This is a genomic window from Flagellimonas zhangzhouensis (assembly GCF_900102925.1).
GTDB lineage: Bacteria > Bacteroidota > Bacteroidia > Flavobacteriales > Flavobacteriaceae > Flagellimonas > Flagellimonas zhangzhouensis.
The window spans coordinates 57672-144111 of sequence record NZ_FNKI01000005.1 but is presented as its reverse complement, the minus strand read 5'-3'; the positions used below and the strand labels follow the sequence as shown (position 1 = coordinate 144111).

The following is an 86440-nucleotide window of genomic DNA, read 5'->3' as shown; positions in this document are numbered from 1 at the left end:
CGATTGTAATGGAAAAAACAATATTTGAGATAACTAAAATGGATTGTCCCTCAGAGGAAAATCTGATCCGTATGAAACTGGACGGAATTTCAAGTATTGCAAATATGGACTTTGACATTCCCAACAGAAAATTGACCGTTTTTCATAAAGGACAAATTGACCAAATAGAAAAATCAGTTCTTGAACTGAATTTAGGTGGACAGAAAATATCGACTGAGGAAACGGACCAAATCGACTTTAATGAGCATTCAAACCAAAGAAAACTACTTTGGACTGTCCTGGGAATAAATTTCGCCTTTTTCGTAATCGAAATGGCTACAGGAATAATCTCAAAATCAATGGGGTTGGTTGCGGACAGCTTGGATATGCTTGCTGATTCATTCGTTTATGGAATAAGTTTGATTGCTGTTGGAGGAACTATGTCCAGAAAAAAACAGATTGCCAAACTTGCTGGGTATTTTCAAATAACTCTTGCTGTAATTGGTTTTATAGAAGTTTTGAGAAGATTCTTTGGGGCAGAACAACTTCCCGATTTTTCAACTATGATAGTCATTTCAATTTTGGCACTTATTGCAAATGGAATTTGTCTTTACATATTACAAAAATCAAAAAGCAAGGATGAGGCACATATGAAAGCAAGTATGATTTTCACCTCTAACGATGTAATCATCAATATGGGAGTAATAATTGCGGGACTATTGGTAAATTGGTTAAGTTCTAACAAACCTGATTTAATAATTGGAACTATTGTTTTTGTTTTGGTGATTCAAGGAGCATTCAGGATTTTGAAACTTAGCAAATGAACCAAAGTTCAAATAAACGATATTGAATCTTTCCGTAATCACAAAAATACAGCCCCTTTTAAGGGTGCTGTATTTTATTCCTTTATTTAATCAATCTAACAAACATCCCCGACCTTTGGATTCGGGTAATTGTCCGATTGGTCTTCGGTGGTATTGTCCAAACATGCAAAATCCTTTTCTAAGAGTAAGGATAGCTCTTTGCTATTTTTTAATGACATCATATTTTGATAGCCTACCTTATCTGAAGTGGCCCAATTCGAACATTCATATTTTGGAACAAATAGGGTAATGGTATTGTTGGAGAACTCAGCTTCCATAGAAGTAATCCCATCCTTTGCTTGCAATTTATAAGTGAATTCAGAGTTTCCAAAGTGGGTTGTTTCCGAAAATACACCAGTTGAACAGAACGTTTCCACTTCTGTTTTGGTCAATCGGAATCGAATGGAATCGCCTTTTATCCTAATTTTCATTTTTTAAGCTTTTTAAATTCTTTTTCTCGCTTTGTTTTAAGCTATAATTGATGGTTACCCTTGTGCCCTCACCAGGCGTGGAACTAATGAACAATCTACCATTTATGTAGCTTATCCGCTCTTTCATAAAAAATACGCCCATTCCGCCCTCACTATTGTTTTTAGGTGGACGTTTTAAAATGGCGGGATCAAATCCTTTTCCATCATCATCGATGACCACGCTTAATAAGTTGTCCGTAAAGTTGATGGTCACCAAAATATAGCTGGCATTTGCATATTTAATGGCATTGTTTACCGCTTCTTGCGTAACGCGGTATATATTGGTTTCCGCCAAAGAATCAAATCGGATGTTTTCTTCTGCCTTGTTTTCGAACAATATGTTTTTGCCTGTCAATTTGCTCAGTTCTTGCGTCATTTTTTGCAGGGCAGGGAAAATACCATGATCGCTCAGTTCAGGCGGTGTTAAATTAAAGGTGGCAGTTCTAACTCCTTTGATCAAATCAGAGGTCAAATTTTTGAGGTAGTCGATTTTCTCCTTGGTTTTTTCCATGTTGGAAAGGTTAATGGACTCAATATTGAATCGCAAGGCTGTAAGCATTTGACCAATACCATCGTGAATGTCCTTGGCAATTCGCTTTCTTTCCTCTTCTTGACTTTCGACGATCAAACTGGCCTGAACTTGCTTTTGACGCATACGTTCCTCGTAATTTTCAAGCCTGAGCTGCTCCACTTTTATTTGATTTTGCATTCGTTCGGTGATATCGGAACAAAGTAAGAGCACATTGTGTTTTTTGCTTGCCTGATGTATCGGGATGATGGAAATATCCAACCATAATTTTTTGCCCGTCTTGGTTTTGATCTCAATTTCCTCCGAGCGGATATCCCGTCTCGGTTTGGTCATGATTTCGCGTAGGTATTGCTGTTGACCACTATCTTCCGTCAAAATTTCTGAAAGTTGTGCATTGGGAGGGAGGTCTTTCTTTTCTAAAAGGGCCAAGAATTTTTTACTCATAAAAACTACTGATCCATCGGAACGTGTACTTGCAAAAAGCGCAGCGTTATCTATTACAAAATTGAGTTCCCGTAGTTCTTGCAATGATTTTTCTTTCTCTTGAACCACTTTTTTGATTTCCAAGGCATCCTTTTCGGATTTTATCTGGCTTTTGACTAAATCCCGTATGGTTTCTCGAATTTGAATGGAGAGCGGGCGGAAGATAAAAAGCACCTCCAAAAATAAAATACCTAAGGAAAAGGCCAAGAGCATGTATTCCTTAAATTTCAGGTTTTCCAGTTGGTCCTTACTGATGCTATCGTATTCGTTTACGATCTCGTCCATTTTGGACAAAAAATCGGATTCGTTGGCGAGTAAAATTTCAACTTGAGCATTGGATTTGATGGAGTCAACACTTGAAAGAATAGCTTCAACCGCACTCACTATGGCATTGTGGTGTACGGAAACTTCATCAAACAAGGCTAAAATGGTTTTATTTTTTTCTTTGGGTAATCCAATGCTGTCATTCCCATTTTGAAGTCCGTCATGGGAAACTTTCCAAACCCATAACGTTTGATCAAGTTTTGACAACAGTTCTTCCCTTTCATTTTCGGAAAGGGTGGAGTTCTGCAAAAGCAAAGCTTCCTTGACCAATTTTTGACTGTAGGCGCGTTGTCTTCCTGCTACGTTGATTACCCTCGAATCGTACAATTGACCATCCAAATGCCGTTGAATCAATATTTGGGCAATTATAATGGTCAGGGCAATGGCGGCAAGGGCTAGGAGGTACCATTTTCGTATCCGTACAAATGTGGATACGTCCAATGCCTGTTGTTGGTTGTTTTTATCCATTGCCTTTTAAAATTCTTTTATGGGGTGGATAATGCTTTTGTCACCAATGCCAATCCGTCTTCTGAAAGGGTTAGTTTAAGAGCGGTTTCATGACCTTTGTCCGACATTTTTTTCCAAGTCTTTTGAAGAATGGAAATCATTTTGGCCTCATCGTGCTTATGCAAAAACGGTTCGTAATAATATTTCAAAAAGACCAAACAGATTACATCTTCCAAAGTTTGGGTGTCCTCGTCCTTTTTCAACTGTTTTTTGAGCAATAAAAATTCGACACGATCAATGGTTTCTTGATCATACCCCACCTTGGTCAAAATTTCCGCAGCTTTTTCCGCATGGAATTTTTTTAAATCCTGTCGCCATTTCAAGTACCCCACACGGTTCATTTCATAGGAATCACGAGGGATTTCCCAACGGCAAATATGCTGACAACGAGCCGTTAACTTTAAGGCTTCAGGGGCATCGGGAGCAAACTCATCTAAAATTTGGGTCATCCGTTTGGCATAGAGCAGTTCTTTGGGCTGTTCCACGCCATTTGCGACCTCCGTATTGGGGTCTTGGGAATTGGCCTCGTCAAATAACCGAAATGCCTCTTGAAGTTTGCTGGGACTGCCCATTTAAATTGATTTTTCTAAAGCTATTCAGAAAAACCAATATACACAAAGCCATCCTCAATTTTAATGGGATAAATGGCTATTGCGGGTAGATCACCGTTCAAATTTTCTCCAGATTCCAGCGAGAACGTTTTTTTGTGCATTGGGCAGGCTACTTTTGCAATGCCATCGGCATCACCAAGCATTCCTCTACTCAAAACCATTTCCATTTTATGTGGACAAAGGTTTTGGCAAGCGTACCAAGTTTGTTTGCGTTTGTAATGGTACACCGCAATTTGTTTGTTTTTGTATTTCACGCACGCCCCGCCGTTTTCTGGAATATCGTTAACGTTGCAGGCTTTGAACCAAACGGAAACTGTTGTTGGGTCTACTGAGGTGTATTCAGATAAAATTGAATCCATAGTTATTGGTTTTAGTTGGTCCAAGGTTCTGGCATTTTTTGATCGCGCATAGGTACGAAGACCATGTTGTCATCTCTTTCTTCGGTATTGACAAAATGGGAGAAACGCTTTTTCATTTCTTCGCATTCAACAGCTTGTTTCCATTCGCATTCGTATTTATCAACCAAAGATTGCATCTCTATTTCCAACTCTTCGGCCAGGTTCAAACTATCATCAACCACAATTCTTTTAAGTTGCTCAATTCCACCCTCCAATTTATCCAACCAGGCAGCGGTGCGCATAAGTGGGGCAGCGGTTCGGATGTAGTACATTAAAAACCGATCCAAATATTTAATTACGGTTTCATTGTCTATTTGTTCGGCCAATAGTATGGCATGTTTTGGGGTGGCGCCACCGTTTCCACATACGTAGAGGTTCCAACCACCATCCACGGCGATAACTCCAAAATCTTTTCCTCTGGCTTCGGCACACTCTCTGATACAGCCTGAAACGCCTCCTTTAAGTTTATGGGGAGAACGCAATCCTTTATAGCGGTCTTCCAGTTCTATCGCAAAACTTACACTTTCATCCATTCCGTAGCGACACCATGTAGAACCTACGCAGCTTTTTACCGTACGCAATGACTTTCCATAGGCGTGACCACTTTCAAAACCTGCATCAATCAATTTTTTCCAGATGGCAGGAAGATCATTAAGTTCGGCACCAAATAGGTCGATACGCTGTCCGCCTGTTATTTTGGTGTATAAGTTGTACTCCTTGGCCACTTCACCGATCACGATTAATTTTTCTGGGGTGATTTCACCTCCAGGGATTCTAGGAACTACGGAATACGAACCGTTGCGTTGGATATTGGCCAAAAAGCGATCGTTGGAATCCTGAATTACCGCTTCCTTATTGGCGGTGTCATTATAAATGGTCGCAAAAATGGAGGCCAAGGCAGGCTTGCAAACTTCGCAACCGTCTCCTTTTCCACACTTATCCAAGGCCTCATCGAAAGTTTGAATGTTTTTCACTTTTACAATCCCATACAATTCTTGACGGGTATATTCAAAATGCTCGCAGATAACATCTTTTACCTCTTTACCCATGGATTTTAAGGTCTCATTGACCAAATCCACGACCATGGGCTTGCAACCTCCACATCCAGTAGTGGCCTTGGTCAATCCGATAACATCTTTCAAGGAATTACACGCACCCTCTTTTATAGAACCACAGATTTTTCCTTTGGAAATACTTTCACAAGAACATATTTGAGCCGTATCGGGCAGATCCATAGCGCTTCCAAAAGCTGAACCACCATCGCCACGGGCACCCACGATCAATTCTTCCGCATTTTCAGGAAGACTCATATTGTTAAGGTACATCTGGTGCAAAATGTTGTAATCATTGGCATCACCTACCAAAATTCCACCTAACAAGGTTTTACCATCATGGCTTACGTTAATCCGCTTATATAGGTGCTTGGTTTTATTTTCGTAGATAATTGACAAGCCTTTTTCAGCAGGCATATAAGGTGTGCCAAAACTGGCAACGTCAACTCTCATCAATTTTAATTTGGTTGACATATCTATGTCAGCGGGCATCAATACTTCAGGATTTCCTAAGATTTGATTTGCTGCCACATTGGCCATATCGTACCCGGGGGCCACTAGACCATAAATCATTTGATTGTAAAGAGCAACCTCTCCAATGGCATAAATATTAGGAATAGAAGTTTCCATTTTGTTGTTCACTACAATTCCTCCGCGGGTGCCCATATCCAAACCACAAGTTTTTCCGAGCTCATCCCTTGGACGAATACCAGCAGAAATGATCAACATATCCACATCCAATTGATCGTCCTCGCCAAAATCCATTCCCTCGATGACACTTTCACCCAATATTTGGTTGGTGGCCTTGCCCAAATGAATTTGAATGCCCATGGATTCCAATTTTAATTGAAGCACATTGCTACTACGTGTATCCAATTGTCTAGGCATCAATTTAGGGGCAAACTCCACTACATGAGGTTCCAATCCCATATCCAAAACAGCTTTTCCTGCTTCAAGACCCAATAAACCCCCGCCAAGGATTGCCGCGCGTCCATCTGGTTTAATGGCCTTTATTTGGGCGGCGTAGGACAACATTTCCTCAAGATCTTCAATGGTGCGGTATACGAACACCCCTTCCTTTTCAACGCCTTTAATCGGGGGGACAAAGGGGGCGGAACCCGTGGCCAGTACCAAATAATCATAGGAAAAGGATTTCCCTGATATGGTACGTACTTCCTGGGTCTCGTTCAGAATGTCCGTTACCCGTTCATTGGTAATAAGATCTATATTATTGTCACTGTACCAGGAGGCGGGGGCCAATTCCAAGGCTTTTGCATCTTGGTTTCCGAAATATTCACTTAAGTGAACCCTGTCGTAAGCGGGTCTTGGCTCTTCACCAAAGACTATTAGTTTGAATGCCGCGTTGGCAGGATGCGCTCTGAACTTCTCACAGAACTTATAACCAACCATTCCATTTCCTACTACAATTACTGTTTTCATATGCCAAAGATTTGAAATACGATTCAAAACTAAGTATAATTACTTAAATAAATACTGATTTTTCAAAAATAATTACGTATTCTTGTTGAGGAAATGATAAAAAGTACTTGAAATAACCTTAATAATACGGTATAACTATGAAAGCAAGAGTAAGTTTGGTAGGAGCTGGGCCTGGAAGTTCAGACCTAATAACAGTAAGGGGTTTACGAGTTTTGCAGTCGGCCGATGTTGTTTTATACGATGCTTTGGTCGATGAAGCATTATTGCTTGAAATACCCAATCATGTTCCTAAAATATACGTAGGCAAAAGATGTGCTAAGCATAGTTATACGCAGGACGAAATCAACACCTTATTAGTAGAAAGTGCATTTACTTACGGCCATGCGGTGCGTTTAAAAGGGGGAGACCCGTTTGTGTTTGGTAGGGCTTCTGAAGAGATTGATTATGCTCAATCCTTTGGATTACCCGTTGAGGTGGTTCCTGGAATCACAAGTGCTATTGCCGTTCCTGCAAGTCAAGGTATTCCTGTAACCAAAAGAGGGGTAAGTAGTAGTTTTTGGGTGCTTACGGCCACTACAAAGGAACAAAGTTTCTCAAAGGATTTTGAATTGGCTGCCCAATCCTCTGCAACCTTGGTTATATTGATGGGAGTTCGCAAACTAAAGGATATAGCGCAATCTGTAATGAAATATAGAGGCGGCAATACACCCTTTGCTGTAATCCAAAATGGCACTTTGTCTTCAGAAAGTTGCATGGTGGGAACTTTATCGGATGCAACCTATATATATAAGGAATTGGATTGTAACAAGCCTGGTATCATAGTTATAGGTGAAGTGGTGGCCGATCATAACTTCTTTTACGAAGATGAGATACAACGTGTGCTTCAATCCACTTTTTGATTTTAATCCTGATCGAGGATATCTAGATCAGAGCCTAGAAATTTTAAGTATTCCTCAATTTGACCTTTTTCAAAAATTCAATTTCACAAATCTCATTGAAAATCAGTATAAATACGTAAATATACCTAGGTAAATAAAAAACAATACGTAGTTTTACCCTGTAATTGATGATAACCATTATAAAAGTACCGCTTTATGAAAACAAACATTACAAAATTTTCTAGTCTTCTATTATTAGCAGCTTTGGTTGCTTGTGGAGGAAAGAAAGAAAAAACAGCGGGGGATGTTGCCCAGGCAATGGATACAGCCCCAGCATTGGAAATTGAGAAACCACAATTGACTTTTGGTTTTATCAAATTGACGGATATGGCACCTTTGGCCATTGCTAAGGAAAAAGGATTCTTTGAAGATGAGGGTCTTTTTGTTTCGGTAGAGGCACAGTCCAACTGGAAAAATGTGTTGGATAGGGTAATCGATGGACAATTGGATGGTTCACACATGTTGGCGGGTCAACCCATCGCGGCTGGAGCAGGTTTTGGACGTCAAGCAGAATTGGTAACCCCTTTCTCCATGGATTTAAATGGAAATGGAATCACGGTTTCCAACGATGTTTGGTCAAAAATGAAACCCAATGTACCTACTGGGGATGATGGAAAACCAGTTCATCCTATTAAAGCGGATGCTTTAAAACCTGTGATCTCTGAATACAAAAACAGTGGAAAACCCTTTAAAATGGGCATGGTGTTCCCTGTATCTACCCATAACTATGAAATTCGTTATTGGTTGGCTGCAGCAGGAATCCACCCAGGATTGTATACCGCTGATAATGTGCAAGGGCAAATTGATGCAGAAGTATTGCTTTCTGTAACTCCACCGCCACAAATGCCAGCCACTTTGGAAGCAGGTACCATTTATGGGTACTGTGTGGGCGAGCCATGGAACCAGCAAGCGGTTTTCAAAGGAATCGGTGTACCTGTAACCACCAATTATGATATCTGGAAAAACAATCCTGAAAAGGTATTTGTGATGACCAAGAAGTTTGTGGAGGAAAATCCAAATACGGCAATTGCAGTAACAAAAGCATTAATAAGAGCAGGAAAATGGTTGGATGAGCCTGGAAATAGAGCAGAAGCAGTTAAAATATTATCCATGCCTCAATATGTGGGTGCTGATGAAGTGGTACTTGCCAACTCCATGACAGGAACCTTTGAATTTGAAAAAGGGGACAAGCGTTCCATGCCAGACTTTAATGTATTCTTTAAATACAATGCAACCTATCCTTTCTATTCCGATGGTATTTGGTTCTTGACCCAAATGAGAAGATGGGGTCAAATTCCAGAATCAAAACCTGCTGCATGGTACGATGAGACCATAAAGGATATTTACCGTCCTGACATCTGGAAAAAGGCTGCGGATGCTTTAGTGACCGAGGGGCATCTTTCTGCGGGGGATATTCCAGCTACTGACGGATACAAGCCAGCAACAACCGATTTTATCGATGGTAAAACGTATGATGCAAAAGACCCAATTGGGTATATCAACAGTTTTAAAATTGGAAACAAAGAGGATGACTCATCCTTGTAAATCTTAAAAATGATGAAGCAAAGCGTTACAGTAGTGCAGGATGAAAAGGGGAATTTTGGAACCATGGTCAAGGATTTTGTGATCAAATTGATCCCTGCCATGCCTAAATGGAATGGCAAGACCTTGGTGAGAAAAGTGTTGATTCCATTGGCTTCGATCATATTGTTTGTTGGTTTGTGGCATGTTGGTGCAAAAGCCCTTTACAATATCGAGGCGGATTATAAAATTCAAAAAGCCCTTACAGATCAAGGTCAGGAGGCCGCCGATCAAATGGCTGCTTGTATCGCTTCGGGAGATGTGAGTTGTCAGCCCAATACATTGCCATCGCCAGCACAGGTGTGGACATCGTTCAATACGTTGATTGCCGATCACAAAGCAATTAGTGCGGATAAAGCTGAATTTAAAGCAAAAACAGCCGCATTGAATGCAAAACGTGAAGCTGAGGGAAAAGCTCCCATTGTGTATACGGGAAGACCTTCTTTTGTGGATCAGATATTCACCAGTTTAAAAACTGTTTTTGCAGGATTTCTATTGGCATTGATTATTGCGGTTCCTGTGGGGGTAATTATCGGATTGAGCACTACGTTGCGCAACTCTTTCAATTGGTTGATTCAGATTTTCAAGCCCGTTTCCCCAGTGGTTTGGTTGCTTTTGGTTTTCATGATCGTGAAGACGATGACCAAGGATTCAGAATCTGATAGTGCTTTTATCATCTCCTTTATCAGTGTGGGACTGTGTGCCATGTGGGCCACTTTGGTCAACACGGCCATGGGGGTTGCCACAGTGGACAAAGACTATATAAACGTGGCTAAAGTGCTCAAATTAGGACCTATTCAAAAAGTGTTTAAGGTGATTTTGCCATCTTCATTACCACTAATTTTTACAGGATTGCGCATTACCCTTTCCGTGGCCTGGATGGTTTTGATCGCCATTGAACTCTTGGCGCAAAGCCCAGGATTGGGATCCTTTGTTTGGGAAGAATTCCAGAATGGAGCCAACGATTCCAACTCCAAGATTATTGTGGCCATGTTCGTGATTGGTATCATCGGATTCTTATTGGACAGAATCATGTTGACTGTTCAAAATATGGTGTCTTTCAATAAAAATGCAACCGCTTAAATCAGTAGCTATGGCCTATTTGGAACTTAAAAATGTAAGCATGACCTATGGTCGAGGAGCTAATGCCACTGAGGTACTGTCAAACATTAACTTGACCATTGAAGAGGGGGAGTTTGTAGCAATTGTTGGTTTTACAGGAAGTGGAAAAACCACCTTGGTGAACTTGATCAATGGACTTTTAAAACCGACCAGTGGTGAAGTGCTTTTTAAAGGTGAGCCCGTTGTGGATACCAGTCATGAGAGAGGGGTAATCTTTCAAAATTATTCCTTGTTGCCGTGGTTGACCGTGGGGCAAAATGTGCACATGGCCGTGAAAGAAGCTTTTCCCAAAGCAAGTAAAAAGGAAATAAATGCAAGAGTCGAGGAATATGTAGCGATGGTGAATCTTTCTCCAGCCATTAACAAAAGACCAAAGGAATTGTCTGGTGGAATGCGCCAACGGGTATCCGTAGCTCGGGCATTGGCCATGAATCCCGAAATGATCATCATGGATGAACCACTTGGTGCTTTGGATGCATTGACCCGTGGAAATTTGCAGGATGAAATCCTAAAAATTTGGAGCAAGGATAAACGCACCGCATTGTTGATCACCAATGATGTGGATGAGGGAATTTATATGGCAGACCGTATTATTCCACTCAAACCAGGTCCAAATGCGACCTTGGGACCAGAGTTCAACATCAATATTGAACGACCTAGGGATAAGACCGAGCTTAACGATAACTTGGAGTACAAAAAGACCAGAAACGCCATCATCGAATATTTGATGGGCATTGGGGAAGAGCGAAAATCAGCCTCTAAGAAAATATACGAATTACCAGAATTGACACCTAAAAGCTTTGTTGCCTAATTGTTAAAACCTATGGAAATGGTAGTAGAAGTATCAAAACAGGCCCAAGGGCACGAAAATGGGGTAGTGTACCCATCGGACAACATTATGTTGGATTTGCACGACTTGAAAAAAGTGTACCCAACGCCAAAGGGAGATTACGTGGTATTGGAGCACTTGAATCTTCAAATTTTAAAGGAGGAATTTGTGACTATTATTGGACATTCAGGTTGCGGAAAAACCACCATGCTTTCCATGATTGCTGGTTTAAATCCCATTTCTGACGGAAGAATTTCCGTTTTGGGAAACCCGATCAAAGGACCAGGACCAGACCGTGGCGTAATTTTTCAAGCCCCGAGTTTAATGCCATGGATGACGGCTTTACAAAATGTAAAGTTGGGAGTGAACCAAGTATTTCCCCATGCTAGCAAGTCGCAACGAAAAGATATAGCCATGTACTATTTGGACAAAGTGGGTTTAGAGGGTGCATTTCACAAAAAAGCCAATGAACTTTCCCAAGGAATGCAACAAAGGGTTGGTATTGCCCGCGCTTTCGCCATAAAACCCAAAGTGTTACTATTGGACGAACCTTTTGGAATGTTGGATTCACTTACAAGAGGGGAGCTTCAGGATATATTGATTGAAATCTGGAACAAGGAAAAAATCACTGCGGTAATGATAACCCATGATGTGGACGAAGCAATTTTTTTGGCAGATAGAGTGGTGATGATGACCAGTGGACCCAGAGCAAAAATTGGCGATGTGCTATCCATAGATTTTGAACGGCCACGAACTCGAAAATCGGTTTTGGAACACGACGATTATTACAAATACAGAAAACACCTTATTGACTTTTTGGAGCATTGATAGTTCCTTTTTTCTAAATAACCTATTAACAAATCTCAAAAAATGAAAAAGCTAATATTAACCGTTGGCATGCTATTGCTATGCCTTATTGGAGCGCAAGCCCAATTTACTTTGGATGGTCAGTTTAGACCAAGAACTGAATATAGAAATGGATTCGGAAGCCTTATTCCTGATGCAGCAGATCCAGGTTTTGCAATCTCTACGAGAGCTCGTTTGAACGCTGCCTATCAAACTGAAAAATACAAGTTCTATTTAAGCATTCAAGATGTGATGGTCTGGGGGGAGAACCGTCAGATTTTACCAGATGATCAAAATGATTCCTTTGCCGTTTTTGAAGCTTGGGCACAATTGAATTTGGGTTCAGGGTGGTCCACCAAATTGGGAAGACAAGTACTTTCTTATGATGATCAACGTATTCTTGGTGGCTTGGATTGGGCGCAACAAGGAAGAAACCACGATGCCGCATTGATTAAATACGCAAAAGATAATTTCATTTTGGATTTTGCTTTTGCCTACAATCAAGATTTTGACAATCCAACAGGATTTCAGTCGGTGGGCAATGCATACAATACCACTGGATTTTTCAGCTACAAGACCATGCAAATGCTGTATTTAAAACAGAAATGGGAAAGTTTTGGGGCAAGTGTGGTGTTGATGAACAATGGATTCCAAAATTTTGATGACCAAAGCAATGCTGATGGGTTGAGCAATTTACAAACCTTGGGAACCCACTTAACCTTTAACAAAGGAAGTTTTGGGCTAGCTGCCAATGCATTTCTTCAAACAGGGGAGCGACAAGGCGAATTGGATGTAAAAGGTGCTTATTTGGTTGGATTGGACGCTACTTATAAAGCTTCAAATGCGATTGGATTGGGTGCTGGAATTGAAATCATCAGTGGAAATGATGGTCAGACAGCAGGGGAGACTGGTGCATTTTTCCCATTGTACGGAACCAACCATAAGTTCAATGGTTTTATGGATTATTTCTACGTGGGCAACCATGCCAATTCAATCGGATTGTTCGATATCCATGCCAGTGCCAATTTCAAATTGGGAGAGAAATCCAGCCTATTGGCCAAGGTGTTGAACTTTAAAGGGGAGCAAGATTTGCCAAGTGGTGAAAATGCATTGGGCACCGAAGTTGATTTGGTCTTTACCCAAGGGTTTAATGGGTATTCCCTTAAAATTGGATATTCCCACATGTTTGCCGCAGATGGAATGTACGAACTCAAAGGAGTTGCAGAAGATGTTGCAGCAGGTACCCAAAACTGGGCATGGGCCATGTTGATCATCAAACCTAAATTTTTTAGCACGGCAAAGGCGGATTAAGATATTAAGTTGGTTAGTGTTTAAGGGGCTGTTCCATTTTAGTTTGGATACAGCCCTTTTTGTTGTAGTAAAGTGATTTCATATTTAGATAATTCATTTATTTTTGTTTCATGCACGATTCGAAGCTAAACAAAACGATAACCATTGTCTTGGCAGATGACCATTCCTTGGTGAGGGATGGGATTCGGGCTTTGTTGGAAGAAGAAGAGGACCTAGACGTAATCGGTGAGGTTTCCAATGGTCTCGAGGCCATTGAAATGGTCGGTGAAAAATCCCCAAACATTTTGATTATTGATATCCGTATGCCCGAATTAGGTGGTATTGAAACGGTTGAACGTTTAAATGCCAAGGGGGGGCTAAAGACCAAATGCATTATTCTTTCCATGCACGACTCCGAGGAATATATTCTAAAATCGGTGCAGGCTGGCGCCAATGGTTATTTGTTGAAAGATACGGGCAAGTCAGAATTTGTAAAAGCGATTCACGTGGTGCATGAAGGTGGTAAATATTTTAGCGGAGATATTTCCGATGTTTTGGTGAATAATCTTTTCAAATCCACAACAACTACGGAAAATGCTTCCGAATCCAAAGCCAAAGAAAATCCATTTGATTTGACCAATCGTGAACTTCAGGTGTTGGAATTGATTTTGGCAGGATATACAAGTAAGGAAATCTCCGAAAAACTAAACAATAGCAAGCGAACGATAGACACCCATCGCTTCAATTTAATGAAGAAAATGGAGGTCAAAAATCTTATAGATCTTTCCAAAAAAGCACAGCAGTTTAACCTGGTTTAGGCATTTCTTCGGCATTCGCCAGTAATTATTACCAAAACTTCAATTTTTTGACACACTTTTGCCAAATTTATACTACGTATTTATACGTATTTTTATATTTTTAATTATTGGAAAATCAGGAATATAAAAATCTCCTTTCATGCAAAAGAAGGATACATTCGATTCTATTTGTTCCTATTGTGGAGTAGGTTGTGGCATTACCGTAAAAAAGGATGCCAAAGGAGTGCTTTCAGTTACGGGTAACGAGTTATATCCTGTAAACAAAGGCATGCTATGTACCAAGGGAAAAACCTTGAATTATGTTGCTCAGGACACATCAGATAGGATTCTTTATCCAGAAATGCGGTGGAGTAGAAATCACCCCATGCAGCGCGTTACTTGGGATATAGCCTTTAAGCGGGCAGCAGCAGTCTTTAAAAGTATAATTGAAAAACATGGACCTAATAGTGTTGGTTTTTATGTTTCTGGGCAATGTCTTACTGAAGAATATTATTTGGCCAATAAATTGACCAAAGGCTTTTTGGGCACAAATAATATAGATACCAACTCTCGTTTGTGCATGAGTTCGGCTGTGGTAGGATATAAAAAAACAGTTGGTAATGACGCAGTTCCTATTTCGTATGCTGATATTGAGTTGGCAGATTGTTTTTTGATAGCAGGAGCCAATCCAGCTTGGTGTCATCCTATTTTGTTTAGAAGAATTGAAAAGCATAAAGAGGAAAATCCAAATGTAAAGATCATTGTGGTGGATCCTCGAAAAACGCAGTCTTGTGCCTTGGCAGACCTACACTTACAGATTTTACCAGGTACGGATGTGATTCTTTTCAATGCCATGGCCAGATGGTTGATTGAAAAGAAGAAAATAGATAAATCCTTTATTCAAAAACATACTTCCAATTTTGAGGCTGTTAAGCAAACTGCGTTTGAACTCACCATTCGTCAAGCTGCAGAAAAGTGCGGGATTTCTGCAGATGAAATTCGATTGGCCGCCAAAATGATTTCAGATGCCAAGGGGTTCATCAGTATGTGGACCATGGGGCTCAACCAGAGTGTAATTGGGGTAGACAAAAATGTTTCGCTTTTAAACCTTTCCTTGCTAACTGGACAAATTGGAAAACCAGGGTCAGGACCTTTTTCACTCACAGGACAACCTAATGCCATGGGGGGTAGGGAAGTAGGGGGAATGGCCAGTTTGCTGGCTGCGCATCGTGATTTGGGCAATCCCAAACATCGAAAGGAAGTTCAGGAATTTTGGGGAAGTACAGAAATTCATGGGGAACCTGGATACACGGCCACCGAAATGTTCGACGCGCTGGAATCGGGAAAAATGAAAGCGGTTTGGATCGTTTGTACCAACCCTATTGTGAGCATGCCCAACGCCAAACAAATCGAAAAAGCGCTTGAAAAGGCGAATTTTGTTATTGTACAGGATATTTCCCATAATTCGGAGACCACTAAATATGCAGATTTGTTGCTTCCAGCAGCAGGTTGGTTGGAGAAAGAGGGAACCATGACGAATTCGGAGCGAAGAATCAGTTATTTGCCCAAAGTTATTGACGCCCCAGGTGAGGCGTTGCCCGATGTGGAAATTTTATGGCGTTTTGCCCAAGAAATGGGTTTCCATGGCTTTGATTATACCAATGCTTCCCAAGTGTATGATGAGTATTGTTTGATGACCAAAGGAACAACTATTGACATTTCGGGACTTTCCTATGAAAGATTGAAGACGGAAGGGAGCTTTCAATGGCCTGTTCCATCACCAGACCATAAAGGGACACCCAGATTGTTCCAAGATCAAAATTATTTTACTTCTGATGGAAAAGCACATTTCAACGCGCCAAGAAATCTTTACAACAAATCCGAAACAACCAGCCCAGAGTTTCCTTTAATTCTGAACACAGGTAGGGTGCGTGATCAATGGCACACCCGAACAAAAACAGGAAAAGTAAAACGCTTGACTACCCATATTCCCGCACCTTTTTTGGAAATGAACAAAATAGATGCCTATATAAGGGGCTTTAAGGAAGGGGATGTGGTGACCGTAAAAAGTAGACGTGGAAGTGTTAGGGTCAAGCTTAAAATCAATTATGATATTCGGGAGGGCGTTGTGTTTTTGCCTATGCATTGGGGTAAAATCCTCAATAATGACTTCAGTAGGGCCAACAACTTGACCAATAATATTGTAGATCCAATTTCCAAGGAGCCCGATTTTAAGTATTGTGCAGTTCAAGTAGAAAAATATCGAAAACCTTTTGAGAAAATTGTAGTCGTAGGTGCTGGTGCAGCAGCCTATCGTTTTGTGCAATCCTACCGAGAAAAGAATTGGGGCGATACGATCAAAGTATTCTCTAAAGAAGAACATCCATTTTACAATCGTGTTTTGTTGCCTGAATATGTCAATAATGACCTTGGTTGGGAAGCTCTACAAAAATTAAAGGAGGGTGAATTGGAAAAACTCAAAGTGGAGCTTTTCGCCAATAATGGGATTCAAAAAATTGATAAAGAAGCCAAACAGGTAATTGATGATAATGGTGTTTCACATGATTATGATTTGTTGATTCTGGCAACTGGCAGTCGTGCTTTTGTACCGCCTGATGTTCGCATGGACCTACCTGGTAGATTTACCATGCGGGAACGTGGCGATGCCGACCGACTCAAAGAATATTTGACCAAGACCAATCTTCCAGTAAATGAGCAACATGTGGTGATTATTGGTGGGGGATTATTGGGATTGGAATTGGCCGCTGCATTAAAAAAGATAGATATAAATATCAGCATCATTCAACGTTCACCACGACTGATGGAGCGCCAGTTAGACCCTATTTCGAGTCGTTTGTTGGCTGAGGATGTTTTGGAACGGGGAATTCAATTGTACTTTGATAACGAGGTGAGTACCGTTTTTGAAGATAAGGATTCACCCCATAATTTATTGGTGAACCTAAAAACGGGAAGAACGCTCAATTGCAACGCCATTGTGTATGCCATTGGCACACGCCCTAATATTAATTTGGCCATTGATGCTGGACTAAAAACTAAGCGAGGTGTTTTGGTAGATCCTTATTTAAAAACGAGTGATGCATCCATTTTTGCCTTGGGTGAGATTGCTGAATTTGATAATTCACTTTTCGGAATTACTTCAGCAGCAGAACAACAGGCCGATATTGCAGCCAACTATATTTTAGGCGATTTGGGAAGTACATATTCAGGATCGGTACTCATGAATATTTTAAAGTTTGAGAATCTGGATCTGTGCAGTATCGGAATGGTCAATGCACCTCAAAATGATTCTACTTACGAGGAGATTATTTTGATGGATGTGAGCCAGCGTTTCTATAAAAAATGCATCGTTAAAGATGATACCTTAAAGGGTGCCATTTTAATGGGGGATAAAAATGAGTTTGCGGAATTCAAGCGATTGATTGAAGAGGGTGTTGAACTTTCTGAAAAACGAAATGAATTGTTGCGTGGCGCATCGAACAGAGAACCATTAAAGGGAAAAATGGTCTGTACGTGTAGTCAAGTGGGAGATGGGAATCTTAAAGATGCCATTGCAGGCGGATGTTCAGACTTTAAGAACCTTTGTACCCAAACTGGGGCAGGATTAGGTTGTGGAAGTTGCAAACCAGAGGTAAAGGGGATATTGGATGCCCAATTAAAAACGGCCGCTGTTTAATTCGAGGATTATGAATGACGATTTAAATAGAATTTTTGTCAAAGGTGGGGTGACATCGCCAGGGGAACTTATGGAAAGTATTGCCTTGTTAGAGTCCGCAGGGTTAACTGAAGTTTATTTTGGGTCCAGACAAGATATTTTATGTCCAACAAACAATTCTAATGAACAAAATCCCATAGATATTGTTGCCGACAGGTCTTTTCAAAATATAGTATGTTCCTATGTCTGTGCCGATATATTTGATGCCACCCATTGGTTAAAAGGGTCCACCTATTTGTATTTATTGGAGCAGTTTGACTTTTTGCCCAAATTAAAGATCAATATAACTGATCCAAAACAACGATTGGTTCCCATATTTGGTGGAAACTTAAACTTTATTGCTTCTGAGCATGAAGATTACTGGTATTTGGACATTTTGTTACCGCAGTGGGAAACTAGCGCCTATTATCCCGTCCTTGTGTACAGTTGGGACATCGCAGACATTAGTCGCGAGATTGAAAAGATATACAAGGAAATTCAAGATGTAGAAGAGTTGTTTGCTGCCGTAAACAGTGTGCTAGCTACCCCCAACAATAAAGCTGTGGATAAGGAGCTTTTTATTCCCTATCAAACTTTTCCCTATTATGAGGGACTAAATCGAATGGGAATTGATCAGTACTGGTTAGGACTGTATTGGAGAAACAATCGATACAACCTGAAATTTTTAAAGGACTTCTGTAGTTTTTGCTTGGATCAAAGTTTTGGTAAAATTTGCATCACCCCATGGAAATCTTTAATTGTAAAAGGGATTCCGAAAGAGTGCAGAACCTCTCTCGAATTATTTTTAGGAGAAAGAGGAATCAATGTAAGACATTCGCAATTGGAGATGAATTGGCATTTGCCTGTTGATGATTCTGATGCTCTCGATTTAAAAAGATATTTGGTTCAGAGTTTTGATCAAAAGGATATTAGTACGTACGGCCTAACTTTTGGGATCAGCAATCAAGTGGGCAAACGTACCCATATGTCTTCCGTGGTAATTGAAAAGAACCCTATTTCCAAAGCTGTTGAGCAAATAAATCCGAATACTAGACCAACCTATAATATTCGACATTTCAAAAATTTTAATCCCAATACCCAAAACTTACAAACATTTGCGCAGGATATTGACCAAAGAGAACTACCTGACTTATTAATAGAACTCAGTAAATTGTATTTTCAGGAATTGGGCAAGGAAAAAGATGTGGCATCGGATAAATCAACAAAAACAGAAGTGATAAAAAATGAGGTCTATCAATGCCAAAATTGTTTTACAGTTTATGATGATGTAATTGGAGATCCCAAATCAAATATTGCTTCCAATACAAGATTTGAGGAATTACCAGAAACCTATGAATGTAATGTTTGTGGAGCTGGAAAAAGCATTTTTGTAGTGGTTGAATTGATGGTGGAAAGATAAATTAGGTATTTTAATTACTATATAATTTCCGACTTATTCCCGACTTGTTATTAATAAAAATCATGTAAAATAAATGATATTCAAATACTTGTAATAAAAAGAATACTGCCTTCTAAGCAGACGGTCGAAGGTTCGAATCCTTCCGCGATCACAAATAAAAAAAGCCCCTTTAAAAGGGGCTTTTTTTATTTGATGTACTTCACCAGTAACATTTCCGCTCAGTAGAAACCTTACTCAATACAAACTTTAAGAGGGGGTAATTCGATTGTATATCATCTGAACATATCTTTTCTATATTTCAATCCAATTGCATATAAATCATATCTTTAGAGAAACCAACCTCCAATGATCAAGTTCTTCAGGAAAATCCGCCAAAACTTACTTTCAGAAGGCAAAACTGGAAAGTATTTGAAATATGCTATTGGAGAGATAATTCTTGTTGTAATCGGGATTTTGATAGCCCTTCAGATCAATAATTGGAACGAAAACCGTAAGAACAATCTACTTGAACAACAGCTGCTCAAGGCATTGCTTACCGAATTTGAAACCAATTTGACCAACTTGGATCGGGTTATAAATTTCAACGATTCCAATATAAAGAACAGTGTTAGTTTAGGTAAATATACAGGACCATCACTTTCAGATTTCAATGAAAAGGAACTCTCCGAACTAATGGTGGGCATCTTTAAAATTGAACCCAGATTTACACCCTCACAAGGCACAGTGATGGAAGTCATTAATTCAGGTAAACTTTCTGTATTGTCGGATGCAAAATTGCGTAATGCCTTATCGGATTGGCAATCTACGCTGGCAAGCGTGAAAAGACAGGAAGACTATGTTGTGGAAAGAAGAGATTTGGGGCATGAATTCTTTTTAAAGGAGGGGAATTTCAGAAGGCACCTCAATATCATCAACGACCCTTTACTAAATGCCAAACCAAGTCGTTTTAAAAATAATGACTTTAAATTCCTTGAAAATGAAGAATTTGAAAGCCAACTCTATTTGTTCATTGTGGCATCAGAAAATTTAAAGCAGTCTTTTTATTTGCCCTTAAGATTCAAAATAGTAGATATAATTAAAACGATTGAATCTCAGATTAATTAATTAAAATGAACAGTTGACTTTGTCAAGGGTTCAAATTAATGATTGTAGTTACTCATTCAAATTGTAGTTTCACTCATTTTCAATTTCAATAAATTCATGCAAGCCATATTTTAGAATAGCAATTTATTCGATTACTTATAATCATATGAAACGTTAACAAAAATATGAGCAAGCTAAAATCCTTAATATTCATTTCAAGTATTCTATTCATTTTTGGTTGTGTAGAAAAAAATGGGTTAAATCCTATTGCCCCTCTAGCTTCTGACTTCATTATTGGAAGAGATTACAAAAACTTCACTTCAAAAATGGAAAATAGCGATACCCTAAAATTAACCGTCAATCTATCAATGTGTGGCTGGATGGAGTTTGACGAAATTGTGATAACGAAGAATGAAAGTCAAATTTATATTCAAGTAAAGGAGAAAAGAATCTATAACGACACTACAATCTTCTTTCCAAAAGTACCATACGAATTGAAAAACGATACATTAGACTTGGAAAAAATGATTAATGAATTTGATGCAAATTACATTAAAACAACAAGTAGCCCATTTTTCATAATTACGCATCCTAAACAAAAGGACACGATTGTTTTGAGAACCACGGGACTTTTTAATAGAGGATTCAATATTCAACGTTATAATCGAATCATGTTTGAATTGTATCCTAAAGAAATGGACGAATACTATCTAGACTTTTTTGGTCAAACTTATAATGAATACAATCGTGGGATTTAATCCTTTAATATCAATCAATCCAAAAGTTCAAATAAAGAATGAAGAAATTAGACTTCTATACATCACATCATCAATTTTATATAGTTGACGAGAATCATTTTAGTCCTGATAATGGTGATCTTTGGACTGATAGGGCATTTTTAGAGAGAATGCCCGTAAGTGATGAAATAATAGGGATTTCAACTGCGTCATATGGTCCTATAAAAGGAAGTTTTCAATTTTTCAATTCACCACAAGCACTTGATGACACTAATAATTTTGATCACATTGTAGATGGTTGTCTGAAGGTAAATTCAGAAAAAATACAAATACTTGATTGTCCAGATTTGAATGTGATATATGAAGTAAGTGTGAACAATGGTGATTATTGTGTGAGGTTGTATTCTTCAAACCTGAATATTCAAGATGAAGATGAAGGGGGTGATTTTCATAGAATTGAGATATGGCCGATAGAGAATCCATTTAACAGAAAGGTTATCAAACAATTTAATCCTCAGCAATAGTTTAATAAAACGATTCAAACTAGAACCTTAGAATAGCTTTATTATTTACGATACTTCTGAAACATAAATATATTGGGATTCAATTCGGCTAACTTCAATTGAACTTTTTAATTAACCTATAGAATCTATTGCTTAAAATAACTGGTTTTGTACCCTAACCCAATATTCTTTTCCATAAGCAATATTTCAGGTTTATCTTTTCTTAAACCAACTTGCCAATCATTAAAAATTTCCCATTCATCAGTAACAAAAATGGGGTTCCCAAACTCTGCTATCAAGGCTTTTCTAATTCTGTCTTCTTCACCTTTGCCAGTTAATATCCATACTACGTTCAAAATATTATTTCCAAAACGAGCTTCAATTTTTCTAGGAAACCCAAAGTATTCAACACCAAAACAATTTATTTGTAACTGAGCATTTGGATCCGTTCCATCCAACACTTCACTACTTGTAAAATCACTATTAGCTTCTAAAATGGGTTTTAATTCATCGAGTGACGCGCCCATTTTAATAAAATTTGGAATTTCCTCAGAAAATTTAGGATGTATTTCCTCATCAATTTCTGAAATCAGATAGGGATTTTGCCAAGTGAACATATTGTTATGCATTGCTTCCTCAGTCAATATCCAACCAGCGTCTTCTTCTTTTTTCAAGAATAATTTTTCTGCAACATAAACATCATAATTCAGATAAGTTCTTGCTGTATCACTCAGCTTATGTGTTAAAACCTGAATTGCGTTTCCTCTTGCCTCAATATATTTTAGTTTATCATCAGCAAAAGTGAACACCACCTTATTTATTGTACCATTGGCTGTAACTACTTGAGAACACACCAAATGCTCTTCCTTTATATTGGCCAGAGGAAAATTTGGTTGATCAATTGAAATGATATTTGTACTTTTTGCAATATCGGATAACTTTTCACTTACCATTTGAAATGATTGGTTCAATTCAACACCATTAAATATTGATTCAATCTGAGCAGAAACCAAAAACGGAAAGATTAAACAAAGCAGGGTTAAAAGGTTTTTATCTAGTTTCATAATTCTTTTAGGTTGTATTTCTCTAAAGATTATGTAAGAACCCGATTGTTACATTTATTGCCCTCCATTTCCATTTTAAAAATGATAACCCTATGGAGGAGTGGTCCACTTTGCCTTCCAAATGAACAACCATGGCTAACTCTAATTTTTTTAGACTTCTACTTGACCCATTAAAGTCATGGTGGTTTTAAAGTAAACTTCAAGGATGTAACATATTATATTTTTTTAAAAACAAATAATCTGATATATTCTCGGTGATAAGAATACTTTTTTAACGCCCTAAATGTTAAGGTAAATATAAAGTATTGGAAATCAGAAAAATCAATGGGAGTTAACCTGTAAAATTGGTACAAACATCAGTAATTTAGGTATTACGGTTGGGGTTGACTACTGTTATTTTTGCTAAGCACATCAAACTAAACAATCAAAAAAGAGTTAATGAAGAACTACTTCAAGAGTGTCTTTACAATCTTACTTTTCATTTTTGTGGGCCATGTTTGGGGTCAGGATAACCCAAAAAAGATTACCGCAAAATTTATCGACAGCGAAATTAAATTGGATGGCGTTTTAGATGAACCTGAATGGGAACTGGCTGAAAATGCAGGAGATTTTATGCAGTTTTTTCCAACCGATTCTAAATTGGCCGACTACCAAACAGCGTTTAAAATACTCTACACCGAAACCACTCTTTATATTGGTATTCGCGCGGAAGCTGATAATGGAAATTATGTGGTTTCTTCCTTAAAAAGAGATTTTGGTGCTCGAACCAATGATAATATCACCTTACTTTTTGACACCTTCAGCGATGGAACCACAGCCTACTTTTTTGGGGTTACACCTTATGGGGTACGTCGTGAAGGTTTGGTATCGGATGGGGCCGATTTTAATAATACTTGGGATGTAAAATGGAAAGCCGAAGCCAAAAGATTTGATGATCATTTTGTAATTGAAATGGCCATTCCGTTTACCTCCATAAAATATGTGGAAGGTAGTACCAAATGGCGCTTTAGAGGTTTTCGCTGGAACAATCAATCCAATGAGCAATCCACATGGGTTAGGGTACCGCAACAGCAGCGATTGTCCAGTTTGGCCTACATGGGTGAATTGCATTTTGAAAAACCTTTGGGTAGGTCTCGGACTCCGTTTACACTAATTCCATATGTAAATGCACTCACGGATCATGATTTTGAAACTGATGAGTCCACCACCAAATTTAAAGTTGGGGGCGACGCTAAAGTTGCCATTGGAAATGGAATGAACTTGGATATTACTCTGAATCCCGACTTTTCCAATGTGGAAGTAGATGATATTTTCACCAACCTTACCCGATTTGAGCTTCGTTTGCCTGAAAAGCGTCAGTTTTTTATAGACAACAGCGATTTGTTTGAAAACTTTGGAAACACCTTTAATGAAGCAAAACCCTTTTTCTCAAGAAGAATTGGCTTAGCACGGGATACAGCAGGTAATCTTGTTCAAAACGATATTATCGGAGGTGTTCGGTTGAGCGGTAAATTGAACAAAGACTGGCGACTTGGGGTATTGAACATTCAAACAGCGGAAGACCAAGAAAATGGAATTGCATCCAATAACAATATGATGCTTGCTTTGCAACGCAAAATTGGAAGTCGATCTAATATTGGAGTGTTTTGGGTAAACCGTCAAGCGATGGGAGAAAAGGAATTTATAGATCCATCTGACGAATACAATCGGGTGATCGGTGCGGATTATAATTTAGCTTCATCCGATAACATTTGGAGAGGACGATTTTATCTGCATAAATCTTTTCAACCTAACGATAACGAAGGTAATTTTTCATCTCAAGCTACTTTGACCTATAATCCCCGTCGATGGGAAATTACCCAAGATTTAGTCTATGTTAATGAGGATTTTAGGGCGGACCTTGGTTTTGTTCCAAGAAGTGATATTGTTAAATGGGGAAGTGGTATTCAACATAATTTTTATCCAAATACAGGAATTTTCAATACGCATTCGGTACGAGTACTAACCATAAATTATTGGCGCCCTTCGTTGGATTATAAAAAAACAGACCATAGGTATCGTTTTTCATGGGAAACAGCTTTTAGAAATCAAGCCACAGCAGAGGTAAGGTACACCAATAATTATATTTATCTCCTTGATCCTTTCGACCCAACAAGGACAACCGATGGTAACCCTTTGCCAGGAGAGCAAGGTTATTATTTTGATCAAGTCGAATACAATTATCGTTCAAACAACGCCAACTTGTTTACTTATCAAGTTGAAGGAAGAGTAGGGGGATTTTTTAATGGCGATATATTTTCCTTAGGCGGACAAGTGGCTTATCGGGTTCAACCATGGGCACAGTTTACCCTTGGGGTCAATTACGATAAAATTACATTGCCAGAACCTTACGAAAGTGCTGACTTTTGGTTGGTCACACCCAGGGTTGATGTAACCTTCAGTAAAAAACTGTTTTGGTCCACCTTGGTACAATATTCCAATCAAAGAGACAATTTGGGAATCAATTCTAGGTTGCAATGGCGTTTTGCGCAATTGTCCGACCTGTATTTGGTGTATAACGACAACTATTTTACAGAAACCTTTGCACCGCGTTTTAGGTCCATTAACCTTAAGCTTACCTATTGGTTAAATTTGTAATGAAAGAGAAAGTAAAATAATTTAAATAAAGCATTAGATAGGTACAACATGTTGAAAATCAAAAATAAGTGGTATCTTTTTAACACTCTAAATTTATCAGTTTGAATAATGTAAGTAACATTTGAAACAAGATTGATAAGTTTATAACAACAACTAACATTATGGCAAATTTCAATTTAAACATCAACGGAGAGGTTAAACAAGTGGATGTAGATCCGTCAACTCCTATCCTCTGGGTTTTACGAGACCACCTACAATTGGTAGGTACAAAATACGGATGCGGAATTGCGCAATGTGGTGCATGTACAGTTCATTTGGATGGAACCGCTACAAGATCATGCATGCTCACGGTTTCTATGGTAGGTAATTCGGAAATAACCACTATCGAAGGATTGTCCGAAGAAGGCGACCATCCAGTACAAAAAGCGTGGTTGGAAGTAGATGTGCCACAATGTGGATATTGCCAAGCAGGCCAGATAATGACCGCAGCAGCTTTGTTGGATAAAAATCCCAATCCAACAGACGAAGAAATTGAGATGGCCATGAACGGTAACATATGTCGCTGCGGAACCTATACACGCATTAAAAAAGCTGTAAAACTTGCCGCTAATTCTTAATTGGAATCGGTCTTAAACTTAAAAAACTACCAAGAACATGTCACAACATCACAATACAATAGGACGTAGAGCATTTATCCGAAATTCTGGTTTGGCCAGTGGTGGCCTTATTTTAGGGTTTAGTTGGTTAAATTCTTGCAAACCAAAACAAGTTACAGAAGCAGCTGTTTTGGAAATGCCCAAAGAGTGGTTCGAAATCAACTCCTATTTAAAAATTGGCGAGAATGGTTTGGCTACCATTTATTGTCCGAATCCTGAATTTGGACAAGGAGTTATGACCTCTATGCCGATGATGGTTGCTGAAGAACTGGATATTGCTTGGGACAATGTTTTGGTAGAGATTGCGCCCTATGATGCCGAAGTTTATGGTAGACAATTTACAGGAGGAAGTCAAGGGATAAGAACCCGATGGGAAGGATTGAGGACCGTAGGGGCATCGGCCAAACAAATGTTGAAAGAAGCTGCGGCCAAGCAATGGGGTGTACCTGTTTCAGAAATTACAACCGCAGATGGGGTTTTGACCCATGAAGCTACAGGAAATACTTTGGGATATGGGGAAGTGGCATCAGCAGCAATGGAAATTGCTGTTCCCGAGGAAGTCACCTTAAAATCTCCGAAAGAATTTAAAATCATCAGCAATTCCAAAAAGAATGTAGAAGGAAAGAAAATAGTAACGGGTAAGCCCATGTTCGGTATTGATTACCAATACGAAGGTGCTTTGGTGGCCATGGCAACCCATCCACCAGCCTTTGGTCTCAAATTAAAATCATTCGATGCTACAAAGGCCAAATCCATGCCTGGTATTGTTGATGTATTTGAGATCAACACCTATGCCGACGATTACAAACGTAATTTTTTCGATACCAATGCTTTTACTGAGTTGGTAGTTGTGGTTGGAAAGTCAACATGGGAGGTGATGAATGCCAAAAAATCGTTGGACGTACAATGGGAACCAATTTCCGATTATGAGTACACCGCCGATCGTTTTGGAATGGAGGCCAAAATTAAAGTACCCAGTGGATTGGAAAGTTCAGATGCCCATTATGCAAAAATGGAAGAATTGGCTTCACAACCAGGTCAGGTAGTCAGAAAGGATGGAGATCCAGAAGAAGTCTTTAAAACTGCTGCCAAAATAATCGAGCGTAGCTACACCTGTCCATTTTTGGCGCACAACTGTATGGAGCCTATGAATTTCTTTGCCCACGTAACCGAAGAAGGGGCAAAATTGGCTGGTCCATTACAGGCCCCCATGTTAATTGAAGGGGCAATTGCAGCAAGTTTGGGATTGACCCCAGATAAAGTGGATATTGAAATGACCCGAATGGGAGGTGGTTTTGGTAGGAGGGCCTATGCCCACTATGCCGTGGAAGCAGGTCTTATTTCCAAAAAAGTGAATGCACCCGTAAAATTGGTGTACACTCGGGAAGATGACATGACTTTCGGAATTTATCGACCCTCATACCAAGCAACCTATCGCGCCGCGTTGGACGAAAACAATAATTTAGTGGCCTTTCACGTAAAAGCAGGTGGAATTCCTGAAACTCCAGTTTTTGCCGATCGTTTTCCAGCTGGGGCCGTAGAGAATTACATGGCCGAACAATGGGAGCACAACTCCAACATTACCATTGGGGCATTCCGTGCTCCGAGGTCTAATTTTATGGCAGGAGTGGAGCAAGCCTTTTTGGATGAAGTTGCAGAATTGGCAGGCAAAGACCCTATTGAATTCCGACTGGAATTATTGGATAGAGCCATGAAAAATCCTGTAGGCGAAAAGAACGATTATGAAGCAGATAGATTGGCAGGGGTATTGGAACTAGTGCGTGATAAATCTGATTGGGGAGCGGAGAAACCCGGAGTATTTAGAGGGGTTGCAGCTTATTTCTGTCATAACACCTATGCCGCCCACGTTTTGGATGTGGTAAAAGGAACCGACGGAACACCACGAGTTGAAAACGCAGTCTGTGCCATGGATTGTGGTATTGTGGTGAATCCAGATGCTGCGGCCAATATGTGCGAAGGTGGAATAGTGGATGGAGTAGGTAATGCCATGTTTGGTGGCTTAACCTTCAGGGATGGAGCAACACAACAAACCAATTTTGATAAATACCGTATAATTCGTCATAGTGAAGCACCCAAAAATATTGAAGTGTATTTTGTTCAGAACGAAATAGACCCAACTGGATTGGGAGAGCCTCCATTTCCACCTGTAATGGGAGCCTTGGCCAATGCATTGTACAAAGCGGAGGGAAGACGGATGTACAACCAACCCTTTATTTCAGATAAACCAGATTTGGTGGGGTAACCCCTTAATTCATCATTCGGTATTCATTAGGTGAATAACCTACTTTGTTTTTGAACAAGCGGGAAAAATGCTGCGGATGTTTAAATCCAAGTTCGTAAGCAATTTCACTAACCGTTTTGGATGGATCAAAAATTCGTTCCTTGGCCACTTCAATCAATTTGGTTTGGATAATTTCCAATGCGCTTTTACCTGTTTCTTTTTTCACAAGATCACCAAAATAGTTGGCCGATAAAAACTGCTCTTGGGCAAAATAACCAACAGACGGACAGCCAAATTCACTCGCTTTACCAGAGTTAAGGTATTGGTGCAACGATTTTTTAAATTGATGTACAACTCCTTCGTTCACCACATCACGAGTAATGAATTGACGGTCATAAAATCGGGAACAATACCTAAGAAATAGTTCAATATTCGATACAATAAGTTCTTTACTGTGCTTATCAATATCCCGCTCCAGTTCAAACCTTATCTTCTCAATACAATCAATTATGATCTGACGTTCTTTTTCTGATAAGTGCAATGCTTCACTCAATTCATAGGAAAAGAAAGAATATTTGGTAATCAGTTGACCAAGATTTGTGTTCGGCAATAAATCTGGATGAAACAAAAGTGCATATCCCGTTGGCACATAATCATCTCCGTTTTCAATTTGTACCACTTGTTCAGGTCCAATAAACACTAACGTGCCTTCCTGATAATCGTAATTTTTTCGACCGTACTTTAAAATACAGTCTGCATTTTGCTTTAAAAATATCCCGTAAAAGTTAAATCGAAGCGCTTCAATTCCTTTTTGAGAGTTTCTTTTAAGTTGATGAAGGTCCATGACACTCACCAAGGGGTGTTGGGATTTTTGATTGAATCGATTGCAATAATCGTTCACCGTTTCCAAGTTGATGACTTTGCTCATAGCTTCCCAAGGTACTCAAATCTAGAAATGGAAACAATAAGGAGGTGTAAAATGGCTTAAATCACCTGTAAAAAAGGTACGGGTTTAAGTAAAATGGGTAAGTAAGTAATAGTGTTAACAATTATCTTTGAGAGAATTAACCAACCAAACTACATGAAAAACTATCAACCTCATGGAAAACGGAAGTTACTGTTGGCCTTAAAAATTCTATTTCGCTTTTCAAGCAAAGGTGAACTCTGTTTTTTTATGCTTTTGACCTCGCTCTTGGTTACTTTTTCAAGCTTTGCACAAGAGGAGAAGAAACCTTTTCTGGACGATTTTTCAGGTACAGCTACGGTAACCAATAATGGTATTTCACTGATTCCATCCTTTTCTTTGGGCGATCCTGCTCTGATTTTCGATCTAAAATTTAAAAAGGGAAGGTTGAGCTTTGAGCCCGATATGCGTTTTGCTTTGGTAGGGAAACCTTGGACCTTTATTTTTTGGTGGCGCTATAAATTGTTGGAAAAGGAAAAATTTTCTTTAAAAGTTGGGGCACATCCCGCGATTAATTTTAGAACCATAACCATTGTGAGAAACGGGCAATCCGAAGAAATTTTGGAGTCAAGAAGGTATTTGGCCGCTGAAGTTGTCCCCACCTATAAAATTTCAAAAAATATTGATGTAGGGCTCTATTATCTGCATGGTCGGGGATTTGATGATGGTGTAAAACAGACCAATTTCTTTGTCCTGACTTCTTCATTCAATAATTTGTATTTTACTGATAAATACTACTTTAACATTACTCCTCAGGCCTATTTTTTGGCTACGGATGATCTACAAGGGTACTACGCTGCTGCATTTTTGTCTTTAAAACGTAAAGATTTTCCATTGTACTTTGCTTCAACTTTGAACAAAGCTTTGGACACTGAAATTTCGCCAGAGGATGATTTTACATGGAATATTTCCCTAGTGTACAGTTTTCCATAAAGCTTTAATTTTAGGGCACAGAATTACTATTGCTATGAACATATTTGAACGATTGACAAGTGGGGAGGAGATTCCAATGAACGATCCCGAATACAGTCAAATTGGAAAGGAAGTCAACAAGACCATTGCTCTTTCTACTAAATTGAATTCTTCTGAAAATGTGGACGAAATCAGGGAAGTATTGAGTCAAATTATTGGAAAGCCTGTTGATGCAAGTACCACGCTGTTTACTCCATTTTATACCAATTACGGTAAAAACATCTCCTTAGGAAAGAACGTATTTATCAACCATGCTTGTAGTTTTTTGGATTTAGGAGGTATTACTATTGAGGATGATGTGATGATAGGCCCAAGGGTAAGCATTACCTCAGAAAATCATCCAACAGAAATTGCGACCAGAAAAAGCATGAGGCCCAGTTCCGTTGTTATTAAAAGGAATGCATGGATTGGCGCCAGTGCAACCATTTTACCTGGAGTAACTGTGGGTGAGAACTCAGTTGTGGCCGCAGGAGCATTGGTGAATAAAGATGTGCCAGCCAATACAGTGGCGGGAGGAGTACCAGCAAAAATTTTAAAGCATTTGGATGCATAGCATTAAAATGAATAACAATTGATTGGTTTGAATTTCTTAATTTTGTCCCATGCAAACAAAAACAGAAAGATCGGTATCTCCCTTCAATAGTGAATTAAAACTGAAAGGCTTTAATGTTTTTAAGGTAGAGGAGGATAGTAGTGCAACCAAAATATACAGTCGAAAGGATTTTTATAAGATATGCTTGACCACTGGGAAGAGCATCATTAATTATTCCGATAGAAGTTTTGAGCACGATGGGACCATTCTGTTTTTTGGCAATCCGCATATTCCGTATTCTTGGGAAACCCTTTCCACCACCTATGTGGGATATACCTGTTTGTTTTCCGAGGATTTTTTGAACATGTCCGAGCGTACCGATAGTATTTTAAAATCCCCTTTATTCAGTTTAGGGGGTACACCAGTATTAAAGATAAGTGAGGACCAGCGCTTGTTCTTGAATGCCATTTTTGATAAAATGATGCAGGAACAGCAAACGGACTATTCCTTTAAGGATGACTTGATTAGGAACTACATTCATTTGATTCTGCACGAAGCCTTGAAGATGCAGCCCTCAGAAAATATTACCCAACACCAGAGTGCGGCTTCCCGATTGACCAACGTATTTTTGGAGTTGCTGGAAAGACAATTTCCTATTGAAACTGCCGACAATCCTTTACAGTTAAGAAGCCCACAAGACTATGCCGATAATCTTTCGGTACACGTAAATTACCTGAACAAATCCATAAAGGAGGTAACTGGGAAATCGACTTCTACCCATATTTCTGAACGTATCGTGACAGAGGCCAAAGCACTTTTACAGCACACCAATTGGAACGTTAGCGAAATTGCATATGCTTTGGGATTCGATTATCCTACCTATTTTAACAACTACTTTAAAAGGTTAACTGGCACCACTCCAAAGGCAATTCGATCCTAATATTTGATTTTCTTACTTTTTGATGTGATTATCGTTATCTAGAGGCTTTACTCTGGCCATACCTTTGTATCGTAATTTTTTTACAACAAAGAAATGGGCAACGAGATCACAGATAATACAAACGACATCTTTCAGCGATTAAGGAATGGTGAGACACTTTCCTTTGATGAGCCAGACTTTTATAAGTTGGCCGAAGTGGCTGAGCGTGCCATGGATATTTTGGTGGACTTGAACTCATCAAGAACCATTAAGGATATTAGAAGGCACTTGAGCAACTTGGTCGGGTATCAAGTGGATGAGAGTACTACCCTTTATACACCATTAAGCTCCAACTATGGTAAAAACATCAAGCTGGGCAAAAACATTTTCATCAATCAAAACTGTCAAATTCTCGATTTGGGAGGAGTGACCATTGATGATCATGTGATGATCGGCCCAAGGGTAAATCTATTGTCCGAATCCCATCCCGTTGATCCTGAATCTAGAAAAATCCTGATTGCTAAACCCATTCACATTAAAGAAAATGCCTGGATTGGTGCAGGTGCCACCATTCTTCCAGGAGTTACGATAGGAGCACATGCAGTGGTTGCAGCAGGCGCCGTGGTATCCAAAGATGTTCCAGCACGCACCGTTGTGGCGGGAATACCTGCCAAAGAAGTAAAATCAATTTAAAAAATGAGAAAAGTGAAAAACAGAATAAGTATTTCAATGGCTGCAATGCTGGTATTTGGTATAGCATTCAGTCAAACAAATTCAAATCAAAAAGTTAGTAAAATGAGTAGAACAGCAGAACAATATACCTTCGATTTAAGTGATCAGGTATCTAGACAAAGTGTAACATTTACCAACCGCTACGGGATTACCCTAGCAGGAGATTTATATGCTCCAAAAAATGCAGAAACTGCAAAATTACCAGCCTTGGCCATTAGTGGACCATTTGGTGCGGTAAAAGAACAAGCATCAGGATTGTATGCCAATCAAATGGCACAAAGAGGATTTGTGGTTTTGGCATTCGACCCTTCATACACGGGTGAAAGCGGTGGCGAACCAAGACACGTAGCTTCTCCAGACATCAATACCGAAGATTTTAGTGCAGCCATCGACTTTTTGGGCCTTCAGGAAAATGTGGACCGTGAAAAAGTGGGAATCATCGGAATCTGTGGTTTCGGAGGTTTCGCCTTGAACGCAACTGCAGTGGACAAAAGAGTAAAAGCCGTTGCCACAACAAGTATGTACGATATGTCCAGAGTTAATGCCAAAGGTTATTTTGATTCGACCACACCAGAACAACGTACCCAAATGTTGGAACAAATGAGTCAACAACGATGGGTAGATGCTGAAAATGGAACAGCTGCATTATCTGGAGTTGGGTTGCCATCTGAAATCACAGGCGATGAGCCAGAATTTGTACAAGGGTATTTTGACTACTATAAAACCGATAGAGGTTTTCACCCAAGATCAATCAACTCCAACAGTTCTTGGACGGTTACCACACCAATTTCATTAATGAATATGCCAATTATGTCGTATATTAATGAGATTTCTCCAAGACCTGTATTGATCATTGCAGGAGAGAATGCCCATTCCAAATACTTTAGTGAAGATGCCTACGAAGCAGCGAACGAACCTAAGGAATTAATAATCATTCCAGGCAAAGTACACACCGATCTTTATGATCGTTTGGATGTAATTCCTTTTGATAAGTTGGAAACTTTCTTTTCAGAAAACCTTTCAGCAAATCTGTAAGGAAAATAGATAGCTAGTGCCATGGTCAAATTTAGACTGTGGCACTTTTTAGTTGTTTAAAACCTCAAAAATTCAATCTAAAGTGCATGAAAGCAATTTTTATAACCGCGGTATTGATCGTATTTGGACTGCTATTTTGGTTTTCAAACAACAAAAAGCAAGCACAACAAGAACAAAAAACCATTACTGATATGAAACTTAAAATCTCATTTGGTGATACGGAACTGACCGCCACCTTGTACGACAATCCAACTTCAAGGGATTTGATCTCCATGCTTCCGATCACAACCGAATTGGAGGATTATGCCAGCAATGAAAAAATATTCTATCCCGAAAGAAAGTTGACCAAGGATGGTGCACCAGGAGGGTACGACCCAAGTAAAGGGGATATTACCTATTACGCTCCCTGGGGTGATGTGGCTATTTTTTATAAGGATTTTAGCTACTCATCGGGACTGATCAGTTTAGGTAGAATTGAAAACAATGGCATTGAACAATTACGATTGGTAGGAAGTCAACCTGTGACCTTTGAGCTGATTGAAGATTAATTTTTTTAACCGATTAAATAATATAAAATGAAAGTTATAATAATAGGGGCTAACGGAAAAGTAGGAAGATTGATCGCTCAAAAAATGAGCACATCCCATGATTTTGAGCCAACAGCACTTATTAGAAAAGAAGAACAAAAGGAATATTTCGATTCCATAGGAGTGCCCTCTATTGTGGAAAGCATAGAAAGTCAACAGGAAACAATTGCGAAAGCTATTAAAGGTTTTGATGCGGTGATTTTTTCTGCAGGCTCAGGCGGGGCTACTGGTGCAGACAAAACCATAGAAGTTGATTTGTTTGGAGCCGTAAAATCCATTGAGGCAGCAAAAGCTAATGGAATTTCTCGTTTTGTAATGGTAGGTGCAGCCCTATCCGATAACCCAGAAAGTTGGCAGCCCGCAAGCATGAAACCCTACTACATCGCCAAACATTTGGCGGATAAGGAATTGAAACGAAGTGGACTGGATTATACTATTTTAAGGCCTGTATTGCTTACCGATGATGAGAAGGCTGGTAAAATTAGGATTGAATCCGATCCAAACTTGCTGAACAATGAAATTCCAAGGGCTGCGGTGGCTGAAACCATTTTAGAGGTACTTCCAAATGAAAAAACATTCGGCAAGGTCATGGAAATGAGTGCTGGTAATCTTGAAATTAAAGAAGCCATTGCACAATTTGTTGGTTAACCTATTTAAGACCAACCTAAAATGGTGCTCATATGCGTCAAATTGTAACGCTATCAAATCAAGGTTTGATTCTCTTAATTTTAGATTTGATTTTCATTATCCCCCGCTCTTACCATAGTCGTAACTTGCTGATGTGTTGATTGTTAATGTGATGTTAAAGCAATTTTAAGTTAATTTAAATTGTTGGTAGACATCAGTTTTCATAAGCCTAAATGGCTTGCACAAACTAAAATCACTAATCTCAAAAGACTTACAAATGAAAAAAACAACATTGGTATTACTTTCATCACTTGTTTTCCTTTTTCTAAGCTGTAAAGAAGCTAAGAAAGAAGTTGAAAAAACAACCGCTATGGTTGAAGAGACCACTACCCAGGAAGTGGATGCCATCTTTCCAAAAGGACAAAAAGGTCCAGCACAGTTTTTTACGGGCGATGCCTACAATTACGGATTGGTACCCATGGATTCCACCTACACCATGCTAGTGGGCAACGTGTATTTTGAGCCAGGGGCAAGAAGTAATTGGCATACACATGGAGCAGGTCAGATTTTGATCATTACCGACGGGGAAGGATTTCACCAGATTGAAGGACAACCAAAAGAATTCCTTAAAAAAGGAAGTGTGGTAAAATGTCCACCAAATGCAAAGCATTGGCATGGGGCAAGCCCAGGTAAAGCCATGCAGCAATTGTACATAGTGCCCAACACCGAAAAAGGTGTTGTAAACTGGATGGAGGCCGTTACCGATGAACAATACAATGGAAACTAACCATGAAAGCTAACAACAAAAACAACAAATCCAGACGCGAGTTCCTGCAAAAATCAGCTATGGTTGGGGCAGGCGTTACATTGGTGAATCCAATGCAGCTATTTTCACAAGACACAAACAATAATACAATAAACATGGACCAGAATATTAAAACCAAAGGATACGCAGCAACAGATGATTCGGGAAAATTGAGCCCATTCGAATTTGAGCGTAGACCCGTGGGCGACGACGACATATTAATCGATGTAAAATTTGCCAGTATTTGTCACTCCGACATTCACCAAGAAAAGGGCCACTGGGGACCACAACAATATCCGCAGGTTCCTGGGCACGAAATTGTAGGGGTTGTAGCCGCTGTGGGTAAAAACGTGACCAAATTTAAAGTGGGTGACCGCGCGGGGGTTGGTTGTATGGTGGATAGCTGCATGGAATGCGATAACTGTACCCACGGCGAAGAACATTATTGCGAAAGGGGAGAGACCTTGTTCACCTACGGTTATCCTACCGAAGCAGAACCTACGGGAATTTCTCAAGGAGGGTATTCCAATAAAATTGTGGTACGTGATCACTTTGCAGTACATATCCCAGAACATATCAGTTTTGAAGAAGCCGCACCATTGCTTTGTGCAGGAATCACCACCTATTCCCCATTGATGAAAGCCAATTTTAAAATTGGGGATAAAGTAGGAGTTGCTGGTATCGGTGGATTGGGTCACATGGCCATTAAATTGGCAGTGGCCAAAGGTGCTGAGGTGTACGGCTTCACTACATCCGCAGATAAGGCAAAGGATATTTTGTCTTGGGGAGCCAAAGAAGCTATTGTTGTGGATTCCTTGGATAAACTTCAAGCCTACAGAGGGCAGATGGATTATATGATTTCCACCATACCGTATGCTTACGAAATGTCATCTTACATGGATTGTGTAAAGCCGAACGGATTCTTTACCCAAGTTGGGGTGCCCGTTGGAGGTGAATACACCGTGAACAATTTTAATATGATGTTCAACAGGGTCAACTACAACAGTTCGTTGATTGGAGGTATTCCCGAAACCCAAGAAGTGGTGCATTTCTGCGCTGATAACGGAGTTGTTCCTCAAATTGAAGTCATCAATGCCAGTCAAATCAATGAAGCTTGGGAAAAAGTGGTGAACAAAGAAGCTCGTTATCGTTATGTGATTGACGCAGCTACATTTTAATCAAATTATTAACTATAAAAACACGCTATGATAGTACAAGAAACATATACACTTAATAATAAAGTTCAAATTCCAAAATTGGGTCTGGGTACCTGGTTCATCGATAACGATGCCGTGGTGCAGGCCGTAAAAGATGCCATAGACCTTGGGTACAGACATATTGATACTGCCCAAGCCTATCAAAATGAAGAAGGCGTAGGTAAAGGCATCAAAGAGAGTGGGGTAAATAGAAGCGAATTGTTCGTGACCACCAAATTGGCTGCAGAAGTAAAATCCTATGATGAAGCCGTTGCTGCTATTGATAAATCATTGGAAGTAATGGGATTGGATTACATTGATTTAATGATCATCCACAGTCCAAAACCATGGCAAGATTTTCAAGGAGAAGAACGATTTTTTAAAGGAAACTTAGCAGCATGGAAAGCTTTGGAAGAAGCCTACGAAGCTGGTAAGCTAAAAGCCATTGGATTGTCCAACTTCGAAATCGAAGATATTCAAAATATTTTGGATAATGGTACGGTAAAACCAGCTGTGAACCAAGTATTGGCACATATTTCCAACGTGCCCGAAAAGACCATCAAATTCTGTGAAGACAATGATATTTTGGTGGAAGCCTATTCCCCGATCGGTCACGGAGAATTGTTCAAAAATGATGATGTGGCTGAAATGGCCGAGAAATATGGCGTATCCATTCCGCAATTGGCAATCCGTTTCGATTTGCAGTTGGGGTTGCTTCCCATACCAAAAACTGCCAATCCAGATCATATGAAGGGTAATGCCCAATTGGATTTTGAAATCTCGGATGGTGATATGAAAACACTTCAAGAAATGGAAAAAATAAAGGATTACGGCGAAGCCAGTAAGTTCCCTGTATTTGCCTAGGAACTAAGTCAAGCGTAGAATGGGATGCTGCGGGCCCGATGAAAAGGGTTCGTGGCTCTCATAATCAATTGTTTTAAAAATTTTAGAGAAGAAGAACAATAAAAAATACCATATATGAAAATCTTTAAAAACGGGGAAATCCCATCCATGAAAGGACCTGAAGATTGGTTCACAGGAGATGTGATTGTAGACCCATTGTATCAAAATGTTGAAAATGTAACCAAAGGGGCAGCAGCCTTGGTAACCTTTGCTCCTGGCGCAAGAACCGCATGGCATACGCACCCAGCAGGTCAAACTTTAATCGTGCAATCAGGATTGGGTTGGATTCAAAAAGAAGGTGGACCCATTGAAGAAATTCGTCCTGGGGACATCGTGTATTTCGAACCGAACGAAAAACACTGGCATGGAGCTTCTGCCAATAAAGCCATGAGTCATATCGCTGTTCAAGAAGAAGTAAATGGTGAGGTGGTGACTTGGATGGAAAAAGTGTCTGACGAACAATATTCAAAATAAGAAGATGCCACATTTTCAAATTAACCTGCTTGAGGGAAAATCCGAAGAGCAGAAAAAGGAGCTGGTTGCCGAAGTAATCAAGGCAGCCCAAAAAGTTGTGGGTATGGGAGACGATTCTTATTCCGTTGCACTTGAGGAGTACAGTACAGAGGAATGGAAAAACGAAGTATACCCCAATAAAATTATGGCAAACGAGGAAATCTTGGTTAAAAAGCTAGGGTATACTATGTAGATTTAACTTGTTGCAAATACTTTGGAGACAAGCCAAAAATAAAATTGAAAAAGAAAATTAGACTTTGGGCAACGGGGAAACTCGATTGCCCAAAGTTTTTAAAAGAAGAAAATGATGAGCACAATATCAAAAACCCTAACAACTGAAGAGATTGAACAAATCGGAAAGAACGATGATTTTCATATTTCCGTTTTGCATGAAGATGGGGAAACTTATGGAACTTTAACTTGGATTTGGTCTGTGGAGGTAGAGGGTAACCTCTATGTGCGTGCCTACAACGGAGTAAACTCCAGGTGGTACAAATCAGCCTTAAAGCAAAAACAAGGTAAAATTAAAGCTGCTGGAATGGAACGAAAAGTACGCTTTGAACCTGTTGATGGACCCTTGAATGAGAAAATAGACCAAGCCTACCGTGATAAATACAGTTCTAGTCCATATTTGGGATCCATGATCAGCGATAGGGCCAAAGCGGCAACCATGAATGTATTTGGACTTAACTAAATTCATGTTGAAAGAAAGACAACAAGGGCTTGTAGCCATATTAACGGCCAATATAATTTTTGGACTGAACACTCCAGTGACCAAAGAACTCATGGACCATTGGATGTCGCCAATTGGTTACACCATTACCCGAATGTTTTTTGGTGCAGCTTTGTTCTGGTTGGTAGGTCTTTTTTTGAAGTCTGAAAAGGTGGATAAAAAGGACATGTGGACCATGATCATAGGTGGACTCATGGGATTTATTGGTACGCAGTTACTCTTTTCACAAGCCCTCGAATACACTACCCCAGTCATCTATTCTTTGCTGATGGCCTTGACACCCGTAGTGGTGTTGATATTATCCGCTATTTTTTTAAAAGAGGGGATACCATCTCGGAAAATATTGGGCATCATCATAAGTATTTCGGGAGCAGGATTGATCATCTATCTAAGTGGGAGTGGAGGACCTACTGGAAGCAATAACGGATTGGGCATTTTGTTGGCAATTTTGTGTGTGTTCTGCTATGCAGGGTATCTGACTTTGACCCGCAAAATTTCCATGAAATACAACCCGATTACCATTGCCAAATGGATGTTTTTGGTTTCGGCCATTGCGGCATTACCACTAACTTTTAATGGTGGATTGGAGCATCAAGAAATCTATTCCGAAAGTGGAACAGTTTGGGCCTATTCTTTGTTACTGTTCTCCCTATTATTCTCCACGACTTTGGCATTTTTTCTGATGCCCTATGCCCTAAAACGGTTGGAAGCAAGTACCGCAAGCATCTTTATGAACCTACAACCGATAGTTGCCTCAGTGGTCGCGATTGCAGTAGGTCAAGATAGATTGACATGGGACAAACCTTTAGCGGCATTTTTGGTGATTTTAGGGGTTTATTTAGTAACTTATAAGAAGCGAAAGGAAGTTGCCCCAGCTTAAAGAAAAATCAAATTTTAAAAATAAAAAGCGAGAAATTATGGAAACAACTTTAGCAAAAGCCTATGGAACAGAATCGGCCGAAGCGCCGATTAAATCCATGGATATTAAACGAAGAGACACATTGGCCAACGATGTGGAAATTGAAATTTTATATTGCGGTATTTGCCATTCCGATTTGCATGCCGTCCATAACGATTGGGGAGCTACGGCCTATCCTATCGTACCAGGACATGAAATTGTCGGTCGAGTAACTAAAATTGGAGACGAAGTCACCAAATTTAAAGTAGGTGACCTAGCAGCCATCGGATGTATTGTGGACAGTTGCGGGCATTGTACCCAATGCAGCCATGGAGAGGAACAATTCTGTGAAGAGGGTTGGACCTTGGTTTTCAACGCACCCGATAAACATATTGGAGGGGTAACCTATGGTGGTTTTTCCGGGAAGATTGTAGCGGATGCCGATTACGTGTTAAAAATGCCCGAATTTGATGATTTAGCTGCTGCCGCACCACTTTTATGTGCAGGGATTACAACCTATTCCCCATTAAAACATTGGAAAGCAGGTCCAGGAAAAAAAGTAGGTATTGTAGGGATTGGTGGTCTTGGACATATGGCCATTAAAATTGCCAAAGCGATGGGCGCAGAGGTTACCGTATTCACCACCTCACCATCCAAAGTGGAAGATGCCAAAAGATTGGGAGCGGATCATTCCGTTTTGTCTAAAGATGCAGAACAAATGAAAGCTCAATCTGGTTTTGATATGATTTTGGATACGGTTTCCGCCAAGCACGATGTAAATCCGTATTTAAATAGTTTGGCTGTGGATGGTAGCATGGTGTTGGTTGGATTGCCCAATGAGCCTTTGGAAATTGGTGCCTTTAGCGTGGTGAACGGCAGAAGAAGTTTTGCAGGATCTAATATTGGAGGGATTGCCGAGACGCAAGAGATGTTGGAGTTTTGTAAAGAACACAACATTACCGCTGATATCGAAGTCATTGCACCAAACCAAATCAACGAAGGTTTTGAACGTTTGGAAAAAGGTGATATCAAATACCGATTTGTAATTGATATGAAAGCTTAGCATTCAAACTATATCCATTTCAACAATTTAGAACGGCACCCTGATTATCTAGGTGCCGTTTTTTTGTGGGAAATAAAATTGAAGTATACTTGTTTCATTTAAAAGTGTTATATTGACACTTTAAATTGATTAATCAAACTATTGCACATGCTAAACCGCAAATCCACCTTTGTTTTGTTTGGCCTCTTTTTGATGGCTACTTCCATTTTTGGTCAAGATGTATTCATTTCCAATACCGAGAATAGAAATTTCACCAGTTTAAATGGGAAATGGAAATTTGTTTTAGATCCTTTTCAAACTGGGGGAATGGGTGGAATGCCCGTTTATAAAAATTACCAGCCCAAGGATAAATCCGATAGGGTAGAATATGGTTTTGATAATGGAAAGAACCTTTGGGTGCCTGGAAGCTGGAACATTCAATATCCAGAGCTTACCTATTTTGAAGGAAATGTGTGGTACCGAAAAACATTTGATAAACCAGATAGGACTGAGGGCAAACGTTACTTTGTGCATATAGGGGCTGCAAACTATAAAACCACGGTTTCTTTTAATGGCGAAATTCTAGGTCATCATGAAGGTGGATTTACCCCATTTTCTTTCGAGGTAACGGATTTATTAAAAGAGAAGGACAACTTTTTAATTGTTGGGGTGGACAATGCCCGTGCTGCAGATAATATTCCATCAAAAGTTTCGGATTGGTTTAATCATGGGGGAATCACCCGCGATGTTAAGTTGATTGAGGTGCCTTCAACCTTTATCAATAATTATTTTCTTTCGCTAGATAAATCAACACTAAAGCAGCGCAGCAAAACAATCCAAGGCAAATTGGAGCTCGTTGGTGAAAATAGACCCAAAACTGCTCGAATTCTTATTCCTGAACTAAAATTGAATCAGGAGTTCGAGGTAAATGCAGATGGTCCAACAGAATTTTCTATCAACACAAAAGGTTTGGAATTATGGTCGCCGAAAAATCCTAAACTATACGAAGTCACTTTAGTGGCAGGTAATGACACCATCGGTGATCAAATTGGTTTTAGAACCATTGAAGCGATTGGAAAACAAATTGTATTGAACGGTGAACCTATATTTTTAAAAGGTATCTGCTTGCACGATGAAAACCCACTTCGAAAAGACCGCGCAAACTCTATTGAAGATGCTGAGTTGGTTTTGGGATGGGCGCAAGAATTGGGCTGTAACTTTTTAAGATTGGCACATTACCCGCATCAAGAAAAAATTGTGAGGTTGGCTGATAAGTTGGGGATTCTACTTTGGGAAGAATTGCCTTTGTATTGGGGAATTCAATGGGATAACCCAGAAGTATTGGAAAAAGCCAAGAAACAGTATGCCGAAATGATCAACCGCGATTATAACCGCGCGAGCACCATTATTTGGTCCATTGCCAACGAAACGGCATCTATTCCAGACCGAAATGCCTTTTTGGGAGAATTGGCCGATTATATAAGATCCATGGATGATACCCGATTGTTATCCGCAGCAATCAAAAAGGACCAAGAATTGGATGGGCACCCCGATAGTGTGTACACCTACAATGACCCTTTGATTGAAAAACTGGACATCATCAGTTTAAACGAATATTTGGGATGGTATGGTGGAGCCCCCGAGGAGACTCGTGGTAAATCATTTGAATTTGGTTTTGAAAAACCTGTAATCGTGAGTGAATTTGGGGGTGGAGCCTTGCAGGGTTATTATGCGGATAAGCAAACCAGATGGAGTGAGGAATTTCAAGAGCACCTATACAAAGAGAGTTTAGCCATGTTCGATAAAATTGACGGACTTTCAGGAATGGCTCCTTGGATACTTGTGGATTTTATGTCACCATTACGCCAATTACCCGATGTACAGGATGGTTGGAACCGAAAGGGGCTCATTTCAGAAAAAGGCCAGAAGAAGAAAGCCTTTTTTGTGCTACAGGATTATTACAAGAAGAAATAACCACTTTTAAAGTGGTCGAAAACAAAAAATGGCAATTGAAAAATTGCCATTTTTTTATTCAAAGTTGAGTTAGTTATTATTTGAAAAGTCGTTGGGCGAATATGGTTAAATAGTCTCTCCAGTTGTTCCAAGTATGTCCACCTTTGGTTCCCACAAATTCGTATTTCATGCCCAAGTTGTCCATTTTGGTTCTAAAATCCTGATTTCCTTTAAGGATCATATCCATGTCATCTTCCCCAATGGCCATCCAGTACAATTTGTAACCGTTGTCCATTTGTTGTTTTAGTTTTTCATCTTGGTTTTCATACATGGTTGAGGTTACATTTCCCATGCGAACACCTAAAGCAGAAGAGAAAAGTCCGATATAATCAAAAGTATCAGGATAGTTCAATGCAATATTGGCCGTATGAAATCCACCCATGGACAGTCCTGCAATCGCACGACCTGCTTTAGAATCTTTAGTTCGATAGTTATTTTTGATGAAAGTCATCACATCGCCAAAGGTTTCCTCGAACTTACCATCCATGGTATTGGGTAACATAAAAGTGATTTTAGGGAATCCTCTACTACCATTCCCAGGTGACGCTTGTTGAAATACATTTCCATTGGTCATCACCACGATCATAGGTTCTGCTTTTCCTTGCGCAATTAAGTTGTCCATTATTTGAGCCGCTCTACCAGAACCCAACCAGGCTTCTTCATCACCTCCCACACCATGCAATAAGTAAAGTACTGGATAATCTTCTGTACTATTTTCATATCCGTTAGGCGTATAGACAGCCATTCTACGTTTTTTATCATTTCCAGGAGAATCGTACCATCGATAGGCCACAGTACCATGGGGCACATCTTGTACCTTGTACATATCGGCCTTACCACCTTCAACCAAGAAAATATTGGAAAGGTTGCTCACATCTCGAATCGCGTAGGAGTTGGATGGGTCCAATGTACGAACACTATCCACAGAGAAATTGTAGCGATAAAGTTCCGAAGGCAGCAAAGGGGTTGTATAAGTCCAAAGACCTCCTTCGCCTTTTTCCATTTGATAGGTAATGGGGGCAAAGGCATTGTCACCATCCAAACTACCTGATACACTTACGGATTGTGCCAATGGTGCCTTAATTCGAAAGGTTACGGTTTTGTCAGGGTTGATTTCAGGAGAAACTAATGAAGGTTCATTAAAAAGATCTTGCTGTGCATAGGATGTAAATGCCATAAGGCCCAATCCCAAGATCATCAGTGCATTTTTCATGTGTATGGTGTTTTTAAGTTTTTACCTCAAACTGAGGGTTATTTAAGTAATGTTTTACGGAATAAGGTTAGGTAAAGCCGTGAACCTAACTGTATCTCATTATTTCCAACGTTTTCGTTAAAAGTAAATGGATATTACTGCTAATGTCGTGAAGTATGAGATTAATCATCTACCCATATTACTGAATTGCCTACCTGTTTTACGGATATAATCTTTTTACGGAATGGAACAGAACAGTACAGAACAGAATAGTTCCACTCTAACATTAACTTAACATTGTAATCGAACATTTGTCTTTTTGGCAATAATTAGGGGCTCGAATTCTGATTTTGCCATTTATATCAATTCGATTTTGATTATTAATTAACTAAAACAAACTATGAAGACTAAACAAACACTTTGGTTAATGGTTCTTCTTTGCACAGTTCTCTGTGGCTTTACGGCCAATGCACAACAGAGGATTACTGTAAGGGGAACTGTTAGTGATGCCGAAACTGGTCAGCCCTTGCCGGGGGTTACCGTTCTTGAACAAGGCACGACAAACGGTACAAGTGCGGATTTTGATGGAAATTATTCCATTGAGGTCAATTCGAATGCAGTATTGACATTTTCTTCTGTTGGTTATGCTGCCCAAAACATTTCAGTAAACGGAAGGTCACAAATCAATATTAGTATGGCTATAGATAGCCAACAATTGGATGAGGTTGTGATCGTTGGTTATGGTACCCAGACCAGTAGAAAGGTTACAGGTGCTGTTCAACAGATTGATTCTGAGGAACTTGCAGATATTCCTGTACCGCAGGTTACCCAAAAACTTCAGGGTAGATTGGTAGGGGTTCAGATCAATCAAACAACTGGTAAACCTGGACAAGGAATTCAGGTAAGAGTTCGTGGTCAGGCTTCCATTTTGGCGGGCAGTGATCCACTTTATGTGGTGGATGGTTTCCCAATTGTTGGGGACATCAGCTCTATTAACCCTGATGAAATTGAAAGCATTTCTGTTTTAAAGGATGCGGCGTCTACCTCTCTTTATGGTTCTAGAGCTGCTAATGGTGTGGTTTTGATCACTACCAAATCAGGTAAAACAGAACAAGGAGGATTTTCCATCAGTTATTATGGAGGTGTTCAGGCAGTTCCACAAAAAGGACGTCCTGACTTAATGAACGGTACTGAGTTCGCCCAGTTTAAAAAGGAATCTTTTGAAGATTTGGGACTTCCAGTTCCTGAGCCATTCCAAAACCCAGAACAGTATGGTGAAGGTTACAACTGGTACGATGCCATGTTTAGAACCGCTCCAATCCAAAGTTTGAACATTAACTGGAATGCAAGAGGAGAGCGTTCTTCAGTTGCTATCGTGGCAGGGGTGTTCAATCAAGAAGGGGTAATGGTTAATTCAGACTTTAAAAGGTACTCTTTAAGAGCTAATTCTTCCTTTAAATTGAATGATCAATTGAACTTGGGAGTTTCTGTTGCACCAACGTACTCAATCGATAACTTGCCGAGTTCCGATGGTGCTTTTTACGCAACAAACGTTAATGCAGGTATTCCTGGTGGATTGGTGACCAATGCAATGCAAACCTGGCCAATCCTTCCTTATCAAAATGAGGATGGTTCTTTACCCTTGACGGCTTGGATTCCAGGTATCAGTGCGTTTCCAACACCAAACTGGTATCGCGCGGCAAAGGAAATCACCAATGAGACCAAATCGCTCAGAGTATTGGGTAATGTTTTCTTGGAATATCAACCTATCGAAGGTTTGCGCTTAAAAACTTCCATTAATGGAGATTTCGGGAATTCATCTTTCTTCAATTTTAGTCCGTCAACATCATCAACAACATTTGCGGCATTGCCTCCAGCAATTCCTACTTCCATCAGAAGAGAAAGCAAATATTTAAGCTGGTTGAACGAGAACACTGTAACCTATGCCAAATCATTTGGGGATCATAATTTCGAATTGCTGGGTGGTATGTCTTTCCAGAAATATGAAGCAGATAATTCTCAGTTGTTTCTTTCCAATTTCCCAGATGATAGGGTAAGAACTATTCAATCTGCACTAAACATTGATCGTACAAGATCGTTCAACAACATTAACGAGTGGAGTTTAACTTCCTTCTTCTCAAGATTGAACTACGATTACAAAGGAAAATATTTGGTGACTTTTGCTTTGAGACGTGATGGTTCTTCACGATTTGGATCTAACAATCGTTGGGGTAATTTCCCATCTGTATCTGCAGGTTGGGTATTCTCCGATGAGTCTTTCTTGGAAAACACGGATTGGTTGACTTTTGGTAAAGTAAGAGCCAGTTATGGTATTATTGGTAACAACAATATTGGTAATTATACTCAGTACGCTTTAGTAGACAACTCTTTGAACGCTGTTTTCGGAAACTCCATATCGAGTGGTGCTGCGGTAACCACCTTGGGTAACTCCAACTTGGGCTGGGAAAAAACCAAACAAATTGACCTTGGTCTTGATTTAAGATTCTTCGATGACCGTGTAGAGTTCATTTATGATTACTACAAAAAGAACACAACCGATTTATTGTTTAACGTAAACATTCCTCAAGAATCAGGTTTTACCAACTTTAATGATAACGTGGGTGAACTTGAATTCTGGGGACATGAATTTGCGATAGTAAGTAGAAACATTGCCAAGGAGAACTTTACCTGGAATACCAACTTCAACATTGCTTTTAACCGGAACAAGGTAGTTTCCTTAGCTGAAGGTGTTGATAGAATTTTTGCAGGTGGTGGTTATGCTGCTATTACCCGTCCAGGCGAGCCTTTAGGCCAGTTCTGGGGATTGATTCACGATGGAGTGTATGACAACCAACAAGAATTTGATAGCTCACCAAAAGCTGTTGAATCTCAAGTAGGTACCATAAAATTCCAGGATGTGAACGGTGATGGTGTGATTACTTATGGTAATGAAAATGATGATAGAACCGTAATAGGTAATCCATTTCCTGATTACATCTTTGGTCTGACAAACGATTTTAGGTTTGGAAATTGGGATGCGAGTGTTGTAATCTCTGGTTCTGTTGGAAACGATATTGCGGTAACAAACGATCAGGGTACAACCAACTTGGATGGGGTGTTCAACGTATTGAGAGATGTAAAAGACCGTTGGAGATCTCCAGAAAATCCTGGTAGTGGACGATATGGTAAAACTACTGGAGCTACTTTCATGGAAAGAGACTGGTTCAGTTCAAGATTTATTGAAGATGGTAGTTATTTGACCGTTAAGAACATTTCTTTAGGGTATAGCTTCCCTGTGAAGGAAACATCCTTCTTAAAAAAGGCAAGACTTTATGCTTCAGTTCAGCAAGCATTTGTCTTAACCGGTTATAGAGGGGTTAACCCAGAGATTAGTACTACAACCCAAGGACAGCAATCAAATGCATTGGCGTTGGGTTATGATTGGGGTGCATATCCTGTTCCGAGAACATACACTTTAGGCTTCAATCTTTCATTCTAAAAATATTGTCATGAGAAAAATAATAGGAATAATAACACTAATAGCGGCGGGGACATTTACCTCATGTTCCGAGGACTTTTTGCAGCTCCCGCCCGAGGATTCGTTGAGTCAAACGATATTCTTTCAAACGCAAAGCGATTTTGAGCAAGCCATAAATGCCACTTATGGCCCCTTGCGTGATCTATATAATACAGGAGGAAATAGTCAAGGTGCTTGGGGCATGGGTGAGCTAACCTCAGATAACACCTACTACAAATACAACCCAAACTATAGGGCGGTACAAGATGGTGAATCCATTGCAGATTTTTATGTAAACGATGGTAATGGAACAATCAGTATTAAATACACCAACAATTATTTGATCATTGCCCGAGCCAATCAAATTTTGGCCTTGATAGACGAAGTTGAGTTCGATGACAATGCTGTAAAGGATAACGTCAAAGGTCAAGCCTTATATCTGAGAGCATTAGCATATTTTGATTTGGTGCAATTTTACGGTGATGTTCCTTTGCATTTGGTACCAACAACAGGTCGTGAAGATGCAGCTTTACCACTTACGCCGGCAACTGAAGTTTATACCCAAATAATGAATGATGTTGGTGAAGCAATTAGCTTGTTACCTGTAAAGTCAGCACAAGAAGCGGGAAGAGCAACACGTGGTTCTGCCCAAATGTTGCTGGCCAATGTGTACATGGTTCAGGAAAACTGGGCCAGTGCAGAATCAACGTTAACAAGTTTGGTAGGTTCAGGAGAGTACGATCTATTAGGTGATTACGCTAATGTTTTTGATTTGAACAACAAGAATAGCGTTGAATCTATTTTCGAAGTCCAATTCTTGGAAGGAACCGAAGGATTTGCCAGTACATTCCCTTATAATTGGATGCCTGAGCCGGTAACTGCAGAGCAGGTAGCCCAGATTACAGGAGTACCAAATTCACAAGCATCAAACCAACAAGGTTTTAACATTCCAACTCCAGATTTATTGGAAAGCTATGAAGATGGTGATTTAAGAGAAACAGTTTCCATTGATAGTATTGATACTGATGGAACCTATTACCCATATATCAAAAAATTCTGGACACCACATTCAACTCCTGGTATTACAGGGGTTAACTGGCCAGTGTACCGTTATGCAGAAGCATTGTTGTTCATGGCTGAGGCGGTGAACGAACAGGGTAGACCAGGTGATGCAGAGCAATATATTAATGCGGTGCGCACACGTGCTGGACTTCCAGGAATTACAGGAGTGGACCAAGCAACTATGCGACAAGCCATTATGGATGAGCGTAGAGTTGAATTGGCATTTGAAAATAAGCGATGGTTAGATTTGGTTCGTACAGGTACTGCGCAGGCAGTAATGAGCGCTTTTGGGGATCGAGTAAAAGCAAATCCTACGGATTATTATTTCCCAGAAGGATTTGGACCACCCGCAGCGGCATTTACAAACATTTACGAACTCTTCCCATTGCCTGCTGGTGAGGCATTGTTGAACCCTAACTTTTAAAATGCCCAAAGTTTGAGTTTCGAGTTAGTTTTGATTCATCTTTCCCGGTATGCGTGCAATACCGGGAAAGTGTTTTTTAGATACTTACCCTTTTAATTGAACAAACACAAATCCTAGGGACCCCTTAATATGAAAACACAAACCATTTTAAATAAAGTATTTCTGTTTCTGTTGACGTCCGTAGTGATTTTGGGATGTAACTCAGAACCAGCACAAGAGCAGATAGATGTAGCAGCCTTACAAGAAGGCTTTGAAAATCCCCCGAATGAAGCAAAACCGAGAGTTTGGTGGCATTGGATGAACGGAAACGTTACCCAAGAAGGAATTAAAAAAGATTTGGAATGGATGGAACGCACGGGTATTGGTGGGTTCCACAATTTCGATGCAGGTTTGGCAACACCAGAGGTCACGGAGAAGAAACTTGTGTTCATGACCTCCGACTGGAAAGAGGCCTTTAAACTTACCACAGACCTTGCCATAGAAAAAGGCATGGAAATGACCATCGCAGGATCTCCAGGGTGGAGCGAAACAGGAGGCCCATGGGTTCCTGTGGAAGATGGCATGAAAAAATATGTTTGGACCGAAACACGGGTCCAAGGCGGACAAACCTTTAACGGGGAACTATCCCGACCCGCCGATAATATTGGAAACTTTCAGGATGTACCAACCGAATCTGGTGGTGTACTGGGAGGGTTTATTGGGGAACAACCAAAATATTACAACGACGCTCGGGTATTTGCATATAAAATACCAGAAAACGAAAAAACACTACAACAACTTCAACCTAAAGTCACTTCTTCGGGCGGACAATTTTCATTGGACCAATTAACGGATGGGAATCTACATCAATCCACCTATTTACCACCTAAAAAAGTAGGCGAAAAAGCTTGGATTCAATATGAGTTCAATGAACCAGTAAGTTTTAGGGCTTTGTCCATCGTTGGGGCATCCCCAGCCGCGATGAGTGAATTTCAAGGAAATCCCAACAATAGAATATTACAAAACAGCACTAATGGAGTTGATTTTAATGACGTTTTGATTGTTCCTGGTTCAACGGTACCCCAAAACACAGTGGGTTTTGCACCAGCAACAGCAAAATATTGGAGATTGACTTGGGAAACATTGCCACCCACTATAAACCCATTTTTAGCCATGATCGGAATACCTGCTTCCGCAGAACCTGTAGGAGTGGAAGTCGCCGAATTTCAATTGTACACCAGTGACCGCATCGACAAGTTTGAAGATAAAGCTGGATTTAGTCCATGGAGGGAAGATTCACCTTCTTTTATGGCGAGTAACGCAACGGTTACCGATTCTGAAAATGTTATTGATCTAACGGGTCAAATGGATGCAGAGGGGAATCTAACTTGGAATGCCCCCGAAGGTGAATGGGTTGTCGTTCGAATGGGATATTCTCCAACGGGACGTCAAAATCACCCTGCCTCACCAGAAGCAACTGGTCTCGAGGTGGATAAATTGGATGAAGAAGCCGTTAGAAAATACATTAATTACTATTTAGATTTATATCAGGATGCCACAGGCGGGCAAATGGGAACAACAGGGTTGGGTTCCATTATTTTAGACAGCTACGAAGCAGGTTTAATGACTTGGACCCATGACTTCCCCGAAGAATTTGAGGCAAGAAGAGGTTATTCTATTTTAAAATGGTTGCCTGTACTAACTGGTCGTGTGGTAAATAGTGTTGATGAAAGCGAAGCATTTCTATGGGATTTCCGTAAAACGATTGGCGAAATGATCGTGGAAAACCACTATGAAATCATAGGCGAAGAATTGCACAAAAGGGGCATGAAACGCTACACCGAATCGCATGAAGGAAGGCGAATCTTCTTGGCAGATGGAATGGACGTAAAACGCAAATCAGATATTCCAATGAGTGCCATGTGGACACCAGGCAGTTTTGGTGGTGGAAATGATGAGGAAGTGCGCAGCGAAGCAGATATCAGGGAATCAGCATCTGTGGCCCATATTTATGGGCAACCCTATGTGGCAGCGGAATCCATGACTTCCATTGGCAAATCATTTGTACATACCCCAGAAAAATTGAAGCGCACGGCCGATCTTGAAATGGCCTCTGGCTTAAACCGATTTGTAATCCATACTTCGGTACATCAACCATTGGACGATAAAATGCCAGGATTCTCCTTGGGGCCATTTGGTCAGTATTTCACACGACAAGAAACTTGGTCTGGAGCAGGAGCAAAGGCTTGGATTACTTATTTGGCTCGTAGCTGCTATATGTTGCAACAAGGTACTGCAGTAGCAGATGCATTGGTTTATTATGGTGAAAATTCAAACCTAACTTGGGAGTTTCGGGATGAATTACCGAACATTCCTGGGTATTCCTACGATTTTGTAAATGCTTCTGCCTTAAAAGATGCCTTTTCAGTTGAAGATGGGAAATTGGTTTCTCAAGGAGGAACTTCGTATCAACTTTTGGTTTTGCATAAAAGTGCCAAAGAAATGACCCTTTCAACCCTTAAAAAATTAAATGAATTGGTTCAGGCTGGTGCAAAAGTTACGGGAACCAAACCAGAAAGGTCACCAAGCTTGGCAGACGACCCTGAAGAATTCAAGGCTTTGGTAGACCAACTTTGGTCCAGTGAAAATGTAAAGGATGGAAGGCCTGCTGAGGTTTTAAATGGAATGGGTATTGTTCCAGATATGAAAGTTGAAAAATCCCAACAGGAAGTACTATTTGTCCATCGCAATTTGGGCAATTTGGATATGTATTGGGTGGACAGCCGTAGCGAAGAAAACAATGCGGCACAGCTTAGTTTTAGGATTACTGGAAAGGCACCAAAAGTTTGGCACCCACAAACAGGTGAAGTGCTCGATATTTCATGGAGGGTAGAAGATGGCAGAACCATCATACCTGTTGATTTTGCCCCTTGGGAAGCATTTTTCATAGTCTTTGAAGAGGAGACCAGCGAAACAGAACACGTGGTTCCAGATTTAAAACATAATGAATTGTTGACTGTTTCAGGGCCTTGGCAAGTCAATTTTCAAGAAAACCGAGGAGCTCCAGCATCAGCAACCTTTGAAACTTTGACATCATGGACCGAAGATGAGGATTCGGGCATTAAATATTTCTCAGGTACAGCAACCTATACCAATACTTTCGAAATAAGTGAAATACCAGCATCGGGCAAAATGGTTTTGGATTTGGGAGAAGTAAAGGATGTGGCTGAAATCACATTGAATGGCAAAGATTTGGGAACACTTTGGAAAATGCCTTTTGTGGTTGATGTTTCTGAAGCAATTGAAACAGGAAAAAACAATCTAGAAATAAAAGTAACCAATGTTTGGGCCAACAGATTGATTGGTGATGCCCAGCCCAATGTTGAAGAAAAAATAACCTATACCACCATGCCCTTTTATCGGGGTGAGGAACCACTTTTACCGTCAGGTTTGTTAAGTGAGGTCAAAATCTTGCATCAAGATTAGGTATGGCGTAAATTGATTATCGAAATACATTATAATCATGAAAAAGTCATTATTAATAGTTCCGTTGGCGATGGTAGTACTGTCGTGCAACACCAAAAAGGAAGAAGAAACAGCCAAAACGGATTCCCAACAAGTGGAAGAATGGCTGTCGCAAATGACCTTGGAAGAAAAGGCCAGTATTGTAGTGGGGAATGGGATGAACATGCCAGGGGGAGATGCCCCCATTGGCCAGTCCAAAGACAAAGTAGAAGGCGCTGCAGGAAGCACTTTTGCAGTGAAACATCTCGGAATTCCGTCCTTGACCTTGGCAGATGGACCAGCAGGGCTGCGCATTAGCCCAACCCGTGAAGGTACGGATGAAACTTTTTATGCAACCGCATTCCCGATTGCCACCTTATTGGCATCTTCATGGGATACCGAATTGGTGAAAGAAGTAGGAAATGCAATGGGCGAGGAAGTTAAGGAATACGGTGTGGATATTTTATTGGCACCTGGAATGAACATCCATAGAAACCCGTTGGCAGGTAGAAATTTTGAATACTATTCCGAAGATCCTTTGGTAACGGGTAAAATGGCAGCTGCCATGGTCAATGGAATCGAATCCAATGGTGTGGGAACCTCGATCAAGCACTTTGTTGCCAATAACCAAGAAACCAATCGTATGCAGGTTAATGCTGTGGTCGGAGAACGAGCGTTGCGGGAAATTTATCTGAGAGGTTTTGAAATAGCGGTAAAAGAATCACAACCGTGGACCGTGATGAGTTCCTACAACAAATTGAATGGAAAATATACTTCCCAGAATAGGGAGCTTTTGGAGACTATTCTTCGTGATGAATGGGGATTTGAAGGACTGGTAGTGACCGATTGGTTTGCAGGCGACGATGCTGTGGAACAAATGAAAGCAGGAAATGATTTGATCATGCCAGGTAGTCAAGCTAATAGGGAAACTATAATGAAGGCAGTTGAAGAAGGTAATCTGAGTATGGAGCAATTGGATGAAAATGTTAAACGCATTCTCAATATTGTTCACCGTTCACCAGTAAACGAGGATTACGCCTATTCCAATAAGCCAGACCTTAAACAACATGCAGAAGTGGCCAGAAGAGCCGCATCTGAGGGTACTATTCTTTTAAAGAATGATGACGGTGTACTTCCATTACAAACCGATGGTTTAAAAATCGCAGCCTTTGGAAATGGTTCCTATGAGTTTGTAGCTGGTGGTACAGGAAGTGGTGATGTAAACGAAGCCTATGTGGTTTCATTAGTCGAAGGTTTATCCAATGCTGGAATTCCTGTAGAACCATCATTGCAAGAGGTATATGAAGCTTTCATCGCTGAAGAAAAAGCAAAACTTCCCGAAAAGGAATTTTTCTTTTCGTTGTTACCTCCAATAAACGAACGTCCACTTCAAACCAGCGAAGTAACGGATATTGCTAGTAAAACCGATATTGCTTTGGTCACGTTGGGAAGAAATTCTGGTGAATTTCAAGACAGACAAGCTCCAGGAGATTATTACTTGACAGATGCAGAATTGGATATGATCGATAAAGTTTCCAAAACCTATCATGCCCAAGGTAAAAAAGTGGTAATGCTTTTGAACATTGGAAATGTGGTGGAAACGGCGAGTTGGAGCGATAAAGTGGATGCCTTGGTATTGGCATGGCAAGGTGGTCAAGAAGCTGGAAATGCCTTGACCGATGTGTTGACAGGAAAAGTAAATCCTTCAGGGAAATTAACTACGACTTTTGGCATCAAATACGAGGACAATTTTAGCGCAACCGACTTTCCAGGAGTTGAGGTGCCAGGTGCTGAAGAGGTACGTATGGGCCCTATTTCCATGGGTAAACCTTCCGAAGCAGAATATAACGACGGCATTTTTGTGGGGTATCGTTATTATCAATCCAACGATTTGCCTGTAGCCTATCCATTTGGATATGGTCTTTCCTATACAACTTTCGGATACAGTGATTTCTCTTTGGATAAAACTGAATTTCAAGAAAATATTTCAGCAACCATTACTGTGACCAACACAGGTGATGTTGCAGGAAAAGAAGTTGTGCAATTATATGTTTCCGCACCTGGGGAAAGCATGGAAAAACCTAAAATGGAACTAAAAGGATTTGCCAAGACCAAAGTTTTGGCGCCAGGGGAGTCACAAACAATAACCATTTCCTTAAATGGAAAAGACTTAGCCTCTTTTGATGCGGATAAAAATGCATGGATGGTTGAAGCTGGGGATTATACCGTAAAAATTGGAGCATCTATCTTGAATATAAAAGATGAAAAAGGGTTTGCCGTTCCTTCCGAAATAGAAGTTGAAAAAGTGAACGACGTTCTTCATCCAGAAAGTATAATGCCAGAAAGCTAATTAAATATTTGGTCAACAAAATATGAAAATAAATAGATTCACTCAAATAACATCCATTGTAATGTTGTGCACTTTTTTGGGCATTTCAACTAGCAACGCACAACAGATAATTGAGTTAAAAAGTACTCCAGCGCCAGACGATATGGTTTGGGAAAAATCCGAGCAAATTATCGCTACGCCGAATGGTGACGAAAATATTGTAGCCAATGTTTCGGTACCAACCCTAACGGTCTATTTACCTTCCAAGGAAAAAGCCAATGGTACCGCCATGGTCATTGCTCCTGGTGGAGGATTTCATATGTTGGCCATCGACAATGAAGGGACCGAAGTCGCCAAATGGTGCGTGGAGCATGGCATTGCCGCCTTTGTGTTAAAATACAGATTGGTGCCTACATCGGGGGACCCCGTTGCGGAATTCAGACAAAAAATAAGTACCATGGGCAGTGCAGAAATGGACAAGCTAATTACGCCATTGGTAACATTGTCTAAAGCAGATGGATTGGCAGCTATCAAATATGTTCGAGAAAATGCTACGGATTATGGCGTACAGTCCAACAAAATTGGAATTATTGGATTTTCGGCGGGCGGAAGCGTTGCAGGGGCAGCAGCTTATGAATACACCTCTGCAGCTGACCGTCCAGATTTTGCAGCACCTATTTATCCTGCTTTGCAAGTAGTAGACACTTCAAGCTTACCAGAGAATCCCATGCCCATGTTTATAGCTGTAACTGGGGATGACTTTTTTGGGTTTCAATCCCTGAGTATTGAAGCTTTTCAGCAATGGAATACTGCGAAGCAGCCAGTGGAACTTCATATGTATGAAAAAGGGGGACACGGTTTTGGCATGAGAAAACAAGGACTGCCGTCTGACCAATGGATCAATGCATTTGGTGCTTGGTTGGATCAACATGATTTTATCGAATTCAAAATATAAAACAGACAAACCATTTAAATGAACACAAGAAGAAATTTTATTAGAACAGTTGGGGCATCATCGGCATTGATGTTTCTTCCAGGTACCATGTTGCCTTTTGGATATAACCGATGGGATATTCCCGAAGAATGGGTAGAAGCCGAAATCTCAAAAGGAAAAATAAAGGGAATGCGCTCCGCAGGCGTTAATATTTTTAAAGGTATTCCGTATGCAGGAAAAGTATCTGGTGACCGAAGATTTCGTCGACCAGGTCCTTTAGTAGCATGGACAGGAGTTCGCGATACTTACGAATTGGGACCACCAGCCATTCAAGGACCACGAAGAGGAGAGCCTGCCCCAGCCGAAGACTGTTTGTTTTTGAATGTCTGGACCCCTGCCAATGATGGTAAAAAACGTCCGGTGATGTTTTATAGCCATGGTGGAGGATTTGTAATCGGTTCAGGAGGTTCAGGAGGTCAAGATGGCGCCAATTTGGCCCGTAATTTTGATGTGGTGGTGGTGCAGACCAATCACCGTTTGGGAATGCTCGGCTTTATGTATTTGGATGAATTGGGAGGTGCTGAGTATGCCGGTTCAGGAAACATGGGACTTTTGGACATTACCGAGGGTTTAAAATGGGTGAATGAAAATATTCATGTATTTGGTGGTGACCCGAATAATGTGATGATCTTCGGTGAATCGGGTGGGGGAGCAAAAACTTCTTGCTTGTATGCTATGCCAGAGGCGTCACCGTTTTTTAATAAAGCATCAATTGAAAGTGGCCCAGGAGTTCGCATGATGACCAAGGATATGGCCGCCAAAAACACCGAATTGGTGCTCAACGAATTTGGTTTCACAAAAAACAATTGGAAAAAATTGTTGGAAGTGCCGACCGATGAAATTTTAAGGGTTCAAGCAAAAATTCCATTTGTTCCACCATTTCAAGAAAAGAAAAATACTGGTGGTTTAACCGAACCTGCTGTAGGTGGGTTTGGCCCAGTGGTGGATGGAATCGTTTTGCCCAACCATCCTTTTGACCCAACCGCTCCAAATATTTCCAAGGACAAACCTTTGATGGTAGGCTGGAATGAGGATGAATATACCTTTTTCGCTTGGGAAAGAAAGGACACGGAATTTGCTACCCTCGATTTTGATGGGTTAAAATCCAGATTGGAACCTCAGTTTGGAGCCGATACGCCAAAAGTGATTGAAGCTTACAAAAAGGCAAGACCTGAGGCTTCTCCTGCTGATATTTTTGTAGCGGTTTCATCCATTGTGATGATGGGCTTGGGTTCCGTTGAAATTGCTCAACGAAAAGCCAAAGAAGATGGAGCACCCGTATACTTGTACAATTTCGGGTACAAATCTGAAAAGTTGATTCCAGGTACGGATTATCCGATGGGAACTCCGCACGCGATGGATATTTCGTTCAAGTTCAATAACGAACAACCACCAAAAGATGGTGAGCCGGACCGTCCAAGCTTTTTTGGAGGAGGAAGACCTGAACGCTTTACGGCTTCGCACAATATGGCTGCCTATTGGACAGGGTTCGCCAAAACAGGTACACCTCATGCAGAAGATTTACCAAAATGGCCTGAGTATAATTTAAATTCTAGACCTACCATGCGTATTGATACGAAATGTGAGGTGATTGATGATAGATTTTCACAAGAACTTGCCATGTGGAGGGAAATTGGAAGATTACCATAGAAACAAGGATTGAACATAACACTAAAACAAGCTAATTATAACATGAGAAACTTTCTAACACTACTAATTTTAATGTCCACGCTGGCCTTGACCGCTCAGCGTAGGCCCAACGCAGAACCTGAATGGACGGCAACTTGGATTACCTTAGGGGATTCAGATGCCGAGGCGGCAGGAATGTATTTGTTCCGTAAATCCTTCAATTTGGATGCGGCACCAACATCGTTTCCGATTCGGATTTCTGCGGATAACCGATATAAATTGTTCGTGAATGGAAACCTTGTTTCTGTTGGTCCCAACTGGGGAGACATCAAACATTGGAACTACCAATCCATGGATATCGCTTCCAACTTAAAACAAGGGCAAAACACCATTGCTGTTAAAGTTTGGAACGAAGCGGATTTGCGTGCCGTGGCACAATTTTCCTTTAAAACGGCTTTGATTCTACAAGGACAAACCGAGCAGGCTAAAATAGTGGACACCAATAAAAGTTGGAAGGTTACAGAAGACAAATCCTATACCCCTTTAAAACAATATATCCGCGGATATTATGCTGCTGGAGCAGGGGATTTTATCGATATGAACAAGGCTGTTGGCAATTGGAATGCACAAAATTTTGATGATAGTTCTTGGGATGCTGCAGATACCGTTTTTGAAGCCGTGCAGCAAGGATTTGGATTTAGACAACAAGAAGGTTGGAATTTAGTACCATCCATCTTACCAGAAATGGAATTGACTAACGAGCGTTTGGCTACCGTTAGAAAAGCTGAAGGAGTAAAAGTTCCATCCTCTTTTCCAGCAAAGCCAACGGATATTAAAATCGATGCGAATTCCAACATCAAAATCTTATTGGATCAAGAGCATTTGACCAACGCCTATTTGAGCTTGTTGTTCAGTGGTGGAAAGAATAGTGTGATCACCGTTCAATATGCTGAGGGGCTTTACGATAGCGAAGGTGCCAAAGGCAATCGTAATGATATTGAAGGCAAGACCATGACAGGAAGAAGGGACAGTATTATTTCCAACGGTAAAGCCAATCAAGAATATACATCACTTACGTATAGAACCTATCGATATGTAGAATTGGGTGTTGAGACGAAAGATGAGCCATTGGTGATCAACGATATCTACGGAACTTTTACGGGATACCCTTTCCAAATGAAGGCCAACCTTTTCTCTGAGAGTGAAGAGTTATCCGAAATGATGGAAATAGGATGGAGAACTGCCCGTCTTTGTGCTGTTGATACTTATATGGACTGTCCATATTACGAAAGATTGCAGTATGTAGGGGATACCAGAATCCAACATTTTGTGTCGTTTTATAACTCAGGTGATGACCGTTTGATTAAAAACGCCATCAATTTAATTGATTACTCAAGACAACCCAATGGGCATACTTTAAGTAGATACCCTGATAGACAAGATCAGGTGATTCCGACCTATTCGTTGTGGTATGTGAGTATGCTTTATGATTATATGATGTACGGTAGCGATGCTGATTTTGTAGCTGAAAAGTTGATGGGATCTCGTCAAGTACTGAACTATTTTATCACCTATTTGGATGACGATGGGTCGCTGAAAAATGTTCCTGGATGGAACTATACCGATTGGGTTCCTGAGTGGAATTTCGGTATGGCTCCAATGGCCGAAGATGGTTCTTCTGCAGCTTTGGATCTTCAAATGTTGCATGCATTACAATCTGGAATCGCTTTGGAAGAAGAATTGGGAAAACCAGAATTTGTGACCCTATACAAAACCATGGCCGATCAATTGACCGAAACTATCAAGAGTAAATATTGGGACGAATCCAAGCAATTGTTTGCTGACACTCCTGCCAAAGACAAATTTTCCCAACATGCCAATACTTTGGCGATTTTGGCCAACATAGTGGATGAAGACACTAAAAAAGCCATCGGAAAATCGTTGTTGGAAGACAAAACTTTGGCACCTACGTCCATTTATTTTAGCTACTATTTGCACTTGGCTTTGAACGAAGCTGGTTATGGAGATCAGTATTTGGAATGGTTGGATGTTTGGAGAAAGAATATGGAATTGGGATTGACCACTTGGGGAGAAACTTCACAAGTTGAAACGACACGTTCCGATTGCCATGCTTGGGGATCTAGCCCGAACATTGAATTTTTCAGAATTCTTTTGGGGATAGAAAGTGCTTCACCAAACTTTAAAACCGTGCGTATCGCTCCAAATTTAGGAGACATCAAAAAGATCGGGGGAGAAATGCCACACCCAGCAGGAATGATTTCCGTGGACTATAAAATGTCTGGTAAAAAGCTACAAGCGACCATCAACCTGCCAAGTGGAGTCGATGGGGAGTTTGTGTGGAACGGTCAGGTGAATGCCTTAAGTGCAGGGGAAAACAAAATTAACCTGTAACTTTAATTCATTAACAAACTAAACAAACTGATATGATCCGCATTCCCTTTATTAAAAAAGGCTGGCTATTTTTTCTGGCCTTAGTCTTTACATTTTGTACAGTACAGGCCCAACAAAATTTTGGAGGATTAGCACTGTACACGTTGCGAGATAATATGAATTCCGATGTGGAAAGCACACTTCAGGAAGTAGCGGATACGGGTTATGGGTATGTAGAGGCTGCAGGATATGCCGAGGGTAAATTCTATGGCATGGCCCCTGCAGATTTTAACGCATTGCTTAAATCCAAAGGATTAGAACCCATGAGTACGCATCAAAGGGTAGTGGATATGGATGAAACCGATGCAATGGTCACTGCCGTAAAAGAAGCAGGTTTCAAGTACTTTGTAGTGCCATCACCACCAAGAAGTTTGGTGGAGGTAGACCGTGAAACCCGAACCATGAAAATGAAAGGGTCCTTGGATGATTTTGTTGAGTTTTTGACTGAACTGGGCAAGAAATGCGAAAAAGAGGGCATCCAGTTGCTGTATCATAATCACGACATGGAACTTAAAGTAGATGAAAATGGCGACAAACCATTGGATTATCTTTTGGAGCATACCGACCCAAAATATGTGAATTTTCAAATGGACCTATTTTGGATGACCCGAGCCAATGCCGATCCAGTTGCTTATTTTGAAAAATATCCAGGGCGCTTTAAAAGTTGGCATGTAAAGGATATGGACCAACAAGATAGATTCGCACCAGTAGGCCAAGGTAAAATAGATTTCAAAAGAATTTTAGACCACAAGGAAGCATCGGGAATGCAACACTTTTTTGTGGAGCAAGACCGTGTTTTTGACGGTTTGGAACCTTTGGAAGCCATTAAAATCAGTCACAAAGGGTTAAAGGAGTTCGGATTCGATAAAGCCTCGGAGTAGGCTTTACTTGAGGAATAGCGGAACAAATCCAATAGTACAAAAAGGAAAAAGGTCATGTCCATTTGGTCATGACCTTTTTACCAACCAACCACAATATAGTTTTATCATTATGAAGATGGGATTCGCTCAAATCCCGTCAACTATATTGTCCAAAACAAATTTTAGGCTGTCAAAGCTTCTTTAAGTGCTTTTGCAGCTGCTGCAGGGTCTTCAGCACCATAAATGGCACCTCCAGCTACGGCAACAACAGCACCTGAATTTTTCACACCATCAATACTATCTAGAGAAACACCACCAGCAATGGAAACAGGAACACCAGCACTTGTTGCTTCATCGATCAATACTTGAATAGAGTAACCAGGTTTTGCCTGTTCATCCAATCCAGCGTGCAATTCCACAAATTCCACACCTAGTTTAGAAACTTCTTGAGCACGTTTCACACGATCAGCTACACCAATGGTATCAACCACAACACCTCTGTTGTATTCTTTAGCTTTGCTAACCGCACCAGCAATGGTAGCATCATCAACAGCACCCAAAATGGTGATGTAATCAGCTCCAGCCTTAAAGGCCATTTCAGCTTCCAATGCGCCAGCATCGGCAGTTTTAAAATCAGCAAATACTTTTTTATCAGGGAAAGCCTCTTTCATTGCAGTGATAACGCTTAGTCCTTCACTTTTAATAAGGGGAGTTCCCAATTCAATAATATCAATATAAGGTGCCACTTTGGTTGCCAAAGCAATAGCGTCTTCTGTGGTCAATAAATCGATTGCTACTTGTAGTTTAGCCATAATCTATAAAATTTAAAATGTAATTTTTGTTGTTTGTTTTTACTCCATGTTCGCGTGTCGCTTCCAAAGCTCATCGTGGGTTACCCCTGAACGTTTCCATAAATGTTGAATGATTGCATCGAACACCAATAAAAAAGATTGTTCGAACAAGCTACCCGCATATTGTTGCGATGCTGTACTGTTTTTATCCTGTTTACCAGCAGCAGGAATGGTCATAGTGTAATTGGAAATTTGGGCCAAAGGAGCATTTGAATTTGTAGTAAAACATGCAATTTGTGCTCCGCTATCTTGTGCAGTCTGGGCTGCTTTTACAATGTTTCCCGTTGTGCCCGAACCTGAAGCAGCGATAAGCAAATCACCCTCTCCAATAGCAGGTGCAATGGTTTCGCCCACCACATACACCGAATAGCTAAGGTGCATTAAACGCATGGCAGCTGCTTTGATCATAAATCCAGTTCTACCAGCTCCCAACAAGAAAATATGTTGTGCCTCATCAATAGCGTTCACAATTTCTGGTAATTGATCATAAGGAAGATGTTGGGCAACCTGTTGGTGCTCTTCCAAAATCATTTGCAGTGCCTCATGAATGGCTGCAGCCTTGGTCGAAACTTCTAAATAATCCATAAGCTTTAGATCTAATCTTCTTTTTCGTAGTCAGGGTACAAAATTAGAGGGCGTTAGAGGAGTGGTTTGTACACAATTGGATAGATGTGTGGTATTATTTGCCCATTCTTATGGTAGTTATGGTGGTATTTGCCACTTTTGTGGTACATTTTGGAAACAGGGTGTTTTTTAATAGATGAAATGATGTTAAGCAACAAAGTGATTTATATTCGAGATTTGGCCAATTGTCCACCTGCTTATTTGGATGACCCAGCTCGAAAGGAATTTTTTGAAATTGTTTGGTTGCATAATGAAGAAGCATTGCATGTGCCCCAACATGCTTTTCAAACGTTGAAAGGAGATTGGATTTATTTGATACCTCCTTACCGTGTGCACCAATTAAACAAAGCTGGTAAAAAAGGGGTGCTTATCTCATTTAAACGAGAATTGTTGGAGGGAGATTTAAAGGAATTTCTTTTGGATGTTTTTCGTATGTTCAACATTCAAGGTGAATTCTCGTGTTTGCAAGTGAACGAACAGACTTCCCAAGGATTAACTTCCGTTTTTGACCTTTTGGTTGAGGAATATGAAAAGGAGGGGGAACAGTTGATCATGTTAAAGGCACTTCTCAAGGTGTTTTTGCTCAAATTGATTGAGCTTAAAGAGGAACATTTTACCAAACAGGACATCAACGAAAAGCGAATCTATGAGTTTATGCTATTGTTGGAAATGAACTATTTGGAAGAACGTGCAGCAGAATTTTATGCAAGCAACTTGGGAATCAGTGCTAAACGACTCAATCAAATATTAAAGGATAAACTGAACAAAACGGCCATGCAGTTGATTCATGATCGTATTTTGTTGGAAGCCAAAAGACAAATAATCCACAGTGAGAATACCATTAAGGAAATCGCTTTTAATCTTGGGTTTAAAGACCGTTCCTACTTCAGCAGGTTCTTTAAACAACATTCAGGGCAAACTGCTCAGGAATTCCAAAAAGATGTAAAAAACCATGTTCGCGAATACGACAATACCTTGATTAATTAGGGTTCCGAAGAGGACTATCAGAACAGTCAAGAACAGTTTTTTGAGAAGTATGGCATAATATTGGTAATTGAGACGGCAAAACAATTCGAAAACTCACGAAAGGTTTTAACGAAAATTAAATTACACAATCACTATTAAACAATTACATCGTATGAGAAAACTGTCATTTTTTCTAGCATTGGTTCTAGTAGGAGCCACAGTTCAAGCACAATCTACTTGGAAATCGGATGGAGCGCACTCCAAGGTAGGATTCAGCATTACCCACTTAATGATTTCGGAAGTTGAGGGTAGCTTCGGCGAATTTGATATTACTGCGACTGCAGGAGACGATTTTGATAATGCTTCTTTTGAAGTGGATATTAAAGTTGCCAGTATCGATACCGATAATGGGAACAGGGACAATCACCTAAAAAGCCCAGACTTTTTTGATGCAGAGAAATATCCATCCATCACATTTAAAAGCAGCAAATTTGAAAAAACTGGAGATAAAACCTTTAAGGTAACTGGAGATCTTTCCATGCACGGTGTAACCAAAACTGTGACCTTGGATGGTAAGGTAAATGGAATTATTACCGATCAGCGTAGTCAAAAATTAAAGGCTGGTTTAAAGTTGACTGGTACGGTGAACCGTTTGGAGTTCGGTGTTGGAGGAGACACCCCGACATTGGGTGACGATGTTGAATTAACTGTAAATCTTGAGATGGCTCAACAATAGGTTGGTGGAGCTATTTTTTTAAAAGGCTAGGCAATTGGTTGAGTTACTGTTTTGTCTAGCTTTTTTATTTTTCCTGAATTAAATAGGCACAACGTCGTGCACCCGCCAAAATATGGTCTACCCTTTCCACCTTTGTATTGGGACCTAAAATAGCTTGAAAGGTGTTGAGTTCTGTACTGCAAAAACCTTGACATAAGGTTGCAGCCGCACAAATAGGGCAGTGGTTTTCAATTAAAAGGTAATCCCCATCTTCATTTTCTTCAAATTGCGCCATATAACCTTCGCTTTTTCGAAGCTCGGCCAATTTCTTGACCTTTTCCTTTAAGGAATCGGTTTCGGTAATGGTTTTGCGATAATTCTGTAAATTATCCTTCCCCGTGGAGCTAATGATTTGAGTTAAGGTATCTTCCCCTAAATTCTCCTTTATCTTATTGATCAAGCGCAACGTCAATTCCGAATGGGAATCTGGGAACTTTGCGTGTCCTTTTTGGGTCAATGTCCAAAATTGTTGTGGACGACCCCTTCCTAAAGCCCTACTTTCTGATTTTACCAGACCATCGTTGGAGAGTTTCAACAATTGAAAACGGGCACCTTCAGTTGTTATACCAAGTTCAAGAGCCAATTCTTTCAAGGTCTTTTCCCCCTCGTGTTTTAGAATCCAAATAGCCCTTTCATTTTCTGGAATAATATTATTCATAATAAACAAAGTAATTATTTGGTTTATTATACAAATGTAATATCTTTGTACTGTATTTAAAAAATATTTAATTCAAATCTACATATTATGAGTTACAAATTACCAGAATTACCGTACGCGTATGATGCACTAACCCCTTATATTGATGCTGCTACCATGGAGATCCACCATACCAAGCATCACCAAGGATACGTAACCAAACTAAACGCCGCTTTGGAAGAAGCAAAGCTGGAAGACTCTGATTTGGAAAGCCTTTTTGCAAAAATCTCAAAATTATCTAGCGGGATCAGAAATAATGGAGGTGGACATTACAACCACAGTATGTTCTGGAGCATTCTTACGCCAAATGGAACCGAAATCCCTGCAACACTTTCAGAAGCTATCGATGGCGCATTTGGTTCATTAGAGGAATTTAAAACAAGTTTTTCCAATGCTGCAGCAACAAGATTCGGTTCAGGTTGGGCTTGGTTGATCGTTGATGCTGATGGAAACTTAAAAGTTACTTCTACCCCAAACCAAGATAACCCTCTTATGGATGCAGCTCCTGACCAAGGAACCCCAATTTTGGGCTTGGATGTTTGGGAACACGCGTATTACCTAAATTATCAAAACAAAAGGCCAGAATACATTGATGCATTCTGGAATATTGTAAACTGGAAAGAGGTAGAGAAACGTTACATAGCGGCTAAATCATAACGATTTCTATACCTAAAGTGAATCCGGAATGGTGAATGCTGTTCCGGATTTAATTTTTCACTGAATTTATCGAACTACCAACGATACTATAGAACAAATGAGGGTATTGGTTTTTAACGGGACTATGTCCAACAAACGGAATACGGCCAACCACATTACAGATTACTTTCAATCCACTTTAACTGGAATGGGAATAGAAGTGGAGGTTTTTAATATTTCGGAGCATGCGATTCCCTTTTTTTCAGAGGATTGTGATATTGTTCCGGATGCCGTTTTAAAAATGGTGGAGTTATTTCGCAGTTGCGATAAACATATTTGGTTGAGTCCACTTTACCACGGAGGTATGGTAGGAGCCATGAAAAATTGTTTGGATTGGTTGATTATTAGTGCCAAAGAGATACATCCTTACCTCTCACACAATAGGGTAGGTTTGGTTTCTTGGGCGTACGGTGGAAATGCTTCTACAGGAATTGACAATATGCGCGCTATTGCAAATACGTTGCGAGCTTGGACCTTGCCTTATAGTATCCCAGTAGTAATGCAGGGTTTATATGAAGAGAATGGGAAACAAATTGCTATTGAATATCAAGAAAAGTTTGAACGGATGATTGCTCAATTGGTAGCACCTATTTAAACATTTGATATAAGAAAAATAAAAGCCCCTTAAAAAGGGGCTTTTTTATTTAGTAGTAACAGATTAATTATTTGTATTTCTGGGTTCTTTCGTCATCAATAACACCACTCCAGTTAAGTCCGTAAGCAAAATCATAACTGTTTCCTGCGGAATCGGTATAAGGTTCCATATCTCTTGGAACATCTTCAAATTGTGATTCTACGGTCAACATACTATTGGGCATTTGAAAAGGCAATAGGGCAGAGGGTTCTGTTTTTCCTGAAATGATATCCAAAATAGCCTGATCCTGTACCCCCATTTGTACTAAAATAGCATCAGCTGAAGATTCTATTTCGGCAAAAACCATAGGTTTGGATACTTTAACAACTACTACTACTGGTTTATCTCCCATTTTATGTTTGGTTTCGGTCACCAAAGCCATATCTGAAATATTGGATGCCGTTGTAGTTTTATCTTTATAAGAACGGTTGGTAAAGTCTTCAAAAGGACTTCCTCCTGCTAAACTGGTTTCCCTTGCAGTGGTTGCGGTATAAGTTCCGTACTGCAAACTGATCGGAACATAGCCGTTACCACCTTTTTCAGTGTCGGCAACGTCATATCCGACTCCGCCATCAGGGTTTGTGATACCTACTAGCGCAAAATCTGCGTCCTCAGGATTTTCCACAACCTCATAATATTTTTCAACCATATCCATATTAAATGGATATTCAGTACGCTCTGGAGTTTGAATGCCAAACCAGTTGGTTGTTGAGGCCACATAACGTTGAGGAACATATACTTTTTTCTTGGCTTCCATTGGTAAACTTTTGGCTTGGTTTTTCAACATCACAATGGATTTTAATTGTGCATTGTAACCCGCAGCCATGAATTCCGCTTTTCCAACAGTTTCCTCTGTTTCAGCCACATCTAAATAAGGGTTTTCGAACAAACCTGTATTGAAAATGTTTCTCAACAAACGCACTGCTGAGGTTTCAAAACGCTCACGCATGTACTCTTCGCCATGTTCTGCTACACCCATTTGATACGCTTCAATCACAGGGCCCATATCGTTGTTTCCTCCAAATTGGTCGCATCCCGCTTCTATAATTTTATAGTGGCGCTCTGCTACGCTTAAATTTTCAACGCCCCATGGTTTACCCCTAAATTCATACACATTGGGAGCATCACTGGTAATTCCCCAATCGGTACAGATAACGCCATCGTAACCGTATTCTCCTCGTAACAAATCGGTGATGAGGTATTTGTTGTATGAATTACCAACATTTTCCTCATTTTTTGTATCTATATCAGTGGAAATGGTGTAATATGGCATTACAGCAGTGGCCATTTTTGTTGGTCCATTCAATTTAAAGGCACCTTCGGTAAAAGGAATCAAATGGTCTTTAAGATTGTTTCCAGGGTAAGCAGCATAAGAGCCGTAACCAAAATGTGCATCACGACCACCTTCTTCTGGACCACCACCAGGCCAGTGTTTTACCATGGCGTTTACACTTTGATTGCCCCAACCATTTCCATCTGTGGATTGAAAGCCATCCACATATGCTCTAGCCATATCTGCGGCCAATTGTGGGTCTTCTCCCATGGTACCATCAAATCGGGACCAACGAGGCTCAGTTGCCAAGTCAATTTGAGGGGATAAGGCAGTCGCTATACCCAAAGCACGATATTCTTGTGAAGCTACATCTCCGAATTGTTTCATTATAGCAGGGTCAAAACTGGCAGCGACACCTAAAGTGCTCGGCCACATGGAAATTTTTCCTCCTGCACCAGCATTGAATTCAGCATAAGAATCACTTCCGTGTCGAGGGTCACTACTGGTATTTACAGGAATTCCCATGCCAATGCCTTCCACCAAGGCTTGGGCGTTGTTGTTCCATTGTGCTGAAATACCTGGCGTCTCAACGCTGGTAATCAAAACATGTCTTAAGTTATCTTCTTGAAGAAATTTTTTCTGGGCATCGGAAAGGTCACTGGCTTCAGCACCACTTTCAGCATAAGGTTTTCCACCATAGGTGACTGGCCCAAAAAAGCTATTGCCTCCTCCTGGAATGGATTGATGGGCACTGTAGAGCATTAATCCAGCAATTTGTTCCACTGTCATTTTGGAAGCAAGGTCAGCGGCACGTTCAATGGTGCTCAATCGCCAATCTTCATAAGGGTCCAAAGTGCCATTTTGATTTAGATCCTTAAAGGCATATTGGTCCACTGTTAAGAGTGAAACTTTGGAGGTTGGACTATACCCTAAAGTTTTGCCATCTTCATTATGAACAAGATTGAAACCATCCTTGGTTTCTTCGGTAAACTTGGGCGAACATCCCACTACTAAAGCGGTCAAAAGGATACTCCCCAATTGAAATTGTTGTTTGATAGTTTGCATATGTTGTTGTTTAGTTGCTATGTGCGAACACCTTGCAATTTAGCTACTAGAAGATTAAAAATGGAAATAATACCCAATACTTTTCGATGAAACCCAACATCAGAGAGGGTTTTTCATAAAAGCAGGCCAGAATGATAATTAACTAAGCTTTCTTTTGAAGTAGAAGCCTATTGCATTTCAAAAATCTCAGCTGCTTTTTGGGCGACCTTCAATCGTACATCGGACGAATTGCTTCTTCGGTATGCAGCCTTGGTTTTAAACGCCAACACAGTTTCGATGGCTGGATAAACCGTAATATTCTGTCCCATGGCGCCTTTGGCGGAATAAGCGCCCTCGTAGCGTTTGTCGCTCACATCTTGCCACAACCACCACATATAACCATACCCATAATTGATTCCTGTTCCTAGGAAAACAGGCACATTTTTGTTGAGTTCTACATGTGAGGTGCGGGATTTCAACATTTCATTCACCCACGATTCGCTGATGACTTGGGTGTCTTTCCATTTTCCTTTGTTGAGCATCATTAAACCTAAACGGGCCATATCTCGGGTTGAGAACCACATAGGGTAGGCCAAATATTTTGAAATGGCAGGATTTCCCTGTTTTTGTTGCAAGGAACGGTCCCAATCTTGCATATGCAATGGATTCGCCAATTGCCGTTCTACTTCGTCGTAGATGTTTTTACCCGTCTCCTGTTCAAATATGTACCCCGCTACGTTAAAATCCCAGTTGGAATACAACCAATACGAACCTGGTTCAACAGAACCTCTTTTGGGTGCATATTCCTGCATTCCTCCAGGATATCCTTCAGGGTGATACACTCCTGACCTTGCTGAAATAATATCTTGAACCGTTGCTTTTTGTTCGATAGGTAAAATGCCCTCCACATCATCAATTCCAAGCTCTTTAATGGTTTTGTCCAGTTTAATGGTACCATCTTCGACATACTGCCCATACATCATGGAAAGTACACTTTTTCTAATGGATGCGATATAACTGAGTTCTTCCACATCCCCATAATCAAAAACCACTTTGCCTTTATGGACAATCATCAAGCCCGTGATTTTTGTACTGTCGATGAGATACTCCCGAAAGGCTTTTGACTTTTCATTTTGCCAAGGTTGTACCTCGGCATCAGATGCACGGTGCCAAATCCTATCTGGAAAAGTTTGTGCACATAGTTGAATGGCAAATAAACATACAATTGCAAAACACAATTTTTGAAGTGGTTGGAATGTGGATTTCATATTAATTCGTTTTTTCGAACCAAAGGTTTCTTGCCCTGCCATCGGAAATAAATACGCCAGTAATTTTCCCATTTTCACGCTTGAATTTCAAAGCTCTTAGCGGATAATCACCCTCCAACATATCTTTGAATTTTTGCTCTAGTTTCATTTCTCCGTGACGGATATGATAGGCAAATAATTCCCCGTTTTTACTGAAAATGGCGTAGGATGTATGGATTTCTGGACTGTAATAGGCCCCTTCGTATTCTTTGGCCAATGATTCGGTAAATGGTTCCTCTTGAAATTTCTTGAAAACTTGGGGCTTGCCACTAAAAGGTGTGTAAGTAAATTGATTCTCTTCAAAAGTAAGGGTAGTTCCACTCCAAATGGCTTCAAATTTGTTTTTACCAATGGGAATAAATGCTGCTTTGGAATTGCCAAGAAAAAGTGTGTCACCACTAAATTCCACCTTATTTTCTTCATACAGATCATGATCATAATAGGTGCCTTTAAAAGATTCCAGACTGGTTTTTGAAATTTTAGCAGCCGTTAATGTTTTCGGGGTCAATTTCTGGTCAAAAAGAATCTCGGCAATATCATTTGATTTTCCTCCAGGATTTGAAGATGAAAAATTGGTAATGATGGCAATACTGGTTTGATCATTCGGAAATACTGCAATATTGGAACGGAACCCACCAATGGAGCCTCCATGACTTACCCGCTTTTTGCCCAAAATTTCCTCTACATTTACCCCAAAAGCATATTGGTTAAAACTTCCATCGTTCAAAGGGTCCAGCGTTTGCATCATATCAAAAGCTGATTTCCAACCCGATGTCGGATTGTAATAGTTTTTCAGGTATTTCAACAAATCTATCGTAGTAGTGTGCATATTTCCTGAACCCACATAGCCCCAATATTCCACAGCGCGAACAAAACCGTCTCTTTGGGTATAGTAGGAGGTAGCGTTATTGGGTACAATTCGATCATATCTATCTTCCACATAGGTCTCATACATCCCTAAAGGGATGAACACTTCCTGCTCCATGTAATCCACGAAAGACTTGTTAGTGACCTTTTCAATGATGTTGGCCAAAAACATATAGCCCGTATTGCAATACAAGTATTCTGAACCTGGTTCAAAATTGAGGTCCGTTTGTAGCAACATCAATCTATCCAAATCGGCATTGGTTCTGGAATCATCATTTCTCCAACCTGCCAAGGCAAAAAGAGCGTGCAAACTACGTAGGCCACTGGTGTGATGCATCATCTGACGGATGGTGATCTTGCTGCCAAATGAAGCCAGTCCATCAATATACTTATCAATGGTGTCGTCAATGGAAAGTTTGCCCTCCAAGTGCAATTTTACAATACCCAAAGAGCTGAACTGCTTGGATACCGAAGCCACATTAAATCTAGTTCCCGTGGCATTTGGAACCATGTACTCCATACTCGCCAGACCAAAAGCCTTTGAATACACCACTTGATCCCCTTGCATCACCGCAATGGCGCCACCAGGGTGATTGGGTTTGTTCCAATTCAAAAATAATTGGTCAATCTTGCTTTCTTGGTCCTGGCTAAGTTGGCTATAAATGGATGTTGTACAAACTAAAAGAGTGCAGACTATAAGTTTGAGTAGGGTTTTATTCATAATTTATTTCAACTTTTTCAAACAATTAAATACTTGACCAAAATATTATTGTGCGTTACCTTAAAAATTTCACCAAATCCCTGCCGCCATATAAAACCCTTACAATGCGTACATATCCTTTCAATTTTCGATAAAAGATAGTGTGAGCGCAATAGGGAAAACTAAATAAACCATCTTTGATTTCTGTTCTAGCTTTTCCTATATCAGGGTTTTGGGCCAAGGCTATGAAATGGTTGTTCAATCCAATGAGATACTCTATGGCTTGAGAATTCCCAAAGCGATATTCACCATATTCAAAAATAGCCTCAATATCATAATCGGCTTCTTGTGAAAGCACATAGCCGTCTATCATCTGTTCTTTTTTGAAGCAATGATTTCGTCCATGGACCTTGGACTATCTGGACCACTCCAGCCTTTTTCAATCTCTCTTCTAAGGTCCTCAATAACTTTGTCCCTATAAACACTATGTAAGCGCAATGCGTCGCGGATGACCTCACTGTTGTTTTGGTATTCCCCTGTTGCAACTTGTTTGGCTATGTATTCTTCTTGCTTTTTTGTAAAACTGATATTCATGGCATTTTTATTTGATGATTATCAAATTTACAATATTATATCCATATTTATCAAATATGGATATATTGAATATCTATGATTTTACAATTATTTTTCTAGACCTGCTTGAGCAAGGGTAATCAATAAGGCCAATTTGATGGACTCTTCGGCTTCTTCATCGTTCACATACCATTCGTGAAGTGAGTGGGCGCCTCCGCCTTTTCCACCTCGTCCAATACAAATGGCAGGGATTCCTTTGGAAACGGGAATGTTGATGTTGGTTGAACCTCTTCCCAAGGAGGGTTGTACGCCAAAAAATTCTGTAGCCGCCATACCTCTTTGAACCAATGGTACTTCGGGAGCCAATTCGCCAGAGGGTCTATCACCAATTTTGATGAGTTCGTAGGTTACTTCTCCTTTAACGCCACTGGCATTGTACTCAGCAATCGCTTTTTCTACGGATGATTTGAAAATTGCTTCGATTTCATCCAAGTTTTTTGGGCTGATGGCACGCATATCCACTTCCATCCAAGATTCAAATGGGATGGAATTTACAGAAGTTCCTCCACCAATTCTACCTACGTTGAAGCTGGTTCTTTCCACATCACCTTGCGTGAATTCCCAAGCGGCTTTAGAAAAAATATCGATGGCTTTACCCAAAGCGTGATGCGGATTGGCAAGTCCGAATGCGCCCCAAGAGTGACCTCCTTTTCCTTTAACCAATAGTTTGTAGCGTTTGGATCCCAATCCAGCATTGCTGATACGTCCCATAGCACCACCATCGATAGCGATCCAGGAATCAATGTCCAACCCAGATTCGTTGAACATATATTTCATACCGCGTAGGTCGCCAAGACCTTCTTCACCTACAGAACCAACAATTAGCACATCTTTTTCTGTTTGGATCTCAGCTTTGTTCATGGCTTTCAACATTGAAATCAAATTGGACAAAGCACGGGTATCATCTCCAATTCCAGGAGCTTTAAGGGTATCACCCACTTTTTCAACAGTAACATCAGTACCTTCTGGGAAAACTACATCCAAGTGGGCATCAATACCTACGTAGCCAGATTCACCTGAAGTTCCTTTTCGAAGTCCTATAACATTTCCAACTTCATCGGTCCAAAGACTATCCACACCAGCTTCTTCCAACATTTTTGCAAAGGCAACACCTCTTGCATCTTCTTTGAAAGGTGCAGCCAAAATCTCGGTTAGGGTAATATGGTCTTTTTCGGTTTGTTCTTTATATCCTTCGATAAGGGTAAATGCAGATTTCACTTGTTTGGCCTTGGCCAATTTTTCAATTTCCTTGGTATATTTTTTATCTACAGATGCTTCTTGAGCTTGGGTAGCCATGGATATAACTCCGAATGCCATGGCTAGTGTTAATGTTGCTTTTTTCATGTTAGGTTGGTTGTTATTGCTTTTTGATTACTATTCCTGATTTGATGTCTTTAAATTCTCCATTGTCTACTGCTAGACCTCCATTGACCAAAACATATTCGATACCTACCGAATATTGGTGTGGTTTTTCAAATGTGGCTTTGTCAATTACAGTTTCAGGGTTGAAAATGGTAATATCAGCTTTCATTCCTTCTTGAATCAAACCTCGATCGGTCAATTCCAAACTTTCAGCAGGCATAGAGGTCATTTTACGAATGGCTTCCGATAAAGTCAAGATTTTCTTTTCACGCACAAAATGACCTAAAACTCTTGGAAATGTACCATATCCACGTGGATGAGGGTGTCCAATGCCTGGTTTTGTCAAACGACCATCTGAACCGATCATGGTGAATGGGTGTTGCATAATGTTTTCGACATCTTCTTCAGCCATAGCATGGAAAACGCATCCTGCTCCACCGTTCAATTGTGCTTTAATTACCATATCGGCGCCATTTTCAACCGAGGGTTCCAATCCATTTTCTTCGCACCAGTACTTTAAAGTTTTACCCTCAAGCTCAGGAGCCCATTCTACTTTTCCAAATTGAACCCTGTCCAAATCGGAACCACCACGGTCGTTCAAAATATTGAAAACGATGCCATTTTTAATGCTATCTCTAAGCACAGGATTGTTGATGCGCTCCACAAAGGCTTCTTGACCTCCAGCTCTGGCCCAACTAGGAATCAAAACAGAAATACTGGTGTAACTCGCTGCATAGGGATATTGGTCCATTTTAATGTTGAGTCCTTTTGCTCTCGCGGAATCTACCATGGCCAAGGTTCTGGAACTTTTTCCCCACATGGGTTTTCCAATGGCTTTATGATGGGTAAGCACCACAGGAATACTGGCATCTTCTGAAATTTGAATGGCTTCGGCAACGGCATCAAATAGTCCAAGCCCCTCTTCTCTTAGGTGAGAGGTATAAATTCCGCCATAGGAAGAGGCTACTTTGGATAAAGCTATCACTTCATCCACTTTGGAAAAGGCTCCTGGTAAATATTTTAACCCTGTTGAAATACCAAAAGCCCCATCTTTCATGGCACTATCAATTTCAGCTTCCATGGCTTTGAGTTCTTCCTCCGTGGGAGCACGATTCTCCAATCCCATGATATTGCGACGAACTGTATTGTGTCCAACCAAATAGCCCACATTCATCCCGATTCCTTTTTGCATTAAGCTATCCATATAAGGTTTTAAAGGGTAGGGGGAACTTCCGTCTGGGCCACCGAGTGCAGTGGTCACCCCTTGGGTTACATGACTTTTGCAGTCGTTCAACTCCATGATTGGCTCAATATGGGTATGCATATCAATAAAACCTGGAGAAACCGCAAGTCCAGAAGCGTCAATTATTTTGAGGGCTTTTTCGCTAGATAGGTCGCCAAGGGCCACAATCATGGAATCTTTTACGGCGATATCGGTTAGAATAGGTTCACCACCCTTACCGTCGTAAACGGTACCATTTAAAATGAGCACATCGTATTCCTCACTGCTTTTGCAGGAGAAAACGAGGAGCACCATTAAAAAGAGAAACGGTTTTTGAAATTGTTTGAGGTTGGTCATCATAATTTGAGTCACTTATAAAGTTATGTCAGCTGTGTCTATGTCTTTGAGTTTTGCAAAGGCTTCTCGGAGTTGTTTTGTGATTGGCCCAATGTCGTTCCCGTCGTAATAAGTATGTTCTCCCAACTGAGCTATGGAAGCTATTTGCGTGGTTGTTCCCGTGAAAAAGGCTTCATCTGTATTGGGAATTTCATCAAAGGAAATTGCTTTTTCAATCAATGGTAAATCCAATTCTTTGCATAATTGCACCAATACTTTTCGGGTAATGCCATCCAAAATATGTTCGTTGGCAGGATGGGTAACCACTTTGCTGTCTTTCACAAAAAATATATTGGTGTGGGACCCCTCGGTTACTTTGCCATCACGAATCAGGACAGCTTCGTCACAGTCGGCAATCATGGCGGCTTCGTTGGTCATGATATTCCCCAATAAGGAAATGGATTTGATATCGCATCGGTGCCATCTGAAGTCATTAGCGGTAATGGCTTTCATATTTTTTGTGTTGATATAGGGCAATTCAAAAGGAAGTGCATACATCATCACACTTGCAGCTATCCCTTTGGGATAGGAATGCTTTCTAGGGGCTGTTCCACGAGTTATTTGCATGTAAATCAAACAAGATGCATCTGAAAGTCCGGAGGCTTCAATGAGGGCATCAATTTCTGGGTAGAGGGTGTCCACGTCAAAATCAATTCCAATTTTATCCAAGTTTTCTTGCAGGCGATCCAAATGCGCTTTTTTGTAGAAGATGCCGTTTTCCAACTGCACCATCACTTCGTAAATGCCATCACCAAATAAAAATCCACGGTCAAAAACCGAAATATTGGCATCTTCACTCGCTATTATTTCACCATTTAAATAGACCTTTTGGGGGAAGTTTCCTTTTGGCAACATAAATAAGGGTTGATTTATCACGAAGAACGTAATCAAACGCTTTCGGATCTTAATGTGTGAAGGTAACTGTTATTTGTCGAAATTAAAACTGGGTCTCGAGGGATTGATAGTTGTAAATCAAGAATTAAAGAATTCTTTAAAACACTTCACTTTTATTAAAATTTTTGAGGATAGATGGTTAGGATATAGCAATTTATGTATAGTGCTGTTTGGTGAAATTTGGACAGGCCTGTCTGTTAACCTTGATTATTCAGCAAGTTTTTGCGTACTTCACGTAACTAAAAATTAAGTATGATCATTTTTGTGGATATGGACGAGGTGATGGCTGATGCCTACATGGCCCATATCGAAATCTACAACCAAGAATTTAATGCCCAATTATGTGTAGAAGAATGCTTCGGAAGGGAAGTTTGGCAATGTGTGCCGAAGGAACATCAAAAAAACATAAAAGATCATACCCGAAGAATTGGTTTTTTTAGGGATTTGAGGGTTATTCCAGATAGTCAAGAGGTGTTGTTGGAATTGAGTAAAAAATATAAGGTCTACATTGCTTCTGCTGCCATGGAATTTCCTGATTCCTTAAAGGAAAAATCGGATTGGTTGGATTTACACTTTCCTTTTATCCCTTGGCAAAATCGTATTTTGTGTGGGGATAAACACATTTTAAAAGGTGATGTTTTGATAGATGATCGTAGTAAAAACTTGGAGCCATTTAATGGGAGATCCATTATGTTCTCTTCACCGCACAATGCCAATGAAAATTCATTTGAGCGTGCCCATAATTGGCAAGAAATCGCCGATAAACTTTTGTAACTTGTACGGGTAATGGGCAATCAATTTTTACGTTTTTTTATTTTGATAGGGCTTTTGGTGCTCCAAGCGTGCTCCGCACAATCCCATTTGGTGTTGGATGAATTGGAAACCGTCACCAAAGAATCCCTAAAATACTACCTCTACTACCCAAAGGATTATTTCAGTTCAGAAAATGAAGAATTTGGCTTGCTATTATTTCTTCATGGGGGCGGTGAATCTGGTCAAAAAATGGAATACATCAAACACAATGGTCCTCCAAAATTGTTGGCTGAGGGAATGCAATTTCCATTTTTGATTTTGGCGCCACAGAACCCACATGCACAAAAATGGTGGAATACAGAAGCCGTTGCCCAATTGTTGGATTCTGTTGTGGATGCCAATCGTGTGGACAAAAAACGAATTTACTTAACGGGATTGAGCAGGGGAGGAAGTGCAGCTTGGGAAATGGCTACTCAATACCCTGATAAGTTTGCAGCTATGGCAGTGGTTTGTGGAATGGCCCCATTGCCCTATGCCCATTGGATCAATAAAAAAATGCCCATTTGGGTTTTTCACGGAGATCAAGATGATAAAATTAGGGTGGAAGAATCCGATGGTATGGTGGCTAGGCTCAAAGAAATGGGATATGATGTGCAATACACTAGATATAAAGGGGTAGGCCACAATGCATGGGACAGGGCCTATACTACAGATTCTTTATATACTTGGTTTGCCAAGCAAAAACAAATCGACTAACATGAAGCATAGCCTACTCATTTTTATTGTCGCTTTGACGATAAGTTGCGGTCAGAAAAACAAAAAAACGGAAACATCTAAACAAGTTGAAACTGTTGAAGTAAAAGATTCTGTTGCAGTGGATTCAGTTCCAAAAACAGTAGAACCAAAACTTAAAACTTTCGATGGTTTGGCCGATACCACTTTTGTGCGATTGGAGGATTTCAGCAGGGATTTTGCTTATGACCTGCGTTATGCTACGGAAAACAACTTTTTAAAGGCTAAAGTGTACGATTGCGCCGAATGCTACACCCGAGTTAAAACCGCCAAAGCCTTGATTAAAGCCAATAAGGATTTTCTGAAAGAGGGAGTTAAAATCAAGTTTTTTGATTGTTATCGCCCCAATTCGGTGCAGTACAAAATGTGGGAGATAGTGCCCAATCCTCAATATGTAGCCAATCCAGATAAAGGTTCCATTCACAATAAAGGTGGTGCAGTGGACATTACCTTAGTTGATCTGGAGGGTAATGAACTCGATATGGGAACCGATTTTGATTTTTTTGGAAAAAGGGCCTATCACGATAATATGGACTTGCCCCAAAATATACTCGACAATAGAAAATTACTGAAAGAAACAATGGAATCTCACGGATTTTGGTCGATTAGAACGGAATGGTGGCATTACAATTTATCCGCAGGCTCCAACGATAAGGTGGCCAATTTTAAATGGGATTGTCCCGAATAATAGCACAAACCAAGCACATGAAAAGCATCAAACTAACCGCACTGATTTTCCTACTAACCACGATTGGAATGTCAGCACAAAATACTATTATCCCACTTTGGCCAAACAGAATTCCAAACCAAGAGGCTTCCAACGAGGCCGAGAAAATTGAATATACCGAAGACGGAATCATTTGGATCACCAATGTGCAAGAACCAACTGTTGAAGTGTTTTTGCCATCAAAGAGAATGTCCAATGGCAAGGCAGTTGTTATTTTTCCAGGTGGAGGGTATTACGGTCTGGCCTACGATTGGGAGGGTACCGATATTGCCAAAACATTAACTGCAAAAGGTATAGCAGGCATCGTGGTGAAATATCGTTTGCCTTGGTCCAAATCCATTATAAAGGATAAACATTTGGTTCCCTTGCAAGATGCGCAAAGAGCCATGCGTTTGGTACGATCTAAGGTCAAAGAGTGGAATCTGGATGAAAACCAAATAGGAATCATGGGCTTTTCTGCAGGAGGACATTTGGCCTCCACCTTGGGCACCCATTACGATGAAAAGGTCTATCCCACACAGAAGGGAGAGGATGGCATTTCAGCCCGCCCTGATTTTATGGCCTTGATTTATCCTGTAATCACTTTAGGTGAACCAAGCACGCATACAGGTTCTAGAGCTTCTTTGGTAGGAGAAAATCCGACACAGGCTGAATTGGATTATCTTTCTAATGAAAAGCAGGTAGATGAAAACACGCCGCCCACTTTCTTATTACATGCTGCAGATGATGGAGCCGTTCCTGTTGAGAACAGTTTGATGTTCTTTTCTGCTTTGAAAGAAAACAAAGTACCTGCAACCATGCATGTGTATCCGACAGGAGGGCATGGGTTTTCTTTGGGATTGGAACATGAAAGATTAAAAAATTGGATCAACCTCTTTTTTGATTGGATGGATAACTTGGATTAGGCCTAAACTTTTTTACAGGATAAGATCAAAAGGGAATCGTCAATGTTTTTGGTGAAGAACAAATAGTGGTCACCACCATCCTTTATTTTGAATTTTTTACGGATATCTGCCACGGTCATCGGAAAGTTTCTTGTGGTGATATTTGCTTTGGTCAACCCCAATGATTTGATAGTCTTTTTGGAATAGGGGAGAACTTGTTCAATTTTGAAGGTTCTTCCAGGAAAATCAATTTTCTCGACGGAAGTGTATAAATGCGAATGCGGATGAAGCTTATTTACTTTGTAAAATGCTGCTACAGATTTAAACCCTCCTGACTTTAAAATGGCGGCATTGGGTTCATATAAAAAGTCTTCTGGTGAATCGTAATTAATTTCGCAAGTGGGTTCATCTGCTAATTTGAAATTGAAATGGTCTTCTTGGTTGGGCAAAAGATTCACCGTCTTAATTTGAATGTCACCTTCAAAACCTTTCTCCACTACAAACAATAATTCTTTCACCTCATTGTTCACTGCGACGACATGAACCTCTTTGGTAAATTGAAGTTCATTGATGCCTTGGGCAATGTCAAAAATAGGAGAGGCTTTGATCAAAACCTTTTCCGTTTTCTCAAAAATAAAGGATAGGTTATTAGGTAAATTTGGGAGGCAATCTTCAAGTAAAAACACCTTGCCTTTTTTATCATTTCTTCGGGAGGGGTCCACAAAAACCCAATCGAAATGTTGGTTGGAATTTTTCAGAAATTCAATGCCATCTTCAGCAAAACACTGGATGTTTTTTCGACCTAAAATCTCAAAATTATGTTGGGCAATTTCACTTAATTCTGGGTTGATTTCACAGTGCCAAACCTGTTCCATTTTGGAGGCGAAAAAATAGCTGTCTACACCAAATCCGCCAGTTAGATCTATCAGCGACTTTCCCCCTATAATTTGTGCTTTATAAAGAGCAGTTTGCTCCGAACTGGTTTGCTCAATATTTAGCTTGTTCGGGTAGTAAATATTTTTGTGTTCAAACCAAGTGGGGAGTTTGTCCTCACATTTTTTTCGAGCTTCAAGTTGTTCGGCTAGTTCTTTTTGTGAAATGCCATCAAAAATGGGCTTTTGAAGCAAAACAGACATAATGTCAGTATTTATATTTTTAAATATAAAATCCTGTACACCAGTATTTAATAATCGTTTATTCAAAGAGATGCTATAAGTTTTTGGTCAACTTTTGCACAACGGAATATTCAGCTAAAAATTCTTTTAAAATCACCTTAATTGCGGTGTATCCAGGCACGGCAACCACCATTCCGACCACACCAAAAAGAAGTCCAGCAATGATGATCACCAAGAAAATTTCAAGGGGATGGGACTTAACGCTATTGGAAAAAATAAAGGGTTGCGAAAAGAAATTATCAATCAATTGACCAATGGCCAAACCTATCAAAACATACATAGTTTTAGGTATGATTACACTGCTGAAATCAGCCCCTAAAAAGCTGGTCATTGTTAATGTAATCATGATCACTCCACCGATAATAGGACCTATGTATGGAATGATGTTAAATAGGGCACATAGGAAAGCAATCACAATTGCATTTTCCACTCCAACAATTAGTAATGCAATCGTGTAAATCACGAACAAAATAAAAAGTTGAAGTAGGATTCCAGCAAAATATCTGGAGAGTAAATTATTTATTTTTTCAATGGATTTTACCATGTTACTTTCCTTGTTGTCTGGAACAAAAGTGAGCAGTCCATTTTGCAATAAATTCCGATCTTTTAAGAAGAAAAATGAGATGAAAAGCACAGAAAAGAATCCGATGCTAAAACTACTCAAAGCGTTCATAAAGGTGTTTAAAAAGTCTGGTATAAAACCTAAATCCAAATCGGACAACATACTTTCTTCTATGTGGGATTCACTGATAATTTCATTCACACTACCAGTAGATGCTCCAAAATATTGCAAGGTTTCAAGGTAAAGCGAGTTGATTTTTTCAGTTAGCATGTCAATATCAAGAAGCGATAGATTTTGGCTCTGTTTGGTGATCAGTGGAATAAATAGGGCCAAGATTCCCAAAAAAATAGAAACCATAAACAACATGGTTGCAATTACTGCCAGGGTGTTTGGAAACTTTAATTTCTTTCTTAGAAACAAAACAATCGGTCTTCCCAAAAGAGCAATTACCGCCGCAATGGCCAAATACACTATAACAGATTGAATCTTATAAAAGAACCACCCTAAAATTACGATACCAGCTAATATGGCAATGGCTCTAAGAATTCCGTTGGCGATAGTTTTGGCACTCATAATTAACTTTTAAAGGCGTATTCCACAATATTGGCTCCCATTTGCAAAGCTTTGAGCCGTACATCTTCTGGGTCGTTATGTACTTCAGGGTCTTCCCAACCATCACCTAGATCGCATTCAAAGGTGTACAAAAGCACCAATCTGCCTTGTTCAAAAATTCCGAAAGCTTGTGGCCGTTTACCATCATGTTCATGTATTTTAGGTAAACCATCGGGGAAGGCATATTTTTGATTGAAAATAGGATGGTCAGCTCCCAATTCTTCTAATGCCTTATCGGGAAAAATTTTGTTCAGCTCCCTTCTTAAGTAAGGTTCCATGCCATAATTGTCATCAATGTGTAAAAAACCTCCTGATAAAAGATAAGTTCTTAAATTCTCACTTTCCTCATCAGTAAAAAACACATTGCCATGTCCCGTCATGTGCAAAAAAGGATATTTAAAGATGGAGACACTCCCTGCTTCGACAGTTTCGAAGTCAGGATTTATTTTGGTCCCGATATTGGAATTACAAAATGCAATTAGATTGGGAAGTGCAGTAGGGTTGGAATACCAATCTCCACCACCTCCGTACTTAAGTACGGCAATGTCTTGGGCATTCATGCTGGATAAAGCCAATACAAAACAGAGTAAGCTATAAAAGAGGTGTTTCATGGAAATTTGAATACCAATACTTCAAATGTAAGGCATTCCTTTTTAAATAAGATGTGTCTTGGTTTAGTTGTTGATCATGGCCACGGTGGCACAGGCAACAATGGCAGCGGTTTCTGTCCGAAGTCGCGTGTTTCCCAAAGAAACGGGAACATACCCTTTTTCCTTGGCCAAATCCACTTCATTTTTGGAGAAATCTCCTTCAGGGCCAATCATAATGGTCAAGTCTTGATCTGGAATCACTTTTCTTTTGAGTTCCATTTTTTCGCCTTCCATGCAATGTGCTATAAATTTTTGTCCTTCTACATCAGAATTCAAAAACTCGGTAGCGGTAATTGGTGGGTTGATTTGTGGTAAAACCGTTTGAAGGGATTGTTTCATGGCGCTCTGTAAAACACGCTCCAAACGATCCAACTTGATCACTTTTCGTTCTGAATGGTCGCAAATAATAGGCGTGATTTCGTCTACTCCGATTTCCGTAGCTTTTTCCAAAAACCATTCATAGCGGTCGTTCATTTTGGTAGGGGCCACCACCATATGCAGTTTGAAACGTTTAGGGATGGCTTTGGTTTCTGAAATAATTCGTGCTTTGCACCTTTTTTGGTCGGGAACCATGATTTCGGCCTCAAACAAATAACCTTTTCCATTGGTAATATGCAACACATCGCCTTCGGTTTTGCGAAGGACTCGAACGATGTGTTTGCTTTCATCTGGAGGGAAAACAAACTGTTTGGCACTAAAATCGATATTGGGGTTGTAAAAAAGCTGCATGGACTAAAGATATGATTTGTTTAGCTTCCGATGGCATATCGTGCCTTGGCAGCAATACTTTGGTCAGTGAATTCACTACGTTTAAATTTCAGGTAGCCCACAATCCCGATCATACCCGCATTGTCCGTGCAGTATTCGAATTTAGGCACATAGGTTTCCCAACCCATTTGTGTTTCGGCCTCTGCCAATCTGCCTCTTATTCCTGAATTTGCAGCTACCCCGCCACCAATAGCAATCTGTTTTATCCCAGTTTGTTCAACGGCCAATTGTAGTTTTTCCATTAAAATCTCCAAAATGGTGTATTGAACCGATGCACAGATATCGTTCATGTTTTCAGATACAAAATCAGGATTTTTTTGAGTCTCGCGTTGTAAGAAATAAAGAATGCTCGTTTTAAGTCCACTAAAACTAAAATTGAGCCCATCCACTTTGGGTTTCGGGAATTGAAATGCGTTTTCATTCCCCAGCTTAGCATATTTATCGATCAATGGTCCACCAGGGTAAGGTAATCCCATTAATTTAGCACTTTTATCGAAAGCCTCACCAACGGCATCATCCAAGGTTTCGCCTAAAACTTCCATGGAAAAGTAATCGCTCACCTTTACAATTTGAGTATGTCCACCACTGATTGTCATTCCTATAAAAGGAAATGTGGGTGGAGTTCGCTCCTCATCATCAATAAAATGGGCCAAAATATGGGCCTCCATGTGGTTGACTTCAATCAAAGGAATATCAAGTCCCAATGCCAACGACTTGGCAAAAGAGGTTCCAACAAGCAAAGAACCCATAAGGCCAGGGCCACGGGTAAAAGCTATGGCGGAGAGTTCTTTTTTATCGATATTTGCTTTGGCCAAGGCTTGATGCACCACGGGAACAATGTTTTGCTGATGTGCCCTCGAAGCCAGCTCGGGAACAACACCACCATATTGCTTGTGAATTTCTTGTGTTGCTACTACATTGCTCAGTACTTTTGTATTGCAAAGCACGGCAGCAGAAGTATCATCACAGGACGATTCGATTGCTAGAATATAATTTTTTGTATTCGACACAGGTTTTGGAACAAAAATTGGTCATCAAAGGTAAAACATAAAGCCCTATCAAAAAACTTCGTAAAATATTGTTGCGTCTCCTTTTGACCATTTTGATCATAATGGTATTGGGTTCTTTGGTGTTATCCATGCCAGTAGTGCAGACCAGTTTGGCGAAATACGCAACGGATTCCATTAATGAGGAGTTTGGGACGAACATCAATATTGACAGAGTTAGCCTTTCCCTTTTTAATTTAAATGCAGGAATAAAAGGTGTTTATGTTGAGGATTATAAAAAGGATACACTTTTTTACATTCATAAATTAACCACTTCCATTTTGAACCTTCGGAACATGGCCAACAATAAAATGGAGTTTGGTGATATTGAGGTGGATGGATTGATCTTTAATTTAAAGACCTACGAAGGCGAAACTCAAACCAATTTGGATGTGTTTGTGGACAAGTTGGATGATGGAAAACCAAGAGACCCAGGCACACCGCCCTTTTATCTGGCTTCGGATGATATACAAATCAACAATGGAAGATTTCGATTGATCGATGAAAATTTGGAAGCTCCTGAAACGCTCAATTTTTCAGAGATTGATGTACAAGCCAGTAACTTTCAAATTTTAGGGCCAGAAGTTTCTCTAAAAATTGAAAATCTTTCCACTTTGGCGAAAAGAGGTATTCGACTTGAAAAGTTGTCTACTGAATTTAAATATACCAAAGAGCAAATGCGATTTGATTCGCTTTTGATCGATACTGAACAGTCGGAACTTAAAGGTAATTTGGTGTTTAATTACCAAAGGGAGGATTTGGCCCAGTTTATCGACAAGGTAAATATTGATGCCACGTTTACAGAATCGACCGTTGCCTTAAATGAAATCAATGCTTTTTATAATGAGTTTGGGGCTGATAAAATAGTGAACTTTACTGGGGATTTTAGTGGGGTGCTGAATCAACTTCAGGTAGATAATCTGTTTTTGTTTACAGACAATACAGGTATCCGCGGAGATTTTAGGTTCGATAATATGTTTAGTGATTATGCACCTTTTGTGGTTCGGGGCGATATTGACAATTTAACGTCGAGCTATTACCAGTTAAGAGGGTTGTTGCCTGAAATATTGGGCAGAAACATTCCTGAATCGGTGAAAAAATTAGGACAGTTTACGGTAAGGGGAGATGCCGAGGTAACCGAAAGCTCTATCAACGTTACGGTAAACCTTAATACAGCTGTTGGGGATAGTTTTGTGGATTTCCAGATGACCAATATCCAAGAAATAGAGGATGCCTCCTATATCGGTTTTATTTCTTTGATTGATTTTAATCTAGGGGAGTTCATCAACAATAAAAGTCTTGGATACGCCTCCATGGATATGAATGTGGAAGGGAAGGGGTTTGTAGCTGAGAGTTTAAATACTGAAGTTTCTGGTGAGGTTTACAAACTGGATTACAACAACTACGAGTACAACAAAATCAAAGTCTCAGGAATTTTAAGAGACCAATTATTTGATGGGACGCTGTTGTGCAATGATGATAACTTTAGGTTTGATTTTCAAGGGTTGGCCGATTTTGCCGATCAGCGTAACAAGTTCAACTTTGTGGCCGCGGTGGATTATGCAGATTTGAAGGCCTTGAACATTATCAACGATTCCATTTCTATTTTTAAAGGGCATATTGATATGGATATTGAAGGCAATACCATTGATAATATGGCTGGTCAACTTCAGTTTTCCAATACCACCTATCAAAATATAAACGATACCTATTTCTTTGAGGACTTTACGGTGACTTCCACCTATGCAAATGACACCGTGCGCACCATTGAAATTAACTCTCCAGATATTATCACGGGTTATATGAGTGGTTATTTTAAGGTGGATGAGTTGGGTAGGCTTGTACAGAACTCCATCGGTAGTATTTATACCAACTATGAGCCTTTTCAAATTTCGGAGGGGCAGTATGTGGATTTCAATTTTAGAATCTACAACAAGATCATTGATGTGTTTGTACCCGAAATAACATTCGATCCCAATACTTTTATTCGAGGTTCTATTAAAGCAGACCAGCGTGATTTTAAGCTCACCTTTAAATCACCAAGTATAGCCGCCTTCGAAAATATTTTTGATAATATTGAAGTGGTTATAGACAATAAAAATCCCCTTTTCAACACCTTCGTTTCAGTTGAGGATATGTCCACGGTGTTTTATGATATCAAAGACTTTAGTCTCATCAACACCACCTTAAAAGACACCCTTTTCTTTAGAACAGAGTTTAAAGGAGGTAGCGAATATGATGACAGCTACAACCTAAATTTCTATCACACCTTTAACGATAATAACGAGTCGGTAATTGGCCTTAAAAAGTCCGATATGAGCTTTAAGGGTAATACTTGGGTGCTTAACAAAGACGGGAACAGTAAAAACAAGGTGATTTTCGACAGTTCGCTAGATAGCATTCGAATTGAAGATGTGGTGATGGATAATGGGAATAATGAGCAGATTCGCTTGCGCGGACAGTTGGCCGATTCAACCTACAAAGATCTTGACCTGCAATTTAAATTGGTGTCCCTTGAAAAAATAACACCTTCCATTGATAGCCTAAAAATGAATGGTGAAGTGGATGGTTTTCTGAATATTCTTCAGAAAGACGGTAATTATCTCCCAACTTCCAGTTTGAAAATTCAAAATTTCAGCGTCAACAATATGCATTTAGGTGATTTGGAACTGGGAATATTTGGCAACAACGACCTTACAGAGTTTGGTGTTAGCACATGGTTGAATGATAACGGTAAGGAATTGTTGAACGTGAACGGAAAGGTTACCAATTACAATGATGTGCAAGAATTGGATTTGTCGGCAGATCTCAAGGATTTTGATTTGGAGCCCTTTAGACCTTTGGGCGAGGATATTATATCCAACATTCGGGGGAAGGCTACGGGTAGTGTTCAAATTTCAGGCAATGTTGGGAACCCATCCATTAATGGGTTGTTGAACTTAAATAATGCTGGAATTGGAATTCCGTATTTGAATGTGGATTATGATTTTGCTCCGATGTCCAAG

Annotated in this window: 73 protein-coding genes and 1 tRNA gene (1 of these 74 running past the window's edge); 50 read left to right on the top strand and 24 right to left on the bottom strand. The window is 40.1% G+C overall.

Translation table 11 applies throughout. The features are described from left to right. The first annotated feature begins 8 nt into the window (after window positions 1–8). Window positions 9–803 carry a cation efflux transmembrane domain-containing protein gene (locus BLQ18_RS15790; protein ID WP_090298963.1) on the top strand — a complete coding sequence of 265 codons (795 nt, stop codon included), beginning with the start codon at window positions 9–11 and terminating at the stop codon, window positions 801–803. 95 nt (window positions 804–898) lie between these two features. Here BLQ18_RS15790 and BLQ18_RS15785 read toward each other — a convergent pair whose 3' ends face one another. From BLQ18_RS15785 to nirB, 5 genes are read right to left on the bottom strand one after another with little or no spacing between them, the layout of a single operon-like run. After that, on the bottom strand, window positions 899–1273 hold the full coding sequence (locus tag BLQ18_RS15785; protein ID WP_090298960.1) for a DUF7009 family protein: 375 nt from the start codon (window positions 1271–1273) through the stop codon (window positions 899–901). Then, window positions 1263–3116 (bottom strand): PAS domain-containing sensor histidine kinase, encoded by a 1854-nt coding sequence (locus tag BLQ18_RS15780; protein ID WP_090298957.1) that lies wholly within the window; start codon window positions 3114–3116, stop codon window positions 1263–1265. The genes BLQ18_RS15785 and BLQ18_RS15780 overlap by 11 nt, the downstream gene beginning before the upstream one ends. Window positions 3117–3133: 17 nt before the next feature. Further along, window positions 3134–3727 carry a DUF4202 domain-containing protein gene (locus BLQ18_RS15775; RefSeq protein WP_090298954.1) on the bottom strand — a complete coding sequence of 198 codons (594 nt, stop codon included), beginning with the start codon at window positions 3725–3727 and terminating at the stop codon, window positions 3134–3136. Between the two features lie 20 nt (window positions 3728–3747). Continuing rightward, a complete protein-coding gene (gene nirD / locus BLQ18_RS15770; protein WP_090298951.1) occupies window positions 3748–4125 on the bottom strand; it encodes a nitrite reductase small subunit NirD in 378 nt (125 codons plus the stop codon). 11 nt (window positions 4126–4136) lie between these two features. Further along, window positions 4137–6656: a nitrite reductase large subunit NirB gene (nirB, locus tag BLQ18_RS15765; protein WP_090298948.1), complete on the bottom strand. Its 2520-nt coding sequence runs from the start codon at window positions 6654–6656 to the stop codon at window positions 4137–4139. Window positions 6657–6793: 137 nt separating this feature from the next. On the opposite strand from nirB, the gene cobA reads away from it, so the two are divergent. The 13 genes from cobA (at window position 6794) to BLQ18_RS15705 (ending at window position 21535) form a co-directional block, all read left to right on the top strand. Continuing rightward, window positions 6794–7555 (top strand): uroporphyrinogen-III C-methyltransferase, encoded by a 762-nt coding sequence (gene cobA / locus BLQ18_RS15760; RefSeq protein ID WP_090298945.1) that lies wholly within the window; start codon window positions 6794–6796, stop codon window positions 7553–7555. Between the two features lie 195 nt (window positions 7556–7750). Continuing rightward, the gene (locus BLQ18_RS15755) at window positions 7751–9139 is read left to right on the top strand and encodes a CmpA/NrtA family ABC transporter substrate-binding protein (protein WP_090298941.1); all 1389 of its coding nucleotides are present in this window, start codon (window positions 7751–7753) and stop codon (window positions 9137–9139) included. Window positions 9140–9151: 12 nt separating this feature from the next. Then, a complete protein-coding gene (locus BLQ18_RS15750) occupies window positions 9152–10258 on the top strand; it encodes an ABC transporter permease (protein WP_090298939.1) in 1107 nt (368 codons plus the stop codon). Between the two features lie 10 nt (window positions 10259–10268). After that, on the top strand, window positions 10269–11108 hold the full coding sequence (locus BLQ18_RS15745) for an ABC transporter ATP-binding protein (RefSeq protein ID WP_090298935.1): 840 nt from the start codon (window positions 10269–10271) through the stop codon (window positions 11106–11108). Between the two features lie 18 nt (window positions 11109–11126). Further along, window positions 11127–11954 (top strand): ABC transporter ATP-binding protein, encoded by an 828-nt coding sequence (locus BLQ18_RS15740; RefSeq protein ID WP_090299013.1) that lies wholly within the window; start codon window positions 11127–11129, stop codon window positions 11952–11954. 42 nt (window positions 11955–11996) lie between these two features. Continuing rightward, window positions 11997–13283, top strand: coding sequence for an alginate export family protein (locus tag BLQ18_RS15735; protein ID WP_090298932.1), 1287 nt, complete (start codon window positions 11997–11999; stop codon window positions 13281–13283). A 110-nt stretch (window positions 13284–13393) separates the two neighbouring features. Next, window positions 13394–14080, top strand: a complete 687-nt coding sequence (locus BLQ18_RS15730; protein ID WP_090298928.1) for a response regulator transcription factor — start codon at window positions 13394–13396, stop codon at window positions 14078–14080. A gap of 139 nt (window positions 14081–14219) precedes the next feature. Further along, entirely contained in the window at window positions 14220–17753 is a 3534-nt protein-coding gene (locus BLQ18_RS15725; RefSeq protein WP_090298924.1) for a nitrate reductase, read from the top strand. A 10-nt stretch (window positions 17754–17763) separates the two neighbouring features. Further along, window positions 17764–19191, top strand: coding sequence for a rubredoxin (locus tag BLQ18_RS15720; protein WP_090298922.1), 1428 nt, complete (start codon window positions 17764–17766; stop codon window positions 19189–19191). 75 nt (window positions 19192–19266) lie between these two features. Beyond that, a tRNA-Arg gene (locus tag BLQ18_RS17040) sits at window positions 19267–19342 on the top strand. A gap of 194 nt (window positions 19343–19536) precedes the next feature. Beyond that, the gene (locus BLQ18_RS15715; RefSeq protein ID WP_090298919.1) at window positions 19537–20295 is read left to right on the top strand and encodes a DUF6090 family protein; all 759 of its coding nucleotides are present in this window, start codon (window positions 19537–19539) and stop codon (window positions 20293–20295) included. A 164-nt stretch (window positions 20296–20459) separates the two neighbouring features. Beyond that, window positions 20460–21032, top strand: coding sequence for a hypothetical protein (locus tag BLQ18_RS15710; RefSeq protein WP_090298916.1), 573 nt, complete (start codon window positions 20460–20462; stop codon window positions 21030–21032). 38 nt (window positions 21033–21070) lie between these two features. Next, window positions 21071–21535 carry a hypothetical protein gene (locus BLQ18_RS15705; protein ID WP_090298913.1) on the top strand — a complete coding sequence of 155 codons (465 nt, stop codon included), beginning with the start codon at window positions 21071–21073 and terminating at the stop codon, window positions 21533–21535. 125 nt (window positions 21536–21660) lie between these two features. Here BLQ18_RS15705 and BLQ18_RS15700 read toward each other — a convergent pair whose 3' ends face one another. Continuing rightward, entirely contained in the window at window positions 21661–22578 is a 918-nt protein-coding gene (locus BLQ18_RS15700; protein WP_090298910.1) for a hypothetical protein, read from the bottom strand. A gap of 438 nt (window positions 22579–23016) precedes the next feature. Between BLQ18_RS15700 and BLQ18_RS15695 the strand changes: the two genes are divergently transcribed. The 3 genes from BLQ18_RS15695 (at window position 23017) to BLQ18_RS15685 (ending at window position 28134) form a co-directional block, all read left to right on the top strand. Then, window positions 23017–25215: a DUF5916 domain-containing protein gene (locus BLQ18_RS15695; protein WP_245668165.1), complete on the top strand. Its 2199-nt coding sequence runs from the start codon at window positions 23017–23019 to the stop codon at window positions 25213–25215. A gap of 161 nt (window positions 25216–25376) precedes the next feature. After that, a complete protein-coding gene (locus BLQ18_RS15690) occupies window positions 25377–25832 on the top strand; it encodes a (2Fe-2S)-binding protein (protein WP_090298908.1) in 456 nt (151 codons plus the stop codon). Window positions 25833–25869: 37 nt separating this feature from the next. Next, window positions 25870–28134, top strand: coding sequence for a xanthine dehydrogenase family protein molybdopterin-binding subunit (locus tag BLQ18_RS15685; protein ID WP_090298906.1), 2265 nt, complete (start codon window positions 25870–25872; stop codon window positions 28132–28134). Between the two features lie 4 nt (window positions 28135–28138). On the opposite strand, the gene BLQ18_RS15680 is transcribed toward BLQ18_RS15685, so the two are convergent. Next, window positions 28139–29041: a helix-turn-helix domain-containing protein gene (locus BLQ18_RS15680; protein ID WP_090298902.1), complete on the bottom strand. Its 903-nt coding sequence runs from the start codon at window positions 29039–29041 to the stop codon at window positions 28139–28141. Between the two features lie 153 nt (window positions 29042–29194). Between BLQ18_RS15680 and BLQ18_RS15675 the strand changes: the two genes are divergently transcribed. The 16 genes from BLQ18_RS15675 to BLQ18_RS15600 all read left to right on the top strand — a co-directional run bounded on the left by BLQ18_RS15675 (window position 29195) and on the right by BLQ18_RS15600 (window position 42545). Beyond that, the gene (locus tag BLQ18_RS15675) at window positions 29195–30010 is read left to right on the top strand and encodes a hypothetical protein (RefSeq protein ID WP_245668164.1); all 816 of its coding nucleotides are present in this window, start codon (window positions 29195–29197) and stop codon (window positions 30008–30010) included. Window positions 30011–30044: 34 nt separating this feature from the next. Next, on the top strand, window positions 30045–30602 hold the full coding sequence (locus BLQ18_RS15670) for a sugar O-acetyltransferase (RefSeq protein ID WP_245668163.1): 558 nt from the start codon (window positions 30045–30047) through the stop codon (window positions 30600–30602). Between the two features lie 49 nt (window positions 30603–30651). After that, on the top strand, window positions 30652–31521 hold the full coding sequence (locus BLQ18_RS15665; RefSeq protein ID WP_090298899.1) for a helix-turn-helix domain-containing protein: 870 nt from the start codon (window positions 30652–30654) through the stop codon (window positions 31519–31521). 93 nt (window positions 31522–31614) lie between these two features. Next, window positions 31615–32193, top strand: a complete 579-nt coding sequence (locus BLQ18_RS15660; protein WP_090298895.1) for a DapH/DapD/GlmU-related protein — start codon at window positions 31615–31617, stop codon at window positions 32191–32193. 102 nt (window positions 32194–32295) lie between these two features. Next, window positions 32296–33267 carry an alpha/beta hydrolase gene (locus tag BLQ18_RS15655; protein WP_217630576.1) on the top strand — a complete coding sequence of 324 codons (972 nt, stop codon included), beginning with the start codon at window positions 32296–32298 and terminating at the stop codon, window positions 33265–33267. An 86-nt stretch (window positions 33268–33353) separates the two neighbouring features. Then, the gene (locus BLQ18_RS15650; RefSeq protein ID WP_217630577.1) at window positions 33354–33815 is read left to right on the top strand and encodes a cyclophilin-like fold protein; all 462 of its coding nucleotides are present in this window, start codon (window positions 33354–33356) and stop codon (window positions 33813–33815) included. Window positions 33816–33842: 27 nt separating this feature from the next. Then, window positions 33843–34502 carry an SDR family oxidoreductase gene (locus BLQ18_RS15645; RefSeq protein ID WP_090298891.1) on the top strand — a complete coding sequence of 220 codons (660 nt, stop codon included), beginning with the start codon at window positions 33843–33845 and terminating at the stop codon, window positions 34500–34502. Window positions 34503–34758: 256 nt separating this feature from the next. Continuing rightward, complete coding sequence (locus BLQ18_RS15640; RefSeq protein ID WP_090298888.1) at window positions 34759–35268, top strand: cupin domain-containing protein; 510 nt, start codon at window positions 34759–34761, stop codon at window positions 35266–35268. Window positions 35269–35270: 2 nt separating this feature from the next. Beyond that, window positions 35271–36464 carry an NAD(P)-dependent alcohol dehydrogenase gene (locus BLQ18_RS15635; RefSeq protein ID WP_090298885.1) on the top strand — a complete coding sequence of 398 codons (1194 nt, stop codon included), beginning with the start codon at window positions 35271–35273 and terminating at the stop codon, window positions 36462–36464. A 27-nt stretch (window positions 36465–36491) separates the two neighbouring features. Beyond that, a complete protein-coding gene (locus BLQ18_RS15630) occupies window positions 36492–37346 on the top strand; it encodes an aldo/keto reductase (protein WP_090298882.1) in 855 nt (284 codons plus the stop codon). A gap of 114 nt (window positions 37347–37460) precedes the next feature. Beyond that, window positions 37461–37859: a (R)-mandelonitrile lyase gene (locus tag BLQ18_RS15625; RefSeq protein WP_090298880.1), complete on the top strand. Its 399-nt coding sequence runs from the start codon at window positions 37461–37463 to the stop codon at window positions 37857–37859. Window positions 37860–37863: 4 nt separating this feature from the next. Then, entirely contained in the window at window positions 37864–38091 is a 228-nt protein-coding gene (locus BLQ18_RS15620) for a tautomerase family protein (protein WP_090298877.1), read from the top strand. A 111-nt stretch (window positions 38092–38202) separates the two neighbouring features. Continuing rightward, entirely contained in the window at window positions 38203–38592 is a 390-nt protein-coding gene (locus BLQ18_RS15615) for a DUF2255 family protein (RefSeq protein ID WP_245668162.1), read from the top strand. 4 nt (window positions 38593–38596) lie between these two features. Further along, the gene (locus BLQ18_RS15610; RefSeq protein WP_175443790.1) at window positions 38597–39511 is read left to right on the top strand and encodes a DMT family transporter; all 915 of its coding nucleotides are present in this window, start codon (window positions 38597–38599) and stop codon (window positions 39509–39511) included. Window positions 39512–39548: 37 nt separating this feature from the next. Then, window positions 39549–40592, top strand: coding sequence for an NAD(P)-dependent alcohol dehydrogenase (locus BLQ18_RS15605; protein ID WP_090298989.1), 1044 nt, complete (start codon window positions 39549–39551; stop codon window positions 40590–40592). A 147-nt stretch (window positions 40593–40739) separates the two neighbouring features. Next, entirely contained in the window at window positions 40740–42545 is a 1806-nt protein-coding gene (locus tag BLQ18_RS15600; protein ID WP_090298869.1) for a glycoside hydrolase family 2 protein, read from the top strand. Window positions 42546–42621: 76 nt separating this feature from the next. On the opposite strand, the gene BLQ18_RS15595 is transcribed toward BLQ18_RS15600, so the two are convergent. Beyond that, on the bottom strand, window positions 42622–43797 hold the full coding sequence (locus tag BLQ18_RS15595) for an esterase (RefSeq protein WP_090298866.1): 1176 nt from the start codon (window positions 43795–43797) through the stop codon (window positions 42622–42624). 379 nt (window positions 43798–44176) lie between these two features. On the opposite strand from BLQ18_RS15595, the gene BLQ18_RS15590 reads away from it, so the two are divergent. From BLQ18_RS15590 to BLQ18_RS15555, 8 genes are all read left to right on the top strand, one after another. Continuing rightward, on the top strand, window positions 44177–47275 hold the full coding sequence (locus BLQ18_RS15590; protein ID WP_245668161.1) for a SusC/RagA family TonB-linked outer membrane protein: 3099 nt from the start codon (window positions 44177–44179) through the stop codon (window positions 47273–47275). Between the two features lie 10 nt (window positions 47276–47285). Beyond that, the gene (locus tag BLQ18_RS15585) at window positions 47286–48779 is read left to right on the top strand and encodes a RagB/SusD family nutrient uptake outer membrane protein (protein ID WP_090298863.1); all 1494 of its coding nucleotides are present in this window, start codon (window positions 47286–47288) and stop codon (window positions 48777–48779) included. 129 nt (window positions 48780–48908) lie between these two features. Then, complete coding sequence (locus BLQ18_RS15580; RefSeq protein ID WP_090298855.1) at window positions 48909–52244, top strand: glycosyl hydrolase; 3336 nt, start codon at window positions 48909–48911, stop codon at window positions 52242–52244. 37 nt (window positions 52245–52281) lie between these two features. Then, entirely contained in the window at window positions 52282–54612 is a 2331-nt protein-coding gene (locus tag BLQ18_RS15575) for a glycoside hydrolase family 3 N-terminal domain-containing protein (RefSeq protein WP_090298852.1), read from the top strand. A gap of 22 nt (window positions 54613–54634) precedes the next feature. Continuing rightward, window positions 54635–55546, top strand: coding sequence for an alpha/beta hydrolase (locus BLQ18_RS15570; RefSeq protein WP_090298849.1), 912 nt, complete (start codon window positions 54635–54637; stop codon window positions 55544–55546). 18 nt (window positions 55547–55564) lie between these two features. Continuing rightward, the gene (locus BLQ18_RS15565; RefSeq protein ID WP_090298846.1) at window positions 55565–57235 is read left to right on the top strand and encodes a carboxylesterase/lipase family protein; all 1671 of its coding nucleotides are present in this window, start codon (window positions 55565–55567) and stop codon (window positions 57233–57235) included. Window positions 57236–57277: 42 nt separating this feature from the next. Further along, window positions 57278–59626 carry an alpha-L-rhamnosidase-related protein gene (locus tag BLQ18_RS15560; protein WP_090298840.1) on the top strand — a complete coding sequence of 783 codons (2349 nt, stop codon included), beginning with the start codon at window positions 57278–57280 and terminating at the stop codon, window positions 59624–59626. A 32-nt stretch (window positions 59627–59658) separates the two neighbouring features. Then, entirely contained in the window at window positions 59659–60546 is an 888-nt protein-coding gene (locus BLQ18_RS15555; protein WP_090298802.1) for a sugar phosphate isomerase/epimerase family protein, read from the top strand. Window positions 60547–60707: 161 nt separating this feature from the next. On the opposite strand, the gene hxlA is transcribed toward BLQ18_RS15555, so the two are convergent. Together hxlA and hxlB are read right to left on the bottom strand one after the other, a co-directional pair. Further along, window positions 60708–61337 carry a 3-hexulose-6-phosphate synthase gene (gene hxlA / locus BLQ18_RS15550; protein ID WP_090298798.1) on the bottom strand — a complete coding sequence of 210 codons (630 nt, stop codon included), beginning with the start codon at window positions 61335–61337 and terminating at the stop codon, window positions 60708–60710. Between the two features lie 39 nt (window positions 61338–61376). Further along, the gene (gene hxlB / locus BLQ18_RS15545) at window positions 61377–61961 is read right to left on the bottom strand and encodes a 6-phospho-3-hexuloisomerase (RefSeq protein ID WP_090298795.1); all 585 of its coding nucleotides are present in this window, start codon (window positions 61959–61961) and stop codon (window positions 61377–61379) included. A 180-nt stretch (window positions 61962–62141) separates the two neighbouring features. Here hxlB and BLQ18_RS15540 point away from each other — a divergent pair, with 180 nt between their 5' ends. Both BLQ18_RS15540 and BLQ18_RS15535 read left to right on the top strand, forming a co-directional pair. Further along, complete coding sequence (locus BLQ18_RS15540; protein ID WP_245668160.1) at window positions 62142–62987, top strand: helix-turn-helix domain-containing protein; 846 nt, start codon at window positions 62142–62144, stop codon at window positions 62985–62987. 151 nt (window positions 62988–63138) lie between these two features. Then, window positions 63139–63702 (top strand): YceI family protein, encoded by a 564-nt coding sequence (locus BLQ18_RS15535; protein ID WP_090298792.1) that lies wholly within the window; start codon window positions 63139–63141, stop codon window positions 63700–63702. 64 nt (window positions 63703–63766) lie between these two features. On the opposite strand, the gene BLQ18_RS15530 is transcribed toward BLQ18_RS15535, so the two are convergent. Next, window positions 63767–64399: a helix-turn-helix transcriptional regulator gene (locus tag BLQ18_RS15530; protein ID WP_090298789.1), complete on the bottom strand. Its 633-nt coding sequence runs from the start codon at window positions 64397–64399 to the stop codon at window positions 63767–63769. 87 nt (window positions 64400–64486) lie between these two features. On the opposite strand from BLQ18_RS15530, the gene BLQ18_RS15525 reads away from it, so the two are divergent. Together BLQ18_RS15525 and BLQ18_RS15520 are read left to right on the top strand one after the other, a co-directional pair. Next, a complete protein-coding gene (locus tag BLQ18_RS15525; RefSeq protein ID WP_090298785.1) occupies window positions 64487–65095 on the top strand; it encodes a superoxide dismutase in 609 nt (202 codons plus the stop codon). A gap of 97 nt (window positions 65096–65192) precedes the next feature. Then, window positions 65193–65729: an NADPH-dependent FMN reductase gene (locus BLQ18_RS15520; RefSeq protein WP_090298782.1), complete on the top strand. Its 537-nt coding sequence runs from the start codon at window positions 65193–65195 to the stop codon at window positions 65727–65729. Between the two features lie 67 nt (window positions 65730–65796). On the opposite strand, the gene BLQ18_RS15515 is transcribed toward BLQ18_RS15520, so the two are convergent. From BLQ18_RS15515 to BLQ18_RS15480, 8 genes are all read right to left on the bottom strand, one after another. After that, complete coding sequence (locus BLQ18_RS15515; RefSeq protein WP_090298779.1) at window positions 65797–68106, bottom strand: glycoside hydrolase family 3 protein; 2310 nt, start codon at window positions 68104–68106, stop codon at window positions 65797–65799. Window positions 68107–68273: 167 nt separating this feature from the next. After that, the gene (locus BLQ18_RS15510; RefSeq protein WP_175443789.1) at window positions 68274–69353 is read right to left on the bottom strand and encodes a serine hydrolase domain-containing protein; all 1080 of its coding nucleotides are present in this window, start codon (window positions 69351–69353) and stop codon (window positions 68274–68276) included. Window position 69354: 1 nt separating this feature from the next. Beyond that, window positions 69355–70980: a serine hydrolase domain-containing protein gene (locus BLQ18_RS15505; protein WP_090298773.1), complete on the bottom strand. Its 1626-nt coding sequence runs from the start codon at window positions 70978–70980 to the stop codon at window positions 69355–69357. A 55-nt stretch (window positions 70981–71035) separates the two neighbouring features. Beyond that, complete coding sequence (locus BLQ18_RS15500; protein WP_090298770.1) at window positions 71036–71332, bottom strand: type II toxin-antitoxin system RelE/ParE family toxin; 297 nt, start codon at window positions 71330–71332, stop codon at window positions 71036–71038. Then, on the bottom strand, window positions 71329–71553 hold the full coding sequence (locus BLQ18_RS15495; protein WP_090298767.1) for a type II toxin-antitoxin system ParD family antitoxin: 225 nt from the start codon (window positions 71551–71553) through the stop codon (window positions 71329–71331). The genes BLQ18_RS15500 and BLQ18_RS15495 overlap by 4 nt, the downstream gene beginning before the upstream one ends. An 87-nt stretch (window positions 71554–71640) precedes the next feature. Further along, entirely contained in the window at window positions 71641–72936 is a 1296-nt protein-coding gene (locus BLQ18_RS15490; RefSeq protein ID WP_090298762.1) for a M20/M25/M40 family metallo-hydrolase, read from the bottom strand. A gap of 13 nt (window positions 72937–72949) precedes the next feature. Then, window positions 72950–74536, bottom strand: a complete 1587-nt coding sequence (locus tag BLQ18_RS15485; protein ID WP_217630579.1) for an N-acyl-D-amino-acid deacylase family protein — start codon at window positions 74534–74536, stop codon at window positions 72950–72952. A gap of 12 nt (window positions 74537–74548) precedes the next feature. Beyond that, window positions 74549–75427 carry an aminotransferase class IV gene (locus BLQ18_RS15480; protein WP_090298757.1) on the bottom strand — a complete coding sequence of 293 codons (879 nt, stop codon included), beginning with the start codon at window positions 75425–75427 and terminating at the stop codon, window positions 74549–74551. A gap of 291 nt (window positions 75428–75718) precedes the next feature. Between BLQ18_RS15480 and BLQ18_RS15470 the strand changes: the two genes are divergently transcribed. From BLQ18_RS15470 to BLQ18_RS15455, 4 genes are read left to right on the top strand one after another with little or no spacing between them, the layout of a single operon-like run. Next, window positions 75719–76240 carry a 5' nucleotidase, NT5C type gene (locus BLQ18_RS15470; protein WP_090298748.1) on the top strand — a complete coding sequence of 174 codons (522 nt, stop codon included), beginning with the start codon at window positions 75719–75721 and terminating at the stop codon, window positions 76238–76240. A 12-nt stretch (window positions 76241–76252) separates the two neighbouring features. Further along, window positions 76253–76975, top strand: a complete 723-nt coding sequence (locus BLQ18_RS15465; protein WP_090298743.1) for a carboxylesterase family protein — start codon at window positions 76253–76255, stop codon at window positions 76973–76975. A gap of 1 nt (window position 76976) precedes the next feature. Continuing rightward, complete coding sequence (locus BLQ18_RS15460) at window positions 76977–77699, top strand: M15 family metallopeptidase (protein WP_090298740.1); 723 nt, start codon at window positions 76977–76979, stop codon at window positions 77697–77699. 17 nt (window positions 77700–77716) lie between these two features. Then, window positions 77717–78643, top strand: coding sequence for an alpha/beta hydrolase (locus BLQ18_RS15455; protein WP_090298978.1), 927 nt, complete (start codon window positions 77717–77719; stop codon window positions 78641–78643). Window positions 78644–78645: 2 nt separating this feature from the next. Here the strand turns inward: BLQ18_RS15455 and BLQ18_RS15450 are convergent, their stop codons facing one another. The 5 genes from BLQ18_RS15450 to tsaD all read right to left on the bottom strand — a co-directional run bounded on the left by BLQ18_RS15450 (window position 78646) and on the right by tsaD (window position 83399). Further along, window positions 78646–79758 (bottom strand): class I SAM-dependent methyltransferase, encoded by a 1113-nt coding sequence (locus tag BLQ18_RS15450; RefSeq protein WP_313795040.1) that lies wholly within the window; start codon window positions 79756–79758, stop codon window positions 78646–78648. 73 nt (window positions 79759–79831) lie between these two features. Continuing rightward, a complete protein-coding gene (locus BLQ18_RS15445; RefSeq protein WP_090298733.1) occupies window positions 79832–80932 on the bottom strand; it encodes an AI-2E family transporter in 1101 nt (366 codons plus the stop codon). Between the two features lie 2 nt (window positions 80933–80934). Continuing rightward, entirely contained in the window at window positions 80935–81582 is a 648-nt protein-coding gene (locus BLQ18_RS15440; protein WP_090298730.1) for a DUF4159 domain-containing protein, read from the bottom strand. 63 nt (window positions 81583–81645) lie between these two features. Further along, window positions 81646–82350, bottom strand: a complete 705-nt coding sequence (locus BLQ18_RS15435; protein WP_090298726.1) for a 16S rRNA (uracil(1498)-N(3))-methyltransferase — start codon at window positions 82348–82350, stop codon at window positions 81646–81648. Window positions 82351–82370: 20 nt separating this feature from the next. Further along, window positions 82371–83399: a tRNA (adenosine(37)-N6)-threonylcarbamoyltransferase complex transferase subunit TsaD gene (gene tsaD, locus BLQ18_RS15430; RefSeq protein ID WP_090298723.1), complete on the bottom strand. Its 1029-nt coding sequence runs from the start codon at window positions 83397–83399 to the stop codon at window positions 82371–82373. 65 nt (window positions 83400–83464) lie between these two features. On the opposite strand from tsaD, the gene BLQ18_RS15425 reads away from it, so the two are divergent. Then, window positions 83465–86440: the 5' portion of a translocation/assembly module TamB domain-containing protein gene (locus BLQ18_RS15425; protein ID WP_470303230.1), read on the top strand. 1488 nt of this gene lie beyond the right edge of the window; the window shows 2976 of its 4464 coding nt (coding positions 1–2976); it begins with the start codon at window positions 83465–83467; its stop codon lies off the right edge, out of view.

Excerpts from the sequence above, each read along its gene's own strand:
- BLQ18_RS15790 (WP_090298963.1), top strand. The coding sequence starts at position 9 with ATGGAAAAAACAATATTTGAGATAACTAAAATGGATTGTCCCTCAGAG.
- BLQ18_RS15785 (WP_090298960.1), bottom strand. The coding sequence starts at position 1,273 with ATGAAAATTAGGATAAAAGGCGATTCCATTCGATTCCGATTGACCAAA.
- BLQ18_RS15780 (WP_090298957.1), bottom strand. The coding sequence starts at position 3,116 with ATGGATAAAAACAACCAACAACAGGCATTGGACGTATCCACATTTGTA.
- BLQ18_RS15775 (WP_090298954.1), bottom strand. The coding sequence starts at position 3,727 with ATGGGCAGTCCCAGCAAACTTCAAGAGGCATTTCGGTTATTTGACGAG.
- nirD (WP_090298951.1), bottom strand. The coding sequence starts at position 4,125 with ATGGATTCAATTTTATCTGAATACACCTCAGTAGACCCAACAACAGTT.
- nirB (WP_090298948.1), bottom strand. The coding sequence starts at position 6,656 with ATGAAAACAGTAATTGTAGTAGGAAATGGAATGGTTGGTTATAAGTTC.
- cobA (WP_090298945.1), top strand. The coding sequence starts at position 6,794 with ATGAAAGCAAGAGTAAGTTTGGTAGGAGCTGGGCCTGGAAGTTCAGAC.
- BLQ18_RS15755 (WP_090298941.1), top strand. The coding sequence starts at position 7,751 with ATGAAAACAAACATTACAAAATTTTCTAGTCTTCTATTATTAGCAGCT.
- BLQ18_RS15750 (WP_090298939.1), top strand. The coding sequence starts at position 9,152 with ATGAAGCAAAGCGTTACAGTAGTGCAGGATGAAAAGGGGAATTTTGGA.
- BLQ18_RS15745 (WP_090298935.1), top strand. The coding sequence starts at position 10,269 with ATGGCCTATTTGGAACTTAAAAATGTAAGCATGACCTATGGTCGAGGA.
- BLQ18_RS15740 (WP_090299013.1), top strand. The coding sequence starts at position 11,127 with ATGGTAGTAGAAGTATCAAAACAGGCCCAAGGGCACGAAAATGGGGTA.
- BLQ18_RS15735 (WP_090298932.1), top strand. The coding sequence starts at position 11,997 with ATGAAAAAGCTAATATTAACCGTTGGCATGCTATTGCTATGCCTTATT.
- BLQ18_RS15730 (WP_090298928.1), top strand. The coding sequence starts at position 13,394 with ATGCACGATTCGAAGCTAAACAAAACGATAACCATTGTCTTGGCAGAT.
- BLQ18_RS15725 (WP_090298924.1), top strand. The coding sequence starts at position 14,220 with ATGCAAAAGAAGGATACATTCGATTCTATTTGTTCCTATTGTGGAGTA.
- BLQ18_RS15720 (WP_090298922.1), top strand. The coding sequence starts at position 17,764 with ATGAATGACGATTTAAATAGAATTTTTGTCAAAGGTGGGGTGACATCG.
- BLQ18_RS15715 (WP_090298919.1), top strand. The coding sequence starts at position 19,537 with ATGATCAAGTTCTTCAGGAAAATCCGCCAAAACTTACTTTCAGAAGGC.
- BLQ18_RS15710 (WP_090298916.1), top strand. The coding sequence starts at position 20,460 with ATGAGCAAGCTAAAATCCTTAATATTCATTTCAAGTATTCTATTCATT.
- BLQ18_RS15705 (WP_090298913.1), top strand. The coding sequence starts at position 21,071 with ATGAAGAAATTAGACTTCTATACATCACATCATCAATTTTATATAGTT.
- BLQ18_RS15700 (WP_090298910.1), bottom strand. The coding sequence starts at position 22,578 with ATGAAACTAGATAAAAACCTTTTAACCCTGCTTTGTTTAATCTTTCCG.
- BLQ18_RS15695 (WP_245668165.1), top strand. The coding sequence starts at position 23,017 with ATGAAGAACTACTTCAAGAGTGTCTTTACAATCTTACTTTTCATTTTT.
- BLQ18_RS15690 (WP_090298908.1), top strand. The coding sequence starts at position 25,377 with ATGGCAAATTTCAATTTAAACATCAACGGAGAGGTTAAACAAGTGGAT.
- BLQ18_RS15685 (WP_090298906.1), top strand. The coding sequence starts at position 25,870 with ATGTCACAACATCACAATACAATAGGACGTAGAGCATTTATCCGAAAT.
- BLQ18_RS15680 (WP_090298902.1), bottom strand. The coding sequence starts at position 29,041 with ATGAGCAAAGTCATCAACTTGGAAACGGTGAACGATTATTGCAATCGA.
- BLQ18_RS15675 (WP_245668164.1), top strand. The coding sequence starts at position 29,195 with ATGAAAAACTATCAACCTCATGGAAAACGGAAGTTACTGTTGGCCTTA.
- BLQ18_RS15670 (WP_245668163.1), top strand. The coding sequence starts at position 30,045 with ATGAACATATTTGAACGATTGACAAGTGGGGAGGAGATTCCAATGAAC.
- BLQ18_RS15665 (WP_090298899.1), top strand. The coding sequence starts at position 30,652 with ATGCAAACAAAAACAGAAAGATCGGTATCTCCCTTCAATAGTGAATTA.
- BLQ18_RS15660 (WP_090298895.1), top strand. The coding sequence starts at position 31,615 with ATGGGCAACGAGATCACAGATAATACAAACGACATCTTTCAGCGATTA.
- BLQ18_RS15655 (WP_217630576.1), top strand. The coding sequence starts at position 32,296 with ATGAGTAGAACAGCAGAACAATATACCTTCGATTTAAGTGATCAGGTA.
- BLQ18_RS15650 (WP_217630577.1), top strand. The coding sequence starts at position 33,354 with ATGAAAGCAATTTTTATAACCGCGGTATTGATCGTATTTGGACTGCTA.
- BLQ18_RS15645 (WP_090298891.1), top strand. The coding sequence starts at position 33,843 with ATGAAAGTTATAATAATAGGGGCTAACGGAAAAGTAGGAAGATTGATC.
- BLQ18_RS15640 (WP_090298888.1), top strand. The coding sequence starts at position 34,759 with ATGAAAAAAACAACATTGGTATTACTTTCATCACTTGTTTTCCTTTTT.
- BLQ18_RS15635 (WP_090298885.1), top strand. The coding sequence starts at position 35,271 with ATGAAAGCTAACAACAAAAACAACAAATCCAGACGCGAGTTCCTGCAA.
- BLQ18_RS15630 (WP_090298882.1), top strand. The coding sequence starts at position 36,492 with ATGATAGTACAAGAAACATATACACTTAATAATAAAGTTCAAATTCCA.
- BLQ18_RS15625 (WP_090298880.1), top strand. The coding sequence starts at position 37,461 with ATGAAAATCTTTAAAAACGGGGAAATCCCATCCATGAAAGGACCTGAA.
- BLQ18_RS15620 (WP_090298877.1), top strand. The coding sequence starts at position 37,864 with ATGCCACATTTTCAAATTAACCTGCTTGAGGGAAAATCCGAAGAGCAG.
- BLQ18_RS15615 (WP_245668162.1), top strand. The coding sequence starts at position 38,203 with ATGATGAGCACAATATCAAAAACCCTAACAACTGAAGAGATTGAACAA.
- BLQ18_RS15610 (WP_175443790.1), top strand. The coding sequence starts at position 38,597 with ATGTTGAAAGAAAGACAACAAGGGCTTGTAGCCATATTAACGGCCAAT.
- BLQ18_RS15605 (WP_090298989.1), top strand. The coding sequence starts at position 39,549 with ATGGAAACAACTTTAGCAAAAGCCTATGGAACAGAATCGGCCGAAGCG.
- BLQ18_RS15600 (WP_090298869.1), top strand. The coding sequence starts at position 40,740 with ATGCTAAACCGCAAATCCACCTTTGTTTTGTTTGGCCTCTTTTTGATG.
- BLQ18_RS15595 (WP_090298866.1), bottom strand. The coding sequence starts at position 43,797 with ATGAAAAATGCACTGATGATCTTGGGATTGGGCCTTATGGCATTTACA.
- BLQ18_RS15590 (WP_245668161.1), top strand. The coding sequence starts at position 44,177 with ATGAAGACTAAACAAACACTTTGGTTAATGGTTCTTCTTTGCACAGTT.
- BLQ18_RS15585 (WP_090298863.1), top strand. The coding sequence starts at position 47,286 with ATGAGAAAAATAATAGGAATAATAACACTAATAGCGGCGGGGACATTT.
- BLQ18_RS15580 (WP_090298855.1), top strand. The coding sequence starts at position 48,909 with ATGAAAACACAAACCATTTTAAATAAAGTATTTCTGTTTCTGTTGACG.
- BLQ18_RS15575 (WP_090298852.1), top strand. The coding sequence starts at position 52,282 with ATGAAAAAGTCATTATTAATAGTTCCGTTGGCGATGGTAGTACTGTCG.
- BLQ18_RS15570 (WP_090298849.1), top strand. The coding sequence starts at position 54,635 with ATGAAAATAAATAGATTCACTCAAATAACATCCATTGTAATGTTGTGC.
- BLQ18_RS15565 (WP_090298846.1), top strand. The coding sequence starts at position 55,565 with ATGAACACAAGAAGAAATTTTATTAGAACAGTTGGGGCATCATCGGCA.
- BLQ18_RS15560 (WP_090298840.1), top strand. The coding sequence starts at position 57,278 with ATGAGAAACTTTCTAACACTACTAATTTTAATGTCCACGCTGGCCTTG.
- BLQ18_RS15555 (WP_090298802.1), top strand. The coding sequence starts at position 59,659 with ATGATCCGCATTCCCTTTATTAAAAAAGGCTGGCTATTTTTTCTGGCC.
- hxlA (WP_090298798.1), bottom strand. The coding sequence starts at position 61,337 with ATGGCTAAACTACAAGTAGCAATCGATTTATTGACCACAGAAGACGCT.
- hxlB (WP_090298795.1), bottom strand. The coding sequence starts at position 61,961 with ATGGATTATTTAGAAGTTTCGACCAAGGCTGCAGCCATTCATGAGGCA.
- BLQ18_RS15540 (WP_245668160.1), top strand. The coding sequence starts at position 62,142 with ATGATGTTAAGCAACAAAGTGATTTATATTCGAGATTTGGCCAATTGT.
- BLQ18_RS15535 (WP_090298792.1), top strand. The coding sequence starts at position 63,139 with ATGAGAAAACTGTCATTTTTTCTAGCATTGGTTCTAGTAGGAGCCACA.
- BLQ18_RS15530 (WP_090298789.1), bottom strand. The coding sequence starts at position 64,399 with ATGAATAATATTATTCCAGAAAATGAAAGGGCTATTTGGATTCTAAAA.
- BLQ18_RS15525 (WP_090298785.1), top strand. The coding sequence starts at position 64,487 with ATGAGTTACAAATTACCAGAATTACCGTACGCGTATGATGCACTAACC.
- BLQ18_RS15520 (WP_090298782.1), top strand. The coding sequence starts at position 65,193 with ATGAGGGTATTGGTTTTTAACGGGACTATGTCCAACAAACGGAATACG.
- BLQ18_RS15515 (WP_090298779.1), bottom strand. The coding sequence starts at position 68,106 with ATGCAAACTATCAAACAACAATTTCAATTGGGGAGTATCCTTTTGACC.
- BLQ18_RS15510 (WP_175443789.1), bottom strand. The coding sequence starts at position 69,353 with ATGAAATCCACATTCCAACCACTTCAAAAATTGTGTTTTGCAATTGTA.
- BLQ18_RS15505 (WP_090298773.1), bottom strand. The coding sequence starts at position 70,980 with ATGAATAAAACCCTACTCAAACTTATAGTCTGCACTCTTTTAGTTTGT.
- BLQ18_RS15500 (WP_090298770.1), bottom strand. The coding sequence starts at position 71,332 with ATGATAGACGGCTATGTGCTTTCACAAGAAGCCGATTATGATATTGAG.
- BLQ18_RS15495 (WP_090298767.1), bottom strand. The coding sequence starts at position 71,553 with ATGAATATCAGTTTTACAAAAAAGCAAGAAGAATACATAGCCAAACAA.
- BLQ18_RS15490 (WP_090298762.1), bottom strand. The coding sequence starts at position 72,936 with ATGAAAAAAGCAACATTAACACTAGCCATGGCATTCGGAGTTATATCC.
- BLQ18_RS15485 (WP_217630579.1), bottom strand. The coding sequence starts at position 74,536 with ATGATGACCAACCTCAAACAATTTCAAAAACCGTTTCTCTTTTTAATG.
- BLQ18_RS15480 (WP_090298757.1), bottom strand. The coding sequence starts at position 75,427 with ATGTTGCCAAAAGGAAACTTCCCCCAAAAGGTCTATTTAAATGGTGAA.
- BLQ18_RS15470 (WP_090298748.1), top strand. The coding sequence starts at position 75,719 with ATGATCATTTTTGTGGATATGGACGAGGTGATGGCTGATGCCTACATG.
- BLQ18_RS15465 (WP_090298743.1), top strand. The coding sequence starts at position 76,253 with ATGGGCAATCAATTTTTACGTTTTTTTATTTTGATAGGGCTTTTGGTG.
- BLQ18_RS15460 (WP_090298740.1), top strand. The coding sequence starts at position 76,977 with ATGAAGCATAGCCTACTCATTTTTATTGTCGCTTTGACGATAAGTTGC.
- BLQ18_RS15455 (WP_090298978.1), top strand. The coding sequence starts at position 77,717 with ATGAAAAGCATCAAACTAACCGCACTGATTTTCCTACTAACCACGATT.
- BLQ18_RS15450 (WP_313795040.1), bottom strand. The coding sequence starts at position 79,758 with ATGTCTGTTTTGCTTCAAAAGCCCATTTTTGATGGCATTTCACAAAAA.
- BLQ18_RS15445 (WP_090298733.1), bottom strand. The coding sequence starts at position 80,932 with ATGAGTGCCAAAACTATCGCCAACGGAATTCTTAGAGCCATTGCCATA.
- BLQ18_RS15440 (WP_090298730.1), bottom strand. The coding sequence starts at position 81,582 with ATGAAACACCTCTTTTATAGCTTACTCTGTTTTGTATTGGCTTTATCC.
- BLQ18_RS15435 (WP_090298726.1), bottom strand. The coding sequence starts at position 82,350 with ATGCAGCTTTTTTACAACCCCAATATCGATTTTAGTGCCAAACAGTTT.